Source organism: Asaia sp. W19 (genome assembly GCF_003994335.1).
In the GTDB taxonomy this organism is placed as follows: Bacteria; Pseudomonadota; Alphaproteobacteria; order Acetobacterales; family Acetobacteraceae; genus Asaia.
On sequence record NZ_PNQZ01000059.1, the window covers coordinates 57,672 to 140,985 of the forward strand.

Here is an 83,314-nt window from a genome sequence, read left to right on the forward strand (position 1 = left end):
GCCACGCGGATACGCGCAGCCGGGCGAAGAACGAATGCATCTCCAAGCGCACGACGCCTTTCACCGGGATCGAGCCGTGCGAGCGTTTTCGTCGCCCGTCTCCGGATAAGGGCATCCGGAATAAGGCGCGCCTGAGGCGCCGAGCGCGACAGGACACGCGCCAGAATAGCCGCCTGATTGAAGCGCCTGTGCCAGAAACGATGCCTGTGCAACGGGACCGGCACGAGGCATTCGGCCTCTGCGAGAATGTCCGCCCCGCCTTGTTGCATCGCTCTGGTGAGGAACGGCGTAATGTCGAGCCGATCGGCGTATTTCAGCTGAAGTACGAGCCTGCGCGCGGTCCCCTCATACTGGAAAGCCGCGCGGGCTGCGTGCCACAGGGGGGGAGACTGCGCACAGGAGGGGCAATACCCTCGGGAATCCGCATAATCCGGCGCGGGGAGAGGCAAGGCACACCGTGTGCACGCACCGGTGAGATGCGACAGCCCGGTGAAGCAGGCAGCACAGACAAGCCCTGATGAGCCGGTTTCGGCACTGCATGCAAGACAGATCGGGGGAAAGAGAAAATCGAGCCCCGCGCGAGCCAGCTTGCGGAAAGGCGTCATGAGGCTCGCGGAGCGATCACTCGATCACCACAAGATCGACGAGCATCGTATTGATCAGGACCTTTCCCTGATTCTCGAAATTGACCGTGACACGGTGACCCGTAACGCTCTGAATTTGACCAATACCCCAGTCAGGGCAATGCGGATGGGAAACGAACTGACCGGGCTCGAAGAAACTTACGTCGTGCTTCATGCGCCGTGCCTCGCATCTGCCGCGTCAGCATCGTTGTTTTTCGGCCTCTCGATCCCGACCCTCGCAAGCATTTCATCGACCCGTGCCAGAAGCGCCGCGCAGACCGTTTCATCCTGTCCCTCAGCGCGCGCAACAAGGGCTGGCTGGGTGTTGGAGGCCCTGAGCAGCCACCAGCCCCCCTTTTCACGCACCCTCATGCCATCGATCAGCGTCATCTCCATCCCTGCCGCCCTGCATCGCGCGATCACGGCGTCGATCACCTGAAATTTGCGGTGATCAGGGCACGCGAATCTGATCTCGGGCGTGGCGACAGCGCGCGGTAGCGCTTCATGCAGCACCGAAACAGGGCGGGACTGATGTGCCAGGAAGTCGATCATCCGCATGGCGGCGTAGAGCCCGTCGTCGAAGCCGGGCCAGCGATCGGCGAAGAAGAAGTGACCCGACATTTCACCGGCGAAGACGGCCCCCGTTTCGCGCATGGCGTTCTTCACCTCGGAGTGCCCACTCGGACAAAGAGCCGCTTTTCCACCAGCCGCGACGATACCGTCGAAAAGAACCTGTGACATCTTGACGTCGCCAAGAATCCTGGCCCCGGGCCGTTCTTCTAGGATCGCCTGCGCCAAGATCAGACTCAGCATGTCCGCAGGGATAATCCTGCCCTGCTCGTCGATAACGCCCATGCGGTCGGCATCGCCGTCAAAACCGAACCCGATATCTGCGCGATGGTGAAGCACTGCGTCGCGCAGTTGCACCATGTTCTCCGGCAAGGTCGGGTCCGGATGGTGGGCCGGAAAATTGCCATCTATCTCCGCGTTGAGAATGACATGTGTTCCCGGCAGGCGCGCGACCAGAGCCTCGAGCACTCTGCCTGCGGAGCTATTCGCATTATCCCACACCACACGCAGTGGGCGTCCCTTTGCACGCAAGGCTGAAAGAAGGGCGCGACAGTAGCTGTCGAGCGATTCGATATTGGCCAGGCTGCCAAGCTCTGCCGTCTGAACCACTCCCCGACCCAGAAGCGTTGCCACCTGCCGCAAGGCCTCACCGTAGAAGGGTTGGTTGCGCAGCATGAGCTTGAAGCCGTTATAACCCACAGGGTTATGGCTGCCCGTTACCATGATCGCGCCCGAAGCCCCCATCTCATGGGATGCGTGATAGAGCATGGGGGTGGGGCAACATCCGATGCGCTGCACGCGCATTCCCCCGCTGATGAGCCCATTAATCAGAGCGCGCTCCAGTGCGGGAGAGGAGGTGCGGCCATCGTGACCGACCACAACGTCCTGGGCGCCATTCTCCCGCAGGATCAACGCAAAAACGACGCCCAGGGCCTGGGCGTCGTTATCGAAAAGCGTCGTACCGACAATCCCGCGAATATCGTATTCTCGCAGGATCGTCGGGTGGAACTCATGCCGGAACATAAAGTCCATCAGGCATTGGCGTATTTCTTGATGAACCCACGCATGGCTTCACGCAGATCAGGCCGCTCGAGCGCGAAGGCAATCTGCGCCTCCAGATACCCGGCCTTGTCACCGCAATCATAGCGCGTGCCCTCATAGCGCAGCCCATGGAACGGCGCATGGCCGATCATCTTCGCCATGGCGTCGGTGAGCTGCACTTCGCCGCCTGCGCCGCGCTCCAGCTTGGAAAGATGCGTCATGATCTCGGGCAGAAGGACATAGCGGCCGATGATCGACAGATTGGAGGGAGCATCCTCGGGATTGGGCTTCTCAACCAGCCCCTTGACCTCGACCAGCTTGCCGTCATCCTTGCCGACATCGAGAATGCCGTAGCGGTTCGTGTGTTCCTTGGGGACCTCGGACACGGCAACCACGTTGCCGCCGGTCTGATTGTATACCTCGACCAGTTGGGCCACGCAGCCCTTCTCACCCTGAACGATGTCATCAGGGAGGAGAATGGCGAACGGATCGTCACCGATGAAGGAGCGCGCACACCAGATGGCGTGGCCAAGCCCAAGAGGCTCCTGCTGACGGACCGCTGCAAGCGAACCCGCCTCGATCGAGCTCGGCTGCAGCGTTTCCAGCAGAGCATTCTTGCCGCGCTCGCGAAGGGTCGTCTCCAGTTCGAAGGCAACGTCGAAATAATCGATCAGGCTGTCCTTGCCACGGCCGGTAATCAGGCAGAACTGATCGATACCGGCCTTGCGCGCTTCATCGATCGCATACTGGATCAGCGGGCGGTCCACGACCGGCAGCATTTCCTTCGGCATGGCCTTGGTTGCAGGAAGAAAGCGCGTTCCCATACCCGCAACGGGGAGTACTGCTTTTCTGAGCGGCTTGATCACGTTATCCGACCTTTAGATCTTTGTAGGAGTATGGAACAGCGACCGAAGGGGGATTTGATCTTGCCTTTACCCTTCAACCGCGTGCCAACTTACACGACGACTGTCTCGCAACCACTCTCTAGCAACAAGACTTCGACAAAGTGATGGCAGAGGTGAAAAAAACATGAATCGTCATGCGTTAACAAGACTGACCGTTAACGAAAGTTCATTTCATTTTGCGTATTTTTGGGGGAGCCGGTCGAACCGGGGATGAACTGGCACCCCCCGAAGGGGGTGCATCCAGTTCCGATGGTGCGGTCGAGAAGACTCGAACTTCCACGGGGTTGCCCCCACAAGCACCTCAAGCTTGCGCGTCTACCATTCCGCCACGACCGCATCGTGACAAGCGGCCCGCTCTGGGCGATACCGCTCGTGTGAAGGGGGCTATAGCCGATGAGTGATGAGCAGGCAATCGCGGAAAAGGCGATTTTTAAGAAAATATCCTGGAAACGAGAGAAAGACCTCGTTTCCTATGACCATGCACTGACCGCCATGCAGGAAAGGGCAGCGGCGATCCGATCTGGCAAAGCAGAAGAGTTGCTCTGGTTTCTGGAACATCCGCGTCTTTATACCGCGGGCACCTCGGCCAAGGCTGACGATCTGATCAACCCGGAAAACCTGCCAACCTATGACGCTGGGCGGGGCGGCCAATGGACCTATCATGGCCCAGGGCAACGCATCGTTTATGTGATGCTTGATCTGCAGCGCGCCCACGGGCCGACCCCGCCGCGTGATCTGCGTGCCTTCGTTCAAAGCCTGGAGAGATGGATCATCGCCAGTCTCTCAATGCTCGGCATCAAGGGGCGGGCCGAATGCGGTCGAATCGGTGTCTGGGTCGATGACCCGATAACGGGTCAGGAAACCAAGATCGCCGCTCTGGGGATCAGGCTCAGTCGCTGGGTATCCTGGCATGGGATAGCGATCAATCTGGACCCGGATCTCGCCGATTTTGAGGGGATCATCCCCTGCGGGATCAGGGAATACGGGGTGACCAGCATCAGGCGGTTCAACCCCGACCTCTCAATGGACGCTCTCGATCACGCCCTTCTGTCGACCTGGGCTCAGTTTTTCGGGGAGACGCCAGTCTCACTTACATCGGCGAGCGACAGCACGATGTGATTGCCCCGTGCGTCCACCCCATCGAGCGTCGAGAGAACGAGAGTCCGGTCGTGGTCGATGAAGCGCAGGGTGAGCAGCCCTTGCGAGGGATTATCGGCCTCGGCCAGAGAAATCTGGCTGGCGCCTGGCACACGACGCATATCGGTGACCCTTATCGAGCCGCCAAAGCGCACAGGCACGTGAAGGAGCAGGCCAAGCGGGTTACGCGACAGGCTGAGCCGGGTCACGGCGCCAGTTTGCGAGTCGTCGAGCACCAGATGAGCGCCGCTCGCCCGCAAGGTCATGGGGTGAGGTGAAAGATAGTCGAGGGCCAGCGCGCCTGGCTGATAGGTGAAGCGCCCCGCGCCTCCATTGTCGCGCGGACCGACCTGGGTGAAATTGCCCTGCAACATCACCGGACGGTTCAGATAAGCCTCGACGCGATGAGCCGCGCTTTTCTGCTCAGGAGAGAGCCCGTCCAGCCCCCTTACCGCGCAGCCTGAGAGTAGGCCGCATAGCGCGACAAGCACAAGACGTCGGGGCGCTGCCCCTCTGCGGGAAGACTGCACGAGGGCCTGCCCTTTCATGCCCCACCCGGTGTGGAGAGCGTGAGCGAAAGTGCATGCAGTCCGGTATCGAATTCCGGCTTCAGCAGATCATTGACCAGTCGATGCCGGGCTACCCGGTTCATGCCATCGAAGCGCGCGCTGACGATCGTCAGTGTGAAATGGGTTTCATCCCCCTCAATGCCATTGCGCGCCGCATGCTTGGCATGACGCTTACTGTCATCACGAATGGTCAGGGCTTCGGGCTGCAGCGCCTCGTCAAGCCGCAGCTTCATTCTGGCCGCGCGTTCCTTCAGTTCAGTCATGAGCACTCCCTTCTTGCATCGGCGTCTCTTAGGACGCACATAAACCCGATCATGCAGCGCAAATCCACCAGACATAGGGCATTCGACCCGGATCCCGACGCGCCCGAGCGCTATTGCGACATGCCCGGCTGCACCGAACATGCCGGATATCGTGCGCCCAAGGACCGTACGCAACTCAGACAGTATTTCTGGTTCTGTCTCGAACATGTGCGGCAATACAACGCGCGCTGGGATTTCTATAAGGGCATGACGCCCGGTCAGATTGAAGCCCAACTTCGCGCCGACATCTCATGGCAACGCCCCTCCTGGAAGCTCGGCACACGTGGCGGCCAGAATTTCGACGAAGAGGAAGTGCTGGACCCGCTCGATATCCTCTCATCCACGCGCGCGCGACGCGCACAGGCCGCGAAGCAACGTCACAATCCGGGTCGCGACTCTGCGCCCCCTGCCCTGCGCGACCATCTGCGCGCCCTCGCGCTGGACTGGCCTGTGACTGTGGATGCCCTCAAGATCCGGTACAAGGAACTGGCCCGCAAGCATCATCCTGATGCCAATTCGGGCGATCCCGCCGCCGAGGACCGCTTCAAGACAGTAAGCGTCGCCTATAGTGCGATTCGCGCCCATCTGGTCAGTCTCTAGACCCGATAAATGCGCGTTTCCCTCTGGCCATGGGAGGAAACATGACCATATCCTTGGCCGGAACCTGACATGATTGAGTGAAAGACGGATTGAAACCATGAGCGATCTCGCCTCCATCGACGCACCGGAAACGGTTGTCACTGCCGAACAGAACGCGGTGCCGACCCATGTCCTCGGCGCGCCGGACCGGATCGTCTCTGCACGTGACGTTTTCGGAATCGATTGCGACATGGAGGTGCCAGCTTTCTCGATACGCACAGAACATGTCCCCGATATCGACCCGAGCTATCAGTTCGATTGCGATACCACGCGCGCCATACTTGCCGGGTTTGCCAATAATCGCCGTGTCATGGTGCAGGGCTTTCATGGGACTGGCAAATCCTCGCATATCGAGCAGATTGCGGCACGGCTGAACTGGCCCACCGTGCGCATCAATCTCGACAGCCACATTTCGCGCATCGATCTGATCGGCAAGGATGCCATCGTGCTGCGCGACGGCAAGCAGATCACCGAGTTCCGCGAAGGGCTCCTGCCCTGGTGCCTGCAGCACCCTGTGGCGCTCATTTTTGACGAATATGATGCGGGGCGCCCGGATGTGATGTTCGTGATCCAGCGCGTACTCGAGGCCGAAGGGCATTTGACCCTGCTCGACCAGAACCGCGTGATTCGCCCTCATGCCGGATTCCGCCTTTTTGCCACGGCGAATACCGTGGGGCTGGGCGACACGACCGGGCTGTATCACGGTACCCAGCAGATCAATCAGGGCCAGATGGATCGCTGGAACATCGTGGCATCGCTCAATTATCTGCCCCTCGAGCAGGAAGTGGGGATTGTCCGTGCCAAGCTCGGCCTAAACGACGACGCCACCGTGACCAAGCGCCTCGAGAGCATGGTCGCGCTGGCCAACCTGACGCGCGCCGGGTTCATGGCAGGTGATATCTCAACCGTCATGTCACCGCGCGCGGTGATTACCTGGGCCGAGAACGAGCGCATCTTCGGTGATCTGGCTTTCGCCTTTCGCCTGACGTTTCTCAATAAATGCGACGAGGCCGAGCGCGGAATCGTGGCCGAATATTATCAGCGCTGTTTCAATCACTCACCGTTGAACAGCTGACAGGCGCGCGCTCATGGCCTCTCCCAGAGCAAAGACCCCTGACAGGAGCACGACCGATCTGGCTCTTCCGGGCAGCGAACGCACGGATGCCTTTCGTCGCGCAACGACTGCTGCCCTGCGTGCCATGTCCGGCGAACCCGAGACGGAAATCAGCTTCGCAGCTTCTGCGGCTGCCAAATCCGGCAGTGGTATCCAGCTTCCCTACGTCTCGCGTGCGCTGACCCCGCAGGAGATGACACGGGTGCGCGGCGCGGCCGATGCGGCTGCCCTGCGTCTCAAGCATCATGACGCGACGCTCTCTCCCCTGCCCGCCAACGCCGACAGTGCCGAAACGCGACCGCTCTACGACGCATTGGAGCAGGTGCGTTGCGAGGTTTTCGGCGCGCGTCATATGGCGGGGGTTCAGGCCAATCTGAGGCAGAAACTCGCACTCGACTGCAATGAAGGCGGCTACGGCCGCATGAGCGCGCGTGACGACATGCCCGCGACTGTTGCTCTACCCCTCCTGGTGCGCGAGGCCCTCTCGGGTGAGAAATCACCAAACCAGGCTGGCCCCGCCCTTAAATCGTGGCGCGACACGCTTTCCCCCGAAGCTCAGAACGCCCTTGCGCGTCTGGCCTCGGCGCAAATGGATCAGACGCGCTTTGCCGAGGCCTGTTCGGGGCTCTTCAAGGCGTTCGATTTGACCGAGGAGCCCGAACAGGAAGATCAGAGCGAGGCGGATGATCCGGACGAGGATGATGACAGTCAGACCGAGTCGGACCAGCCGGATGACGAGCCCTCCCCCCAGGATCAGGACGACAGCGAGACACACGGCTTTCAGCCCGAGCCGACCGAGCAGCCTGACAGCCGCGAGGCGAGCGACTCCGAGCTCCAGGATGAAGGCGCTGAGCAGCCCGCAGGAACCCTCGAAGACGACGAGGGCAAGGAAAGCGAGGGCGCCTCTGCCCTCCCGGCGTATAAAGTCTTCACCACGGCCTTCGACGAGGAAGCCGATGCCGCGAATCTTTGCGATCCCGATGAACTTGCTCGCCTGCGTCAGCAACTCGATCAGCAGCTGAGTAGCCTGCAGGGTGTCGTTTCGCGCCTTGCTCATCGCCTGCAACGCAAGCTCATGGCGCAGCAACAGCGCTCCTGGGCCTTCGATCAGGAAGAAGGCATTCTCGACGCGGCAAGGCTTGCCCGCGTGGTGGCCAATCCGACCTTGTCCCTGTCGTACAAGGTCGAGCGTCAGGCCGAATTCCGCGACACCGTGGTGACGCTGCTGATCGATAATTCGGGCTCGATGCGCGGGAGACCGATCTCAGTGGCCGCCATGTGCGGCGATATCCTCGCCCGTACGCTGGAGCGTTGTGGCGTCAAAACCGAGGTGCTCGGCTTTACAACGCGCGCATGGAAAGGCGGCCAGAGCCGCGAACGCTGGGTTGCGGCCGGACGCCCGCCCGATCCGGGACGTCTGAATGATTTGCGCCATATCATCTACAAGGACGCCGACACCCCGCTGAGACGGGCACGCAATAATCTCGGGCTGATGCTGCGCGAGGGGCTCCTCAAGGAAAATATCGACGGCGAAGCCCTTGTCTGGGCCTGGAAACGCCTACGCCGCCGCCCTGAACACCGGCGCATCCTGATGGTGATATCAGACGGTGCACCCGTGGATGACAGCACGTTCTCGACGAATCCGAGTTCGTATCTGGAAGATCATCTGCGCTCGGTCATTGCCCGCATCGAAGCCTCACCCGAAACCGAACTCCTCGCTATCGGGATCGGTCATGACGTGACGCGCTATTACCGCAATTCGGTCACGCTCACGAATGCGGAAGAACTTGGCGGCACCATGATCAAACAACTTTCGGATCTCTTTGTCGCCCGCTGAGAGGCTTTCCTGAATCGAACCGCGCCCACCGGCCCCTGAAGGCCGGTGAGGAGACGTCAGATCCCGGCAAGTCTCTCGATTTTCGAGAGCATGGCGTCGATAGTCTCCCGTGTTGTACGATGATTGACGATAGCGGCTCTGATGACCAGTCGCCCTTGGATACGCGTGGTCGAGGGAGCCGCAACGCCACTCTCATGCAGATCCTTCACCAAGTCATCGATCGCCTTATCATCGCGATCAGCCAGAGTGAAACAGACGATATTGAGGGCTACCGGCGCCATGAGCAGATAGCGTGCATCTGCCTCCACGCGCTCTGCCAGATACCGGGCCACGGCGCAGCATTCCGCCACCATCTCCCCCAAGCGGCGAGCGCCATAATGGGCAATAGTCATCCAGACCTTGAGCGCCCGAAATCCACGCGAAAGATCAGGTCCGAAATCGCAGGGCCAAGGCGCGTTACCCGCCAGCCCTCGGTCAGCGCGCGTCAGATAGCTGAGCGATTGCGCGAAGGCCTGGGCATGGAGCGCCCGGTCACGCACAAGGACACACCCCGCGTCGTAGGGCGCCTGCCCCCATTTGTGGAAATCGAGGGCAAGGCTATCCGCCTGCTCAATTCCGTCCAGCATGATCGCATGCTCAGGGGAGAGCCTTGCGAAGGCGCCGAACGCACCATCGACATGAAACCAGCAATTCTCTGCCCGGGCGATGGCGGCCAGTTCATCGAGCGGATCAACCGCGCCACAATCCACGCTGCCGGCCGTGCCCACGATGATGAAAGGGGCATACCCTGCCTGCCGGTCCTGCTGGATGCGCGCCGCGAGGGCTGCCCTGTCCATGCGATAAAGCTCGTCGACAGGAATCAGACGCAGCGCATCGCTCCCGAGCCCGGCCAGATCAAAGGCGCGGCTCACGCAGCCATGGGCGGTCTCGGCGGCATAGCCAACCAGCTTGCGGTGCCCTACCCCACCTGCCCGTAATCCGGGATCAGCCGCACGGCTGGCTGTAATGATCCCGATGAAATTGGCCAGTGACGAGCCTGTGACCAGACAGCCGGAGGAATCGACCGGCATCCCCACCATTTCAGCCGCCCAGCGGATCACCTGACGTTCGACCTCGATGGCCGCATGATCCCGCCCGCCGCAATTATCGTTGAGGCTTGCCGCCAGCAATTCGGCCAGTATGCCGATGGGCGTACCCGCGCCCTGGACCCACCCCATGAAACCGGGATGGGTGTTGCCATTCGAATAAGGGCGTATCTGCCCCAGAAACCGGGAGTAGAGCACCTCGGCCGCCTCACCCTCCTGCGGCAGGTCGTGGCGGAACGCGTCGCGTGCCTCCTGAGGCATGGGCTGCCAGACCGGCCCCTCCCCCATATGCTCGGCACGATCGAATACATCATCCAGCATGCGATGCGACAAGGCGCGCAGCGCCGTCCAGTCTTTCGGATCGAGCCCACTCATCGCCAACACTCCCCTGCGCCATGAACCGGCCTGACCGGCCTTGCCTCTCTCATAGCGGGCTAGAGGCGGCGCGCCCAACTCCTGCCGCAAAATTCCGGTTGTGTGCCGGTATGAAGAGCCCCATCCTCCCCCATATGAAAATAGCTGCCGCCTCTCTTATCGGTATGATCGCCCTCGGTACCCTGTCGGGTCAGGCACGCGCCGATGCTATCCCCGCCGCCTGCATGAGCGTCTCTGCCGCGTCACGCACCATGGGCTCGGCCAGCCTTGCGATGACGGGATACGGGGCCACGCTTTCGGGCAACAGCGCCCATCTGACAGTAGGGCAGGTTTCAGTTCAGGATCGACAGGGCCATCTCACCCTGCCCAATCTGCGTGACGCGAACGCCCTGATCTCCTTCGGGCTGCTCAAGCTCGTCCATAACGGCAACCCTGCCGGGTGCCGTGGCGTCGATGGGCGCCCCGCACTGAAAAATCTGCGTGAAGCCCTGCATCAGGGCGCTGTTGCGGAGCTCGTCTGGCATCAGATCGGCCTGTCCGAGGGAGACTCCCGTTACACTGCGGATCAGATTACCGCCACGCTGCGATCCGGTCAGGCGCCAGGAAGTATCGACATCGTTTTCTCCGTGAACGGGCTGACCTCGCCTGGCGGCTCGGCCCTGCCAGGCAGCGTGCGCACGACACTGACGATCCCCGAGCAGATGCTCGACGACACCAAATCGCCTACCGGGCGCATCACGATTTCGTCTCTTCAGGGAATTTGGGCGAAGGGCAGACTGGATGGCAATGGCTGGGTCGCTCCGGGTCATGCCGCGAACTCAAGCTCGGGCGAGCTTCACCTGACAATCACCGATCTCAACGACCTGCTTGCCGTCATCCGGCCTGTCCTGCCGACTGGAGTCAGTACCGCCCTCTCGGTGGCGCAGTTCATGGGGCATCGTGACGGGAACAAGGTAACTTGGGATCTGACGCTCTCCAACGGGATCCTCAAGGTCAATTCCATCCCTATTCCGGTCAACTGAGCGGAAGTCAGGACACCCCGTAGGGCGCCCTGAGAAACGATTATCCAGGATGACGCAGGAGCCCGCCCTCGACACGGAGCGCCGCTCCTGACGTCGCAGAGGCGAGAGGTGAGCACACATAAGCGACCATGTTCGCCACCTCCTCAGGATCAGCCAGTCGGTTGATCAGCGTGGTCGGGCGGTTCTCCTTCAGGAAGCTGGCCTCTACTTCCTGCGGAGAACGACCCGACTTCCCAGCTGCTTTCTCGATCATGCTCATCACGCCCTCGGTCCGCGTTGGTCCCGGTAATACGCTGTTGATCGTCACGCCGCTGCCGGCCACGCTCTCCGCAAGACCGCGCGCGATAGCGATCTGTGCAGCCTTGCTGAACCCGTAATGGATCATCTCCGCCGGGATATTCAGACCCGACTCGCTGGAAATGAACACGATACGCCCATTCTTACGTTCCACCATTCCTGGCAGATAGGCGCGCGAAAGCCGCACCCCGCTCATCACATTGATCTCGAAAAAACGAAGCCATTCCTCATCGCTGATCTCACCGAACGGCACCTCTTCGAAAATGCCGAGATTATTGACCAGCACATCGATGTCTGGGTGGCTCTCAACCAGCGTCGCAATGATCTTGGGCTTGGCAACATCGCCAGCGAACCCCGTCAGACTAGCCTGGGGTATCCCTTTTCTGATCGTCTCGATCGCCGCCGAGGTGCGTTCCTCCCCACGGCCATTGACGATTACATGGGCGCCCGCTTCCGCCAGCCGCGTAGCGATCGCCAGCCCGATTCCGCCTGTCGATCCCGTGACGAGCGCCTTCTTTCCTGAAAGATCCAGTGCAAGCATCATCCGCCTCCATTCATTCGATATGAATCGAACAAACTAATCCGAAGGAAGTTTCCCAAATTTGCACATGAGGCGGGGTAGCAGATCGTGAGAGGCTACGCAGATGGGGCATTGCCCCTTTCTCACCAAAGGAAGGTCGCCCTCTGATGACGCCGGCCAATACGGTTGAAAAGGAGGCCCATCTCAAAGACTACCGCAAGGCATTTCTGGATCGCCTTTAATGGTGTACGCAACTTGTTCAACGAGAGACGCCTCATGCTCCCTTGAGAAGGGCCGCCCCTTTTAAGGGGACAGGACAGCGCTCCGCGCTCTAGCTATCCGCCTTCTCCGCCAATTTTTTGAGCGCCCCCATGACCTTGCGGGCCATCGTGATTCTCTGGGCGTTCGTCATTTCACGCACGACCGCCAGTTTCTGATCGGGGCGCAGCTTGACGCCCTGATCCTTGTGACGTTCCACCCATTTCAACAGCCCCATGGGATTGCGGAATTTGCGGTTGCGAAACTGAATGACCATGCCCTTGGGACCCGCTTCGAGGCGATCGACCCCAGCAGCAGAACAAAGACGCTTGATGACAACGACATCAAGCAGGTTTTCGACCTCCTGCGGCAGAGAACCGAAACGATCAACCAGTTCAGCGCGAATGGCCTCTAGTTCGGCCTCTCCTTCCAGACCCGCAATCCGTCGATAGAGACCCAGACGGACGGGAAGATCGCGCACATAGGCTTCGGGGATGAGCACTGGCAGTCCGAGAATGATGTTCGGCGTCCAGTCCTTGTCCTCCGCCCGCTTCTGGTCCTTCTGCAGGCGCATCGTGGTCACGGCGTCTTCGAGCATCTGCTGGTAGAGCTCGATCCCGACCTCCTTGATATGCCCGGACTGTTCATCACCCAGCAAATTGCCAGCCCCACGCAGATCGAGATCGTGCGAGGCAAGAGTAAATCCCGCACCAAGCGTATCGAGCGTCTGCATGATCTCAAGACGCTTCTCAGATGCGGGGGACAGGCGATGGCTCTGCGGCCAGGTCAGGTAGGCGTAACCACGCTGCTTGCCGCGACCAACGCGCCCGCGAAGCTGGTAGAGCTGCCCCAGCCCGAACATGTCGGCCCGATGGATGATGAGCGTATTCACCGCGGGCATATCGAGCCCACTCTCCACGATATTGGTAGAAAGCAGGATATCGTAACGCCCGTCAGAGAACTCGGTCATGACGCGCTCGAGCTCAGCCGGGGTCAGGCGACCATGTGCCTGGACGGTCTTCGCATCGGGCACGATATCGCGCAGACGATCCGCCATGCGGTCCATATCCTCGATGCGCGGGACGACGCAGAAGACCTGACCGCCGCGGAACCGCTCACGCTGGATGGCTTCACGAATCATCACACTGTCAAAAGGCGTGATGAAGGTCCGTACCGCGAGCCTGTCGGTCGGCGGCGTGGCGATCAGACTCATTTCGCGCACGCCGGTCAGCGAGAGTTGCAAGGTTCGCGGCAGCGGCGTGGCCGAGAGCGTGAGCACATGCACATCCTCGCGCATGGTCTTGAGGCGCTCCTTGTGCGCCACACCGAAATGCTGCTCCTCATCGATGATCAGCAAACCCAGATTCGCGAAATTGATCGATTTGGCGATCAAAGCGTGGGTTCCAACCACGATATCAACCTGGCCCTCCTCCAGGGCACGACGCGTCTCAGCGGCCTCCTTCGCCGTCACGAGGCGTGAAAGCTGCGCGATGCGCACAGGAAAGCCCTCGAACCTGGTCGAGAAGCTACGAAAATGCTGACGCGCCAGAAGCGTGGTGGGAACCACGACGGCCACCTGCACGCCCGAAAGCGCAGCAACAAAAGCCGCACGCAACGCCACCTCGGTCTTGCCGAAACCTACATCGCCGCAAACGAGGCGGTCCATGGGACGGCCGGAGGTCAGATCTTCCAGCACGTCGGCAATCGCGCGGGACTGGTCTTCGGTTTCCACAAAGGGGAAGCGGGCGCAGAACTCATCCCACATTCCTTCAGCGGGCATGAGAGAAGGCGCTTCCTTCATGGCGCGACCCGCAGCCGTGCGGATCAGCTCGCCCGCCATGTCGCGGATACGCTCCTTCATCTTGGCCTTGCGGGCCTGCCAGGCCTGACCGCCCAGCTTGTCCAGCGCGACTCCGCCCTGTTCGGAGCCAAAGCGGCTCAGCAATTCGATGTTCTCGACGGGCAGGAAGAGCTTCTGCGCCCCGTCATAAAGCAGCCTCAGGCAGTCATGGGGCGCGACGCCATCGCTGACCGTCTCGAGCCCCTCGTACCGTCCGATTCCGTAATCGGCATGAACGACGAGATCCCCCTCGGCAATCTCCGAGGCCTCGGTGATGAACTGTTCAGCCCTTCGCTTGCGGCGCGGCGGCCGGGCTATACGCTCACCCAGCAGGTCCTGCTCGGAAATGAAGGCCATGCGTTCGGCCACGAAGCCACGTTCGAGCCCGAGCAGGACAAGCCCGATCGTGCCCGGCGCGATGCCGGCCGCACTCGCCCAGCTATCATGGGATTCGGTAGTGAATTTGTGCTCCTTGAGCAGCGATGCGATGCGCTCGCGCGAGCCTTTGGTCCAGGCCGTGACGTAGCAGCGCCGTCCGGCCTTCTCCCATCCCTCGAGCTGGGTACGAAGCGCCTCGAATGCGCCCTCGCGCGTGCCATCCTTGCCGCGCACGAAGATTGGCCCGGGACGTCCACCGGCATCGATCCCTTCGGCCATGTCCGGCTTGGCGAAGGGGTTGAGCGCGAGACAGGGTACGCGCGCCAGCATGGCTTCCCAGCCCGTGCGGTTGAGATACAGCAGATGTGACGGCAGAGGACGGTAGATGGCTTCTCCCTCACGGGCAGGCGCCTTGCGCGCCTCGAAATGGTCCGCGACCATCTCCAGCCTCGCCGCAAGGATATCGGGCACCTGATGGTCCATGCTGATCGACGCATCAGGCAGATAATCGACCAGCGTGTCCATGTGCTCGTGAAAAAGCGGGATATAGTGTTCGAGCCCCGGGAAACGACGCCCCTCCGAGACATTCTCGTAGAGCACATCCGACGCCGAAGACGGCCCGAACAGGTCCCGCCATGCGGACCGAAAGCGACTGATGGCATCGGGGCTGAGCGCATATTCCGAAACCGGGCGCAGCTTGAAGGCTGCGAGCGTCTCGGTAGAGCGCTGGCTCGACACATCGAAGCGACGGATATTATCCACCTCATCGCCAAACAGATCGAGGCGGATCGGCTCGCTCTCTCCCGCGGGGAACAGATCGAAAATCCCGCCACGCGTGGCAAATTCCCCTGCCTCCATCACCGTATCGGTACGGGTATAGCCGCTCGCGACCAGAAGCTCGATCAGCATCGCCTGATCCAGGCTCTCGCCCTTCTTGACCGCGATGGCCTGGTTACGGAACGCATCGCGCGGCGGGACGCGCTGGACGAGCGCATGAACCGTGGTGAGCACGATCCGCCGTATCTTGCCCGCAGGCTCGAGCAGCCGTGTCAGAGTCGCAGCCCGTTCCGCCGTGATCGCCGGGTTAGGCGATACGCGGTCATAGGGCAGGCAATCCCAGGCGGGAAAGCGCAACACGTGCACGTCAGGCTCGACATAGGCCAGCATGTCGGCAAGGGCAGCGACAGCGGCATCGTCGCGCGCCACATGGATCAGAGGGCCATCATGCTCACCCAGACGGCGGCGCAGCAGAAAAGCGGTATAGGCTTCCGGCACGCCCCAAACGGTCGGCCAGCTGGGGGTATCGGTCATCCAGAAATCCAAAGCACGCGCGCCACGATGCAGTCAGGCTGCCAGGCGATGGTTTCGTTTTGTTCCATGACGGTTCTATCCTATAGCCTGTCAAATTCCCGCTGTCAGCCCATGTTCCATGAAGGCCATGTCCCCAGAAATCGACCGGATTTCACCCCTGCTCGCGCCGCTCGGCACTCTGTCCGGCATCGGCCCCCGTTACGCCGATCTCCTGCGCAAGGTTGCCTGCGGCCCGCGCGTGATGGATCTCCTGTTCACCCTGCCGAGCAGTTACACCGACAGACGCAGCTTCATGACACTGGCCGAGGCCCGAACGCGGCTTATGCCCGGCGCGACCCTCACAGCACGGCTGCGCGTGCTCGATATCGCAGCGCCGTCCCGCCCCCGGCAGCCCTTCCGGATACGCGCGACGGATGACAGCGACGATGTCGAGATCCTGTTCTTTCATCAGGCCTTTATCCGCTCGGTCGGGGCAGGAGATGAACTCGCGGTTTCGGGGAAGCTGGAACGCTACGGCCTGAGCCTTACCATGCCCCATCCGGATTACATGGTGGGTTGGGCGCGCCGCGACACCATTCCGGCAATCGATCCGGTCTGGCCCCTGACGGCGGGGCTCTTCCCCTCCATCATGCGCCGCGCCATGCATAGGGCGCTCGACCTGCTGCCGCCTCTGGCAGAATGGATCCCGCCCGATCGGCTTGCGCGCCACGACTGGCCGGGGTTCGCCGCAGCGCTCGAGATCCTGCACCGCCCCCCGATCGCGCATGACCCTGCCGGCACAGCCAGAGACTGGTCCCGTCTCGTGCTCATGGCTCGGGAGCGTCTCGCCTATGATGAGTGTCTTGCCGACCAGCTTTCTCTGGCGCTTGCCCGTCAGGAGGCACGCGCCCAGCAAGGACGCAGCCTGAGAGGCGATAATTCCCTGAGAGCGGCTGCGCTAGTGCGGTTCGGCCATGAGCCGACCGGCGCCCAGAAAAGGGCGATCGGCGAGATCGACGCGGATATGGAAGCGCCCGTGCCCATGATGCGTCTGTTGCAGGGAGACGTCGGCGCAGGAAAGACGCTCGTGGCCTTGCTCGCCATGTTGCGTGCTGTGGAAGCGGGGGCTCAGGCCGCGCTCATGGCGCCCACCGAAATTCTGGCAAGCCAGCATTTTCAAACCCTGTCCCGCCTTTCGGGCGTCACCTGTGTGTATCTCTCAGGCAGCGTCAAGGGCAAGGCGCGCCGCCTGGCACTTGACGCCATTGCTGATGGTACCGCGCGGCTCATTGTAGGCACCCATGCGCTGTTTCAGGAAAAAGTCGTCTTTCATGACCTCGCACTCGCCGTGATCGACGAACAGCATCGCTTTGGCGTTCAGCAGCGCTCTCTCCTGGGTAGCAAGGGTGCCCAGACCGATATTCTGGTCATGACCGCCACCCCTATCCCGCGCACGCTGCTGCTCACACAATGGGGCGATCTGAGCGTCAGCCGCCTGAATGAGAAACCGCCCGGCCGCAAACCTATCCAGACCTCGCTGCATCCGCTTTCGACGCTGGACGAGGTAATGGGAGGGATCACGCGCATTCTTGCACGAGGGGCGCAGGTGTTCTGGGTCTGCCCCTTGGTGGAAGAAAGCGAGGTACTCGATGTCGCTGCGGCGGAAGCGCGCTGGGCCGATCTGTCACAACGTCTGACCGTTCCCGTCGGACTGGCGCATGGGCGTCAGGAAATCGCGCAGCGACAGGCCGAACTCGACCGCTTCAGACTGGGTGAGACGCGCCTTCTCGTGGCAACGACCGTCATCGAAGTGGGGGTGGATATTCCGAATGCCTCGGTCATGGTGATCGAGCATGCCGAACGCTTCGGTCTCGCCCAGCTGCATCAGTTGCGCGGCCGGGTGGGGCGCGGCGCAGCAGCCTCATTCTGCCTTCTGATCTACGACGACGCCACAGGCGCGACTGGCAAGGAGCGCCTTTCCCTGCTGAGGGAAACAGAAGACGGATTTCTGATCGCTGATCGGGACTTCAGGTTGCGAGGAGGCGGCGACCTCACGGGAAATCGACAATCGGGCCTGCCGATGTTTCGCCTAACTGAAAATGTCGATGCCGAAGCCATTCTGCAAGAAGCGCACCACGATATGGGCGACTTAATTTCAAATTCCCATATACTCGCCCAGAACAAGACCAGTTTACGAACATTACTCAAGCTGTTCGACCGTGATGACACGACCCGCGTCAACCGGGCTGGATAGGATTTGACTTGATGTTCAGGAAATTGCTTATTTAATCTTTTGCAATAATACTCGAAATGATGTCATGATCCGACGCGGTGTTGTGCTTGCCCAAACCTGCGTTACCTTTCATAAGCGGATTTCCCCGATCGAAGAGAGGCGACATGTCATCCATCACCCAGCTTCAGCCTCATACCGCGATACTCGAAATCGCGCGCAGGCTGCTCAGCGCCTCCTCGATCTGTATCTGCGGTTTCGATCCCCGGGACGAACTGATCGAGATCGCTAGCGAGGGTATGGTTGAAACCAAGATTACGGTCGAGTGCGTCAAATCGGTGTGCGAAGCGCCCGACGGGCTTTACCTCAACAGGAACGGGGAAGGTTTTCAGCTCGGACTGGCTCTCGAACAGGACCTCACCCTCCTCGCGCAGATCCCGGGGTCGGTGGATGAAGCCGAGTTGCGGGACCTCGCGCCTTATCTCGCGGTGTGTGCCCGGACGATCCTCGGGAACCAGACCCTCCAGACACGACGTCCCGACCTCCCCGATCGCGGGCTTTGCGGCGCACATATCCATCGCCTGATCGACAATACGGCGGACGACACACGCAAGGCCAGCTTTTCGGTGATCGAAATTGATCTCGATCACCTCAACGCTCTAAACCTCCGCTTCGGATGGGAAACCTCAAATCTCGTGATTGACGAGGCAATCCGGCGCGTCCAGACGATCCTGCCTGCTCATGCCTTCCTCAGCTATGCAGGCGGTGGCAGCATCCTCGTCGTGTCGCCGCCCGGTACCTCGATGGTCATGTCCAGAAGCCTTGTGGATATGGTCAGGCAGACACTTTCACCCGCCATCCGGATCAATGGGAGTGAAATCCAGGCGTCGTTCTCGATCGGCTGGGCGCTCTATCCTGAGGACGGTACGAACTCGGCCTCCATGCTCCAGGCAGCTGACGCCGCAATGGCCGAGGTCCGGCGTCATGGCGGGGCGCATGAGCGGCGCGCAACCTCGCTCAGCATCGCCACCCTGATCGGCACCTCTGATCTCGAGCGCGACCTGGCAGGCGCTGTGGCGCGTCACGAACTCTCCCTGAACTGGATGCCGATCATCGCGCCGGGCTCGCAAACAGTGGTGGCGCTTGAAGCCCTTCTGCGCTGGGAACGACCGGGTTCCGGGCATGTGCCGCCCGATGTGTTCATCCAATGCGCGGAAAACGGCGGTCTGATCGAAAAACTCGATCACTGGAGTCTCAAACACGCTTGCGAAGCTGCCGCGGGGTGGAGCCACCCTTTGAGGGTGTGCGTGAACATCTCGCCCACCTGGCTCGCGAAGCGGCAACTTTCCGCCATGGTCGAGAGCGTGCTGCGGGAGACGGGGCTCTCTGCGGAACGCCTGCAGATCGAACTTTCTGAAAAGAGAGCTTTCGGCCCGCGCGATATCGCCTATCAGGAATTGTCCCGCCTCCGCGCCCTTGGCGTGCACGTGGCCCTTGATGATTTTGGCGCGGGTTATTCCTCACTCGAACGCCTGGCCAATTTCCCGGTCGACCAGATCAAGTTCGATCGTTCCTTCATGCTTCGGCTCAATGACGATCGTCGCGTGAACGAGGTCATGGGACAGGCCATTCAGATGGCGCGCCGACTCGGAATCTCGTGCTGCGCGAAAGGGGTCGAGACCGAGCGCCAGATGGCTTTCCTCGACTCCTACGGCTGCGAAGAGGTGCAGGGCTATCTGCTGGGCATTCCGACGCCCGACTATCTCTGAACCGAGGCCCCCGACCGGACGCGCTTCCTGAGCCGCGGCCCGACCTGCCCAGGAGATCGAACAGAAAAGGCCCGGTCGCCCGATGGCAACCGGGCCTCTTTTTCAGGATGGCCAAACCAGCCCAGCCGCAGCTCTCAGAACTTGACCGAGAGCTTGAGCGATCCATAGTTGAACAGGCCCGCTTTGGCAGTCTTGAACTGCGCCGTCTGCCAGTTCTGGCTATAAGAGAGGCGCACGCCGTGCCACATAACCGCGAGACCGGCGTGAATCATGCCAACATCCCAGGTCTTGCTGACATGGGGTGAGTTCGAACGCAGTGTATTGCCCTGAAGAGTCGAGTCATAGGCCACCGCCTGACCTTCGACGCCCCCATACAGATACCAGGCAACGGGACGGGTCGCGACGAACGCATCCGTGCCGTCGAGCCCCGGCCCGATGGTCGCATTGCCGAAGTCGCTGTCGAGACCCTGACCGATACGGAACGTGCCCGCTGCATCGGCATAGGTGCGGTAATCACCCGCTGCCCCCGAAACAGCAGGCAGCACATCGGCGCTGATACCGTAAAGATTGACGACTGGCAGACGCCAGATACGCCCGGCCTGGATCTGGAAGATCGGCTGGTTCTGAAGCTGGGTGTGCCAGCCACGGTTCTTGGTGTCGCCGATGGCCCCATGGAAGCCATTCTGCAACTGACGACCCAGACCGGCAGGACCCATCACGCCAAACTGGATACCCGCAACACTGCGCGACAGATCGGTGTCGTTGATGAAATTGACCGTACCCAGGAGAAGGCTCGAATAGGGGCGATCGCCTTGGAGCGGCTGGGCGAGCTGCGTGTCACGCGGGGTATAGATGAGCTGCTGCACACCCAGGCTCACGCGCTGTACGCCGTCACCAAGCAGGAACCGGTTCACATCTGCAAAAGGCTTGGGCAGGTTATCGGTGCCCGAGGTCCAGTTGAAACGCAGACCCGAGGTGTAATACTGGTCGGATGTTCCCTTGAACGTCGAGACGGCGTCGTTTTCACCCTGCAGCGTCCATGTGCCGTAAGGATCCTGCTTCGGTGTGGCGTGGGCGGCAACCGCGCTGGCCAGCGCAAGACCGACAATCGAGAGCGAGCCGGTCGTTACCTGTCTGGCTTTCGGCCAGCGCGACTTTGAACAGCGCAAATCCATCCCCTTCCGAAATAATAGGCCGCCACCTTATCGCATTCCACGTATCTGGAAACAGTGCTCCGGCGGAACAGCAAGACTATCCCCTCATAAAAACGCGATATGAAGAAGATCGTGGTAATCGAGCCACGTTTTCCAGTGGCATAGTCGGAAAAAACCGTGTTAGGGTCTGGATGAAACCCCCTGTGGACATAGCCCGTTCCGTACCAGCCGGCAGGCCCGTGCACACCGTTTCGACTTACAACACTGGTGATTCTCACGCAGATGGATCACCGCTCAGATCTCGGGATTAGACCGTTGAGAAGCAACCGTACCGACCGCAGCCCACGTTCCCCGCGCCGCGGCGGATTCGACGACGATTTCATGACACCCTCCTTTGGTGACCGCGGCGGGATGCAAAATCGTCGTCCCCCTTCGGGCGGCCCACAGGTTCTGGCGTCTGGCCCGGAAGTGGGCGCCAGCGTCAAGTGGTTCAACAGCGAGAAGGGCTTCGGCTTTGTCGAGCTCGCTGATGGATCGGGCGACGTTTTCCTTCACGCCAATGCGCTGTCCACCGCTGGCCACACCAGCGTCAATCCGGGCACCACGCTGAACGTCCGCATCGGCCAGGGCCCCAAGGGTCGTCAGGTCGCTGAGGTCCTCAACGTAGACACGAGCACGGCTGAAGCACCGCGCCCGCGCGCCGCCTTCAACCCGGCTGGCCCGCGCCCCGCTTTTGGCGGTGGTCGTCCGGCCCGCCCGGCCCCTGACCTTTCGCAGGCTCAGGACCTTCGCGGGATCGTCAAGTGGTACAACGCCACGAAGGGCTTTGGCTTCATCACGCCGGAAAATGGCGGCAAGGATATCTTCATCCATGCTTCCGCTCTCGAGCGCTCGGGCCTTTCCGGCCTGAACGAGGGCCAGGCTGTCGATGTCAAGGTTGTTCAGGGCCAGAAGGGTCCGGAAGCAGCCGACATCAACATCGCCTGATCAGCTTTCTGATCCCGAAGAAACCCGGCTATCGTGCCGGGTTTTTTTGTGCCTGCGTGTCAGATCTGCTATGGCAATACTCGCTGATTACGAGGTCGATTACCCAAGCATCAGGGTGTGCAATCGTCGAAGTGAATGGCGCAGCCATTCCTCATGCTTCTCCCCGTCTTTCCTCGGGCTCAGACTCCTTCGTCACCGCTCCAAAACGAGACTCGCGAACGGGACTCCTCTACCAGTCAGCTTCGAGCGTGTTTCCAGATAGCGCTCAAAGCGCGGCCTCATCCCACCAGGGAAGCGCCGTGCGGCCACCGAACCCGCGTGCCCGTTACATTGCCCCTCTCTCGCCCGCCCGTCTCGGCACATCGACAATCCACCAAATGAAAAAAGCCATGCACCGAGAGGCATGGCTTTCCTTATGTGCAGCGTTGGAAAATGGGATAGCGAGTCGAGGATCGATTATTCAGTAATCCTTACCCTTGCTGCGCAGCAGGCGCGCCTTGTCGCGCTGCCAGTCGCGCTCGGCGATAGCATGGCGCTTGTCTTCCTTCTTGCGCCCCTGGCCGAGACCGAGCGTCAGCTTTGCGCGGCCGCGTGCGTTGAAATGCACATCCAGCGGCACGAGCGACGCCCCGGCGCGCGAGACTGCACCAAGGAGGTGCGCCACCTGCTTCTTGTGCAGAAGAAGCTTGCGTGGCGCGCGCGTGTCGAAACGCGAAAGCACGCCGCCCTGATATTCCGGGATATAGGAGTTGAACAGCCAGATCTCGCCATCGCGTTCACCAGCATAAGCCTCGTTGATGGCGGCGCGCCCCATACGGAGGCTCTTTACCTCCGGCCCTTTCAGGACCAACCCTGCCTCAACGGTTTCGAGAATGGTGTAATTGAACCGGCCTTTGCGGTTTTGCGCAGCGATGCCGTGCGAAATGAGACCGGATTTCTTCTTTTCAGCCACTTTTTATCCTGACAGGCCGGTTTTCTTCATGGCCTCGTCGATGACAGCGCGCGAGGCCGCGCCCGGTTCGCAGAGCGGCAGACGCACCGTCGCTTCACATAGTCCCAGACGAGATGCTGCATATTTCACCGGGCCGGGATTGCTTTCATAGAACATGGCATCGTGAAGCGGGGTTAGGCGCTGCTGGATCTGCATCGCTTTGGCCACATCGCCGGCCTGCCAGGCTGCATGCATCTCGGCACAAAGGCGTGGCGCGATATTGGCGGTCACGCTGATGCAGCCCGTACCGCCTGCGGCGAGAAAGGAAACGGCGGTTCCGTCATCACCCGTCAGCAGCGTGAAAGGCGTGTCCCCCAGCAGAGCGCGAAGCTGCAATGGGCGCGATAGATTGGCTGTCGCATCCTTCGTGCCCACAATGTTGGGATGCTGGGCCAGCCGCGCCATCGTTTCCGGTAGGACTTCAACGACCGAACGTCCCGGCACGTTGTAAACGTAAAGAGGCAGATCGGTCGCATCGGCCACGAGCATGAAATGCTGATACAGCCCTTCCTGCGTCGGCTTATTGTAATAGGGCGCGACAACCAGCAAGGCGTCGGCACCGACCGCCTTGGCATGACGCGCCATGCCGATTGCCTCATGCGTGCTGTTCGAACCTGCGCCGGCCATCACCGGCACACGACCGCCGGACACCTTGACCGTATGCGCAACGACCATACCGTGCTCGTCATGGGTCAGGGTCGGGCTTTCCCCGGTGGTTCCTGCCGGAATCAGTCCCGCGGTGCCCTGATCGATCTGCCAGTCGATGAAGCGCTCAAGGGCGGCCAGATCGACGGTTCCGTCTTTGCGAAAAGGCGTCAGCAGCGCGGTCAGAGACCCGTTGAAATCCTTGTTCCGTGCCATGTTGCCTCACCTGCCGCGTTGAACGAATCTGCTGCTAAATAGAACTCTAAACGCCGCTGTCAAATGGATATCGCGGCGCGCGTCCCTATTCCGGATAGCGGGACGGACTGCCCGGATAGACACCCAATATGGCAATATTTTCGCTGCACCCCTCGAGCACCGTCAGGGCGCGACGCAGAGCAGGTTGCTCTGGATGCCCTTCGACATCGAGCAGAAACCCAGTGGCTGTCAGTGTGCCAGGGCTCATATAGCTCTCGAGACGGGTCATGTTCACCCCGCTCTCGGCAAAGCCGCCCAGCGCTTCATAGAGAGCGCCCGGACGATTGAGCACGCGAAAGACGAGTGTGGTCATCACACGTTCGGCATCGGCGGCGGGCCAGGCCGCCTCGCGCGCAACAAGATAGAAGCGTGTCGTGTTATGCGCAGCGTCTTCCACATTGGCGCGCAGCACTTCCAGCCCGTTCAGTTCGGCCGCGAGCGAGGACGCAATGGCGGCGTCTTCACGCGACTGCCATTTTAGGATCATCTCCGCCGCCCCGGCCGTATCGAAGGCGGAACACGCCTCGACTTCGAGTTCACGAAGCAGATTGCGTATCTGCCCCAGCGCCACAGGATGGGTGTGAACGCGCTTGACCTCTTCCAGCTTCGTCCCGGGAAGAGCGATCAGGCAATGCTCGACACGCTGGAAGTGCTCGCCAATGATCGGCAGCCCTGCGTCAGGCAGCAGGGCATGAATTTCCGGCACGCGGCCAGCCAGCGAGTTCTCACAGGCGAGCATCCCCAGCGTCGCGCGCCCTTCACGCACCGCGTCGATAGCGGCCTGGAATGTCGGGCATGGGAGCGTTTCCCAGCCCGGCCGCGCGACGCGGCAGGCGAGATCGGAATAGGCGCCGGGGCGCCCCTGAAAAGCGATGATCTGTGTCATGAACGGAGCGCCTGACGGATACGAACGAGATCTTCAGGCGTATCAACGCCAAGCGGCGCTGCGTCAATCGCCGCACAGCCTATCGACATACCCGCTTCGAGCGCACGCAACTGTTCCAGCGATTCCCTCAGCTCCAGCGGCGAGGGTGGCAGGGAAACGAATTGCACCAGCGCCTCGCGACGCCAGGCATAGACGCCGATATGATGCCAGAGAGGCCCCGCGCCCCAGGGGACAGGCTGACGCGAGAAATAAAGAGCACGGGCCACAGGCCGCCCCGGCATGAAGGCGCAGGCGGCCTTCACGACGGAACTGCGCTCAGCCTCTTCCTTTGTCTCGACCGGGGCGACGAGCGTGCCGATATCGAACCCTTCCTGCGCAACGGGCATCAGAGCGGAAGCAATGCTGTCAGGCGCTATCAGAGGAAGATCCCCCTGAAGATTGATCACGACATCATGGCGCCCTTCGGGGTCATACTCACGCAGAGCGGCATGAACCCGGTCAGACCCGCTCGGGAGCGCGGGATCGGTCAGAATGCCCTCGATCCCGTGTCCCGCCAGCGCATCGAGGATCGCCTGATCTCCGGACGCGACGAGAACGGGACCGAGTGAGGCCGCTCTGGCGCGCAGCGCGACATGCAGGATCATGGGGGCGCCGTCGATTTCCGCCAGCGGCTTGTCTGGCAGGCGCGTCGAAGCGAGACGCGATGGGATGACGATGATGGGGTTCATGAGATAGAAGCAGGCTTTCCGCTTGTCTTGTGAAGGTCACAGCGCATAGCCAGACATGCCGCACCCCCCAGGATGCGTCAATCGGCGCGTTGCTACCCCCGTCACGCGAGGGGCGCCCGTCTTCTCTGGCCCCTTCCCTTTCCGGATTGCCTGCCATGTCACCGCTGCCCGATCTCGCCATCTGTCTGCAAACCGCGCTCGCCTGCGCCGATGCTGCCCGTCATGCCGTAACCCCCCATTTCCGGTCAGGGCTGACGGTGGATGACAAGAGCGATGAGAGCCCGGTCACGCGGGCCGATCGCGAGGCGGAAACGGCAATGCGCAGCATGATCGCGCAGACCCATCCCGACCACGCGATCCTCGGCGAGGAATTCGGCCTTTCCGGCATCGAGGGAGAATTCGTCTGGGTGCTGGACCCAATCGATGGGACACGCGCATTCATCACGGGTCGCCCCAGCTTTGCTACGCTGATCGCGCTCTTCTGGCGCGGCAAGCCTGTTCTCGGCATCATCGACCAGCCACTCACCCGCGAAAGATGGATCGGCGTGGAGGGCGAGACGACGCGCTTCGAGTCCAGCATGCTGCCCGGTATCATCGGCACGAGATCCTGCCCGAAGTTGGGTGCGGCAGAGCTTTCCTGCACCTCCCCAGACATGCTGATCCCGCCTTTCGATGCGCGTTTCGCCGCCCTCAAGGCGGCCACGCGACGCACGAGCTGGGGCGGCGATGCCTATGGTTACGGGCTGCTCGCTCTTGGGCAGATCGATGTGATTGCCGAATGCACAATGAAGCCGTGGGACTGGGCCGCCCTCGTACCCGTGGTCACCGGTGCGGGGGGGGTGATGACGGACTGGCAAGGCGCCCCTTTGACGCTAGAAAGCGACGGCACGGTGCTGGCCTGCGGGGACAAGGTGCTTCTCTCCCAGGCCATCGCCAGTCTTCGCCCTTCCCCCTGACCCGCGTATGGGCTAGCACCGCTTTTCGGATTTGCGCCGCTGACAGGAGCCAGACATGGAAGCCTCGTTTTCTCTCCCCAAAGACCGCATTCGCATCCTTCTGCTCGAAGGCATTCATGAAAGCGCCGCCCAGCATCTTGCCGCCCAGGGCTACAAGCAGGTGACCTGTGTAAAGACGGCGCTCGAGGGCGAGGCCCTGTCAGAAGCCCTGAAAGGGGTGCACATGGTGGGTATCCGCTCACGCACGCAACTCACGGCACCGGTGATCGAGGCTGCTGACCGCCTTATGGCGATCGGCTGTTTCTGCATCGGAACCAATCAGGTCGATCTCAACGCGGCACGCATGGCAGGCATTCCCGTTTTCAACGCTCCCTTCAGCAATACGCGCTCGGTGGCCGAACTGGTCATGGGCGAGATCGTGATGCTCCTGCGCCGCATTCCGTCGCGCTCCGAGCAATGCCATGCCGGTGGTTGGGACAAATCTGCCCTCAACGCCTGGGAAGTTCGCGGCAAGACGCTGGGGATTGTCGGCTATGGTTCCATCGGCTCGCAGCTCTCCGTCCTGGCCGAGGCCTTCGGCCTGCGCGTTATCTATTACGACACGGTGGACAAGCTGCCTCATGGCAATGCCACCCCGGTCGACACGCTGAATGATCTGCTGGCCCAGTCCGATATCGTCAGCCTGCATGTCCCGCAGACCGAACAGACCAAGGACATGATTGGCGAGGCCGAAATTCGGGCGATGAAGCCGAACTCGATTCTGCTGAACAACGCACGCGGCACGGTGGTCGATATCGACGCGCTCGCCGCCGCGCTCCGCGACGGGCATCTGATGGGTGCCGGCGTGGATGTGTTCCCGAAAGAGCCCAAGGGCGCTGGAGAGAGCTTCGTCTCACCGCTGCAGGGCCTGCCCAACGTCATTCTCACCCCGCATATTGGGGGTTCGACCATGGAAGCTCAGGAGCGTATCGGCGTGGAAGTCGCGAAACGCTTTGTTGAATATTCCGATGTCGGCTCCACGCTGGGCGCAGTGAATTTCCCCCCTGTTCAGTTGCCCGAGCGCCCCCGCGGCACACGCTTCATGCATGTGCATGAAAACCGCCCCGGCATCATGCGCCAGATCAACGAGATCTTTTCGAGCGAGGATTGCAACATCGTCGCGCAATATCTGCAGACGGATGGCGAGGTCGGCTATGTGGTGGTGGAAACCGATGCCAGCCCCGATAGTGAACTCGACACACGTCTGCTGAACCGCCTGCGCGACCTCAAGGGCACAATGCGCGCCAGGCTGATCTATCAGCGTTGAAGTAATTTGATGAATTATTGATGCACCGCTGGTAATGATCAGGAACAGAATTTTCTGTTCCTGATCATTCGTTGGTGCCGTGACCGTTTCTTCTTCTATCGCCCGTATCCAGAGCTTTGCGTTTGCGGGCATCGACGCCATTCCGGTCACCGTCGAAATCCAGATTGCCTCAGGCCTGCCCGCTTTCGTGATCGTGGGCCTGCCAGACAAGACCGTGGGTGAGGCTCGTGAACGCGTCCGTGCCGCCCTCGGCGCCCTGGGTCTGGCCCTGCCGCCCAAGCGTATTCTCATCAATCTGGTGCCCGCTGACCTTCCGAAGGAAGGCTCGCATTTCGATCTCCCCATCGCACTGGCCATCATGACCGCCATGGGGATTCTCTCGCACGAAGCGATAAGTGCCTATGCCGCAATCGGCGAATTATCGCTGGATGGCCGCTTGCAGGCCACAGGGGGTGTACTCTCGGCAGCGCTCGAGACGATCGGGCTTCAGCTGGGCCTCATCTGCCCCGCCCCGCAGGCGCAGGAGGCACGCTGGGCCAGCGATGCGCTCGATATTCTCGCCCCGCAGAGCCTGCGTGCCCTTCTGGGCCATTTCAACGGGGACCATGTCCTGCCGGCGCCCGAGCTGGAACGCGTGCCCCCCACGCCGCAAGGGGCTGATCTGTCGGCCATCAAGGGTCTCGATATGGGGCGGCGCGCACTCGAAATCACGGCCGCCGGGGGGCATTCCCTCCTGATGTCGGGCCCGCCCGGTGCGGGAAAATCCATGCTCGCGCAATGTCTGCCGTCCATCCTGCCTGACTTGACCCATGAACAAATACTCGAATGCAGCCGCATTCACAGTCTCGGCGGTCAGGCCGCGGGCAGCACACTCATCACGGAGCCGCCATTTCGTGCGCCGCATCACTCCACGACCTTGCCCGCACTAGTCGGTGGCGGAGCACGATCGCGCCCGGGGGAAGTCAGCCTTGCCCATAACGGGGTGCTGTTTCTTGACGAGCTTCCAGAGTTTTCCCGCGCCTGTCTCGAATCCCTGCGTCAGCCCCTCGAAACAGGGGTGATTACTGTCGCCCGTGCGCGGCAGACGGTGCTCTACCCATCCCGTTTCCAGTTTATCGCGGCCATGAATCCGTGCCGTTGCGGCTACCTGGGCGATGCGGAACGGGCGTGTCGCAAGGCCCCTCAATGCGGGGAAGAGTATAAGGCAAGACTATCAGGCCCGATGCTGGACCGGCTCGATCTCTCGCTCTTCGTCACCCCGGTCTCCCCGCTCGACATGATAACTGCTCCCTCTGGGGAGAGAAGCGCGGTCGTCCGGGCGCGCGTAGTGGCCGCCCGCGCCAGGCAGATCGCCCGACAGGGCGTTTCCAATGCCCAGGTCAGCGCCCTCGACATCGCTCTGAGTGCCGATGCCCGCGCGCTGGTCAGCGAGGCGGGGACGAAACTACGCCTCTCTGCCCGCGGTCTGACACGGCTGCTGCGCGTTGCACGCAGCATCGCCGATCTCGACCAGGCTAATGATGTAGAGGCCCCGCATCTGCGCGAGGCCCTGGGGTTCCGACTTCGCTGAAACGTCAGCCCGCTACCGAGGCGCGGAGCACTTCCATACCGCCCTCGAGATCGGCGATGAGGTCATTCGGGTCTTCCAGCCCGATATGCAGGCGAAAGCTCGGCCCCTCCGGCATGGCGTTCGGCAGCGAGCGCCTCACCCCGCCAGTAGTCGGAAGAACGAGACTTTCATACCCGCCCCAGGACGCGCCAATACCGAATAATGCGAGCGCGTCGATCATGTCACGCATCGCCGCAACCGAGAGATCCGCGCGCAACTCAACGCCGAAGAGTGAACTCGCGCCCTCGAAATCACGTGCCCAGAATTCATGACCCGGGCATTCCTCGAAGGCGGGATGAAGGACTTTTGCCACTTCGGGCCGACCTCGCAGCCATTGTGCCACCAGCAGAGCCGAGGCCGATTGCCGCTCCAGACGTACGGCCATGGTGCGCAATCCGCGCAGCGTCAGCCAGCATTCGTCCGGCCCGGCTAGCTGGCCGATCTGAATGGCTGAGTCGCGCAGATCTTTCCAGAGCGCGCCATCGGCGACCGTGATCGCCCCGGCAATCACATCGGAATGTCCTGCCGGATATTTGGTGAGGGCCTGGATCGACACATCCACCCCGTGGCGGAAAGGCTGGAAGATGCCGATCCCCCAGGTGTTGTCGAGCATCAGCAGAGCACCATGCTCATGGGCCACGCGCGCCAGCATCGGGATATCCTGAACCTCGAAAGTATGGCTCCCGGGACTCTCCGCAAAAATGACGCGCGTATTGTCACGCAACAGGCCACGCAAGGCCTCTTCATCGGCCAGAGGTGCGTAATAGCTTGTCTCGATACCCATGCGCGCAAGCATGGTTCCGGCAAAACGCCGTGTCGGCCCGTAAACCGAGTCAGGTAAAAGCAGATGATCGCCCGCATTCAGAAAAGCGAGCAGCGGCAGGGTGCAGGCAGCAAGGCCCGAGGAAACCACCTGTGTATGCGTTCCACCCTCGATCAGTGCGATCAGCTTCTCGAGCTCATGCTGAATGGGAGAGCCCATGGCGCCATAGATGAGCTCATGCTCGTGGCTGCGCAGCCCCTGCTCCTTCATGGCATCCAGCGAGGGGAAAAGCACGGTCGAACCCCTCGTGACCGGGGCATTGACGAAACTTCCCTCCTGCGGTGTCGGCTCCGGGCGACCGCCCTGAACCAGGAGGGAGGACAGGCGCTTCCAACCGGAAGTAACCTGCTTTGCGGTGTTTTCCACTCTGTTCAGTCTCCTATGAGGTCTCGATGGGGAGAGTGGGGTCGCTTCCCCATTCTGCCCAGGACCCGTCGTAAAGCTGCCCGGGCGCATGCCCCGCAACACGCAGCGCCATGGTCAGCGTGGCGGCTGTCAAACCCGAGCCGCAACTGGTGATGACCTGCCTCGCGCCGATTGCGCAGGCCGCCAAACGCGCGACAAGCGCCTCAGGCTGCAGGAAATACCCTTCGGCATCGAGCACATCTCCGTAAGGCAGATTGACTGCCCCTCTCATGTGCCCGCCACGCGTGTTCGGCCTCGGTTCAGCGACACGGGCGTGAAACCGCCCCGCGCTTCGTGCATCAAGGATCACGCGATCCGGATCCCCAAGCGCGGCAAGCACATCACCCTTTCCGGCGAGACGGGCATAGCGGGCACGCGTTTGATAAGCAGTATTGGAATACGGCGCCGGTTCAGGGAGGGCATCGAGGGCGATCCCCGCTTGCTGCAGGGCCGCCAGCCCCCCATCGAGCACGTGGGCGCAGTCATGACCAAAGAGATCAGCCATCCAATGAGCGCGACACGCCCCGATGCTGCCAGCACGGTCATAGAACACCAGCCCTGTCTCACGATCGATGCCATGCGCCGTCATGAAATCGGCGAAGAGCGCAGGTCCCGGCACCATATGCGGCAGGGTGTTGCCATGATCACAGATCTCGTTGATCCGGAAACGAATGGCGCCCGGAAGCGCTAACTCCCTGAAATCCGCTTCAGGATCGCCCTCCTGCCCGGGGAGCAGGATCGAGGCGTCGAGGAAACGGTAGCGACGCGCTGGCAGCGTCAACAGGGTCTGCGCATCGATGAGGGGTTTCAGCGTCATGGGCAGACCTTGCAAGAACGGGTTGAGAACCGCACGATAGCAGCCAGAACGACTATCCGGTCAACTGGTGCCAGAGGCGGCGACGGGAGATTTCGTGACGACCGAACGCATCATGCTTGGCTTGCTCCTGCTTGGCGTCGCTTATGGCTGCGGCGTGGTCTTATGGCCTTTTCTCTCCGCCATTCTGTGGGGAGCCATTCTCACATTCACGACATGGCCCCTCTTCAAGCGTCTGCGCCGGCATATGCGCCCCTCCCTGGCGGCGGTCGTGATGATGGTAGGAAGCGCCATCGCCATCGTGATGCCACTCGCCCTTCTCACCTCGACCGGCATTGCCGATCTGCCGCTGATCATTGGCGGGATCAACACCGAGATCGAGGCGCTCGGGCGCACTCACCCCACGCCGAGCTGGCTGGCTTCCCTGCCTGCCTTCGGCCCACAGCTCTCCAATGCCTATCTGCACTGGAGCCATGACGTTCGCGGGCTGGGCGAGGCGCTGCACCCCTATGCGGGGCAAATCGCGCGCTACGCCCTGAAGGCCCTGATGCAGATGGCAAGCGGGCTGGCGGAACTCGTGATGGCCCTGTTCATCGCCCTGTTTTTCTGGATCAGCGGCGACTCGCTCGGCCGGGTCATCAAGGCGGTGCTGACGCGCATCACCGGCACCTATGCGGATCGGCTGATCACGATCATCGGTGGAGTCATTCGTGGCACGGTTTATGGCATTCTGGGCACAGCCATCGTCCAGGGCGTCCTGACCTCGATCGGGCTTTTCATTTCGGGTGTTCCCGCCCCCGTTCTTCTGGGCGGTGTAGCCGCCTTCGTTGCGGTTTTCCCGGTCGGGGCGCCGCTGGTCTGGGCGCCCGCTGCGATCTGGCTCGCACTCCATCATCACCTGGGATGGGGGCTCTTCCTCGCCGGATACGGCATCGTCTTCATCTCTGGCGCCGATCATATCATCCGCCCTGCCTTCATCGCGCGCGGTGCACAGCTTCCCTATCTGCTCACGGTGCTGGGAGTGCTGGGCGGCGTCGTCACATTGGGCGGATTAGGCATTTTCCTGGGGCCTGTGCTGCTCGGCGTGGGCTATACACTCACAACTGAATTCGCGCGCGGCGCCTATCAGACTGAAAAGAAACTGGTGCAATGAGCCTGGCTCTCTCCCAAGAATCGCCTCTTCAACCAATACAGGACAGATCTGTCCCGTATATAGGACAGAGTTTTACGATTCTGAGCTGGAATTTGCTTCGCGCTGTCGGCGCGCCATTGGATGAAGTGGTCGATCTCGCGCGCAGCCTGCAGCCGGATATTTTTCTGATGCAGGAGGCCGTCGGTACGTTTGATCGCCTGCCCTCCATCCTCGGTGGCCATTACGCCCGTATCCCCTTGCCCGACCGCATTCACGGAACGGCCTGCTGGAGCCGCTTTGCTTTCAGGCGAGCGCCGATCTCCTGTGCGCTTCCTTCCGGGCTGGTCGTCAAACGGACCGCGCAGCTGATCGATTTCGGGTCCTTCTCCATCGCCAACGTGCATCTGTCTCACGGACAAATCCTCAATCGCCGCCAGTTGCGCCGCATCGCCCCCATCCTGCGCCCCCACGCGCTCGTCATGGGTGACTTCAATCTGGTCGGGCCGCCCCTCCTGCCCGGGTTTCGTGACGTTGGCCCGCGGGAGCCAACGCATCGCATGGCGGACATCCTGCCGATCAGGCTCGATCGTTGCCTCGTACGCAACATGACCCCGTTGCGGAGTTCGGTCCTGCCCAATCAGAGCTCCGACCATCATCCCATAAGCGTCACCCTGCGTCTGGACGCTCCTGATGCCCATCGCGCGTTTTTTCAACGGCTGGCAGACCGCAGGCGACTCAAAGATAGGGCATGAATAGTCTGACAGAGGCGTTTCGTATCTTCCGCCACGCGCTCATGCTGTCGAGGGCATGATGGGTCAGCCGACCTGAGCGATGGCTTTCCATGAACACGGCCAGTTCCTGGGCCACAGATTCGCTGTAGATCTCGAGATTGATCTCGAAATTGAGCCTCAGACTGCGCGCATCGATGTTGCTGCTTCCGACGAAGGACCAGGAATCATCCACCACCAGCAGCTTCGCGTGGTTAAAGGGAGGGCGATTCATCCAGATATGGCAGCCTGCCTGCAGGAAGGGCGCCAGACTTGCATCACGCGCATAATCGATCAGGCGGTGGTTGCTGCGCCGAGGAAGGATAATGTCGATCCTGACGCCGCGCAGCGCGGCGAGGCAGAGCTCGGAAACAAGCCGTTCATTGGGCAGGAAGTAAGGCGTCATGAGGCGAACGGAATGACGCGACAGCGCAATCGCCTGCAGCATGGAGAATTCGATCTTCTCCAGATCGTTATCCGGTCCTGACGTCACCACGCGCATCGGGATGTCGCCCTGACGCTGAAGCTCCGGAAAATAGACCGCCCCGTCGAGTTGCTCGCCGCAGGTAAAGGACCAATCCCGGGCAAAAGCTTCGCTCAACTGATGAACGACCGGCCCCTCCAGCCTGAAATGCGTATCCGCGACAGGATGCTTGATCCGCAGTCGGCGCAGATTCTCCTCACCGATATTCAGCCCCCCCATGAAGCCGACGCGGCCATCCACGATCAGCATCTTGCGGTGATTGCGCAGATTGATGAACGGCATCTTCCAGGGCCAGAGCGAGTGCATGAAGCGCTCGCAGGCGATGCCGCGCGCCCGCAGGGCCTTATGGATACCGCTCATGAAGTACCCGCCGCCAATGCCGTCGACGAGAACATGCACGGCCACGCCGCGCTTTTGTGCAGCGGCGAGCGCCTCCACAAATTGCTGACCGATGCGGTCATCGCGAAAGATGTAGGAGCAGAGCAGGATCGAAACCCGCGCAGAGGCGATATCGTCGAGCATGCGCGGATAGATGTTGTCGCCATCATGCAGGCAGATGATGGCATTACCCCCCAGCAGGGGACGCTCGGTCAGCTTGCCGATCATGCGTGCCAGAGGCGCGAACTCTCCCTTGAGCCGGATCTGCGCGGAATAGGCCATTCCGCGACCGCGCCAGTGATGATCGCTCACCAGACGTCGGGCCAGACGCCGCACACGGTTGATCCCGAACATGAGATAGAGCAGCGCACCACAAATCGGCATGAGCCAGCTCACCCCGATCCAACCGGCGCATGCCGCCGTGTTCTGTTTCGTTCTCAGAACGTGAAGGGTCACCGCCACCGCCAGACCCAACCGAAGCAGGATCATGAAGGCATCGAACAGGGTTACAGGCCAGCTCATCATTCATAACGTTAGCGTATTCGAGCGAAATTCAAAGACCGGCACCTTGCAACTCTGAAATTCATCGTAAAATATGGAGGAAAGGCGCATCCTGCTCGTCCACGGGCCCCACGGCCCGAAAGGGGCCGCAAGGGTTATGGGCATGGTCGGGATGCGGAGGGCGTCCGGGACGCGTCGGGCAGAGGCGACGATCGCGGCTCTACAGAAAGGCTGGCCGATCTCGCGGCGCCGTCCTCATACGGCCCGGTCAGTCAGGACCGGATCAGCGGCCTTGCGGGGCTTGAGTGCTTGTGTCGAGATCGGCCCCCGAAAAACGGGCCTCTGAGGTGAATAATGGGCCGCCGCCGCTTGGTACGCCCTTTAAGTGAAGGAGAGAAAGGGTGGTTATGTCCGCGCATCGACCCCAGCTCTTCTACACGACCGAGCCCTCACCCTGCCCCTATCTGCCTGGTCGCACCGAACGCAAGGTCATGACCGAACTCTCGGGGGTGGATGCCGATCAGTTGCATGACCGGCTTTCGCGCGCGGGCTTCCGCCGCAGTCACGGCATCGTCTACGCGCCCGTCTGCAGCAATTGCCAGTCCTGTATTCCCATACGCCTGCCGGTTTTCGCCTTCAGACCCGATCGCACCATGCGACGTGTGCGACGCGACCACGCGGATCTCGTGGTTACCGAGCGGCCGATCATCGCCACTGAAGAGCAATATGAGCTGTTTCGCGCCTATCAGGAGCATCGCCATGGCGATGGTGACATGGCGCTGATGGGACTGGATGATTATCAGTCGATGATCGAAACGAGCCCGGTTGAGACGAGCGTGTTCGAGTTCCGGACCCGCGAGGGCAGACTGGTTTGTGTGTCCCTCGTCGATATGCTCTCTGACGGGCTGTCCGCGGTTTATACATTCTACTGCCTGGACGACCCGCACCGGTCCTTTGGGACCGCCTCGATCCTGTGGCTCATTGCCGAGGCTGCAAGCCGCGGCAAGCCCTATCTCTATCTTGGCTACTGGGTGCCTGGCAGCGCCAAGATGGGATACAAATCGCGCTTCCAGGCCGCCGAGATCCTGAGAGCCGGACAATGGCACCGTCTGGCCGATCAACTGGGAGCAAAGGCCTCTCCCCTGCCCGGTTCGACAGCACCCGGAGCGCCGAAATTCGATCCTCTTACAGCCATGCAGCCAGCGCCCGACCAATCGCCCGATGGCGCTGCCCTGCCGGACAACGCTGCGAGCGAGCCGATCTGATCAGCTTCGTGCCGGAGCCTTGCGGGTCATCCACTGAGGAGCTGCCTTGCCCTGATCGGCGCGCTTGCCTGCGATAACCGCCAGATCTGCTTCGCTGCGCGGTTTTTGTCCCTCATGCCAGACGAGCCCCGGCTCCCGGCTGAACAGACGCAGTTCGACAAGTCTGACACCTGCGGGGAGCTTCTGGATGGTCACGCCCATACCCTTGGTCAATTCGGGCAGGGCTTCCACCGCAAAACTCAGTGCCTTGCGGTTGCTCCCCATGGTGACGATCTGATCACCGGTCACCGCCACGCAGAAGGCCGCCCGATCACCGTCACGCAGGGTCAACACCTGCTTGCCTGTACGCTTTTCGGCCGCCATATCCGCGTCCCTCACGATCATGCCACGTCCGGACTCACTGGCCAGAACGTGACGCCCGCTCTCGTCGAGGGTGAAGAAGGCGATGATCTCCTCATCCTGAGGCAAATCGGCCAGAACGCGTATAGGCTGGCCAAAGCCACGGCCGCGCGGCAGGTCGGCCGCCTTGAGCGTGAAGGCGCGCCCACCGCTCACGAGCAGGCACAGACGCTCGGTACTCTGACATTCGAGAGACAGGCCGAACGCATCTCCCTCCTTGAACTTGTGGCTCTCGGGATCGATCCCATGCCCCTTGATGGCGCGCACCCAGCCCTCTCGTGACAGCAGCACGGTCAGGGGTTCGCGATCAACCTGTATGGCGGCGCTCAGATCGATCGGTTCGGGGGGCGCGGCAATCTGCGTACGCCTCGTCCCGAGCGCGCCCTCGCCGAAGCTGGCCGCCGTCGCATCGAGTTCCTTGCCAATGCGCGTCCACCGCTTGCGCTCGCTGCCCAGCAGGCCCTCAAGCCCCGATTTCTCCTTCAGCAGGGCATCGCGCTCCTTGCGTATCTCGATTTCCTCGAGACGGCGCAGCGAGCGTAGGCGCATGTTGAGCACATATTCGGCCTGCAGATCGGTCAGGCTGAACACACGCATCAATTCGGACTTGGGCTCGTCGCTTTCACGGATGATGCGGATGACCTCGTCGAGATTGAGATAGACGGCCAGAAAGCCCTCGAGGATTTCCAGACGCCTTTCGACCGCGTTCAGACGATGTTGAGACCGACGCACGAGGACGATCTCTCGATGGTCGAGCCAGGACTGGATAACCTCGCGCAGCCCCATGACGCGGGGCACACGATTGGCATCCAGAACGTTCATGTTCAGGCTGAAGCGGCTCTCGAGCGGCGTTACCCGGAAAAGCGTCTCCATCAACACTTCCGGCTCGATCCCCTTGGTCTTGGGCTCCAGAACCAGACGGATATCTGTCGTGCTCTCATCACGTATATCGGCCAGGAGCGGCAGTTTCTTCTGCTCCATGAGCTCCGCGATCTGCTCGATCAGGCGTGATTTCTGCACCTGATAGGGGATCTCGGTCACGATCACGGTCCAGGTGCCAAAACGCCCCTGTTCCACTTCCCAGCGTGCGCGGGTCCGAAAGCTGCCGCGCCCCGTCTCATAGGCTGTGACCATGCTCGCGGGGTCTTCAATCAGCACGCCACCGGTGGGGAAATCCGGGCCCGGCATAAACTGCATCAAGGCTTCAACGGACGCCTGCGGGTTCTCGATCAGATGGCGCGCAGCGCGACAGATCTCGGCGGCATTATGCGGCGGAATACTGGTGGCCATGCCGACTGCGATGCCAGCCGCGCCATTGGCCAGCAGGTTTGGAAAAGCGCCCGGTAGAACAACGGGCTCCGCGTCCTCATTGTCATAGGTGGGTCGGAAATCGACCGCGTCATCCTCGATCCCCTCTAGAAGGGCCTTCGCTACAGCCGTCAGTCGGGACTCCGTATAACGCATGGCTGCTGCGTTATCGCCGTCGATCGAGCCGAAATTGCCCTGCCCCTCGACCAACGGATACCGCACGGCAAAGTCCTGCGCGAGACGGACCAGTGCCTCATAGACGGCGGCGTCACCATGGGGATGGAACTTACCAATCACGTCACCGACCACACGGGCGCATTTCTTAAAACCGGCAGTCGGGTCCAGCTTAAGCTGCTGCATGGCGTAGAGAATGCGCCGGTGAACCGGCTTCATTCCATCACGCACATCCGGCAGTGAACGCGCCATGATGGTCGACATGGCATAGGCGATATAGCGCTCGCTCAGCGCGTCGGCGAGCTTGGTATCCTCGATATGACCTGCCAGATCCTGACTCATGCGACGCCCTTTCGTTTCAGGGCAGATAAGGCGGGGGAGCGCGCCCTGTCCAGTGCAAATACCCCGTTTTTGTTCCCGTTTGCACTCTGCCCCACCGGCACGATGCACGCCCCCACTATGGGAGGGCGTCATGGACTTGTCGCGTGGCGCAGCCGGGGATGGATGATGTCAATATAATCGATTTACAACTTTATGTGTCAACCGCCGTTCATCGCTCTCCTCTTCTCGTGAAAGACAGCGAATATGACCCTGACGGTTCTCTGGCTGACGGCCCTGATCATGTTTGCCGGTGGCACGGCCCTGCTGCTCCTGGGCAAAAGGCGCACGGAAACCGAAGGGGTGATGAGCCTCGCCCATGGCATCGTGCCCATCATTGCGGGATGCCTCTACGTGGCCATGGCAACCGGTCAGGGTGCTGTTCTCCTACCCACCGATGCCACTCTCGCTGGCGCCGCCAGCACGACCCGGATCTTCTGGTTTGGCCGCTATATCGACTGGGTGTTCACGACGCCGCTTCTGCTCGTCGGTCTCGGTTTCCTCGGCATGTTTCGCGGGCGCAAGCGTGCCGACCTTCTGCTGGGCGCTGTTGCGGCGGATGTGATCATGATCATCACGGCCTTCGCCTTCAGCGCGTCTGAAAACGTGATTGATCGCTGGATCTGGTTTGTCCTGTCCTGCGTCGCCTTTCTGGGCGTCTATTACGTCATCTGGGTGTCGCAACTGCAGGCCAATCGGCTCGAACGCCCGGAAGTGCAGAGCGCTTATCTGCGCAGCGCCGCCATCTTGTCGGTGCTCTGGATGGTCTACCCGATCATTCTCGCCCTCTCTCCGGACGGGCTCGGCATCGTGCCGGACTCCGCCAGCGTGCTGATCATCGCAATCACCGATGTCCTCGCCAAGGTGGGGTTTGGCTTCCTGAGTCTCAGCGATGATCGCAAGCTGACCACGATCTGAAGGCGCAAGGCCCGGTATGGCACAGTTGACCACTATCGGGCCGCGCAACAGGTTCAATCTGCTTTACTGGAGCTTGGCCGCGCTTTCCTGCGGTACCGCACTCTGGTTGGGCAACACGATCATGGCGTTGGCCGTGATCGTCCTCTTTGGTCTGCCGCATGGGGCGCTTGACGGCGAAATGGCACGGCAGAAACTGCGTCCGTCCTTCGGGCCGCTCTGGTTTCCCGTCTTTGCCCTGCCCTATCTGCTGCTGGTGCTGCTCGTATTGCTCTCATGGCGGCTCTTTCCAGTCGTCACGCTCAACCTCTTTCTTGCGCTCTCGCTGTGGCATTTCGGCACGGAGACGCGAGAAGGCAGCAATGCTCTGCCCGATCTTCTCGTGCTCGGCGGCGCCCCCCTGATCCTGCCCAGCGTTTTCCACCCAGACGCTACCGCTCTGTTATTGAGCGCCATGGCCCCCCCGTCACGGCTGGACATGCCACCGGCATGGCTTGTCTGGCTGTTTCCGGTCTGGAGTCTCGTCGCATGCGCCTGGCTGGGGGCATCTCCTGCTCAAGAGCGGTTCCGGAGGGTCTTCGCGCTGATTGGATTGCTTGCCCTGTTTGCTGCACTTCCGCCGCTTCAGGCTTTCATGATCTATTTCGTCTTCCAGCACGCTCCGGCCCATGTTGCATCGCTGATCAGGGACCCGACCTGGCCACGGCTTGTCTCGCAGGCATCAGCCCTGCACTATGCCCTGCCTTTGACGATCGCAACGCTTGCCATCGGGGCAGCGCTTTATCCTCTCTATACAGGGATGATCTCCGAGCGCCTGCTGGCGCTTACCTTCCAGCTCCTGGCTGCGCTCACTCTGCCCCATATGCTGTTTGCCCTCGTGCTGGAAAGCGAGAGAGCCGCCCTCTCCAGATGAGCATTCCCGTCTGAATGTGCTGCCCGAATGCCCTATGTCTGGGTACCTTCTATAAGGAGACCTTCAGGCAGATCTGTATCAGAAGGACGTATCGTCGCTTTGTTCTACGGCTATCTGCGCGTCGACCAGCGCCCGTACACGCTGCTCCAGCCGTTCACGGGCGCCGGGCACGGGCTTGTGGCGCGCTCCGAACAAGTGTCGGGAGAGGAAATGCCCTGTCAGTGCGAGGCCCTCGGCCCAGGCAGGGGGGTCATCTCCCTCATTTTCAGCGCCCTGCAATGTCAGATAGCGGGGCAGAGGCAGGAGACGATCGACCCAGACGCCCGCAGCCGATCGGCTCACGGCACGTCCCGTCCGGGGAGAAACGAAGGCGAGATCGCTTGTATCCCCGGAAATGGCACAGCTATCGAGCGTCAGCCCATAGCCTAGCGTCGCCAGAAGGGCCGTTTCCCAGCGTACATAATCGACGACAGGCGCAGGATCGGCCAACACGCAGAATGCCGCCAGATCGCGCACGGTTTGCAGGAAAAAATCGGGATGAGGCTCTCGATCCGGGAGGGCAGCGTCGGCAAGTTCTGCCGCAGACTGAACCAGAGCGAGTTGTAAAGGGCGGTCAAGAAGCCTGACGGCTGTTTCCTGCACCATCTCACCGCTCAGATGCCCGAGTTGGTCGGACAGGCGGGAGGCATAGCGAGCAAGTATCAGATTGCCCGGTTGCCAGAGCGCGGCCTGACGTCGTGACGAGCCGCCACGCACCAGACCGGCAATGCGTCCATGCTCTTCAGTGAAGAGATGGACGACCGCCCCGCCCTCGCCGTAGCGGCGGGCGGAGAGGACGATCGCGGCGCACTCGAAATTCATGCGCCGCGCCCGTTTCGAAGCCTGATCAGACGATCAGGCGCCAGCAGCAGCAGCCACTTCGGCAGCGAAATCGCTGGTCTCCTTCTCGATGCCCTCGCCGAGCTGGAAGCGCTCGAAAGCGATCAGCTTGGCGCCTGCCTTCTCGACAACCTTGGCCACGCGGGTCTCGCCGTCATGCACCCAGACCTGCTCCAGAAGAACGACTTCTTCATAGAACTTGCGGATACGGCCTTCGATCATCTTCTCGATGATGGCTTCCGGCTTGCCGGACTCGCGGGCCTGCTCGATCAGAACCTGGCGCTCACGCTCCAGAGCTTCCGGATCGACGCTGGCAACTTCAAGAGCGGCCGGACGCGTTGCGGCAACATGCATGCCGATCTGGCGCCCCAGCGTCAGCAGGGCTTCGGATTCCGAAGGAGCTTCGACAGCAGCCAGAACACCGATCTTGCCAACGCCCGGACGCAGCGCGCCGTGCACGTAGGAAGCAACGATGCCCGAAGGAACGGTCAGAACCTTGGCGCGACGCAGCGACATGTTCTCACCGATCGTGGCGATCAGGTGTGTCAGCTCTTCAGCAACCGTACGGCCCGTGGGCAGCTTGGCCTGCGACAGGGTGTCGAGGTCGTCACCGGCCTCGAGCGCAGCGTGGGCCACGGACTCGACGAATGCCTGGAAGGCTTCGTTACGACCCACGAAATCGGTCTCGGCATTGACTTCGACCATGGCGGCCTTGTTCTTGCCCGAAGCAACAGCCACGAGGCCTTCAGCCGTGGTGCGGCCCGACTTCTTGGCAGCCTGCGACAGACCCTTGGCACGCAGCCAGTCGATGGCGGCATCCATGTCGCCAGCAGCTTCCGTGAGAGCCTTTTTGCAGTCCATCATGCCGGCGCCAGTCTTCTCGCGCAGGTCACGAACGAGGGCAGCAGTGATTTCCGCCATGTTCCAAACTCCTCTTGAGCATTGTCCCGTCAGACCCGATCGACTGATCGGACGACAATGCTCGCCACAATAAAAGAACCTGAGCCCTTCCCCGCACCCCGAAAGCGCGGGGCAGGCTCTAGGAACGAAACGGCGCGCCGCAGCTTTTCAGCCGGGCACGCCAGAAATTTCGAATGCAGGGGGAGATCTTATGATCTCCCGCACGCATCTCAGGCTTCAGCCGGAGCTTCAGCCGGGGTCTCTTCCACAACGGTCTCGACCGGCAGCTCTTCAGACGCACCGAAATCGGCACCCGAAGCAGCCATTTCGGCGGAGATACCGTCGAGCACGGCCTGCGACACGAGGTCGCAATAGGTCGTGATGGCGCGGATGGCGTCGTCATTTCCCGGGATCGGGTAGGTCACGCCAGCCGGGTTGGAGTTGCTGTCGAGGACCGCAACAACCGGAATGCCAAGCTTGTTGGCTTCCTCAACCGCCAGCTTCTCCTTGTTCGTGTCGATCACGAACAGGATGTCCGGCAGGCCGCCCATTTCCTTGATACCGCCGAGCGAACGCTCAAGCTTCTCGCGGTCACGGGTGATGTCGAGGATTTCTTTCTTCGTCAGGCCGTGCGTGTCGCCGGAAAGCATCTCGTCGATCTGGCGCAGACGCTTGATCGAACCCGTGATGGTCTTCCAGTTGGTCAGCATGCCGCCGAGCCAGCGATGGTTGACGTAGTACTGACCGCAGCGGGTTGCTGCCTCAGCCACATGCTCGGCTGCAGCGCGCTTGGTGCCGACGAACAGCACGCGACCGCCACCGGCCACCGTGTTGCGAACGGCCTGCAGGGCGCGATCGAGCATCGGAACGGTCTGCTGCAGGTCGATGATGTGAACCTGGTTGCGGACACCGAACAGATACGGTGCCATCGCCGGGTTCCAGCGGCGTGTGTGGTGACCAAAGTGAACGCCGGCTTCGAGCAGCTGACGCATCGTGAATTCAGGCATCGCCATGATGCAAATTCCTGTTCTTCTGGTTGTGCCTCCGTATGACATTGCGCGTTTTCACGGGCACCAGAGAGTCTGACGTCATACGTGCGAATTGTCCTTCTCCCCGACAGCAGAGCCGCCAGAGAAGCCAGACGGGCGCGGTATCGCCTTTTTTGTCCCAAAAGGCAAGGACGAAGCGCCTCATCGCAGAGGAAACACGCATCCCGCCCTGGAACGATGTCGGGAGAACGACGCTCTTTCCGCCCCGCAGCGCGTCGCCGGATGCTTTGAGCGGCGGCGACCCTTGCTTGGCCCGTGAGCCCCAAGCGCGCGCATCAGGCCACAGGCTTTTACAAAAGCGAACCGGAGCCGCTGATTCGATGCGATTTCGAAAGAAGAATCCTGTGCGTGCACACCGGGCGTGTCATGTTCACGCAATGTTGCCCTGCTAAGCGCTCTGCCGCGCACAGGGTCCCTCACACCCGCGCCATACCTTTTGACCTGGGTGGCCCCGGCGGCACACCCATTTTCGGAATTACGTCAATGCGGATCCTGTTGATTGAAGACGAGCTGGATATGGCGGCGCTGATTACCAGAAGCGTTCAGGATGCAGGGTTCGCGATCGATTCCGCGCGCACGCTCGCCGATGCACGGGAAATGGCGGCCCTCGCCTCCTATGCGCTCATCATCCTTGACCGCCGTCTGCCCGATGGGGACGGCCTCAGCCTTATCCGGAGTTTACGCACTGCGCAGCCCGGTGCGCCCATCATCGTCCTCTCCGCACTGGACGCCGTGCCGGACAGGGTCCAGGGGCTGGATGAGGGAGCGGATGACTATCTCGCCAAACCGTTTGACATGGCGGAGCTTCTTGCGCGGGCAAGGGCCGCGCTGCGTCGCCCCGGCGCTGAAGACACGCCGCCCATGATCTGCGGCCGTCTTGGTTTTCACCCCTCGACGCGAGAGGTCACGATCGATGGAACCCCGGTACTGTTCAAACGGCGCGAGCTTGCTGTCCTCGAGACACTGATACGGCGCGCCGGCAGGGTCGTCAGGCGCGAGACCCTGATCGAGGAAGTCTATGGCTTCGACGATGAGATCCAGTCCAACACGCTAGATGCGCATATCTCACGTCTGCGCGTTCGGCTTACCGCCTTCAAGGCGGGTATCGTGATTCATCCGATCCGCGGGGTCGGCTATCTTCTGGACCAGTGCTGAATGTGGATTCCCCGTTTCACCTCTCTGCGGATACGCATAACGGCCCTGCTGCTCGGCGTTCAGCTCGTCTGTGTGCTCTTCGTGGTCTTTCTGCACCCGTTTCTGATACCGGATACGAGCTATACCGACATCGCGGATATCACGACCCAGGACCTTATCGAGGACTCGCTCACCACTGACGCCTCTGGTGCGCTGGTCATCGCCCCCACACCGGCCCTGCGCCGTTATGCCGCCACCCGGCCTGACCTGATCTACGCAATTGCAGGCGCTGACGGGCAGATCGCCCGTGGCTCGAACAAATATCTCAGCGACCTGCTGAAGCAGATTGCCCCCGTGCGACTGGAAGATTCAGAAGGCTTCGATACGAGGCGGCCCGGCAAGGGACCGATCTATTTCGACACGCTCGATACCCGTTTCGGCAAGCTCTGTATTGCAGTGACAGGAGAGTCATTCGGGATCGCGGACATCCCGAGCTTTTTCGAGTTGTTCAAGCCCCTCGTTCTTGTTTACAGCCCGCTGATGATCGGGGTCTTCATCTCCCTCCCCCTTCTGATCATCTGGGCTCTGCGCCCGCTCAGCCTTGTCAAACGCGCTGCGGCCTCGATCGATCTTCATAATATCGATCATCCGCTTCCGACAGACGGATTGCCCAATGAGCTTCGTCCCGCCGTCGAGGCAATCAATGCTGCTCTGGCGCGTATTGCTGTTGGCTGGCAGCAGCAGCATTTCTTCATGGCCAATGCCGCTCATGAACTGCGTACCCCCGTTGCCATACTCCAGGCACGCATCGACCAGATCAGGCTCGATAGCGAAAGCCGGACGAGTCTCGGGCGCGATGTGCATCGGCTGCGCCGCCTGGTCGACCAGCTCCTGATCATCGCCCGTCTGGACCGGCAACAGACGACCTCTTTCACGCCCCTCGACATCGTGGACCTCTTACAGGGCGTGGTGGCGGATTGCGCGCCTTATGTCCTGCGCAGCCGCCGATCGATCGATCTGCAATGCAGCGTTCCGAAATGCGAATTCACTGGTGATCGTCAGGCGCTTGGCAGCCTTCTGACGAATCTGATCGACAATGCGACGAAGGCCGAACCCGAGGGAGGGACGATCTTTGTAAAGCTGGACGCCGAACCTACGCATATCACCATCACGGTTTCCGATCATGGGGCGGGGATTGCCGAGGAAGATCGTCAGCATGTGTTCGAGCCGTTCTGGCGCAAAGACCATCACGAGCCAGGGACTGGTCTGGGCCTCGCTGCTGCGAGGGACATCGTGACGCTCCATGGCGGTAGCATACAGATCGACCAGACACCGGGGGGCGGCGCAAGCTTCAGAGTGGTCCTTCCCGTAGACCCGTCCATTTCCTCCAAATGATGATACCGCATTGGAAGAAGAAAATACCTTCCATGAGGTCTCGCCGTCAGGCTCCTGCAATGTCCAGGAACTAGACTCCTCAAAGCCGGTCATCCTGACGACGCAATTGTCGTCAGCCCCGGCCACGAGGCAAGACTGCGATGATGCAAGTAAGCATGATTCCGCCGCACCGCATGGTTCTGAAAACGACGGGCACTTGCCACCTCTCCTCCCAGCGGCGTCTGGCAATCTCCGTTCCCTTGCCCTCTAAAGCCATGTCCCATGAGCGAAAACGGATACCCCTTCTCTCGGCCTCTCCAAACGCCACCATGGCAACGTCTGGAGCCGAGTACGGGCTGATGGCCGCATGGTGCGCCACGGCAAACGAGACATTCGGACGCGCTGTGCTCAGGGCCGTCGCCCTCCTGCGCAATGTTCGAGAAAACTGAGCAGATCTGCTGCTCACCCAAGGGACTCCACTTCGCATGATACCGACACGATCACGCCCGACCTTCCCGTCATCGCCTCGCTCCCGGCAACCCATAACACGGTGGCTTGACGTCAAACCGCTCTACCCGGAATTCCGGGTGGAGATGCGCGAGAGCCGGCCCTCTGCACGCGATGGTCTCGGCAGCCCGGTCCTCTCCCACGATGCACGACAAGACGGTCTGGCCGAGACACGGCCCGACGCCCCGAAGCGCGCCTTCTGGCATACGCCGTTATCGAGACGCGTCACGGGGCGCGCCGTGCAGATACTCAAGCTCGCCCCGGTGATGATCACAGAGGCGGCACCGTTACGTCCCCTCTCGGCGGCGCTGATACTCGGGCTCCAGATCCGTCTTCTGGAACTCGCGCGTAAACGGGGCCTCGCGGTGAAACGCGGGGGATGAGGACATTGCCGGAGCGCGCAGAGCCCGGCGTGTTGGTCCGAAACGCCGGTCCAGGGAGGGGGTGCGACGAAATCACAGATGATCGATTCGTGACACCCCCTGGATCGTGCGCAATTGCTCGCCCAAGCGTGGCGTGACCGGGTAATGCCCGGTCAGCGTCACTTCCACGGCCTTGGTCTCGTCCACAGCGGGCACCAGCACGATCTTGCCGCGTCCCCTGCCCTGGCTGCTTAGCAAGTCGCGCACCTTCGTCACCGCTGCAGCCTCGCTGATCCACACGCGCATCTCCGAGCTTTCCTGAGCGGCAGCCTTCTCCAGATCGGTCACATCATTGGCCGTGATGCGGAGCGCGTCGCCCTCAAGCTTGAGATCGGCCGTCACCATCACGGCCTGACCAGCCACAAGCAAATCGCGGCAGCGCGACAACACTTCCGAGAACAGGGTCACTTCGCAACCACCCGTCGCATCGGACAGACGCACCCACGCCATCTTGCTCCCGCTCTTGGTGGGGCGCTCCTTCTTGTCGACCACGCAGCCCGCGATACGCACGCGATAAGACCCATTTTCGGCTGCGGTCATGAGATTCTGGGATGTCAGCACATTGGCCCGCTTGAGGACCGAGCGATAGGCATCCAGCGGATGGGCCGACATGTGGAAACCGATCGCCTCGGCCTCGGCGGCCAGACGTTCAAATTCGGGCCAGTATGGGGCCTCGGCCAAACGCAGCTCCTCGGGCTCGGCCGAGGCACCGAATAGGCCGATCTGGCCGGATGCCGCCTCCTGCGCGTCAGACTGCGCGCGGCGCATGATGATTTCCGAGCTGGCAAAGACGATATGACGCGGCTTGTCGAGGGAATCGAACGCCCCCGCCTTGGCCAGGTTTTCGATCTGGATCTTGTTGAGCTGTTTCGCATCGCAGCGCGACGCCAGATCGGCGAGACTGGCGAAGGGCTTGTCGCCGCGCGCATCCACAATGGCCTGCATGGCTGTGAACCCCACACGCTTGACCGCAGCCAATGCGTAGCGGATGGCCCAGCTTCCGTCCTCCTGCTTTTCGAGCGAGAAATCCGCCTTCGAGCGATTGATGTCGACGGGCAGCACCTTGATTTTCATCCGACGCGCCTCCTGACAGAGCGAGGCCAGCTTGTCCGTCTTTTCACGGGCGAGCGACATGCATCCGGCGAGGAACGCCACCGGATGGTTCGCTTTCATCCAGGCCGTCTGATACGAAACAAGCGCATAGGCTGCGGCGTGTGATTTGTTGAACCCGTAATCCGCGAAGCGTGCCATGAGGTCGAACACCTCGGCGGCCTTCTCAGGGGTGATCCCGCGTCCGGTCGCACCCTTGACGAAGATCTCGCGCTGCGTGTCCATCTCGGCGCGGATCTTCTTGCCCATGGCGCGACGCAGCAGATCAGCGCCGCCCAGGCTGTACCCGGCCATTTTCTGCGCGATCTGCATGACCTGTTCCTGATAGACCATGATGCCATAGGTCTCAGACAGGATATCGCGAATTTCCTCATGGGGCGGCTCCCAGGAAGCACCATGTTTGCGCGCGCAGTAATCGGGGATATTCGCCATGGGCCCCGGACGATAGAGCGCCACCGCTGCGATCAGATCCTCAAGCCGCGTCGGGCGCATCTGCTTGAGAACGTCGCGCATGCCCGCGCCTTCGAACTGGAAGACGCCGCCCGCATCGCCACGGGCCAGCATGTCATAGGTCGGCGCGTCATCGAGAGGCAGGGTGGCCAGATCGACCTCGATGCCCTGCTGTGCGATGAAATTGATGCCACGCTTGAGAATGGTGAGCGTAGTCAGGCCGAGGAAGTCGAACTTCACTAGCCCCGCCTGCTCGACGAATTTCATATTGTACTGCGTGACCAGCATATCGCTCTTGGGATCGCGATAGAGCGGCACGAGCTCGACCAGTTCACGATCCCCGATCACCACGCCCGCGGCATGGGTCGAGGCATGACGATAGAGCCCCTCGAGCTGCAACGCGATTTCCATCAGGCGGCGCAGCGCCTCGTCGCTCTCGCGCATTTCCTGCAGACGCGGCTCGCCATCGATCGCCTGCTTGAGCGTGACGGGCTTGGCCGGGTTGTTCGGAATCAGCTCGGCCACGCGGTTGACCATGCCGAAAGGCAAGCCGAGCACGCGCCCGACATCGCGCACCGCAGCGCGCGCCTGGAGCTTACCGAAGGTGATGATCTGCGCCACGCGCTCGCCACCATATTCGGTGCGCACGTAGCGGATCACCTCATCGCGCCGGTCCTGACAAAAATCGATATCGAAGTCAGGCATCGAAACGCGTTCGGGATTCAGGAAGCGCTCGAACAGCAGGTTGAACGGCAGCGGATCGATATCGGTGATGGTCAGCGCCCAGGCTACAAGCGAGCCAGCGCCCGATCCACGCCCCGGCCCTACCGGAATATCATGCTCCTTGGCCCACTGGATGAAATCTGCAACGATCAGGAAGTAACCGGGAAAGCCCATGCGCCCGATAATCCCGAGCTCCATCTCGAGACGCTCTTCATAGCGTCTGCGTGTGTCGTCATCCGCCTCCATGCGCGACAGGCGCTGGCGCAGCCCCTCTTCCGACATGGCCCGCAATGTCTCTTCCTCGGTCGCTCCCTCATTGACCTTGGGACAGACCGGCAGAAGCGGCGGACGGGTCGAAACCTTCACCGCGCAGCGCTGCGCGATCATGAGTGTGTTGTCGCAAGCCTCCGGTAGATCGGCAAAGAGGGCACGCATGGCGTCGGGAGATTTAAACCAGTGCTCGGGCGTGACGCGCCAGCGCTCCTGCTCCGCCATCGTACGTCCCTGCGCGATGCAAAGCAGGGCGTCGTGGGCTTCATGCATGGCCGGTTTGGAGAAGAAGCACTCATTGGTCGCCACGAGCGGCAGGCCGAGACGATCTGCGGCGGCGATCATGCCGGGCTCGACAGCCTTCTCCTCAGGAAGGCCATGGCGATTCAGTTCGACGGCCATATGGGCGCCGAAGCTCTCCTGCAACCGGCGCAGCAGCGCCATGGCCTGATCTTCCTGCCCCTCGGCCAGCAGACGAAACAATGGCCCGCGCGTTCCGCCCGTCAGCAGAAAGAGACCGTCTGCATGGGCACAGAGAGTCTCAAGCAGAATGGCCGGGTCGGAGGGATCGCCCTTGAGAAATCCCTCGGAAGAGAGGAACTGCAGATTGGCGAGCCCCGCCTCATTGCGGGCCAGCGCCACCATGGGCTCCGACGGGGCACCGGGCTTGTCGCTGCGTGATGGCAGCGCGAGCTGACAGCCGATGATGGGCTGCACGCCCTTGCCCGAGCAATACTGGGAGAATTCCAGCGCCCCGAAGAGATTACCGGTGTCCGTCAGAGCAACGGCGGGCATGGCAGCATCGGCAGCCAGAGCCACCAGATCGGGTATGCGTATAGCCCCCTGGCTCAGCGAATAGGCAGAGTGATTACGAAGATGAACGAAGGGGGCATGGGACATGGGTCATGCTCTATCAGACCCTAACGCCCCCTTCATCCCTTTCTTTATTTTGCGACGATCTGACCGTCGCGCAGGGTCACGACGCGATCCATGCGCGACGCAAGCTCCTCGTTGTGCGTTGCGATCAACGCCCCCACATTCTCGCTTCGAACCGCATGCAGCAACTCGTCAAACACGGCGTCAGAGGTATGCACGTCCAGATTGCCGGTCGGTTCGTCGGCCAAAAGAAGCTTCGGTCGATTGGCCAATGCGCGAGCAATGGCCACGCGCTGCTTCTCTCCTCCCGAAAGCTTGCCCGGCAGATTATGCAGGCGGTGCGCCAGACCAAAGCGCGTCAGAAGATCGGTCGCGCGCGCGCGCGCATCTCGGGGGGAAACGCCTGCAATATGCTGGGGGAGCACCACATTTTCCAGCGCCGTGAACTCGGCCAGAAGATGATGGAATTGATAGACGAAGCCCACCTCATCACGTCGCATCTGGGTCCGTGCTGTATCAGAGAGAGCCGCCGTGTCACGCCCGGCAATGCGCACCCGGCCTTCCTGCGGCGCTTCCAGCAGACCAGCAATATGAAGCAGTGTCGACTTGCCCGTACCGCTGGGCGCGACCAGAGCCACGATCTCGCCAGGGAACAGATCGAACGACGCGCCCTTCAGGATTTCAAGCGTCTCTTCGCCCGAGCGAAAACGACGCGTAACGTCATTCAGGGAAAGCACCGGGACGGTCGCAGGGCTTGTTTCACTCATGGCGCAGCGCCTCGATCGGATCGGTCTTGGCGGCGCGCCAGGACGGGTAAAGCGTTGCGACGAAAGATAAGGCAAGGGCCATGACCATGACTTCGATGACCTGCGACCAGATCAGCTTGGCTGGCAGATGTTCGAGATAATAGAATTCCGGGTTGAACAGGCTGGTATGGGTCAGATGCTCCACACCATGCTGGATACGCTCGATATTAAGGCAGAACACGACCCCGATCCCGAAACCGATCAGCGTGCCGGACACGCCCACTGAGGCGCCGCACATCAGGAAGATGCGCATGACGGCACCGCGGCTGGCGCCCAACGTACGCAGCACCGCGATATCGCGCGTCTTGTCCTTGACCATCATGATCATGGAGGAAATGACGTTGAATGCGGCCACCAGAATGATCAGCGTGAGAATGAGGAACATCACGTTCTGCTGCACGGTCAGAGCGCCCAGAAACGCGTTATTACTCTGGGTCCAGTCCATCACGCGCAGCCTGGGATCATCCAGTCGCTGGGCAATGGCGCGTGTGACAGGCGTAACCTCGAGCGGGTCGCGGGTCGCCACCTGAATGAGCGATACCGCGCCGGGCATCATCAGATAGCGCTGTGAGGCTTCCATTGGCATGAGGACAACGCTGGTATCGTAGTCGTTGACGCCCGCATCGAAAATCATGACGACATGATAGGCCTTGACGCGCGGCATGTTCCCGAACGGTGTCGCACGGCCATTCAACGAAACGACTGTCAGCTTGCTGCCCACACTCAACCCTGCACGCGCGGCCAGAGTCGTGCCGATCGCAATGGCATCGTCACCCTTGAAATCATCCAGCTTGCCGTCGGTGATATTATCGCTCAGGGCATGCAGATCGCGGAGGTCTGACGGTAAAATCCCGCGCACCACACCGCCCGTGGAATAAGTCCCGGCATCGATGAGCACGGTCCCCTCGGTCATGGGCGTGACACGGGTGACATTCTTCACTTCACGTATGGCAACGACATCATCCTGGTAATTGGTGATGCTGTGCCCCGCGCTGAAGATGTTCAGATCGCCATTCAGCCCGAGCACGCGGCCCATCAGATCAGCGCGAAACCCGTTCATCACCGCCATGACGATGATGAGTGTGGCGACACCCAGCGCAATACCGATGAGCGAGAAAATCGCGATGATGGAAACGAAGCGTTCTCCGCGACGGGCGCGCAGATAGCGCCCCGCCACCACGCGCTCGAAGCGGTTGAACATGATCAGGCAGCGCCTTTGCCTGCTACGTCGGTACCAAGCACCTTCGCAAGCGCGTCTTCCACAGTCAGCTCGAAGCGCTCGCCAGTCGCACGGCGCTTGAGTTCGACCTTGCCTTCCTTTGCACCACGCGGCCCGACGATCATCTGCCAGGGATGGCCCATCAGATCGGCATCGTTGAACTTCACGCCGGCGCGCTCACCGCGATCATCATACAGAAACGCATCCGGGGCCGCGGCATAGAGCTGCTCGCACAGCGCATCCACCGCCTCATCGCCAGGCTTGAGGCTCAGAATGGCGGCGCGATAGGGCGCAACCGAGTCCGGCCAGATGATACCGGCCTCGTCATGGCTGGCTTCGATAATGGCTCCGACGAGGCGCGACACGCCAATGCCGTACGAACCCATCTCCGGGAAGAACTGGTTGCCATCGGCACCGCTGACCGAGATCCCCATGGACTCGGTGTATTTGGTACCGAAATAGAAGATATGCCCGACCTCGATACCGCGCCCTTCACGACGACGCTCGGCGGGCACGTCCTCCCACGCCTTCTCGTCATGCATCTCGTCGGTGGCGGCATAGAATTTCGTGACGCCGCTGAAGAAGGCGTCAAGGCTCGCATGGTCGGCGATATCGACCGCTTCATGCAGCCAGTCCTGCTCCTCGAGGGCTGCGTCGAAAAAGACGCCGCTCTCACCCGTGGGGGCCAGCACCAGGAATTCATGGCTCAGATCGCCACCGATCGGCCCGGTATCGGCTTTCATCGGGACGGCGCGCACGCCCAGACGCTGGAAGGTGCGCAGATAAGCCAGCATCATGCGGCGATAGGCCGCAACGGCGTCCTCATAGGACGCATCGAAAGAATAGGCATCCTTCATGAAGAATTCACGGCCACGCATCACGCCAAAACGGGGGCGGAGCTCATCGCGGAACTTCCACTGTACGTGATAAAGCGCCTGAGGCAGCTCACGATAGGATTTGACCGCCTGACCGAACAGATCGGTGATCATTTCCTCATTGGTCGGTCCATAAAGCAGCTCGCGGTCCTGCCGGTCGCGGATACGCAGCATTTCCGGGCCATAGGCGTCGTAACGGCCAGAGCGCTTCCACAACTCGGAAGACTGGACGGTCGGCATCAGCACTTCCTGCGCGCCGATGGCGTTCTGCTCTTCCCGTACGATCTGCTCGATATTGCGCAGCACGCGCAGACCTGCCGGAAGCCAGGCGTAGATGCCCGCCGACGTCTGACGCACGAGACCGGCGCGCAGCATCAGTCGATGCGAGGCGATCTGGGCCTCGGCGGGCACTTCTTTGAGGGTGGGCAGGAAGCTGCGGGACAGGCGCATCGTGAATGACCGTTCTGGAAAAGAAAAATGGCGCGCCCGTCAGGGCGCGGTGGTAGCTGAGGCTGCGGAATTAGACCCGTAGCAGATGGACATCGACCAGAGGGCGCTTCTGGAGCTTGCGCCCCAATGCACGGCGCAGAGCCGTCTTGGCCGCGTCGCGGAAGGCATCGTCGTCCTGGCGCAGATCATCAGGGATCTCGTCGATGGCATCTGCGAACTCCTCCGAGATGCGCGTGCTTTCAGGGTCCTCTGACTCGAGAAGGCCGGGGGCGCTGATCTTAGGCATGCCAATAACATATCCCTCATCGTCAACCGCGAAGCTCGCGATGACCATGCCGTTGAACAGCATCTTGCGACGCGCCGCCAGAACGCCGCCGGTCATGGGCAGCAGACGCCCGCCATCGAGCGCCAGACGACCCGTCGGGGCCGTATCCACCACCTCTGCATGGTCCGGGCCCAGTCGCAGCAGATCCCCGTCTTCGAGCAGGATCGCCTCGGCCCCGGTTTCACGGGCGAGGGCCGCGTGAGCCGTCAGATGGCGCCATTCACCATGGGTCGGAACGCTCAGCTTGGGGCGCACAAGGCTGTAGAGATGACGCAGATCATCCGCCGTGGCATGGCCCGACACATGGACCAGATGGTCCTTGTCGGTCAGCACTGTGGCGCCGCGACGGGTAAGATTATCCTGCACCGCCATGACCGCCTGCTCATTGCCGGGAATCATGCGCGATGAGTAGATGACCGTATCGCCCTCACCCAGCGCGATATTGGGATGGACGTCCGAAGCGATGCGCGACAGGGCCGAGCGAGGCTCGCCCTGGCTACCCGTGATGATCATCAGCAGCCGGTTATCGGGCACCGAATTCGCCTCACGCTCATCGAGGAAAGGCGGGATATCCCGGAGATAGCCGCATTCGCGCGCGGCAACCTCGAGATTACGCAAAGAGCGCCCGACAACCATCACCTGACGTCCGGCCGCCTTGGCAGCGCGCGCGATGCTCTCGACACGTGCGACGTTACTGGCAAAGCAGGTGATGGCGACGCGGCCATGCAGCGTCTTGATCAAATCGGCCATGGAGTCCCGCACCTGGCCTTCCGTACCGGAAATCCCGTCACGGAAGACATTGGTGCTGTCGCATACCATGGCCAGAACGCCCTCATCGCCCACAGCCTTGAAAGCATCGAGATCGGTCAGGGGGCCCACTACAGGCTCGCGATCCAGCTTCAGGTCGCCTGTGTGCACGATCGTGCCATAGGGGGTGCGCAGCACCAGCGACTGGGCCTCGGGCACAGAATGGGTGACATTGATGAATTGCAGGTCAAACGGCCCGACCGCAAAATGCCCGCCCATCGGGATCGTATGAATCGTCACCTGCGACAGCAGATGCGCTTCTCCCAGCTTGCGACGCAAGACGGCGCTTGCAAAAGGTGTGGCGTAGATCGGGCAGCGCAACTGCGGCCAGAGATGCGCGACGGCGCCGAGATGGTCTTCATGCGCATGGGTGATCACGAGACCGCACAGGCTCTTGTGTCGCTCGGCGATGAAAAGTGGGTCAGGCATGAGGATTTCGGCTTCAGGCGTATCATTGCCCGAAAACCCGATACCGCAATCAATGGCGAGCCATTTGCCATCGAGACAGTACAGGTTGAAATTCATGCCGATCTCACCTGTCCCGCCGAGCGGCAGGAAGGCCAGACCTTTTTCAGTAATGCTCATTGAATAGTCCTAAAAGAGTCAGAAAACGCACCTTCATCCTGGTGCCGGAATAAATTCGCCCGTGGCATTGCGCGCAGCCAGAAGGCGCAGCCCGTCGAGCGTGAGTGTTGGGGCAACATGCTGGAACAGATCTGTTCCCTCAGAAAAAAGCGGGGCAAGGCCGCCTGTGGCGATCACCTTGATCGGTGTGGCCATCTCAAGCGCAATGCGCGAGACAATTCCTTCCACCAGACCAACATAACCCCAGAAAAGCCCTGATCGCATGGCAACAGTGGTGCTGCGTCCGATCGCCGAGGACGGGCGCCCAACGCTGATGCGCGGCAGTCGCGCGGCAGCCTGATGGAGCGCCTCGAGCGACAGATTGACTCCCGGTGCAATCGCCCCGCCGCAAAATGCGCCCTCCTCATCGACCACGTCGAAAGTCGTCGCGGTCCCGAAATCGACCACCACAAGAGGGCCACCGAAAAAATGCTGGGCCGCGAGGCCGTTGAGGCGCCGATCCACACCAACTTCGGCCGGTGTGTCGACCTTGACCGGGCAACCCCAGTCCAGCGCGTTATTGGCAATAAGCGGCTCTATATCGAGCCATTCGCGACAGAGACGCCGCAGGTGATACAGCGCGGCGGGAACCACGGTCCCGATGATGGCACGGGAGATGGCGCGATGGTTGAGATTGGAGAGTTCGATCAGTCCCAGAAGCCAGACAGCGTATTCGTCAGAGGTCCGCTGGTCATTCGTCGAGATACGCCATGTGCCACGCCAATCCTTCCCGTCATGGACGGCAAAGACAATGTTCGTATTACCGGCATCGACAACGAGGAGCACAGACCATCCTTCACCCAAGCAACAGAATATCCCCCGCCGCGACCGTCTGAACCTCGTCCCGGTCGGTCTGAAGGAGAAGCCGACCGCACTCATCGAGACCCGCGAAGAAACCCTCAATATAGTCCCCCCCCCTCTGGACCGCAAGCCGCGAACCCGGCTCATGCGCACGGTCCAGCCAGGCGGCGCGCACAGGCGCAAAACCATCGCGCTCCCACCGGGCAAGCCATACCCCGAATTGGGTCAGGATATCCCGCGCAAGCTGCTCCGGCTCCACCGACCCGCCGAGAGCGGCTATCGAGACCGTTTGACGCCCTTCGATCTGAGGGGCGGATTTCAGATTGGCGCCGATGCCGGTCACGATCCAGGCTTCCGTACCCTGGCCACCCCGCTCGATCAGAACCCCACTGAGTTTGGCCCCGTCGCACTGCACGTCATTGGGCCATTTGAGCCGCAAAGAAACGCCGGGCAAATGGGAAGAGAGCGCATCATGCAGGGCGACCGCCACGAGAAATGGCATGGCCAGAACGAGCGCCTCGATACGCGGATGACGGCAGATGAACGAAAAGGAGAGATTGCCCTCGGGAGCACTCCAGACGCGCCCTCGTGTGCCACGCCCCGCGCTCTGGCGAAAAGCCAGGACGGCACTACCATTCGGCGCGCCATTTTCTGCATCGAACTTGCAGGTATCGGAGGTGGACCCCAGTGTCTCGTGACAGGTCAAGGTCCAGGGAAAGCCTGGTGTCAGGCTCATCGCGCTTCCGTAGTCTGAGGAATGGTGGGCGATGACGGGATTGAACCGCCGACCCTCTCGGTGTAAACGAGACGCTCTACCGCTGAGCTAATCGCCCTCAGAACAGGCGAAAACGAATCGCCGCCTGTTGTGAAACAGGGGATACGTTAACTGACGGCATCCTTCAAGCCCTTGCCGGGGCGGAAACGGACAGAAACCGAAGCGGGGATATCAATTTCCTCACCCGTGCGCGGATTACGCCCCTTGGCCGCCTTGCGCGTGGCGGTCACGAAGGAGCCAAATCCGACAAGGCGGACTTCCTGCTTGCGGGCCAGCGCCTCTTCGATGCTCGAGAACAGGGCTTCGACCACGTCGCCCGCCTTCGCCTTGGGAAGATCGGTCTTCTCCGCGACGGCCGCAATGAGCTCCTGTTTGTTCAGCGGCTTGTCCATCTCATTCCCTTTTAGAATTCGTCGTGATCCGTTGCGATGCCGATCCCTCGGCGGTTCATGCACCGCACTATGAAGGCGTTTTCCCTAACGTCAACAGCGCAGATAACGCCCCGGGCGGGCCAATTAACGCTTTGACCCCTGATGCGTCTTTCCTGCACCGCCCTCGGGCCGATCAGGAGAGGATCCACCGCCTCAAACGACAAAGGCCGCCCAGAAGGGGCGGCCTTTGTTTGATGTTGGAGACGAGATGCCCTTCAATGTGGCAACTGGCTGGAGAGGCTCTCTGCCGCTCGTGCCGCAGGGACGTCTTCCTCCTCGTCCCATTCGATTGCCTCAGGCGGCCGCACGAGTGCCGCGGCAAGAACCTGATCGACGTGGGAAACGGGGATGATCGTCAAAGCATCTTTCACGTTAGCCGGAATTTCGGCCAGATCCTTTTCGTTATCCTTCGGGATGAAAACGGTCGCAATTCCGGCACGCGTTGCCGCCAGCAGCTTCTCCTTCAACCCGCCGATTTCGAGCACCCGCCCGCGCAGGGTGATCTCACCCGTCATCGCGACGTCGCGCTTAATGGCAATCCCGGTCATGACGCTGACGATGGAGGTCGCCATGGCCACGCCAGCGGACGGACCATCCTTCGGGGTTGCCCCTTCGGGGACATGCACATGAATATCGCGCTTCTCGAACAGCGAAGGCTTGATGCCGAAGGTCTGGGCCCGCGAGCGCACGTAAGAGACAGCTGCGGACACACTCTCCTGCATCACCTCGCCCAGCTTGCCCGTGGCCTTCACATGGCCCTTACCCGGCAGCATCACACTCTCGATGGTCAGGATTTCACCGCCGACCTCGGTCCAGGCCAGACCTGACACCATGCCGACCAGATCTTCCGACTCAGTCTCACCATGCTTGAAGCGACGAATACCTGAGAACTCGCCCAGATTCTCCGGGGTGACGGCAATCGTCTCGACCGAAGACGTGACCAGACGCTTGACCACGCGGCGCGCGATCTTGGCAATCTCGCGCTCGAGGTTACGGACACCAGCCTCGCGGGTGTAATGCTGGATCAGGCTGCGCAGCGCGGCGTCGCTGATCGACCATTCATGCGGCTTGAGGTTATGCGCCTCGGCCTGCTTGCCCACCAGATGACGTCGGGCAATCTCGACCTTCTCATCCTCGGTATAGCCCGACAGGCGGATGACCTCCATGCGATCCAGCAAAGGCTGGGGCATATTGAGGCTGTTCGCCGTCGTCACGAACATCACATCCGACAGATCGTAATCCACCTCGAGATAATGATCGTTGAACGTGCTGTTCTGCTCTGGGTCCAGCACCTCGAGCAGCGCCGAGGACGGATCGCCACGCCAGTCCGACCCCATCTTGTCGATTTCATCGAGCAGGAAGAGCGGGTTCGACGTCTTGGCCTTTTTCATGCCCTGCACGATCTTGCCCGGCATCGACCCGATATAGGTGCGACGGTGACCGCGAATTTCGGACTCGTCATGCACGCCACCCAACGATATGCGCACATACTGACGGCCTGTCGCCTTGGCGATAGAACGCGCGAGAGAGGTCTTTCCGACGCCCGGAGGCCCGACGAGGCAAAGGATCGGCCCTTTGAGCTTCTGCGAGCGCGTCTGCACCGCCAGATACTCGAGAATGCGTTCCTTGACCTTCTCCAACCCATAATGCTCGGATTCGAGCACTTCTTCCGCTGCGGCGAAATCGCGAGACACCTTGGAGCGCTTTTTCCAGGGGATGGACAAAATCCAGTCCAGGTAATTGCGCACAACGGTGGACTCAGCGGACATCGGGCTCATGCCACGCAGCTTGCGCAACTCACCCAGCGCCTTTTCGCGTGCTTCCTTGCTGAGCTTCGTCTTGGCGATACGTTCCTCGATCTCAGCCGTCTCGTCTCGACCGTCCTCGCCCTCACCCAGTTCCTTCTGGATCGCCTTGAGCTGCTCGTTCAGATAGTATTCGCGCTGCGTCTTTTCCATCTGGCGCTTGACGCGGTTGCGAATCTTCTTCTCGACCTGCAGAACGCCGATTTCCTGCTCCATATGAGCGAAAACCTGCTCCAGACGCTGACTGACTGAACCGCCTTCCAGGATCTCCTGTTTTTCGGCGATCTTGAGATTTAGATGGCTCGCAATCGTATCGGCCAGCTTCGAGAGGTCCTCGATCTGGTTCAGCGAGACCATGACTTCCGGTGCGATCTTCTTGTTGAGCTTGATATACTGCTCAAACTGGGAGATCGCCGTGCGGCCAAGAGCCTCGGCCTCACTGCCGGCTTCGTGGGTATCTTCGACTTCCTCGATCTCGGCTTCGAAATGGCCGTCAACATCGTGGAATTCCTTGATCCGGGCGCGTCGAATTCCCTCGACCAGTACCTTCACCGTTCCATCGGGCAATTTCAACAGCTGCAGGATCGTCGAAACCGTACCGAAGCGATAGATGTCCTCGGCCGGCGGATCATCCTGCGCGGCGTTCTTCTGCGCAACCAGAAGGATCTGCTTGTTGTCACGGGTCACCGCCTCCAGGGCGCGGACCGACTTCTCACGCCCGACAAAGAGCGGAACAATCATGTGCGGGAAGACGACAATATCGCGCAGGGGCAGGACAGCAATCGTCTCGACAGTCTTGGCCTTGGCCTCTTCCGCACGGGATGCGGTGTTCAGCTTGGCCACCGCAGTCTTCCTCTTTTTCTCAGTCATGGAATATTGATCTCCTCGAGGACGATCTCGGCATGGTCACCCGAAATATGGCGTGAACGACGCCGCGTCAGCGCTGCCTGTCCAGGCAGCGACCTTGTATATGAGAACGGAGGAGCGCTGCGGCAAGGCGACCCTCCGGTTTTGCCCTGCAGGGTCAGGCAGACTGCTCAGCCGGTTCGCTGGCCTTGCCACTGCCGTAAACATAGACAGGCGCCGCACGATTTTCAGCGACATCCTTGTTGATCACGACCTCCTCAACGCCATCGAGGCCGGGGAGATCGAACATGGTACCGAGCAGAATGGCTTCCATGATCGAGCGCAATCCGCGCGCGCCCGTTTTGCGGGCGATCGCGCGTTGCGCGATCTGCACGAGCGCGTCATCGGTGAAGGTTAGAGCCACACCCTCCATCTGGAAGAGGCGCTGATACTGCTTCACGAGCGCATTCTTGGGCTTGGACAGGATGGCGACCAGCGTGTCCTCGTCCAGATCCTCAAGCGTGGCGACCACAGGCAGACGACCGATGAACTCGGGGATCAGACCGAATTTGAGCAGATCCTCGGGCTCGACGTCGTGCAGGACGGCACCCAGGCGACGGTCATCGGGGTTCTGCACATCGGCCCCAAAGCCAATGCCCGACCCTTTGCCGCGCGCCGAGATGATCTTGTCCAGCCCGGCAAAGGCACCGCCACAGATGAAGAGCATGTTGGTCGTGTCGACCTGCAGGAATTCCTGCTGCGGATGCTTGCGGCCGCCCTGTGGCGGCACGGATGCAACCGTGCCCTCCATCAGCTTCAGAAGCGCCTGCTGCACGCCCTCCCCGCTCACGTCGCGCGTGATCGACGGGTTGTCGGATTTGCGCGAGATCTTGTCGATCTCATCGATATAGACGATGCCGCGCTGAGCGCGCTCGACATTGTAATCGGCGGCCTGAAGCAGCTTCAGAATGATATTCTCGACGTCCTCACCCACATAACCGGCTTCGGTCAATGTGGTGGCATCGGCCATCGTGAAGGGCACATCGAGAATACGTGCCAGTGTCTGGGCCAGCAGGGTCTTGCCCGATCCGGTCGGACCGATAAGCATGATATTGGACTTTGCAATCTCGATATCATTGCTCTTCTGGGCATGCGCCAGACGCTTGTAATGGTTGTGGACAGCCACAGACAGCGCACGTTTGGCGATGAACTGACCGATCACATAGTCATCGAGAACCTTGCAGATTTCCTTGGGGGTCGGCACACCGTCGCGCGACTTCACAAGATGCGTCTTGTGCTCTTCGCGGATGATATCCATGCACAGTTCGACGCATTCATCGCAGATGAAGACGGTTGGACCGGCAATGAGCTTGCGTACCTCATTCTGCGATTTGCCGCAGAACGAGCAATACAGGGTGTTTTTCGAATCGCCGGTCTTGTTCGTCATCGTTGCTCCTCCTCCCCGACCCGGGCGACCGTGAGGTCACGTCGCGTCGGGGGAATTCCAAACTTAGGCCAGGCAGCGAGAGCCCGGCAAGCCCCTCCCGGCACGGGGCAATAATAGGATACTTGGCATGGGGGCGATGCAGGGCCTGAAAACCCAGCAAGTGGCCCGGCAGGAGGGCCGGACCTCACAACCGGAAAGCAGGATCAGCCCTGCTCGGCAACACTCTTGGGGCGAGCCTGAACGACCTCGTCCACCAGCCCGAAAGCCTTAGCCTCGTCAGCCGAGAGATAGGTATCGCGCTCGAGCTTCTGCTCGATTTCCTCTAGGCTGCGGCCCGTATGGTGGCGATAGATCTCGTTCAGGCGCTTGCGGATCTCGAGAATCTCGCGCGCCTGAATCTCGATGTCGGAAGCCTGCCCCTGAGCGCCGCCGGAGGGCTGATGCACCATCACGCGCGCATTGGGCAAACAGAAACGACGTCCCTTCTCACCGGCTGCCAGAAGCAGCGATCCCATGGAAGCGGCCTGACCAATGCACACCGTGCTCACGGGGCAGCGGATATACTGCATGGTGTCATACATGGCGAGACCGGCCGAAACCACACCGCCGGGGCTATTGATGTAGAAGGAAATTTCCTTGCTCGGGTTCACGCTCTCAAGATACAGGAGCTGGGCCGAGATGACAGCGGCCACCTGGTCATAGACAGGGCCTGTCAGAAAGATGATCCGCTCCTGAAGCAGGCGGGAATAGATATCGAAAGCGCGTTCGCCGCGTGACGTCTGCTCGACGACCATCGGTACGAGCGCGTTGTTGAAGATCTCGACAGGATCGCGATCCCTCATGGCCATTTCCGTTCCTAACTGGCACCGGCCCCATCAGGGCCGGTGCGTGACTTCTCTCATCTTGGTATGGCCACCATGAACGCCTAGAGCCCGTCCGTCAAAAAACGAACGGACTCCAAGAGTCGCGGTGCGACTCAGCCGATCAGAGATCGGCGGGCGGGATTTCGGCCAGCTCTTCCGGCGTCACTTCCTTGTCGGTGACCTTGGCCAGCTCGATCAGGTAATCGACGACCTTGTTCTCCAGGATCGGGCCGCGCAGACCGTCGGCTGCCTGCGGGTTCTTGCCGAAGAACTCGAAAACGGCCTGCTCCTGACCGGGGTAGCGCATGGCTTCCTGACGAACCGCCTGCATCAGTTCTTCACGGGTGACCGTGATTTCCTTGGTACGGCCGATCTCTGCCAGGAGCAGACCCAGCTTGACGCGGCGCTCGGCAATCTTGCGGTAATCGGCGCGCAGGGTGTCTTCATCCTTGCCCGCGTCTTCCTCATCCATCTCACCCGAGGCGCGATCCTGCTCCACGCGCTGCCAGATCTGGCCGAACTCGCTCTCGACCATGCTTTCGGGCGCTTCGAAATCGGTCTTGCCTGACAGGGCATCCAGCAGCTCGCGCTTGATGCGCAGACGCGACAGCTGGCCGTACTCGCCTTCCGCCTGCTTGACGATGATGTCGCGCACCTGAGCGATGTTTTCGAAACCGATCTTCTTGGCGAGTTCGTCATCAAGCGCCGGATCGACCGGGGTCTTGAGCGCATTCGCCTTGATGTCGAAAGTCGCTTCCTTGCCAGCCAGTTCCTTGGCCTGATACTCGGCGGGGAACGTGACCGTGATCACCTTCTCTTCGCCAGCCTTCATGCCTTCGAGCTGCTCGGCGAACCCAGGGATGAAGCCCTCGCCACCGATTTCGACATTGACGTCCTGCGCCGTACCACCATCGAACGGCGTGCCGTCGAGCTTGCCGACGAAGTCGCAGTTCACGACATCACCCGTGCCAGCAGCGCGGTCTTCCTCGATCGTCTCGAAGTTGCGCTGGCGCTTGGCAAGCTCGGCGAGTGCCTTGTCGATCGTCTCATCGCTCGGCTTGGCCGTCAGGCGGGTCAGTTCGAGACCAGACAGGTCAGGAACAGAGATTTCGGGTAGCACTTCGAGGTCGATCTTGAATTCCAGATCGCCTTCGCCCTCACCACCGGAAACCAGCTCCACCTTCGGCTGGACAGCCGGGCGCAGCTTGTTGTCTTCGAGCACCTTGTTGGTGGCTTCGTTGACGGCCTGCTCGAGGATCTCGCCATTCAGGGCGGCGCCATAACGCTGCTTGACCAGCGAGGCGGGCACCTTGCCGGGGCGGAAGCCAGGCAGGTTGATGGTGCGGCCGAGCTCGGCGAGACGAGCGGCGCGTCGCGCCTCCAGATCGCCAGCCGGCACAGTGACGGTAAAGCCGCGCTTCAGACCTTCGGATTGCGTTTGGGTAACCTGCATCTGTCAGGCGATCCTCTATTGACCGGGTTGCCATCGGGGCCCCGCACCCGGCTTCATCGCAGCACGGGCAAGGCAGGAAGCCCCGACTAAGGAGAAATTTTTGGTACGGGCGGAGGGACTTGAACCCCCACGACTTGCGCCACCAGAACCTAAATCTGGCGTGTCTGCCAATTCCACCACGCCCGCACACACTCGGTTCAGCCAGAGCTGCACCGTCAAGCGCGCCGCTTTACAGCAAGATCATCCTTTTCACAAGACAGGCGCCGCGCCCGATCGATGGCCTCGGCGCGGGCATCGCCCAGATGGGCGTCCAGCGCCTCGACTATGGGCCAATTTCCGGCGCGCAACCCTGCCTCGCCATGGAGCCAAGCCCCCGCACAGGCGGCCTCCCAATGAGGCATGCCCGCTGCAAGTAGAGTTCCAATCACACCGGCCAGCGTATCGCCGGAACCCGCCGTAGCCAGAGCCGGGCTTGCATGATCATTAAGGGCAGCGCGGCCATCAGGGGCGGCGATCACGCTAACCGCCCCCTTGAGCAGCACCACCGCCCCGATGCGTTTCGCGGCGTCTCGCGTCGCACTCACGATATCCTCACCCGGCGCCCCGAAGAGTTTGGTAAATTCTCCGATATGAGGCGTGATGACTGCTACGCCAGCCAGCTTCTCCGGTGCATCGGCAGCCCAGCCCAGCGCCCCAGCATCGGCAAGAATGCATTTCCCGGCCGCAATCAGCTGCGGCAGGCTCTTCGCAACCTCTCCAGGGGTCAGCCCAGGCCCGCAGAGCCATGTTTCGCGCCTGGGGTCCCCGAGCAAAGCATCGAGCGGTTCTTCGTCGATCACGAGTCCCGGTGCGCCCAGCCTGTAGGCTTCGGCACTCGCTCCGGCGCTGATGCGCACGAGCCCCGCCCCACTGGCACGGGCACCCGCCGCCGCGAGACGCGTTGCCCCCGGCATAACTTGTCCGGCGCAAAGGCTGACGACACCCCTGCTGTATTTATGGTCCTGAGGGGTCATCTCGGGGATAGACCAGAGCCCCGGCTGGTTGAGAAAGAGATTCGGCTTTGCATGAGTTAGGCAATCCTGCGGCATCCCGATATCCGCGCAAACAATGTCGCCACACGATGCGCGACCGGGATAGAGCACATGACCGGGTTTGGGCCTGACAAAAGTCACGCTGCCCTCATACTGCGGCCCCTCGACGAGCAGAGCGCCGGTCAGGCCATTCACAAAGCTCGGCAGGTCAACGGCAATCAGTCTGCGCGACGCTGAAAGCACTGCCATGATGGCATCGGAGGGCGCCCGGTCGAGCCCTGCTCCAAAAATCGCATCGATCACCAGATCCGCTCTGGCAGCATTCGCAGCCGTGAAGTCAACACGATTACCCCGGAAGCGTTCGGCTGCCTCCGCCGCAGGACTGCCTGCCCGCGGCTCGGCCAGTGGGGCAACCTGCACTGGCCAGCCGGCCCGTTCCAGGTAACGCGCAGCTACATAGCCATCTCCTCCATTATTGCCGGGACCGCACAGCACCAGCACGCGACATGGGGCATAGCGTGCGCGAACTGCCTGCGCGACGACCCAGCCCGCGCGCTCCATCAGGGCGCTGATTCCGGTCGAACGGCTGGCCATGGCATCCATGGCGGCGCATTGCGCAGGCGTCGGAAGGGAAAAACGCAGGACTGAACGCATCTGGGGCTTACTCCGCTGTTGATGATTTTGCGCAGACTGCTAGGGAACGTTGCATTAAACCGCCGGTATGCATGATCCCGCCCTTTTGAGGGACGAGCACCCCTGGCCCTGATTTCTTGTGGAGCATTCATGTCCAACCCGTATCTGTGGAGCGTCATCCTCGCGCTGCATCTTCTATGCATGGCCTATTGGATTGGCGGCGGGCTGTATGCGGCGCTCGTAAGCCGCAGCACGGTGGCCCTGCTCGAGCCGGCGCAGCGCCAGAATGTCCAGATCCAGTTGATCGCACGCTATTTCCGTGCGCTCCTGCACATCATTCCAACGGCTCTGATCACGGGATGGCTGCTCGTCATTCACGCTGGCGGCTTTGCGACGATGAGCCTGCCGATCAATATCATGCAGGGGCTTGCATTGGTCATGGCCCTGGTTTTCGTCAATGCCTATCTCGGGCCGTTTCAGAGCCTGCGCCGCGCCATACGCCCCCAACCCGCACTGTTCGACGCCGTGCGCAAGCGCGTGATGCTGATGGTAGCGATCGGAGTTCTCACGGTGTTTTTCGCCGCCATGGGCGGTAATGTCTGACCTGACGAAGCCCTGCCGTTTCAACCACAGATCATGGGTCGCGATGCCTTGCGGCGTCCCCTCTGGCTAGGATACCGTAAAACCTTGCCTTTTGCGGGATTTCCAGATAACGCACAGGCGATTGGCCAGCCATCTCAGCTGGCCGCTCTGTAAATATGCCGTGCCGACGCATCGCATCATTTCTAGACCTCCAAAGTTATCAGAGAGCAGTTTGACCGCAAAATCGATCGCAGGTTCCGCAAAGACCTCCCCCACACGCAAGAAACGTTCCACCTCGAAGACGGAACTCCCCGTGATGGAGACTGTGTCTGACACGCAGCCGCGCGACGCGCAGCCCGCAACAGAGACCGGTGCTACCAAGGTCAAATCTGCTCGTAAGCCAAGGACTGCAACGACGAAAGCACCTGGCACCGCGACGAAAGCGGCGTTGAGCAAGCCCGTCAAGGCAGTGAAGACCGGTGTAGAGGCGGACTCTGTCAAATCAACGAAGCCCAGGGCGACCAAGGCCCCAGCGAAAGCGGTTGCCGCCAAGGCTTCCGAGGTCAAATCCGAGCCCGTCACTGCCGCGATGCCTACGACTGAAGCACCGCCCATCAAGCGTGGTCGCGGTCGCCCGCGCAAAAATCCGGTCGTAGCGCCTGTGGTCGAGGCCCCCGTGCCGAGCCCGGCAGAGTCTGAGGCGGCAAAGCCTGCGCGCGGCCGCAAGCCCGGCCCGAAGGCCACAGCGAAGACCTCCCCGGCAAAGGAAATCGCCGCAAAGGCGGCGAAAGCAAAGCCTGCCGAGGCCGCAGCCGAGACACAGGGGGAGCCCCCTGCCGAGCTCCCCCGTGACGCAGCCCCGGCAAAGGGGCGTCCAGGACGCAAGCGCAATGCCGCGAGCACGACCGCTGCACCGGCCCGTCGCGCCGCGGTGAAGGATGCCAAGGCAAAAGCCGACGCGCAGGAAAATGCGCCGGAAATCGCCCCGAATCCCGTAGAGAAGACCGAGCCAGTCTCTTCCGTCGTTGCCCAACCCTCCGATGAAGCCCCGGCGGAGGCTCAGGCCGCCTCGCGTGGGCGTCGCCGACGCAGTGGCCGCAAGAGCGCGGAAGGCTCTTCAGCACCCACTGCTGAAACCGCCCCAGCGCCCGAAACCGAGATCGCGGCTGCGCCTCTCGATGAGGCGATGAAGGCTCTTGTCGACGCGCCCAAGCCGCTTTTCTCCGAACTCGGCCTTTCCACGCCGATCATGCGCGCCATTGAGGAAATGGGGTACGAGCATCCAACCCCGATCCAGGCCCGGGCTATCCCTGTGGTTCTGGGCGGTCAGGACGTGCTTGGCGTGGCCCAGACGGGAACGGGCAAGACGGCCTCTTTCACGCTTCCAATGCTCGAGCGTCTGGCCGGATCGCGCGCCCGCGCACGCATGCCGCGCTCCCTGATTCTGGAGCCGACGCGTGAACTCGCGCTTCAGGTAGCGGAGAACCTGACCCTTTACGGCAAGCATCTGCGCCTGAACCACGCCCTGCTGATTGGCGGCGAGAGCATGGCCGATCAGCGCGCGGTGCTGAACCAAGGCGTGGATATCCTCATTGCAACGCCGGGCCGCCTGATGGATCTGTTCGATCGTGGCGGGCTATTGCTGACCCATACAAGCATTCTCGTGATCGATGAAGCCGATCGCATGCTCGATATGGGGTTCATCCCCGATATCACCCGTATCGTCTCCATGCTGCCCGTTCGTCGTCAGACACTGCTTTTCTCGGCAACCATGGCGCCGGAAATCCGCACACTGGCCGATCAATTCCTGCATCTGCCGGAAGAGATTACGGTATCACGCCCCTCCTCGGTCGCGACAACCATCGAAGAAGCGCTTCTCGTCGTCGACGAGGCCGACAAGCGCCGCGTTCTGCGCAAGCTGCTGAAGCGCGAGAACGTGCAGAACGCCATCGTGTTCTGCAATCGCAAGCGCGATGTCGATGTCCTCTACAAGTCGCTGCACAAGCATGGTTTCGCGGTCGGTCATCTCCATGGCGATCTGGCTCAGTCGCTGCGTTTCAAGACGCTCGAGCGTTTCAAGGCGGGTGAACTGCAGATCCTTGTCTGCTCCGATGTAGCCGCGCGCGGCATCGATATCGGCGGGCTTTCGCATGTGTTCAATTTCGACCTGCCGTTCAATGCAGAGGATTACATCCACCGTATTGGACGCACCGGTCGTGCAGGCAAGACCGGCCATGCATTCAGCCTCGCTACGCCGCGCCAGAAGCAGCTGGCCGAGGCGATCGAGAAGCTGAAGCACGCCCCGCTTCCAATGATTGAGATCGACGGTATCGAGACCCTGCCCTGGGCCGATCCGGAGCAGGACGGCGCTCAGCCGGAGCGCCGGGAGCGCCGTCAAGGGAAGGATCGCGGTGGCCGTCACAACCGCCATGGCGAGAGCCGTGACCGTGACCGTGACCGTGACCGTGACCGTGACCGTGACCGTGACCGTGACCGTGACCGTGACCGTGACCGTGACCGTGACCGGGTTGCACCTCAGGAAGCGCCGCGTCAAGAAGCCGCGCCAAAGCAGGAAGTCCGGGCTGAGCGCGGCTCTGTGGCCCCTACCTCGTCCTTCGATCACGATACGCCGCGCACCGGGTTCGGCCATGAAACGCCTGCCTTCATGCTCTTGCCGCGCCGCAATCGGCGCATCGAGCAGGACGAGCAGGTCGGACCGATCCAGCATCGCGGCACAGTCTGATCCCTGATGCCCAGTATCGTTGAAGCCGAAATTCGCGCCTTTGGCGCGAATGGCGACGGGCTTGTGCTGATTGATGACAAGCCCGCCTACATCCCTCACGCCGTGCCGGGTGACCGGATGCGTCTTCGCGTGGGGGATGACCGGCAGGTCGAGGTGCTCGACCTGCTTTCCCCTTCCCCTGAACGCGTATCGCCCGTCTGCGCGCTCTTCGGGCAGTGCGGTGGTTGTTCCATGCAGACCACTGCCCTCCCCGCATTGCTCGACTGGAAAACCGCGCTTGTGCGCCACGCTCTTGAACGGGCAGGCTTCCGCACGCTCCCGCGCGTCACCTCCGTCCAGGTCCCTCCCGAGACGCGCCGCCGTATCGATCTGGCCTTCCAGCGGCAGCCGGGTCGACTCGTTCTCGGCCTCCATCGCCGTCACGGCGATGTCGTCGACATGACAGAGTGCCATGTCGTGCATCCTGCGCTCCTGGCGCTGCTCGACCCGTTGCGCCACGTCCTGTCTTCGCTCGGCGCAGTGACAGGAGGCGGTGATCTCCAGATCAATCTCTACAGTTCGGGTCCGGATATTCTGCTCTCGACCGATTCTGCGTTGGCGCCGACCGACCGCGTAAAACTCGCGGCGTTCGGGCGGGATCACAGGATTCCCCGTATCTCATGGAAGTCGAGGCGCCGCCCCGAGCAGGGATTCGAGATCGTCGCTCAGCAGGGACCCGTCTTCCATGCCTTCGGTGCGGTCAAGCTGTGCCCGCCCCCTGGCGGGTTCCTGCAAGCGACGGAACAGAGTGAGAGCGCCATCGCTCAGGCAGTGCTCGATGCGCTGCCCTCGCTGAACAGGCGCGATCCTATCGTTGAGCTCTTCGCGGGCTTTGGTACGTTGACGGTTCCCATGGCCCAGAAAGGGCGCGTTTTCGCCTATGAAGGGCATTTCGAGGCGATCTCAGCCCTCAAATCAGGGGCGATCGGTCAGAGAATCGAAACAACGCACCGCGATCTGACACGCCAGCCCCTGATCGCCAAGGAATTCACCAAGGCCCGCGTGGTCGTGCTCGATCCGCCCCATGCGGGAGCGTTGATCCAGATGGACCATATCGCACGCTCCGGCGTGGAGGATATTGTCTATGTGAGTTGCAACCCGCAAGCGCTCCAGAAAGACTCTGCTCTTCTGCAGAAAGCGGGATACGAGGTGCTATCCGTTTCGGTTATCGACCAGTTCCTCTGGTCTACGGAAGTTGAAGCCGTCGTCAGCTTCACAAAGAGCAAAAAGAGACTTTCACGCCGTCAGACGTGAAAGCTCTCACCGCACCCGCAGCGGCCCTTTTCATTGGGATTGGTGAAGGTAAAGCCTGATTCGAGATCCTTGACCTCATAATCCATTACCGTCCCGATCAGAAACAGGGTCGCCTTGCGATCGACCAGCACGTCCACCCCATGATCCGTCACACGCTCATCACCGGGCAGGGCCGCATCGACGAAACTCATGTCGTAAGACATGCCCGAGCATCCGCGCGTGTTCACCCCGATACGCAGGAGTTGGCCCTTGTTTGCGCCTTCATACAGTTTCCTCAGACGCGAGGCTGCACGCTCGGTCATCCGCATGAGAGGAGGCAGCGCCCGGGGGGCCGCGACCTTGATCGGGGCCTGTTCTGTCTGTGTCGCGCTCATACTCGTTTCCCTGTTCAGAACATGTTCAGTGCAAGCCGGGCATCGTCGCTCATGCGGCTCATATCCCATGGCGGATCCCAGACGATAGCGACGCTGGCCTTGCTCACCCCGGGAAGAGCGGCCACGGCCTCGCGCACCTGCTCGGGTAATTCCTGTGCGCTCGGACAATTGGGCGCCGTAAGTGTCATTTCGATATCGACGCGCCCGTCATCATGCAGATCGATTGCATAGATGAGCCCCAGCTCGTAGATATTGACCGGGATTTCCGGATCATAGACCGTGGCAATGGCGGAAATGACGCTGTCCTCATCGGGAACACCGGCCTGGTCTGCAGCAACGGTTTCCTCGGGCGGAGCGCCGAGCGGTCTGGTCAGGATGTGACCCTCTTCAGACATGAATGACCTCCCTCAATCAGACCAGCATCTGTCGGGCGCGCGCAACGCCCTTGACCAGTGCATCGATATCGTCGCGTGTGGTGTAAACGCCAAAGCTCGCCCGTGCTGTGGCGGTGAGCCCGAGCCGACGGATCAGCGGTTCGGCGCAATGCTGTCCAGCGCGTATGGCAATGCCCTGGCGATCCAGCAGAACCGCCAGATCATGTGGGTGCGCCCCATCGACAATGAAAGAGACGACCCCGCCCTGATCGGCAGGCGCGCCAACGAGCTTCACGCCCTCACTGCCGCCCAGCACGTTACGGGTATAGGCCACGAGCGCCTTTTCATGGGCGGTGATCGCTTCGGCACCCAGCTCTTCCATGAACGCGAGCGCCGCGCCGAGCCCGATGACCTCGATGATCGGCGGCGTCCCTGCCTCGAATTTATGCGGCAGCCCGGCCCAACTCGATTTCTCGAAGCTGACGCTCTCGATCATCTCCCCACCACCCAGGAAAGGCGGCATGGCATTGAGCAGCTCGGACCGGCCCCAGAGCACCCCGATGCCGGTCGGGCCATAGAGCTTGTGCCCCGTGCAGACGAAGAAATCCGCCCCGAGCGCCTGCACATCAATGGCGCGATGCACGGCTGACTGCGACCCATCGAGCAGGATCTTTGCGCCATGCGCATGCGCCAGACGCGCCAGTTCATGCGCCGGCGTCAGCGTCCCCAGGACATTCGACATATGGGTGATGGCCACAAGCCCGACACGCCCGTCCGAGAGCAGGCTCTCGTAAGCGTCGAGGTCCAGATCCCCGGTCTCGGTGATCGGCGCCACGCGGAGTTCCAGCCCGGCTCGATCGCGCAGCATCTGCCACGGAACGAGATTGGAATGATGCTCCAGCTCGGAAATCAGGATCGCCTGGCCCGGCTTCAGCAACATGCCATAGGAATGCGCGACGAGATTGATGGCCTCGGTGCTGTTACGCGTGAAGATGATTTCACGGCGATCCGGCGCCTTGAGAAACAAGGCGGCCTGGGTACGCACCGATTCATAGGCCTCGGTCGTGCGCTCGCTCATCCAGTGCAGGCCACGATGGATGTTGGCGTATTGATGCTGCATGGCCTGAGCCATGGCCGCAATCACGCTATCCGGTTTCTGAGCCGAGGCCGCGCTGTCCAGGAAGACCAGCGGACGGCCATGAACTGTCTCAGACAAGATCGGAAACCGGTCCCGCAAGGACGCGAAACGGTCGAGCACGTCTCCTGACATGATCACCCTTCCCTGTTCAGCCACCAGGCTTCGACGCGCTGGTCCAGGAGGGCATAAGCAGCCTCATCGGTGACCAGAGCGAGCGCGTCGAGCAGGAAGGCCCGGACGAGCATGGCTTTCGCGGTTTCATAGGGTACACCACGCGCCCGCAGATAAAAAAGCTGCTCGTCATCGAGTGCGCCCACAGTGGCACCGTGGCTGCACTTGACGTCATCAGCGTAGATCTCGAGCTCGGGCTTGCTGTCGATCTGCGCCTTTTCGGACAGAAGCAGCGCCTGATTCATTTGATAGCCATCGGTCTTCTGGGCGATACGATCAACATAGATCTTGCCCTGAAAAACACCATGCGCCGCATCCATCAGCACGTTCTTGACCGTCTGGCGAGAATTGCAGTCCGGTGCAGCATGGGTGATGACGGAGGTCAGATCGGCGTGCTGCGTACCAGCCAGAAGCTGCGCCGCATTCACATGCACGGTCGCATGCTTGCCACCCAGATGCGCCAGAACCTCATGACGCGACAACCTGGCGCCGAGCGTCAGAGTGAAGCTGTCATAAGTCCCATGCTCGGCAATGCTTGCATTCACAAGCGCCAGGTTCGCAGCCTGCACATCATCCTGCTGGACACGCAGATGGGTCAGGTGAGCCCCTTCGGCCACGGATACCGTCAGAGACGGATTAGCCAGATAGGCGCCTTCACCCGACTGGATATCGAGAAGGGTCAGGGTCGCTTCTTTTTCGAGCGTGACCTGATGCGTAAGATGCGTCGAAACCGGCCCTTCCCCCGAAACCAGAGAGACGAGACAGATCTGACCGGCCTCTATGCCTGCGGGAACCGTCAGGGACAGACCCGGCTGCTGCAGGGCGCTGTTGAGAACGCTGAGCGGACGGTCCGCCAAAAGCGGCGCCTCAAGCGCGGTCAGGATGACCGCCTCGGGAAGGCGCGTCAGCTCGGGAACAAGCACGCCGTTGACGAACACGACACGAGAGCCGCTGCGAGCCTCGGGAGCAAGGCGCGCCAGAAGGGCTTCCGCCTCGCCCAGCGAAACGGGCGCCGGCTGCTCGAACCCGATGCGATCAACATCGCGCAGCGGTGTATAGCGCCACGCCTCGAGACGACGCTGGGGCAGACCCTGACGGGCCAGGAGTTCTCTCGCTTCGCCTTTATGGGCGCGTGCGAGAAAAGACCCGATTGCAGGCGAAAAAGCGACGCTTTCGCTCATGCCACCGCCTCGAGATATTGCTGATAGCCCTGCGCCTCAAGCGCCAGTGCGACCTCGGCACCGCCACTATGAATGATCCGGCCCTTGGCCATGACATGTACGCGATCCGGCTTGATGTAATCGAGCAGACGCTGATGATGCGTAATGATGAGCGCGGAGAAATCAGGCCCACGCAGGCTGTTCACGCCCTCGGCCACAATACGCAGTGCATCGATGTCGAGGCCGCTATCCGTTTCGTCGAGGATCGCGAATTTCGGGCGCAGCATACGCATCTGAAGCACCTCGTTGCGCTTCTTCTCGCCGCCGGAGAAACCGACATTCACGTTGCGCTTGAGCATCTCGTCCGACATGTGAAGATGCTTGGTTTCCGCACGCACGGCCTTGAGGAAACCCACGGCATCCAGCTCGTCTTCCTTGCGGGCGCGACGCACGGCATTTACCGCGGTGCGCAGGAAATTGGCGTTGTTCACACCCGGCAGTTCCACAGGTGCCTGAAACGCCAGGAAGACGCCAAGAGCCGCGCGCTCCTCCGGCTCGAGGGCGAGCAGATCCTCACCCATGAAATGCGCGCTGCCGCCCGTCACTTCGTAATCCTCGCGTCCGGCAAGCACGTAGGACAGAGTGGATTTGCCCGACCCGTTCGGCCCCATGATCGCGTGGATCTCGCCCTTGGGCACATCGAGATCCAGACCGCGCAGAATCTCCTTGGGGGTTCCGTTATCGTCGATCTGCGCACAGAGACCGGAAATTTTCAGAAAATCATTCATGTTGCGGCTCTTTACCCGACGCTACCTTCAAGACTGAGTTGCAGGAGCTTCTGCGCTTCCACTGCAAACTCCATGGGGAGTTCCTTCAGGACATCCTTGCAGAACCCGTTGACGATCAGACCCACAGCGTCCTCTTCGGAGAGGCCGCGCGAGCGACAATAGAAAAGCTGGTCTTCGGAAATCTTCGAGGTTGTCGCTTCATGCTCGACGCGTGCCGTCATGTTGCGGTTTTCGATATAGGGCACCGTATGGGCGCCACACTGATCCCCGATCAGGAGGCTGTCGCACTGCGTGAAGTTACGCGCGCCGCGTGCCTTGGGCATCATACGCACCAGACCGCGATAGGTGCTGTCCGAATGACCCGCTGAGATGGTCTTGGCAATGATGGTCGAGCGCGTATTCGGCGCCAGATGGATCATCTTGGTGCCCGTATCGGCCTGCTGGCGATTATTGGTCACGGCGACCGAGTAGAATTCGCCCACCGAGCCCTCGCCTGCCAGAATGCAGGACGGATATTTCCACGTGATCGCGGAGCCCGTCTCGACCTGCGTCCAGGAAATCTTGGCGTTGCGACCACGACATGCACCGCGCTTGGTCACGAAATTATAAATACCGCCCGTGCCGTTCTCATCACCCGGATACCAGTTTTGCACCGTCGAGTATTTGATCGTGGCTTCATTCATCGCCACCAGCTCGACCACGGCTGCGTGAAGCTGGTTCTCGTCGCGCATGGGTGCCGTGCACCCTTCGAGATAGGAAACAGTCGCGCGGTCCTCACAGATGATCAGCGTCCGCTCGAACTGCCCTGTGTTGCGGGCATTGATGCGGAAATAGGTCGAGAGCTCCATCGGACACCGCACGCCCTCCGGCACATAGACGAAAGAGCCATCCGTGAAGACAGCCGAATTCAGCGCTGCAAAGAAATTATCGCTGACCGGCACGACGGAACCGAGATAACGCTTCACGAGCTCGGGATGCTCGCGAATGGCATCCGAGATCGGGCAGAAGATTACCCCGGCCTCTTCCAGCGTCTTGCGGAAGGTCGTCACAACCGAGACGGAGTCAAATACCGCATCCACGGCCACAGGCAGCCGCTCGGCCTGATCGGCACCCTCGACACCGGCCAGGATGGCCTGCTCATGAAGCGGGATACCGAGCTTTTCGTAGGTGCGCAGCAACTCGGGATCGACTTCTTCCAGCGATTTCGGACCGGGCTTCTTCTTCGGCTCGGCGAAGTAGAAAGCATCCTGATAGTCGATGGCCGGATATTCCGGCTTCTGCCATGTGGGTTCTTCCATCGCCTGCCAGGCGCGGAAGGCCTGCAGGCGCCAGTCGAGCATCCATTCAGGCTCCTGCTTGCGCGCAGAGATAAAGCGGATGGTTTCCTCGCTCAGCCCCTTGGGCGCGAATTCCATCTCGATATCGGTTTCGAAGCCCCATTTATAGGTCGACTGGCCAAGGGTTTCGACGGCTTCGCGTGTTTCGGTTACGGCTGGCATGTCATCCCTCCCCGGCAGGCTGATGATCCGGCATATGGTCCGGGGCCACGCAGCGCGACGCAGGCATGATGCTGCCTGACAGATGGGCGCGGCTCATATCGGCTAGATTGATGGATTCGAGGGTCGAACGGATGGCCTTGTTGACCATGTCCCACTGTCCGGAGGAGAGCGCGCAAAGCGATTTGGCTTCGCAAACGCGCCCCTCGACACAGGCTGTAAGAGCGATCGGCCCGTCGACTGACGTGATCACGGCAGCGATCGAGATATCGGAAAGCGAACGCGCCAGGCGATAGCCGCCACGAGCCCCGCGATGCGAGGCGACGAGGCCATCGGCAGCGAGACCCTTCAGCAATTTCGCGACAGTCGGCTCCGGCACACCCGCGGCACCCGCAAGCGCGGTAGCCGTTACGAGCGCGTCCTGTTGGCCAAGCTGCACGAGCAGAACCGTAGCGTAATCGGCGAGTTTCGATAACCTGAGCATTCTGCTCCCTCGATCAGTTCCGCATGAACAGAAATTAAAGACCTAAATGGTGCTATTTTTCTAGCAGATGCGCGCGCGAAGGCGCTGCGTCAACCCTTTTCGCCTTTTGTGATGCCGATAAAAACAGGGTTCAGCCGAGATGGCCGAAACACAGCCTCATGAGCATGTCCAGAACGGCCCCCACCACGAAGCCGACCAGCGTGCCATTGATACGAATGTATTGCAGGTCGCGGCCAACACGCTGCTCCAGTCGTGCTGAAAGCTCCTGCGGGTCCCAGCGCTCCATGACCGAGGCGATATAAGCGGCAAGCTTGTCGCGCAGCGAAGGCAGGATACGGACGAGCGTGGTCTTGAGCGTCTGCTCCAGACGCGCCCGCATGGCCGGATCATGATCGAGCTGATCGGCCAAGCTCAGCAGCGCCGCCTCGATGACACTGCGGCTCCATCCGTCCTCACAGGCCAGATCGGCTTCGGCCAGTCCCCTGAAGCGCTGCCAGATCTCGGACCACCACAGCTTCAGGCTGTCATGGCCCAGATAGCCCGATATCGCATCGCCAAAGCGCGCCCGACGCTCCGGGTCTTCTTCCAGACGGTCTATTTCCTGCCTGATCCACCCGGTAAATCCCTCGCGCAGTTCCGAGTCCTGCGGGTCTATCCGCTCCAGTTCCAGATAGAGCGCGGTGATCACGCGGTTGGCAACGGATGGGCCAATGGCCCAGCCGATCATGCGCCCCCCCTGCTCGCGCACGCGCTCCTCGATAAAGCTGCGCAGCGTGGCTTCACGCTTTTGCACGCCGAGCTTGAACCGCTCGAGCAGGGCGGACAGAACCTCCTGATGCAGCTCATTATCGACCAGCGCCCGGAGCGCCCTGGTCACGACCTTGATCGAGGTTTCGCCGCGCGCCAGAACAGGCAGCGCCTTGCCTATGGCGGCAGAAGCGCGCCCGTCCTCAAGCCGATCAAGCATATCGGGCACGCTACGTCGCAGGGCAGAGGCGGTGGCATTGGCCGTACGCGGCTGGCGCAGCAGATTGGCAAGAATGCGCGCCACATCCGCCGAGGCGAGCGCCCGCCCGGCATCTTCTTCCGTAAAGAACTGCGTCGAGACGAAACGCCCCAGCGCACGAGCCAGCCTCGGCTGCTGGCGAGGCAGAACCGCAGTATGCGGAATGGGAAGCCCCAGCGGATGGCGGAACAGCGCCGTTACCGCAAACCAGTCGGCAATACCGCCGACGACGCCCGCCCGCGCACCCGAGCGCAGCACCTCCAGCAGATAGCTGTCACGCACCCAACCCAATGCCGGGAGCCCGGCGGAGACGACCATCAGACCGCCCATCGAGACCAGAAGACCACCCGCCAGACGACGCGAAGCCCTCAGGCTGGCCAGCGCCTCGGCCTCGGCCGCAGCGTTATCGCTCATGCGCTCGGACGGGATCGACTGATCGGAATTCGGATGATGCATGAAGGATCGATTAGCACCGCCGGAACAAAAAGTCCTGCGCTCCCGCGATCCTCCATTGCCATTGCCCTGCGGGCATGGAAAACCGGTCACAATCCGTGAACCGACTTCAAGCGAGAGTGCCTTGTCCAATACCGCGCCGCATCACGCCTCTTCCGGAACGCCCGCCGCCAAGGCCGATCAGAAAATCGCTCCAGATATGCGAGAAGGCGCGGCTTTCGCCGAGCGCCTGACGGGCGAGATGCAGGCCCTGCAGGACCGGGCCACCCATGAACGCCACGCTCCCGACCCGATCGAGGCCCTGTCGAGCCAGATCGGCGACGAACTGATCGACGGCGCCGTATCGGTCTCGACACTCGAAAACGCCGTACGTGTGCTCCGCGATGGTAATCTCAAAGGCCGGGCCGCACGGTTGCGCAGCTATGTGGGTCTGAAGGATGATGGCGCGCCCCAGGACAGGTTGGTCGAGGCCGCCCGGAAAACGGTCGAGAGTTGCGACACGCTGGAGGCGCTCGTTTCACGCCTTTCCCGTCCGGGATTTGCCGCCGTCTTCACGGCACATCCGACTTTTGCTTTGGCCGATAACGTCTATCGCCACATTGTCGAAATGGCGACAGACCCCGCCCATCGTCTTCCCGAGCTGAAATCCCATCGTCGGGAGGCGGCGCCTACGCTCGCCCATGAGCAGAATCTCGCCCTCACGGCCATTTTGCGCGGACGCGACGCACTCGATATCTTCAACGCGGCCATTCTGGAACACGCCGCCAAGCGCTGGCCTGACCAGATCGAGAAACTGAACAGCCTCGATATCAAGACACTGATCCTGGCGACCTGGGTCGGGTTCGATACGGATGGCCGCAGCGACATTCATTGGTGGGACACGCTGCGCATTCGGCTGGCGCTCAAGCGCACACAGCTGGAGCGCCTGCGTACCCAGCTCGAATCCCTGCTGCCCCATTGCTCGCAACTCGTCGCGCGTATCGATGTCGCCCTGGGAGCCGTCAAGGAGCAGGAGGCCGCCTGCCCCGATCAGCACAGCCATGATGCCAGCGCCATCGCCGCCTTCGCGCAGGCTCTTGTGAGCCGTCGCGAGGCTGCCCTGATCTCGGCCGAGACACTGGCCCCACTTTTTGACGAGGCGCTCGCCCGGATCGACGCGAACCAGCGCGCAGCCCTTCTGACTGCGCGCTCGGGCTTCATGGCCCACGGGCTGGGGGCGGCGCATATCCATACACGCCTGAATGCTACCCAGATCTATAACGTAGTGCGCCATCGTCTGGGTATAGAAGACGATCCCACCATTCCGTCGCGTCGTCGCCTTGTGCTGTCGCAGATCAATGAAGCGCTCGAATCGCTGAAGGCACCGATCCCGGTCGATTTTGGCGCGGTCATGATGGAGCAATCCTCCGCCGGCCGTCTGATGATGACGATGGCACAGATCCTCAAGCACATCGACACGGCTACCCCTATCCGCTTCCTGATTGCCGAGACCGAGAGCGGTTACACGCTTCTGGCCACGCTCTGGCTGGCCCGTATGCTCGGCATCCGAGACGAGCAGATTCAGATCTCTCCGCTTTTCGAGACGCAGAGCGCACTCGAGCATGGCGAGATCATTCTGGAGGAAGCGTTCCGTTCTCCTCACTGGCGTCAATACATACGCAATAACGGACGTTTGTGCCTGCAATTCGGGTATTCGGATTCGGGCCGCTATATCGGCCAGCTCGCTGCAACCAATCTGGTCGAGCGCCTGCGTCTGCGCACGCTCGCACTCATGCAGAAGCATGACATGAAGGATATCGAACTCGTTCTGTTCGACACCCATGGCGAGAGCATTGGGCGCGGGGCTCATCCATTCAGTCTTTCCGATCGATTGAGCTATTTCTCGCCCGACCATACGCGCGGTCTTTTTGCGAAGGCTGGTATCAGTTTGCGTGAGGAAGCCGCTTTCCAGGGCGGCGATGGCTATACCCTGTTCGGCACGGCACCGCTTGCCGCCTCCACCATCGCGACCCTGGCGGAACATCTGGTGCGCCCGCTCTCGGCCACGCGCGACCCGATTTATGACGAGCCTGATTTTTCTGCGGATTTCTTCTCGACCATCGCGCTTGATATGAGCAGTCTGGTGGAAGATCCCGGCTATGCCGGGCTTCTGGGCGCCTTCGGACCCGCTCTGATCGATAAATCGGGCTCGCGCCCCTCGGCCCGCCAGGGTGACGGGATCAGCGTCACGCGCATCACGCATCCGAGCCAGCTTCGCGCCATTCCGAATAACGCCATTCTGGAACAGCTCGGCTGGTGGACCAATGTGCTGCAGGGTTTTGGCACTGCAGCATCGCGCCATCCGGAGACGTTCGAGAAACTTGCCCGTAGTAGCCGTCGCTTCGGTCTCGCGCTCGATTTTGCCCGGCAGGCGGCCGCCCATTCCGATATCGGGGCGCTGCGCGGCATCGTACGTCTGCTGGACCCGGGTACCTGGCTGGATCGCGCGGCCTCGGCCCGCAATGAGGAACAGCGCAGCCAGCATCTGGTGCTGGCCCATGGTCTCGAAGGACTTGAGTTCTGGCGCAGCCTGCCCGCGATGTTCCGCCGCATCCAGGCCGATAACATTGCGCTTGAATCGGTCTGGAGCCATACGCTCAAGATGAGCGCGCAGGAGCGGACACTCCATGCGATACGCCACGCCGTGATCGGACAGATCTGGCTTCTGGCCACGCGTATCCCCTATTTCAGCCCGCGCAATGACATCAATCGGGAGACCCTGCTGCGCCTTGTCTTGCAGCTCGAAATCCCGGCGGTGCTCAAGCGCCTCTCGGAGATCTTCCCGCAATCCGCCGGTATCGTGACCGATCTGGATTTCCATGAGCCAAGCGGCCCGCGTGACGATCACGGCTTCAATCGCGAGCATGAAGAGATCTTCGCCCCCATGGCGCGTCTCTTCGCGGTACTGCGCGAAATCAGCGTCGCCGTCATGCATGCCAATGGATCATTCGGCTGAGACGCCAAGTTGGGAGGGCAGCGCCATGAGAGAACGCGTCTTCGGCATAGGGTCATGCCATCCCAAGCGCATTCTTGGGCTGGCGATGACAATGGCCCTGGTTCTCCCGCTCCCGGCGAGCGCCGCCGAGCTGCCACCTCTGCGGCCCCACGCCCTGAACGAGGGTGAAACACGTTTCGCGCTTGGCGGAAAACTGGACCCGAGAGCGATCAGGGAGATCGCGCCCGACGGCGTTCTGCATGTGCTGCAGAGCTGGCGCGAGAATGGGAATGCTTGGGGATATCACGACCTCACGGTGACCGTGCGCGATACCGAAGGTCGCTTCTCTCTGGTAGGCAGCGACCCCCTGCCAGAAAACGCAAAGGACGGGCTGCGCGATCATTTGCAGGATGCCCCCCATACAGGCGAAGACGCCATTCTTTCCCTTGCCTTTGCGACTTCAGCGGACCCGGCGCGCCCCGGGTTTTATCTGGTGGAGTGCCAGAGGATGATCGATGGCCCGGTGCCAGATCCGGCTCCCGCCCGGCTTATTTACTTCAAACTCGTTGCCTCGGATGGCACGCCGGGCTGGACACCTCTTTACTTCCAGTTTCAACGCGTCGTTCAACTGGAGGGCCGTTTTGACTCGGCAGACGAGGCCCTCAAAAAGGCATTCCCGCCAGGGCGATAGAGAGGGTGCGCACGCGCCTGGCGATATGGACCCGGGCTCAGCGAGATGTTAATCACGCAAGCGTGAGGTCTAACTCTCTTCCGGGGAGCAAGGCCGGTTTTCTCCGTGGAGATTTGACATGCATCTGATCTGGACCCTGATCGTCGGCTTCTTTGTCGGGCTGATCGCCAAGTTCCTGATGCCCGGGCGCGATCCGGGCGGCTTCATCATCACGATCTTCCTCGGCATTGCCGGAGCGCTTCTGGCCAGTTGGATCGGGCAGAAGCTTCATTTTTATCATCCCGGACAACCTGCCGGCTTCGTGGCCTCGGTATTCGGCGCCATGATCCTGCTGCTCGTCTATCGCCTCTTCGCCTCAAACAACCAGCAAGGATAAAAGAAAGCCCCCGGCATCGATGCCGGGGGGTAAAGGCGGCTGAACCACGGTCCAGGGGATTATTTCCCCGTGCGAAGGGATTATTCCCCCGTCCAGCCCTTGTAGCTGTCCACATTGTCCCGCGTGATCAGCGTCGGGGGCATCAGTCTCACCGTGCCCTTGGCGACCTTGCCGTCCTTGATGGCCTGTCCCATTGCGATACCGTCTTTCCCCATCTGATAGGGATCCTGGCTGGCCGAAGCAACGACCGATGAGCGTGGGTCCTTCAGTGAAGAGACGATATCGGGCGCGCCGTCGACGGAGGTGACGACAATTCCCTGACGATGGGCCTGACGGATGGCAAGATCGCCGCCAATGGCCTCGGGATCGTTGATTGCGAAAACACCCTTCAGATTGGGAAAGCGCACCAGGAAGCCCTGCATGACCTTGAAGCCAAGGTCGCGTTCAGCCCCGCCATTCTGATCGTCGCTGACAATCTTGATCTCGGGATATTTGGCGAGAACTTCCTTGCAGCCCTTCACGCGATCGATGATCGACGAGACCTGCGGACCGTTTTCGATCGCCACCTCGCCTTTACCATCCAGCTTCTTGGCAAGGTATTCGCATGAGATGCGTCCCGCCGCGACGTTATCGGTCTGCACCGTTCCATCCACACCGGCCGAGGCGACGTCCACTGCGATGACGGTAGCGCCAGCTTTCTGAACGCGCTTGACCGCAGGCATCACGGCCTGGGGGTCCACCCCATTCAGCAGAATCAGGTTCACACCGGAAGTGACGAAACTGTCCATCTGCGAGAATTGCTTGTTGAGATCGTAATCCGCAGAAAGCGCATTGATGCTGGCACTCGGGGCCACGCTCTTGAGCTGCGTGGTAGCACCTTTCACCAGCGCGACGAAATACGGGTTTCCGAGCGATCCGACTGAGACGCCCACATTGCTGATGCCATCGGCCCGAGCCGCCGGGGCAGTGAGAACAGTGGAAAGGGCGAGCGCGCCGAGGAAGAATTTTGTGCGAGTGATCATCTTGAGACATCCGAAACGGAAGAAAGACAAACTAGGTGAGCGTTTGACCCGGGGCGAAGGGACAATGGCCCCGGGGGTGAGCCCCTGAGAGGCCCACCTTGGGAGGCCCGGGCAGACCCCGGGGGAGCGCAGTGTCAGGTGCGCGCCGTCGGTGCCCGGAAGCGGTCGAGTGCCACGGCCACAATGATGACCAGACCCTTGACGATGAACTGCCAGATATCCGACACTCCGATGAGAATGAGGCCATTAGTGAGCACGGCGATCAGGAGCGCCCCGACGAGCGTGCCCCAGATCGAGCCGATCCCCCCGACAAAGGACGTGCCGCCCAGAATGACCGCGGCGATGGCATCGAGCTCATAGGACTGACCAAGCTGCAGGCCATTTGCCGCGTAAAGGCGGGCAGAGGACATGACGGCGCCAAGCCCTGCGAGCAGACCCGAAGCCGCGTAAACGAACATCAGGACAAGCCCGACGCGAATACCGGCCAGGCGCGCAGCGGAGGGGTTGCCGCCGATGGCGTAGATATGCACGCCCAGAACCGTACGACGCAGGATGAACCAGCTCGCCACGACCACAGCAAAAGCGATGACCGCAAGCCAGGGAATGGTGAAGGTCGAGGTGATCGCGATGCCATCATTGCCGATCCAGGCGAAGGAAAGATCGGGATTGAAAATCGTGCGGTCATTGCCCATGAGCCGGGCGAGCCCTCGTACGGCGGTCAATGTACCCAGCGTCACGATGAAGGGCGGAATCTTGACCCCCGCAATCAGTGCGCCGTTGAATACGCCGATCAGCAGACCTGCGCCGAGACAAGCCGGCACAGCCAGCCAGGCCAGATGGGGCAGTAGCGAGACAATCAGGCCGCACATGGCTGCGAAAGCCAGAATGGAGCCGACCGACAGATCGATACCGCCCGTTAGGATGACGAAGGTCATGCCCGAGGCCAGCACGGTATTGATGGATGCCTGCTGGGCAATGATCGAGAGATTCTGGCCCGACAGGAACCGATGCCCGCCGAGAAAATGAAAGCCCAGCGCCAGAAGGATCAGAACGGGCAGCATGCCAGCTGCCTGCATGATGCTGCGTGTGGTTGCGCGCGCGTTCAGCTGGGCGGCTGGTGAGGCCGCCACCGCCGGGTTGAGAGTATTGCTCATTGACGTGATATCCTAGGCGGCGATTGGCGAAGGGGAGGCAAGCCCGACAGCAAGAGACATGATGGCCTCCTGCGTGMTCGCACTGCCTTCGAGTTCACCCGTGAGATGACCCTCGCGCATGACGAGAACGCGGTCACTCACGCCAATGATCTCGGCCATTTCGCTTGAAATGACGA

The 83,314-nt window shown here is 61.4% G+C and carries 69 protein-coding genes and 3 tRNA genes (1 of these 72 running past the window's edge); 25 read left to right on the forward strand and 47 right to left on the reverse strand.

The genetic code is table 11. The features are described from left to right. The 5 genes from C0V97_RS10435 to C0V97_RS10455 form a co-directional block, all read right to left on the reverse strand. A protein-coding gene (locus C0V97_RS10435) for a ComF family protein (RefSeq protein ID WP_127102533.1) crosses the window boundary here: on the reverse strand, positions 1-605 show its 5' portion. 175 nt of this gene lie to the left of the window's left edge; 605 of the gene's 780 nt are visible here — the first part of the coding sequence; it begins with the start codon at positions 603-605; its stop codon lies beyond the left edge, outside the window. A gap of 16 nt (positions 606-621) precedes the next feature. Further along, positions 622-798, reverse strand: coding sequence for a DUF3553 domain-containing protein (locus tag C0V97_RS10440; protein WP_127102534.1), 177 nt, complete (start codon positions 796-798; stop codon positions 622-624). Beyond that, entirely contained in the window at positions 795-2,216 is a 1,422-nt protein-coding gene (pgmG, locus tag C0V97_RS10445; protein ID WP_127102535.1) for a phosphoglucomutase/phosphomannomutase PgmG, read from the reverse strand. Before pgmG ends, C0V97_RS10440 begins: the two co-directional genes overlap by 4 nt. Before the next feature lie 8 nt (positions 2,217-2,224). Next, positions 2,225-3,100 (reverse strand): UTP--glucose-1-phosphate uridylyltransferase GalU, encoded by an 876-nt coding sequence (gene galU, locus C0V97_RS10450; protein WP_127102536.1) that lies wholly within the window; start codon positions 3,098-3,100, stop codon positions 2,225-2,227. A 289-nt stretch (positions 3,101-3,389) separates the two neighbouring features. After that, positions 3,390-3,475 (reverse strand) — tRNA-Leu (locus C0V97_RS10455). 57 nt (positions 3,476-3,532) lie between these two features. On the opposite strand from C0V97_RS10455, the gene lipB reads away from it, so the two are divergent. Then, the gene (gene lipB, locus C0V97_RS10460) at positions 3,533-4,258 is read left to right on the forward strand and encodes a lipoyl(octanoyl) transferase LipB (protein WP_127102537.1); all 726 of its coding nucleotides are present in this window, start codon (positions 3,533-3,535) and stop codon (positions 4,256-4,258) included. Here the strand turns inward: lipB and C0V97_RS10465 are convergent. Continuing rightward, the gene (locus C0V97_RS10465) at positions 4,201-4,806 is read right to left on the reverse strand and encodes an outer membrane lipoprotein carrier protein LolA (protein ID WP_233582102.1); all 606 of its coding nucleotides are present in this window, start codon (positions 4,804-4,806) and stop codon (positions 4,201-4,203) included. The two genes, lipB and C0V97_RS10465, sit on opposite strands and share 58 nt — an antisense overlap. 14 nt (positions 4,807-4,820) lie before the next feature. Continuing rightward, on the reverse strand, positions 4,821-5,108 hold the full coding sequence (locus C0V97_RS10470; protein ID WP_127102539.1) for a BolA family transcriptional regulator: 288 nt from the start codon (positions 5,106-5,108) through the stop codon (positions 4,821-4,823). Between the two features lie 51 nt (positions 5,109-5,159). Here C0V97_RS10470 and C0V97_RS10475 point away from each other — a divergent pair, with 51 nt between their 5' ends. The 3 genes from C0V97_RS10475 to C0V97_RS10485 all read left to right on the forward strand — a co-directional run bounded on the left by C0V97_RS10475 (position 5,160) and on the right by C0V97_RS10485 (position 8,737). Then, positions 5,160-5,747, forward strand: coding sequence for a DnaJ domain-containing protein (locus C0V97_RS10475; protein ID WP_127102540.1), 588 nt, complete (start codon positions 5,160-5,162; stop codon positions 5,745-5,747). Between the two features lie 97 nt (positions 5,748-5,844). Next, on the forward strand, positions 5,845-6,861 hold the full coding sequence (gene cobS, locus C0V97_RS10480; protein WP_127102541.1) for a cobaltochelatase subunit CobS: 1,017 nt from the start codon (positions 5,845-5,847) through the stop codon (positions 6,859-6,861). A 13-nt stretch (positions 6,862-6,874) separates the two neighbouring features. After that, on the forward strand, positions 6,875-8,737 hold the full coding sequence (locus tag C0V97_RS10485) for a cobaltochelatase CobT-related protein (RefSeq protein ID WP_127102542.1): 1,863 nt from the start codon (positions 6,875-6,877) through the stop codon (positions 8,735-8,737). 56 nt (positions 8,738-8,793) lie between these two features. Here C0V97_RS10485 and C0V97_RS10490 read toward each other — a convergent pair whose 3' ends face one another. Continuing rightward, complete coding sequence (locus C0V97_RS10490) at positions 8,794-10,197, reverse strand: pyridoxal-dependent decarboxylase (RefSeq protein ID WP_127102543.1); 1,404 nt, start codon at positions 10,195-10,197, stop codon at positions 8,794-8,796. 110 nt (positions 10,198-10,307) lie between these two features. On the opposite strand from C0V97_RS10490, the gene C0V97_RS10495 reads away from it, so the two are divergent. Next, positions 10,308-11,219, forward strand: coding sequence for a hypothetical protein (locus C0V97_RS10495; RefSeq protein ID WP_127102544.1), 912 nt, complete (start codon positions 10,308-10,310; stop codon positions 11,217-11,219). Between the two features lie 40 nt (positions 11,220-11,259). Here the strand turns inward: C0V97_RS10495 and C0V97_RS10500 are convergent, their stop codons facing one another. Further along, a complete protein-coding gene (locus tag C0V97_RS10500) occupies positions 11,260-12,057 on the reverse strand; it encodes an SDR family NAD(P)-dependent oxidoreductase (protein ID WP_127102602.1) in 798 nt (265 codons plus the stop codon). Positions 12,058-12,367: 310 nt separating this feature from the next. After that, positions 12,368-15,823: a transcription-repair coupling factor gene (mfd, locus tag C0V97_RS10505; protein ID WP_127102545.1), complete on the reverse strand. Its 3,456-nt coding sequence runs from the start codon at positions 15,821-15,823 to the stop codon at positions 12,368-12,370. Between the two features lie 118 nt (positions 15,824-15,941). Here mfd and recG point away from each other — a divergent pair, with 118 nt between their 5' ends. Then, entirely contained in the window at positions 15,942-18,056 is a 2,115-nt protein-coding gene (recG, locus tag C0V97_RS10510; protein ID WP_127102546.1) for an ATP-dependent DNA helicase RecG, read from the forward strand. A 143-nt stretch (positions 18,057-18,199) separates the two neighbouring features. Then, the gene (locus C0V97_RS10515) at positions 18,200-19,801 is read left to right on the forward strand and encodes a GGDEF domain-containing phosphodiesterase (protein WP_127102547.1); all 1,602 of its coding nucleotides are present in this window, start codon (positions 18,200-18,202) and stop codon (positions 19,799-19,801) included. A 134-nt stretch (positions 19,802-19,935) separates the two neighbouring features. On the opposite strand, the gene C0V97_RS10520 is transcribed toward C0V97_RS10515, so the two are convergent. Continuing rightward, positions 19,936-20,910, reverse strand: a complete 975-nt coding sequence (locus tag C0V97_RS10520; RefSeq protein WP_233582106.1) for a lipid A deacylase LpxR family protein — start codon at positions 20,908-20,910, stop codon at positions 19,936-19,938. Between the two features lie 360 nt (positions 20,911-21,270). Between C0V97_RS10520 and C0V97_RS18845 the strand changes: the two genes are divergently transcribed. Continuing rightward, positions 21,271-21,942 carry a cold-shock protein gene (locus C0V97_RS18845; protein WP_305006501.1) on the forward strand — a complete coding sequence of 224 codons (672 nt, stop codon included), beginning with the start codon at positions 21,271-21,273 and terminating at the stop codon, positions 21,940-21,942. A 460-nt stretch (positions 21,943-22,402) separates the two neighbouring features. Here C0V97_RS18845 and smpB read toward each other — a convergent pair whose 3' ends face one another. The 4 genes from smpB to C0V97_RS10545 all read right to left on the reverse strand — a co-directional run bounded on the left by smpB (position 22,403) and on the right by C0V97_RS10545 (position 25,447). Beyond that, positions 22,403-22,894: an SsrA-binding protein SmpB gene (gene smpB, locus C0V97_RS10530; protein ID WP_127102550.1), complete on the reverse strand. Its 492-nt coding sequence runs from the start codon at positions 22,892-22,894 to the stop codon at positions 22,403-22,405. 3 nt (positions 22,895-22,897) lie between these two features. Next, entirely contained in the window at positions 22,898-23,794 is an 897-nt protein-coding gene (gene dapA, locus C0V97_RS10535; RefSeq protein WP_127102551.1) for a 4-hydroxy-tetrahydrodipicolinate synthase, read from the reverse strand. Between the two features lie 85 nt (positions 23,795-23,879). Beyond that, complete coding sequence (locus tag C0V97_RS10540) at positions 23,880-24,719, reverse strand: prephenate dehydratase (protein WP_127102552.1); 840 nt, start codon at positions 24,717-24,719, stop codon at positions 23,880-23,882. After that, positions 24,716-25,447 carry a 3-deoxy-manno-octulosonate cytidylyltransferase gene (locus C0V97_RS10545; RefSeq protein WP_127102553.1) on the reverse strand — a complete coding sequence of 244 codons (732 nt, stop codon included), beginning with the start codon at positions 25,445-25,447 and terminating at the stop codon, positions 24,716-24,718. Before C0V97_RS10545 ends, C0V97_RS10540 begins: the two co-directional genes overlap by 4 nt. Positions 25,448-25,602: 155 nt before the next feature. On the opposite strand from C0V97_RS10545, the gene C0V97_RS10550 reads away from it, so the two are divergent. The 3 genes from C0V97_RS10550 (at position 25,603) to C0V97_RS10560 (ending at position 29,279) form a co-directional block, all read left to right on the forward strand. Next, positions 25,603-26,403 carry an inositol monophosphatase family protein gene (locus C0V97_RS10550; protein ID WP_127102554.1) on the forward strand — a complete coding sequence of 267 codons (801 nt, stop codon included), beginning with the start codon at positions 25,603-25,605 and terminating at the stop codon, positions 26,401-26,403. Between the two features lie 55 nt (positions 26,404-26,458). Further along, positions 26,459-27,709, forward strand: a complete 1,251-nt coding sequence (serA, locus tag C0V97_RS10555; RefSeq protein ID WP_127102555.1) for a phosphoglycerate dehydrogenase — start codon at positions 26,459-26,461, stop codon at positions 27,707-27,709. 79 nt (positions 27,710-27,788) lie between these two features. Beyond that, positions 27,789-29,279 carry a YifB family Mg chelatase-like AAA ATPase gene (locus tag C0V97_RS10560; RefSeq protein WP_127102556.1) on the forward strand — a complete coding sequence of 497 codons (1,491 nt, stop codon included), beginning with the start codon at positions 27,789-27,791 and terminating at the stop codon, positions 29,277-29,279. A 4-nt stretch (positions 29,280-29,283) separates the two neighbouring features. Here C0V97_RS10560 and metC read toward each other — a convergent pair whose 3' ends face one another. Both metC and C0V97_RS10570 read right to left on the reverse strand, forming a co-directional pair. Continuing rightward, on the reverse strand, positions 29,284-30,507 hold the full coding sequence (metC, locus tag C0V97_RS10565) for a cystathionine beta-lyase (RefSeq protein WP_370265426.1): 1,224 nt from the start codon (positions 30,505-30,507) through the stop codon (positions 29,284-29,286). 13 nt (positions 30,508-30,520) lie between these two features. Further along, the gene (locus C0V97_RS10570; protein WP_127102557.1) at positions 30,521-31,363 is read right to left on the reverse strand and encodes a sulfurtransferase; all 843 of its coding nucleotides are present in this window, start codon (positions 31,361-31,363) and stop codon (positions 30,521-30,523) included. Between the two features lie 94 nt (positions 31,364-31,457). Between C0V97_RS10570 and C0V97_RS10575 the strand changes: the two genes are divergently transcribed. Both C0V97_RS10575 and C0V97_RS10580 read left to right on the forward strand, forming a co-directional pair. Beyond that, entirely contained in the window at positions 31,458-32,513 is a 1,056-nt protein-coding gene (locus C0V97_RS10575; protein ID WP_127102558.1) for an AI-2E family transporter, read from the forward strand. A 92-nt stretch (positions 32,514-32,605) separates the two neighbouring features. Next, the gene (locus C0V97_RS10580; protein ID WP_233582103.1) at positions 32,606-33,244 is read left to right on the forward strand and encodes an endonuclease/exonuclease/phosphatase family protein; all 639 of its coding nucleotides are present in this window, start codon (positions 32,606-32,608) and stop codon (positions 33,242-33,244) included. Here the strand turns inward: C0V97_RS10580 and cls are convergent. Then, positions 33,228-34,646, reverse strand: a complete 1,419-nt coding sequence (gene cls / locus C0V97_RS10585; RefSeq protein WP_127102560.1) for a cardiolipin synthase — start codon at positions 34,644-34,646, stop codon at positions 33,228-33,230. The genes C0V97_RS10580 and cls overlap by 17 nt on opposite strands. 383 nt (positions 34,647-35,029) lie before the next feature. Here cls and C0V97_RS10590 point away from each other — a divergent pair, with 383 nt between their 5' ends. After that, positions 35,030-35,887 carry an arginyltransferase gene (locus tag C0V97_RS10590; protein WP_127102561.1) on the forward strand — a complete coding sequence of 286 codons (858 nt, stop codon included), beginning with the start codon at positions 35,030-35,032 and terminating at the stop codon, positions 35,885-35,887. Here C0V97_RS10590 and parC read toward each other — a convergent pair whose 3' ends face one another. After that, complete coding sequence (gene parC, locus C0V97_RS10595; protein WP_127102562.1) at positions 35,888-38,110, reverse strand: DNA topoisomerase IV subunit A; 2,223 nt, start codon at positions 38,108-38,110, stop codon at positions 35,888-35,890. It lies immediately after the preceding gene. Positions 38,111-38,353: 243 nt separating this feature from the next. On the opposite strand from parC, the gene C0V97_RS10600 reads away from it, so the two are divergent. Both C0V97_RS10600 and C0V97_RS10605 read left to right on the forward strand, forming a co-directional pair. After that, on the forward strand, positions 38,354-39,064 hold the full coding sequence (locus C0V97_RS10600) for a bacteriorhodopsin (RefSeq protein ID WP_127102563.1): 711 nt from the start codon (positions 38,354-38,356) through the stop codon (positions 39,062-39,064). Between the two features lie 16 nt (positions 39,065-39,080). Beyond that, positions 39,081-39,974 carry a Brp/Blh family beta-carotene 15,15'-dioxygenase gene (locus tag C0V97_RS10605; RefSeq protein ID WP_127102564.1) on the forward strand — a complete coding sequence of 298 codons (894 nt, stop codon included), beginning with the start codon at positions 39,081-39,083 and terminating at the stop codon, positions 39,972-39,974. A 78-nt stretch (positions 39,975-40,052) separates the two neighbouring features. Here C0V97_RS10605 and recO read toward each other — a convergent pair whose 3' ends face one another. From recO to rpsB, 3 genes are all read right to left on the reverse strand, one after another. Continuing rightward, on the reverse strand, positions 40,053-40,835 hold the full coding sequence (recO, locus tag C0V97_RS10610; protein WP_127102565.1) for a DNA repair protein RecO: 783 nt from the start codon (positions 40,833-40,835) through the stop codon (positions 40,053-40,055). Positions 40,836-40,868: 33 nt separating this feature from the next. After that, the gene (gene tsf / locus C0V97_RS10615; protein WP_127102566.1) at positions 40,869-41,774 is read right to left on the reverse strand and encodes a translation elongation factor Ts; all 906 of its coding nucleotides are present in this window, start codon (positions 41,772-41,774) and stop codon (positions 40,869-40,871) included. Between the two features lie 209 nt (positions 41,775-41,983). Further along, on the reverse strand, positions 41,984-42,766 hold the full coding sequence (gene rpsB, locus C0V97_RS10620; RefSeq protein WP_127102567.1) for a 30S ribosomal protein S2: 783 nt from the start codon (positions 42,764-42,766) through the stop codon (positions 41,984-41,986). A gap of 519 nt (positions 42,767-43,285) precedes the next feature. Between rpsB and C0V97_RS10625 the strand changes: the two genes are divergently transcribed. From C0V97_RS10625 to C0V97_RS10635, 3 genes are all read left to right on the forward strand, one after another. Continuing rightward, positions 43,286-43,957 (forward strand): response regulator transcription factor, encoded by a 672-nt coding sequence (locus C0V97_RS10625; protein WP_127102568.1) that lies wholly within the window; start codon positions 43,286-43,288, stop codon positions 43,955-43,957. Beyond that, on the forward strand, positions 43,958-45,331 hold the full coding sequence (locus C0V97_RS10630; protein ID WP_127102569.1) for a sensor histidine kinase KdpD: 1,374 nt from the start codon (positions 43,958-43,960) through the stop codon (positions 45,329-45,331). 464 nt (positions 45,332-45,795) lie between these two features. Beyond that, the gene (locus C0V97_RS10635; protein WP_127102570.1) at positions 45,796-46,200 is read left to right on the forward strand and encodes a hypothetical protein; all 405 of its coding nucleotides are present in this window, start codon (positions 45,796-45,798) and stop codon (positions 46,198-46,200) included. A 72-nt stretch (positions 46,201-46,272) separates the two neighbouring features. Here the strand turns inward: C0V97_RS10635 and dnaE are convergent, their stop codons facing one another. The 15 genes from dnaE to C0V97_RS10710 form a co-directional block, all read right to left on the reverse strand. Next, the gene (gene dnaE, locus C0V97_RS10640) at positions 46,273-49,692 is read right to left on the reverse strand and encodes a DNA polymerase III subunit alpha (protein ID WP_127102571.1); all 3,420 of its coding nucleotides are present in this window, start codon (positions 49,690-49,692) and stop codon (positions 46,273-46,275) included. 44 nt (positions 49,693-49,736) lie between these two features. Continuing rightward, positions 49,737-50,435 carry an ABC transporter ATP-binding protein gene (locus C0V97_RS10645; protein WP_127102572.1) on the reverse strand — a complete coding sequence of 233 codons (699 nt, stop codon included), beginning with the start codon at positions 50,433-50,435 and terminating at the stop codon, positions 49,737-49,739. Then, entirely contained in the window at positions 50,428-51,675 is a 1,248-nt protein-coding gene (locus C0V97_RS10650; protein ID WP_127102573.1) for a lipoprotein-releasing ABC transporter permease subunit, read from the reverse strand. Before C0V97_RS10650 ends, C0V97_RS10645 begins: the two co-directional genes overlap by 8 nt. A gap of 2 nt (positions 51,676-51,677) precedes the next feature. Next, positions 51,678-53,018 (reverse strand): proline--tRNA ligase, encoded by a 1,341-nt coding sequence (proS, locus tag C0V97_RS10655; RefSeq protein ID WP_127102574.1) that lies wholly within the window; start codon positions 53,016-53,018, stop codon positions 51,678-51,680. Positions 53,019-53,088: 70 nt separating this feature from the next. After that, positions 53,089-54,735 carry a ribonuclease J gene (locus tag C0V97_RS10660; RefSeq protein WP_127102575.1) on the reverse strand — a complete coding sequence of 549 codons (1,647 nt, stop codon included), beginning with the start codon at positions 54,733-54,735 and terminating at the stop codon, positions 53,089-53,091. 33 nt (positions 54,736-54,768) lie between these two features. Further along, positions 54,769-55,560 carry a type III pantothenate kinase gene (locus tag C0V97_RS10665; RefSeq protein ID WP_127102576.1) on the reverse strand — a complete coding sequence of 264 codons (792 nt, stop codon included), beginning with the start codon at positions 55,558-55,560 and terminating at the stop codon, positions 54,769-54,771. A gap of 10 nt (positions 55,561-55,570) precedes the next feature. Next, the gene (locus C0V97_RS10670) at positions 55,571-56,311 is read right to left on the reverse strand and encodes a biotin--[acetyl-CoA-carboxylase] ligase (protein ID WP_127102577.1); all 741 of its coding nucleotides are present in this window, start codon (positions 56,309-56,311) and stop codon (positions 55,571-55,573) included. A gap of 22 nt (positions 56,312-56,333) precedes the next feature. Then, positions 56,334-56,408: transfer RNA gene (locus tag C0V97_RS10675), tRNA-Val, on the reverse strand. A 49-nt stretch (positions 56,409-56,457) separates the two neighbouring features. Continuing rightward, a complete protein-coding gene (locus tag C0V97_RS10680) occupies positions 56,458-56,742 on the reverse strand; it encodes an HU family DNA-binding protein (protein WP_127102578.1) in 285 nt (94 codons plus the stop codon). Between the two features lie 254 nt (positions 56,743-56,996). Further along, positions 56,997-59,456 (reverse strand): endopeptidase La, encoded by a 2,460-nt coding sequence (lon, locus tag C0V97_RS10685; RefSeq protein ID WP_127102579.1) that lies wholly within the window; start codon positions 59,454-59,456, stop codon positions 56,997-56,999. Positions 59,457-59,610: 154 nt separating this feature from the next. Beyond that, a complete protein-coding gene (gene clpX / locus C0V97_RS10690; RefSeq protein ID WP_127102580.1) occupies positions 59,611-60,879 on the reverse strand; it encodes an ATP-dependent Clp protease ATP-binding subunit ClpX in 1,269 nt (422 codons plus the stop codon). Positions 60,880-61,082: 203 nt separating this feature from the next. Further along, positions 61,083-61,721, reverse strand: a complete 639-nt coding sequence (locus C0V97_RS10695) for an ATP-dependent Clp protease proteolytic subunit (RefSeq protein ID WP_127102581.1) — start codon at positions 61,719-61,721, stop codon at positions 61,083-61,085. 142 nt (positions 61,722-61,863) lie between these two features. Beyond that, positions 61,864-63,195 (reverse strand): trigger factor, encoded by a 1,332-nt coding sequence (tig, locus tag C0V97_RS10700; protein ID WP_127102582.1) that lies wholly within the window; start codon positions 63,193-63,195, stop codon positions 61,864-61,866. A gap of 101 nt (positions 63,196-63,296) precedes the next feature. Beyond that, positions 63,297-63,381, reverse strand: a tRNA-Leu gene (locus C0V97_RS10705). Positions 63,382-63,410: 29 nt separating this feature from the next. Further along, positions 63,411-64,880, reverse strand: a complete 1,470-nt coding sequence (locus tag C0V97_RS10710; protein ID WP_127102583.1) for an NAD(P)H-hydrate dehydratase — start codon at positions 64,878-64,880, stop codon at positions 63,411-63,413. 129 nt (positions 64,881-65,009) lie between these two features. Here C0V97_RS10710 and C0V97_RS10715 point away from each other — a divergent pair, with 129 nt between their 5' ends. From C0V97_RS10715 to C0V97_RS10725, 3 genes are all read left to right on the forward strand, one after another. Beyond that, positions 65,010-65,462, forward strand: coding sequence for a hypothetical protein (locus C0V97_RS10715; RefSeq protein WP_127102584.1), 453 nt, complete (start codon positions 65,010-65,012; stop codon positions 65,460-65,462). A 295-nt stretch (positions 65,463-65,757) separates the two neighbouring features. Continuing rightward, entirely contained in the window at positions 65,758-68,184 is a 2,427-nt protein-coding gene (locus tag C0V97_RS19010; protein WP_127102604.1) for a DEAD/DEAH box helicase, read from the forward strand. Positions 68,185-68,190: 6 nt separating this feature from the next. Next, positions 68,191-69,477: a class I SAM-dependent RNA methyltransferase gene (locus C0V97_RS10725; protein WP_127102585.1), complete on the forward strand. Its 1,287-nt coding sequence runs from the start codon at positions 68,191-68,193 to the stop codon at positions 69,475-69,477. On the opposite strand, the gene C0V97_RS10730 is transcribed toward C0V97_RS10725, so the two are convergent. The 8 genes from C0V97_RS10730 to C0V97_RS10765 form a co-directional block, all read right to left on the reverse strand. Continuing rightward, on the reverse strand, positions 69,468-69,851 hold the full coding sequence (locus tag C0V97_RS10730; protein WP_127102586.1) for an iron-sulfur cluster assembly accessory protein: 384 nt from the start codon (positions 69,849-69,851) through the stop codon (positions 69,468-69,470). The two genes, C0V97_RS10725 and C0V97_RS10730, sit on opposite strands and share 10 nt — an antisense overlap. Before the next feature lie 14 nt (positions 69,852-69,865). After that, a complete protein-coding gene (locus C0V97_RS10735; RefSeq protein WP_127102587.1) occupies positions 69,866-70,246 on the reverse strand; it encodes an SUF system Fe-S cluster assembly protein in 381 nt (126 codons plus the stop codon). Positions 70,247-70,262: 16 nt separating this feature from the next. Continuing rightward, positions 70,263-71,495 (reverse strand): aminotransferase class V-fold PLP-dependent enzyme, encoded by a 1,233-nt coding sequence (locus tag C0V97_RS10740; RefSeq protein WP_127102588.1) that lies wholly within the window; start codon positions 71,493-71,495, stop codon positions 70,263-70,265. 2 nt (positions 71,496-71,497) lie between these two features. Beyond that, positions 71,498-72,715 carry a Fe-S cluster assembly protein SufD gene (gene sufD / locus C0V97_RS10745; RefSeq protein WP_127102589.1) on the reverse strand — a complete coding sequence of 406 codons (1,218 nt, stop codon included), beginning with the start codon at positions 72,713-72,715 and terminating at the stop codon, positions 71,498-71,500. Next, positions 72,712-73,482: a Fe-S cluster assembly ATPase SufC gene (sufC, locus tag C0V97_RS10750; RefSeq protein WP_127102590.1), complete on the reverse strand. Its 771-nt coding sequence runs from the start codon at positions 73,480-73,482 to the stop codon at positions 72,712-72,714. Before sufC ends, sufD begins: the two co-directional genes overlap by 4 nt. A gap of 11 nt (positions 73,483-73,493) precedes the next feature. Continuing rightward, positions 73,494-74,981: a Fe-S cluster assembly protein SufB gene (gene sufB, locus C0V97_RS10755; RefSeq protein ID WP_127102591.1), complete on the reverse strand. Its 1,488-nt coding sequence runs from the start codon at positions 74,979-74,981 to the stop codon at positions 73,494-73,496. A 1-nt stretch (position 74,982) separates the two neighbouring features. Further along, a complete protein-coding gene (locus tag C0V97_RS10760; protein WP_127102592.1) occupies positions 74,983-75,462 on the reverse strand; it encodes an SUF system Fe-S cluster assembly regulator in 480 nt (159 codons plus the stop codon). Between the two features lie 130 nt (positions 75,463-75,592). Next, complete coding sequence (locus tag C0V97_RS10765) at positions 75,593-76,924, reverse strand: DUF445 domain-containing protein (protein ID WP_233582104.1); 1,332 nt, start codon at positions 76,922-76,924, stop codon at positions 75,593-75,595. Between the two features lie 196 nt (positions 76,925-77,120). Here C0V97_RS10765 and C0V97_RS10770 point away from each other — a divergent pair, with 196 nt between their 5' ends. The 3 genes from C0V97_RS10770 (at position 77,121) to C0V97_RS10780 (ending at position 80,962) form a co-directional block, all read left to right on the forward strand. Beyond that, a complete protein-coding gene (locus tag C0V97_RS10770; RefSeq protein WP_127102606.1) occupies positions 77,121-79,916 on the forward strand; it encodes a phosphoenolpyruvate carboxylase in 2,796 nt (931 codons plus the stop codon). A gap of 25 nt (positions 79,917-79,941) precedes the next feature. Beyond that, positions 79,942-80,586, forward strand: coding sequence for a hypothetical protein (locus tag C0V97_RS10775; protein WP_127102593.1), 645 nt, complete (start codon positions 79,942-79,944; stop codon positions 80,584-80,586). Positions 80,587-80,704: 118 nt separating this feature from the next. Beyond that, positions 80,705-80,962: a GlsB/YeaQ/YmgE family stress response membrane protein gene (locus tag C0V97_RS10780; protein WP_127102594.1), complete on the forward strand. Its 258-nt coding sequence runs from the start codon at positions 80,705-80,707 to the stop codon at positions 80,960-80,962. An 80-nt stretch (positions 80,963-81,042) separates the two neighbouring features. On the opposite strand, the gene C0V97_RS10785 is transcribed toward C0V97_RS10780, so the two are convergent. After that, positions 81,043-81,984 carry an ABC transporter substrate-binding protein gene (locus C0V97_RS10785; protein WP_127102595.1) on the reverse strand — a complete coding sequence of 314 codons (942 nt, stop codon included), beginning with the start codon at positions 81,982-81,984 and terminating at the stop codon, positions 81,043-81,045. Between the two features lie 134 nt (positions 81,985-82,118). Beyond that, the gene (locus tag C0V97_RS10790) at positions 82,119-83,138 is read right to left on the reverse strand and encodes an ABC transporter permease subunit (protein WP_127102596.1); all 1,020 of its coding nucleotides are present in this window, start codon (positions 83,136-83,138) and stop codon (positions 82,119-82,121) included. Between the last annotated feature and the right edge of the window lie 176 nt (positions 83,139-83,314).

What these genes read in the sequence shown, in the direction of transcription:
- C0V97_RS10440 (WP_127102534.1), bottom strand. Translation starts at nt 798, where the DNA reads ATGAAGCACGACGTAAGTTTCTTCGAGCCCGGTCAGTTCGTTTCCCAT.
- pgmG (WP_127102535.1), bottom strand. Translation starts at nt 2,216, where the DNA reads ATGTTCCGGCATGAGTTCCACCCGACGATCCTGCGAGAATACGATATT.
- lipB (WP_127102537.1), top strand. Translation starts at nt 3,533, where the DNA reads ATGAGTGATGAGCAGGCAATCGCGGAAAAGGCGATTTTTAAGAAAATA.
- C0V97_RS10470 (WP_127102539.1), bottom strand. Translation starts at nt 5,108, where the DNA reads ATGACTGAACTGAAGGAACGCGCGGCCAGAATGAAGCTGCGGCTTGAC.
- C0V97_RS10475 (WP_127102540.1), top strand. Translation starts at nt 5,160, where the DNA reads ATGCAGCGCAAATCCACCAGACATAGGGCATTCGACCCGGATCCCGAC.
- cobS (WP_127102541.1), top strand. Translation starts at nt 5,845, where the DNA reads ATGAGCGATCTCGCCTCCATCGACGCACCGGAAACGGTTGTCACTGCC.
- C0V97_RS10485 (WP_127102542.1), top strand. Translation starts at nt 6,875, where the DNA reads ATGGCCTCTCCCAGAGCAAAGACCCCTGACAGGAGCACGACCGATCTG.
- C0V97_RS10490 (WP_127102543.1), bottom strand. Translation starts at nt 10,197, where the DNA reads ATGAGTGGGCTCGATCCGAAAGACTGGACGGCGCTGCGCGCCTTGTCG.
- C0V97_RS10495 (WP_127102544.1), top strand. Translation starts at nt 10,308, where the DNA reads ATGAAGAGCCCCATCCTCCCCCATATGAAAATAGCTGCCGCCTCTCTT.
- C0V97_RS10500 (WP_127102602.1), bottom strand. Translation starts at nt 12,057, where the DNA reads ATGCTTGCACTGGATCTTTCAGGAAAGAAGGCGCTCGTCACGGGATCG.
- mfd (WP_127102545.1), bottom strand. Translation starts at nt 15,823, where the DNA reads ATGACCGATACCCCCAGCTGGCCGACCGTTTGGGGCGTGCCGGAAGCC.
- recG (WP_127102546.1), top strand. Translation starts at nt 15,942, where the DNA reads ATGAAGGCCATGTCCCCAGAAATCGACCGGATTTCACCCCTGCTCGCG.
- C0V97_RS10515 (WP_127102547.1), top strand. Translation starts at nt 18,200, where the DNA reads ATGTCATCCATCACCCAGCTTCAGCCTCATACCGCGATACTCGAAATC.
- dapA (WP_127102551.1), bottom strand. Translation starts at nt 23,794, where the DNA reads ATGGCACGGAACAAGGATTTCAACGGGTCTCTGACCGCGCTGCTGACG.
- C0V97_RS10540 (WP_127102552.1), bottom strand. Translation starts at nt 24,719, where the DNA reads ATGACACAGATCATCGCTTTTCAGGGGCGCCCCGGCGCCTATTCCGAT.
- C0V97_RS10545 (WP_127102553.1), bottom strand. Translation starts at nt 25,447, where the DNA reads ATGAACCCCATCATCGTCATCCCATCGCGTCTCGCTTCGACGCGCCTG.
- C0V97_RS10550 (WP_127102554.1), top strand. Translation starts at nt 25,603, where the DNA reads ATGTCACCGCTGCCCGATCTCGCCATCTGTCTGCAAACCGCGCTCGCC.
- serA (WP_127102555.1), top strand. Translation starts at nt 26,459, where the DNA reads ATGGAAGCCTCGTTTTCTCTCCCCAAAGACCGCATTCGCATCCTTCTG.
- C0V97_RS10570 (WP_127102557.1), bottom strand. Translation starts at nt 31,363, where the DNA reads ATGACGCTGAAACCCCTCATCGATGCGCAGACCCTGTTGACGCTGCCA.
- cls (WP_127102560.1), bottom strand. Translation starts at nt 34,646, where the DNA reads ATGATGAGCTGGCCTGTAACCCTGTTCGATGCCTTCATGATCCTGCTT.
- C0V97_RS10590 (WP_127102561.1), top strand. Translation starts at nt 35,030, where the DNA reads ATGTCCGCGCATCGACCCCAGCTCTTCTACACGACCGAGCCCTCACCC.
- parC (WP_127102562.1), bottom strand. Translation starts at nt 38,110, where the DNA reads ATGAGTCAGGATCTGGCAGGTCATATCGAGGATACCAAGCTCGCCGAC.
- C0V97_RS10600 (WP_127102563.1), top strand. Translation starts at nt 38,354, where the DNA reads ATGACCCTGACGGTTCTCTGGCTGACGGCCCTGATCATGTTTGCCGGT.
- C0V97_RS10605 (WP_127102564.1), top strand. Translation starts at nt 39,081, where the DNA reads ATGGCACAGTTGACCACTATCGGGCCGCGCAACAGGTTCAATCTGCTT.
- recO (WP_127102565.1), bottom strand. Translation starts at nt 40,835, where the DNA reads ATGAATTTCGAGTGCGCCGCGATCGTCCTCTCCGCCCGCCGCTACGGC.
- tsf (WP_127102566.1), bottom strand. Translation starts at nt 41,774, where the DNA reads ATGGCGGAAATCACTGCTGCCCTCGTTCGTGACCTGCGCGAGAAGACT.
- rpsB (WP_127102567.1), bottom strand. Translation starts at nt 42,766, where the DNA reads ATGGCGATGCCTGAATTCACGATGCGTCAGCTGCTCGAAGCCGGCGTT.
- C0V97_RS10625 (WP_127102568.1), top strand. Translation starts at nt 43,286, where the DNA reads ATGCGGATCCTGTTGATTGAAGACGAGCTGGATATGGCGGCGCTGATT.
- C0V97_RS10630 (WP_127102569.1), top strand. Translation starts at nt 43,958, where the DNA reads ATGTGGATTCCCCGTTTCACCTCTCTGCGGATACGCATAACGGCCCTG.
- C0V97_RS10635 (WP_127102570.1), top strand. Translation starts at nt 45,796, where the DNA reads ATGATACCGACACGATCACGCCCGACCTTCCCGTCATCGCCTCGCTCC.
- dnaE (WP_127102571.1), bottom strand. Translation starts at nt 49,692, where the DNA reads ATGTCCCATGCCCCCTTCGTTCATCTTCGTAATCACTCTGCCTATTCG.
- C0V97_RS10645 (WP_127102572.1), bottom strand. Translation starts at nt 50,435, where the DNA reads ATGAGTGAAACAAGCCCTGCGACCGTCCCGGTGCTTTCCCTGAATGAC.
- C0V97_RS10650 (WP_127102573.1), bottom strand. Translation starts at nt 51,675, where the DNA reads ATGTTCAACCGCTTCGAGCGCGTGGTGGCGGGGCGCTATCTGCGCGCC.
- proS (WP_127102574.1), bottom strand. Translation starts at nt 53,018, where the DNA reads ATGCGCCTGTCCCGCAGCTTCCTGCCCACCCTCAAAGAAGTGCCCGCC.
- C0V97_RS10660 (WP_127102575.1), bottom strand. Translation starts at nt 54,735, where the DNA reads ATGAGCATTACTGAAAAAGGTCTGGCCTTCCTGCCGCTCGGCGGGACA.
- C0V97_RS10670 (WP_127102577.1), bottom strand. Translation starts at nt 56,311, where the DNA reads ATGAGCCTGACACCAGGCTTTCCCTGGACCTTGACCTGTCACGAGACA.
- C0V97_RS10680 (WP_127102578.1), bottom strand. Translation starts at nt 56,742, where the DNA reads ATGGACAAGCCGCTGAACAAACAGGAGCTCATTGCGGCCGTCGCGGAG.
- lon (WP_127102579.1), bottom strand. Translation starts at nt 59,456, where the DNA reads ATGACTGAGAAAAAGAGGAAGACTGCGGTGGCCAAGCTGAACACCGCA.
- clpX (WP_127102580.1), bottom strand. Translation starts at nt 60,879, where the DNA reads ATGACGAACAAGACCGGCGATTCGAAAAACACCCTGTATTGCTCGTTC.
- C0V97_RS10695 (WP_127102581.1), bottom strand. Translation starts at nt 61,721, where the DNA reads ATGAGGGATCGCGATCCTGTCGAGATCTTCAACAACGCGCTCGTACCG.
- tig (WP_127102582.1), bottom strand. Translation starts at nt 63,195, where the DNA reads ATGCAGGTTACCCAAACGCAATCCGAAGGTCTGAAGCGCGGCTTTACC.
- C0V97_RS10710 (WP_127102583.1), bottom strand. Translation starts at nt 64,880, where the DNA reads ATGCGTTCAGTCCTGCGTTTTTCCCTTCCGACGCCTGCGCAATGCGCC.
- C0V97_RS10715 (WP_127102584.1), top strand. Translation starts at nt 65,010, where the DNA reads ATGTCCAACCCGTATCTGTGGAGCGTCATCCTCGCGCTGCATCTTCTA.
- C0V97_RS19010 (WP_127102604.1), top strand. Translation starts at nt 65,758, where the DNA reads ATGGAGACTGTGTCTGACACGCAGCCGCGCGACGCGCAGCCCGCAACA.
- C0V97_RS10725 (WP_127102585.1), top strand. Translation starts at nt 68,191, where the DNA reads ATGCCCAGTATCGTTGAAGCCGAAATTCGCGCCTTTGGCGCGAATGGC.
- C0V97_RS10730 (WP_127102586.1), bottom strand. Translation starts at nt 69,851, where the DNA reads ATGAGCGCGACACAGACAGAACAGGCCCCGATCAAGGTCGCGGCCCCC.
- C0V97_RS10735 (WP_127102587.1), bottom strand. Translation starts at nt 70,246, where the DNA reads ATGTCTGAAGAGGGTCACATCCTGACCAGACCGCTCGGCGCTCCGCCC.
- C0V97_RS10740 (WP_127102588.1), bottom strand. Translation starts at nt 71,495, where the DNA reads ATGTCAGGAGACGTGCTCGACCGTTTCGCGTCCTTGCGGGACCGGTTT.
- sufD (WP_127102589.1), bottom strand. Translation starts at nt 72,715, where the DNA reads ATGAGCGAAAGCGTCGCTTTTTCGCCTGCAATCGGGTCTTTTCTCGCA.
- sufC (WP_127102590.1), bottom strand. Translation starts at nt 73,482, where the DNA reads ATGAATGATTTTCTGAAAATTTCCGGTCTCTGTGCGCAGATCGACGAT.
- sufB (WP_127102591.1), bottom strand. Translation starts at nt 74,981, where the DNA reads ATGCCAGCCGTAACCGAAACACGCGAAGCCGTCGAAACCCTTGGCCAG.
- C0V97_RS10760 (WP_127102592.1), bottom strand. Translation starts at nt 75,462, where the DNA reads ATGCTCAGGTTATCGAAACTCGCCGATTACGCTACGGTTCTGCTCGTG.
- C0V97_RS10765 (WP_233582104.1), bottom strand. Translation starts at nt 76,924, where the DNA reads ATGCATCATCCGAATTCCGATCAGTCGATCCCGTCCGAGCGCATGAGC.
- C0V97_RS10770 (WP_127102606.1), top strand. Translation starts at nt 77,121, where the DNA reads ATGCGAGAAGGCGCGGCTTTCGCCGAGCGCCTGACGGGCGAGATGCAG.
- C0V97_RS10775 (WP_127102593.1), top strand. Translation starts at nt 79,942, where the DNA reads ATGAGAGAACGCGTCTTCGGCATAGGGTCATGCCATCCCAAGCGCATT.
- C0V97_RS10780 (WP_127102594.1), top strand. Translation starts at nt 80,705, where the DNA reads ATGCATCTGATCTGGACCCTGATCGTCGGCTTCTTTGTCGGGCTGATC.
- C0V97_RS10785 (WP_127102595.1), bottom strand. Translation starts at nt 81,984, where the DNA reads ATGATCACTCGCACAAAATTCTTCCTCGGCGCGCTCGCCCTTTCCACT.
- C0V97_RS10790 (WP_127102596.1), bottom strand. Translation starts at nt 83,138, where the DNA reads ATGAGCAATACTCTCAACCCGGCGGTGGCGGCCTCACCAGCCGCCCAG.